Below are 113,325 nucleotides of genomic sequence, written 5' to 3' on the forward strand. Positions count from 1 at the left end.
CCACCCCGCCTTCGACAGGTTCACGCGGCTGTTGGTGGGTGTCGACCTTGGTCGACGCGTAGATCCACGCCATGCGTGGATGACATCCAATCCATTCAATGATTTCGAAATCGGTATGAACATCCATCCACGCACGGCGTGGATCTACCAGATGGCGGGACACTGTCAGGGGTGGGGCGGTATGGGCGGGCAGGACCGTTGGCGCCATGGATGTCGCCATCGAGCCCCCATGGATGGGTTTACGGCGTGTCCTGCCTGCCCATACCGCCCCGCCCACCTCGGTAGCCCGCTTTCGCTGTTGCTTCGGCTCCGGCCTCTGCGGGTGCCGGGCGGCAGCCCGGCCAGCACCCCCACCACTTTGGTCTACACATCGGCGGTGCCTTCCACTGCGATAATGCCGCCAGGGGCGACGCGCAGTGGGCGCGGACGTAAGCAGTAACAGGACGTGGCGTGGGCGGCAGGCAGGTGCGTTTCGAAACAGGGGCGGTGCTTGTCCTGCTGCTGGTGTGGTTGGCGTTGCCGTGGCTGGGCCATGCGCGCAGCGTCGACGCCGGCCGCGATTACCTTCTGGTCGGCACCGCGACGGCCGAACCTACGCCCCATCGCGCGTGCACGCCGGAGATGCTGGCCGGGCCGCGCCAGCAGACACGGGTGAATGCACCGCCAGAAGGCTGGTCCGGCGAGCCGCAGGCGCTGGATGTCTTCAATGTCTTTGCCGGCGAAGTGCGGCTGCAGCACGGTGACCGCGAGATCTGCGGCAACATGCAGGACGCGCGCACCCGCGATTCACGCTTCCGTGCGGGCATCGGCATGGTGGCGGTACCCGCTGCCGGCAGCCACGAACCCTTCCTGGTCTCCTGGCAGACGCCGCTGAAGGCACGCTGGGTGCCGACACTGCAACTGGGCGCGCCCAGCCCGGTACAGCAGAACGACACTGCCCGGCTGCTGGTGCGCGCCGCCTGCATCGCCGTGGCAATCGCGCTGGCGCTGTCGGCGCTGATGGCCTATCTGACCACCCGCGACCGTAGTTTCCTGATGTACATCGGTGCCACCCTGGTGCTGGTGCTGTGGCAGTCGATCCTCGGTGGTCTCAGCGGCTATCCCGAACCCTGGCTGCGCGTCGGCGGGCGCGGTGACTGGTGGCTGCTGGCGCTGACGGCAGCGACCCAGGCACTGGTGTTGCCGGCGATGTGGCGCCTGAACGGCGGTGACCGCGTGCTGCCACGTTCGCGCGTGGGCCAGCAGTCGGTGCTGTGGTCCCTGCTCACGCTGGCGGCACTGGTGCCGTGGTTGCAGCGCGATGGACTGGGCGTGGTCGCGCAGGTCCTGCAGGGGACCTTCATCGTCGGCTGCGCACTGTCGTTGGCGATGGGCATCTGGGCCCGCCTGCGCGGCGATGTCTGGTCGCTGGCGGGGCTGGCCGCACTGGCTCCGATGCTGGTGCTGATCGTGGCCGACGCCGCCAGTGCGCACTGGCTGATGGAGTACCGGGTGGAGGCCCTGCAGCTGGCAGTCACCTGGCTGCTGATGATGGCGGCCTACGCGCTCAACCTGCGCCTTGGCCGGCTGCGCCAGCAGCGTGATGAAATGCGCCAGCTCGCCGAGACCGACATGCTGACCGGCCTGCCCAACCGCCGTGCCGGCCTGCACCAGCTGGCCCAGCATCTGCAGGGCGGCGAGCGTGAGAGGGGCCCGCTGGTGATCGGCTTCCTCGATATCGATCTGTTCAAGGACATCAACGATCGCCATGGCCATGAGATCGGTGACCAGGTGCTGGTGGCCGTGGCGCGCGCGCTTCGCGCCGCTGTCCGCAGCGAGGACCAGGTGGTGCGGATGGGGGGCGAGGAGTTCCTGCTGCTGTTGCCGGGCATGCCGCGGGAGATCGCGGCCGCCCGCCTGGAACGCCTGCGCCAGCGCATCACCGAGGCCTGCCGGGACCTGCAGGTGCCCGGTCTGGAGGTGACCGCGAGCATCGGCCTGGCACAGTGGCGGCCGGCCGAAGATGACCTGGCCGCGCTGCTGCGGCGCGCCGACCACGCCATGTACGTGGCCAAGCGCAGTGGCCGCAACCGGGTGTTCGATGGCGAGACCGAAGATCCATTGACCACGGCATGAGGCGGGAAGGGCGGCGATGCCGGATAATGGGGCGATGACCAGCCGACTCAACAAATACATCGCCGACACCGGCTTCTGCTCCCGTCGCGAGGCCGATCGCCTGATCGCCGCCCGCCGCGTCACCGTCAATGGCCATGCCGCCGGCACCGGCGCAGTGGTCGGCGAGGAGGACAAGGTGCTGGTCGACGGCCAGCCGTTGCGCGTTCGCACTGCCCGCAAGCCAGGCGCCCGCCGCCACGTGTACATCGTGCTGAACAAGCCGGTGGGCGTGACCTGCACCACCGAAAGCACGGTGAAGGGCAACATCGTCGACTTCGTCGGCCATGAACAGCGCATCTTCCCGATCGGCCGCCTGGACAAGGAATCGGAAGGCCTGATCCTGATGACCAGCAACGGCGACATCGTCAACCAGATCCTGCGCGCTGAAAACGGCCACCAGAAGGAATACCTGGTGGCGGTGAACAAGCCGGTCACCGACGAATTCCTGCGCGCGATGGCCCGCGGCGTGCGCATCCATGACCAGATGACGCTGCCGTGCAAGACCTCGCGGATCGCCAAGTTCGGTTTCCGCATCACCCTGCAGCAGGGCCTGAACCGGCAGATCCGGTTGATGTCGGCCGAGTTCGGCTATCGCGTGACGCAGCTGCGCCGCGTGCGCATAGACAACATCAAGATCGGTGCGCTGAAGCCCGGCCAGTGGCGCAACCTGACCGAGCAGGAGCTGCACGGCCTGTTGCCGCAGCAGCAGGACTGGTAAACGACGTGTGTAGAGCCGAGCCTATGCTCGGCTGCCGTTGCCCGGGTGCAGTCGAGCATGGGTGCGGCTCTACATCAGCTAGACTTTGCGGCGACCTGCCGGAACGTGACGCTGCATGATCAAGCCCGACAAGCCCGCCAACGAAGCGCTGCGCCTGGAGGCGCTGTACCGCTACCGGATCCTCGATTCCGAACGGGAACGCTCGTTCGATGATCTGGTCGCCATTGCCAAGGCGGTATGCGGCACGACGATGGCGGCCGTGACCCTGATCGACGTCGAGCGGCAGTGGTTCAAGTCGATACAGGGCATCGATGCGGCCGAGACCCTGCGCAGTGATTCGATGTGTGGCCATGCCATCCTGCAACCGCAGGAGATCATGGTGGTCGAGGACGCGCTGCAGGATGTGCGCTTCCACGACAACCCTGTAGTAACTGGCGACCCGCACGTGCGTTTCTATGCCGGTGCACCGCTGATCAGCAGTGACGGCCTGCCGTTGGGCACGCTGTGCGTGTTCGACGCGCGCCCGCAGCACCTGGCAAGCGACAAGGCCGAAGCGCTGGCCGCGCTGTCGCGGCAGGTGATGCTGGTGATGGAGCTGCGCCGCTTCGCGCTGGACATCCAGAAGCACATGCTCGAGCGCGACGACTACGAGCGGCTGCTGTCGGACTACCACGACCTGCTGCTGGCACAGAATGCCGACCTGGCCGAACAGAGCCGGACCGATGCGCTGACCGGCCTGCCCAACCGCCGCGCACTGGCAGCAGCGCTGGGTGAAGCCGTGGTCGCCGTTGATGGGCAGGCGCGGCAGGCCTGTGTGGCGCTGGTGGACATCGACCATTTCAAGCACATCAATGATTTCCAGGGCCATGCGACCGGCGACCGGGTGCTGGCCGAACTGGGGGCGCTGCTGCGCTCGCACTTCGCCGGGCGCGGCATGGCCGCACGCTACGGCGGTGAGGAGTTCGTCGCACTGATGCCGGACGTGGATCTGCGTACCGCCGAGCTGCAATGCGAGTTCCTGCGCGTGGCGGTGTCCAACCTGCCGCTGGGCTTCCCGGTGACGATCAGCATCGGCGTGGCGCAGCACCGGCCTGGTGAAACCTCCGAGCAGACCCTGGCCCGTGCCGATGCCGCGCTGTACCGGGCCAAGGGCGCCGGCCGCAACCGGGTGGAAGTAGCGCCTTGACCGCCGGGGTGGCTGCGGTGGCTTCACGCGATGCGTGGATGCACCAGTAGATCCACGCCACGCGTGGATGACCGGAGCGTTTCCGGACAGTCGCAACCACTGCGATCCCCGTAGGGCACCCTCAACGTCTCACTGCAAGGACGTCGACCATGCTGCAGACCCTGGCCATCGCCAACTACCGATCACTGCATGCGCTGGTGCTGCCGATGCAGCAGCTCAACGTCGTCACCGGCGACAACGGCAGTGGCAAATCCAGCCTGTACCGCGCGCTGCGCCTGCTGGCGGAAACCGCGCAGGGGGGAGTTGCAGCGGTACTCGCCCGGGAGGGTGGATTGGGTTCGGCGCTGTGGGCCGGTCCGGAAAAGATCGACCGCCGCGTGCTGACCGGCGAGATCCCGCTACAGGGCGGGGCGCGGCAGGAATCGGTGGGGCTCAAGCTGGGCTTCGCCACCGATGAATTCGGCTACGCCATCGACCTCGGCTATCCGCCGCCGAGTCGATCGGCCTTCGCGCTGGATCCGCAGATCAAGGCCGAATCAATCTGGGCGGGACCGTTCCTGCGCAGCGCCAACCTGCTGGTCGACCGCCGCGGTGCGCTGGTGCGGCAGCGGCACCCGCGCGGCTGGGACCTGGTGGACGACCGACTGTCCCTGTTCGACAGCCTGTTCACCCAGGTGGGCGATCCGCAGCGCATGCCGGAAGCCATCACCTTGCGCGAGTACATCCGCCGTTGGCGCTTCTACGACCACTTCCGCAGCGATGCCGATGCACCGGCGCGACAACCGGCGATGGCGACCCGTACCCCGGTGCTGCACCATGACGGCCGCGACCTCGCCGCCGCCTGGGTGACGATTCTGGAAATCGGCGATCCGCAGGCGCTGGCGCGCAGTGTCGAGGATGCATTCCCGGGGGCGACGGTCAGCTTCGGGGAACTGGATGGCCGGCTCGCGCTGCGCTTCCACCAGCCCGGGCTGCTGCGGCCACTGTCGATGGCCGAACTGTCCGACGGCACGCTGCGTTTCCTGTTGCTGGCAGCGGCGCTGCACACGCCTCGGCCGCCGCCGCTGCTGGTGCTCAACGAGCCCGAGACCAGCCTGCATCCGGATCTGCTGCCGGCGCTGGCACGCTTGATCATCGCCGCAAGTGCGCGCAGCCAGGTCTGGGTGGTATCGCATGCCACGCGCTTGATCGCCGCGCTGGAGCAGGCACCGCACTGCCATTCGATGCACCTGTACAAGGAGCATGGGCGGACGCTGCTGGGCGGGCAGGGCCTGCTGGATGCACCGGCCTGGCATTGGCCGCAGCGCTGAGACGGGTACCGGGAAGATCCGCGCAATGCGCGGACACACTCAATCGGCGATGTTGCGCGCTTCGGATGTGCCGAGGATCTCCGGATGCTGCACGCGCTTGCGGCGGTTCAGCAGCGGATGCAGGAACACGGCACCGACGATGATCGCCACGCCCAGATAGAACCACGGGGTGACTTCATGCTGCTCGCGCAGCAGCACCACGGCCAGCAACACGGCGTAGACCGGCTCCAGGTTGGTGACCAGCTGCACGGTGTAGGCGCTGAGGTGGCGCAGCGCGACCAGGGCCAGGGCGAACGGCAGCAGCGTGCAGACCCCGGCCAGCACCAGCAGCAGGATGCCGTCGTGCAGGTCGGGAACGATCCACAACGGGCTGGCCAGCGCCGGCAGCAGGTACGGCATCAGCGGTGCCAGCAGGGTCAGGGTGATGGTGCCGGCGCCCAGCTCCAGCGCAGTTACCGTCAGCGGATCGGCATGGCTGACCATGCGCTTGTTGAGCGAGCCGAACACTGCCACCAGCAGGGCCGAGAGCGCGCCGATCAACACGCCCATGCGCATGCCGTCGGGCACGCCGCCCACCACCAGCGCCACACCGGGCAGCACGGCCAGGCCGAAGGCCAGCTCGCGCATCTGGAACGGGCGTTTGGCCACCCACGGTTCGATGATCGAAGTGAACACCGGTGCCAGGGCGATGCAGGTCGCAGCAACCGAGGCATTGGCCAGCTTCACCGCGCCATAGAACGTCAGCCAATGCAGCGCAACCAGCGCGCCGATGCCGGCATAGCCGGCGACCAGCCGCAGCGGCAACGTACGCAGCCCGCGCCAGACCCGCGGCAGCAGTGCCAGCATCGCCACCACCAGCAGCATCCGCCACCACACCAGCGGCAGCGCGGGCAGGGTGATCAACTTGCCGAGGATGGCGGTGACGCCCCACAGCAGGACACAGAAGTGGATCTGCCAAAGCGCTTTGCGGGTGTCGGGTGTGCTCATCGCCCTATTGTGAGGCAAGGCGCATCGGCGGGCGATGCCTGTGGCATGCTCGCGGCGTTGCCACGAGGGAGCCGTGCATGCCCGCTGCCAGTTTTCTTCTGCTGCGCGGCTGGGCGCTGTTGACCGCGCTGGTCGCGGCAGCATCGCTGCTGCTGCAGTTCGCCCTGCTGATGCGCGGCATCGGCGCCAGCCTGGGCCCCGGCGTGGCGAGCCTGCGCTTCTTCAGCTACTTCACCATCCTCAGCAATCTGGCCGTGTGCCTGGGCTGCGTCCGGCTCTGCCGCGGCCGCGCCTTGCGACCGACGGTGGCCGCCACTCTGGCACTGTGCATCGGCGTCACCGGCCTGATCTATCTGCTGGCGCTGCAGGGGCTGTGGCAGCCAACTGGCCTGCAGTGGTGGGCCGATGTCGGTCTGCACTACGTGGTGCCGCTGCTGTATCTGGCCGGTTGGGCGGGGCTGCTGCCTCATGGTGACCTGCGCTGGCGTGCGTTGGGCGCGGTCCTGCTGGTGCCGCTGGCCTACCTGGGCTGGGCGATGCTCACGGCCTCGTGGCTGGGCAGCGCACCGTATCCGTTTCTGGAAGTGCAGCGGATCGGTTCACGTGCATTCGGCCTCAGCCTACTGCGCGTCGGCGGGGTGTTCGTGCTGGGCTGGACACTGCTATGGGCCGTGGATCGCTGGCGCCGTCGATGAGACGTTGCAACGCCATCGCCGCCGCCGGGTTGCGTGCCTTGCCGGCGCCGATGCACAGCAGGTAGACCTCGCGCGGCGCGGCCGCGGCCGGTGGGGCCAGGCAGGGCAGGTCCTCCACTATCTCGCCTCCGGCCCAGCACCGCGCGCGCCCGGCCCAGCGCTGCTGCATCGGCAGGGGCAGACCTTCGCTCAGCCTGGCCTGGCTGCGTTTGATCCGTGCATAGACGAAGCCGGCGGTGATGTCACCGTGCAACGGTGACTCGTCGCTGTCTTCGATCACCAGGGCCACGCCATGCCGGCGCGCCGCTTCGACCAGTTCGCTTCCATGGACGCTGGCGTTGCGCACCTCCAGTGCATGCTGCAACACCGTTCCATCCAGCCGCTTTGGCAACTGTGCCATGAAGGTGTCCAGCGCCTCGGCATCGGCCGGGTGCTGCGGGTCGAACTGCCAGAGCAACGGGCCAAGCCGGTCGCCGAGAGCGATGGCTGCCTGCAGGAACGAGCCAGCTGCCTCGACCGTGGACGATAGATCTCGCCGCTGCACAAGATGGCGCGGCGCTTTCATCGAGAAGCGGAAGCCGTCCGGCGTCTGCGCGGCCCATTGCGCACACTGGGTCGCTGTCGGGGTGCGGTAGAAGGTGCCGTTGATTTCGATGCAGCGCAACGCGCGGCTGGCGTAGGCCAGCTCTTCGCGCTGGATCAACCCTGGTGGATAGAAGGCGCCACCACGCCATTGCGGGTACACCCAGCCGCCGATACCGCAGCGGACCGGCGCCGTAGACGCTGATCGTGCCGTCATTGCGTGTGTTCCGCCCGCCACGGATCGTAACTGCCGAACCACCACAGGTAGCCTTCCGGGTCGGCGCAGGCATAGCCACGCCCACCGTAGGCCTGGTCGGCGATGTCGATGACGATGCGCGCACCGGCGGCCTTGGCCCGTGCATAGTGGGCGTCGGCGTCGGTGACAATCACGCAGGCGCTCTGGGTCTGCCGACCGCCGACTTCATCGGGCATCACCGCCAGCTTGGCCCATTCGCCGCTGTTGCTGGCAGATCCGAGCATGATCATGCCCTGGCCGAACACCAGCTGTGCGTGGTGCACGGTATCGCCGTCGGCATACACGGCCTGCGCGTGAAAACCGAACGCGCGCTGCAGCCAGTCGATGGCCGCCAGCGCATCGCGGTAGCGCAGGCACGGAATGATGGTGGAGCCGTTGCTGCTCTGGCCGTTCGCACCCATGACACCCCTCCTATGGCACAGGGCAGGCTGCACCCGGGACCGTTACCATCGCGCGAAACCCCGGTGACGGCGTGCACATGGCCGCTACCCCTGTTCGGAGATGGTGCTGGATGAATACCTGGATCGGAGGAGCCGTGCTGCTTGCGTGCACGACCATGGCCAATGCGGCGACGCCGCAGCAGCTGCAGGACCTGGATGCGACCGTCGAGCGCGTGCGCGCGCAGTTCGACGTACCCGGTATCGCCGTGGCCGTGGTCAAGGACGGGCAGGTGGTGCTGGAGCGCGGCTGGGGCGTGCGTGAACTGGGCAAGCCGGCGCCGGTCGAGGCCGACACCCTGTTCGCCATCGCCTCCAACACCAAGGCCTTCACTGCCACCTCGCTGAATCTGCTGGCCGAGGACGGCAAGCTGAAGATGGACGACAAGGTGATCGACCACCTGCCATCGTTCCGCATGTCCGATCCGTTCGTGACCGGGCAGATGACGATCCGCGACCTGCTTTCGCACCGCAGTGGCCTGAGCCTGGGCGCGGGCGACCTGCTGTTCTGGCCGACCACGTCCTACAGCAATGCCGAAGTCGTGCAGCGCCTTGGCCAGGTGCCGCTGAAAGGTGGTTTCCGCGAGCGCTATGCCTACGACAACATCCTGTATGCGGTCGCCCAGCAGGTGGTCGAGCACGTCTCGGGCATGAGCTACCAGCAGTTCCTGCAGACGCGCATCTTCGACAAGGTCGGCATGGCCGGCACGCGTTACAACGCCGATCACCTCAGGGCTGGCGACAACGCTGCGGTCGGTCACGCCAAGTACGATTTCAAGGATCTGCGTACCGTTGCGCCGTTGACCTGGTCGAACAACGCCGGGGCCGGTGGCATCTGTTCCAGTGCCCACGACATGGCACGCTGGATGCAGGTGCAGCTGGCCGAAGGCAAGCTGGCCGATGGCACGCCGCTGTTCACTGCCAAGAGCCAGCAGCAGATGTGGCAGATGATCACGCCGCAGACGATTCCGGCGCCGAGCGTGCCGGAGCTGGCGCCGGCGCGGGCCAACTTCGCCGGCTATGGCGAGGGCTGGAGCCTGAGCGACTATCGCGGCCAGAAGCTGGTCTGGCACACCGGTGGCTGGCCGGGCATGGTTTCGCGGCTGACGCTGGTGCCGGGCGAGAAGCTGGGCGTGGTGGTGCTGACCAACCAGGAAGTGGGTGCGGCATTCAATGCGATCACGCTGAGCGTGCTTGATGCCTACCTGGGCGGTGAAAAGCACGACTGGGTGGATGCCTATGCGAAGGGCGTGGCCAAGGGCCAGGACAAGGCCGACGAAGCGTGGGCCAAGCACCAGGCGGAGCGTGACAAGGGCAGCAGGCCGTCATTGCCGCTGGCCGGGTATGCGGCCACCTACCGCGATCGCTGGTATGGCGACATGGTCATCCGCGCGGAAGGCAAGGACCTTCGGCTGCGCTTCGCAAAGACGGCACAGTTGAGCGGCCGCCTGGAACACTGGCAGCACGACACCTTCATCGTGCGCTGGGATGATCGCTCGCTCAATGCCGATGCGTTCGTGAATTTCAGCCTGGACCCGGATGGAAAAGTGCGCGAGGTGCGCATGCAGCCGATCTCCGACCTGACCGATTTCAGCTTCGATTTCCAGGATCTGCTGTTCACCCCGGTGAAATAACGCCGCCGGGCGTGGCGCTACTGTTTGGCCGAGCGGATTGGTAGCGCCGGACCACGTCCGGCGAGCGCGTAGCGCGGTTGCAGGGGCCGCCGGGCATGGCCCGGCGCTACCCGGAACCGGGGGCGGTCGTCGGCCGGCGTACACACGCGGCGTGGGATACTCCGTCGGCTATCGATGGCGAGGGAATGCGATGTTCCGTTGGTTTGAATCCCTGATTCCGGTGTTTCCGCCCATTGACGGGCGCATGCCGCCGCGCACCGTGGTGCCGTTCTACCTGCACTACCTGCGACCGGTGTGGCCGGTGCTGCTGGCCACCCTGATCGCCGGCCTGCTGCTGGCGCTGGTGGAAGTGGCGATGTTCGATTTCCTCGGCCGCATCGTCGACATGGTTGCCGAGCAGCCGGGCGCGGACTTCTTCCGGCGCCATGCCGATACCCTGGGCTGGATGCTGTTCATCACGGTCATCGCGCGCCCGATCCTGGTCGGCCTGCACAACCTGCTGGTCAACCAGGCCATCGTGCCGGGCCTGAGCAATCGCTCGCGCTGGTTGATGCACAACTACGTGGTGCGGCAGAGCCTGAGCTTCTTCCAGAACGACTTCGCCGGCAGCATGGCCAACCGGGTGATGCAGACCGGTACCTCGCTGCGCGAGTCGGCGGTGCAGATGGTCGATTCGCTGTGGTACATCGTGGTCTACACCGGCACCGCGCTGTACCTGTTCGCGCAGGCCGACTGGCGGTTGATGGTGCCGCTGATCCTGTGGCTGCTGGCCTACGTGGTGATCATGATCTACTTCGTGCCGCGCGCGAAGGAACGCGCCTGGATCGCGTCAGAGGCGCGCTCCAAGGCGATGGGGCGCATCGTCGACGGCTACACCAACATTCCCACGCTGAAGCTGTTCGCCCATGGCGGCCGCGAGCAGGCCTATGTCGCCGATTCGATCCAGGAACTGGCGGTCAAGCACCGCGCGCAGACCCGGATCACCACCGGCATGGACCTGACCATCGCCATCGTCAACGGTTTCCTCATCGCCGGTACCTGCGGCCTGGCGTTGTGGCTGTGGAACGGCGGACACATCACCGTCGGCGCGATCACTCTGGCGACCGGTCTGGTGATCCGCATCCACAACATGTCCGGTTGGATCATGTGGACCATCAACGGCATCTTCGAAGACATCGGCACCGTGCAGGATGGCATCACCACCATCGCCCAGCCGCTGACGGTGCAGGACCGCGAGGATGCGGTGCCGCTGCAGGTGACACGTGGCGGTGTGCATTTCCAGGATGTCCATTTCCATTACGGCAAGAAGGGTGGCGTGATCGCTGGCCTTGAGCTGCTGGTGAAGCCGGGTGAGAAGATCGGTCTGGTCGGCCCATCCGGTGCCGGCAAGTCGACGCTGGTGAACGTGCTGCTGCGGCTGTACGACCTGGAAAGCGGTCGCATCCTGATCGACGACCAGGACATTGCCTACGTCACCCAGGAAAGCCTGCGCCAGCAGATCGGTGTGGTTACCCAGGACACCTCGCTGCTGCACCGTTCGATCCGCGACAACCTGCTGTACGGGCGCCCGGATGCCAGCGACGAGCAGCTGCGCGCGGCCGTGGCCAAGGCGCGCGCGGAAGCCTTCATCGATACGCTGGTCGACGGCGAAGGGCGTCGTGGCTACGACGCGCACGTCGGCGAGCGCGGCGTGAAGCTGTCCGGTGGCCAGCGCCAGCGCATCGCCATTGCCCGCGTGCTGCTGAAGGATGCGCCGATCCTGGTGCTGGACGAGGCCACCTCGGCGCTGGACTCGGAAGTGGAAGCGGCGATCCAGGACAACCTGGACGAGCTGATGGGTGGCAAGACGGTGATCGCGATCGCCCATCGACTGTCGACCATCGCCCGCATGGACCGGCTGGTGGTGATGGACCAGGGCCGCATCGTCGAGACCGGTACCCATGCCGAGCTGATCGAGGCTGGCGGGCTGTACGCACGCTTGTGGGCGCGGCAGACCGGTGGGTTTGTCGCCGCCGGGGAGTAGATCCACGCCATGCGTGGATGCACCGCTCGGAAGGCAATGCTCCACAGGGTTGGTTGAAAGGAAACTGGGCTGATTTCTTGCTGCCAAGACCAGGAAAAGGTGCGCCTTGAACATTACCGACTTTCTGCTGATGGACTATGAGGGTGATGAAATCGAAGCGGATGCGCATGGCAGCAACATCGCATTCCTCTGCTTCGACTGCGGGCATCCAGTCCTGGCCAGCGCGTTGGATGAGCAGCGGGGCAGCGACGAGGAGCATCCGTCCAAATGCCGTGGCTGCGGTGCAGAGTATTTTCTCGATGTCCGGCCACACGCGGAAAAACTCTACATCCACATGCTCTGAACCGACGAGCATCCACGCATGGCGTGGATCTACTGCAGGATCCGGGTGGATGGGATGCGCCTGCACACATGGAAATGAAAACGGCCCGGGTCTCCCCGGGCCGTTTTCGTTCAACTCACACCCGACCGATCACTCGATCGGCTGGTCCAGCATCAGCTGGCGCGCGAAGCGCACCGGCGGGGCGCCGTAGGACAGCATCTGGTCGTGGTAGGCCTTCAGGTTGAACTTGTCACCCAGCTTGTCCTGCATCGCCTTGCGGGTGTCGAAGTGTTCCTGTGCACCGACGAAGTAGGTCGGCAGCTGTGCCGAGGTCAGCTGCGCACGCACCCACTTGCCCGAGGCTTCGCTTTCCTGCTGGAAGGCGTCGTGGGTCATCAGGTGCATCGCCTTCTCGCGATCCCAGTTGTCCACGTGCACGCCCTGGTCGAGGATCGCGTTGGAGATGGTGCGCAGGTAGAACTTCAACTGCACCAGGTGGAACAGCGGGTCGTTGTTGAGGTAACCCTGCTCCTGCATCATGCGCTCGGTGTAGACCGCCCAGCCTTCGGCGAACAGGCCCGAGCGCAGCACGGCGCGCAGGGTGGAGGGGAACTTGGCCGAGTGCCAGCCTTCCAGGTAGTGGCCCGGGGTGCCTTCGTGGATGCTCAGCAGGTGGATCATGCGCGAGTTGTACTCACGCAGGAACGAGTCAACCTGCTTGTCGTTCCAGTCGTCCGGAATCGGCGAAACGGCGTAGAACGTCTTCAGGTTCTTGTCCAGCGGGCCCGGCGAATCGCAGTACGCCACGGCCACGCCACGCTGGAATTCCGGCATCAGGATGATGTCCACCGGCGCGTCGGGCAGGGTCATCAGGTCGTGCTCGCGGACGAACGCGGTGGACTGCTCCAGTGCGGCCTTGGCATCGTCGACAACCTTGTCGCGCGCCGGCTTGTCAGCGTAGGCCAGCTCCAGCGCGGCCTCGATCGCCTTCTGCTGCTGTTCGTCGCTCGGCTGCGCCGGCATTTCCGGTGCGCCCGGCTTGTCCTTCAGCACGGTCTGCGCGATGCCGTACATGTCCTCGCGCACGCGCTTCAGTTCGGCGCGCGCACGCTCACCGATCTCCTGCCGCGACAGCGAGGAATTCAGCGCGAACTTCAGCTTCTGGTCGTACTTTTCCGCACCGATGCGGAAGTCACCCTTGGCGTTCGGCACCAGGGTCTTGTCCAGCCAGGTCTGCTGCTCGTCCACGGCCTTCTTCAGGCCGTCGATGGCGGCCTGCAGGCGCTGCTGGTCGGCCTGCGGCAACTCGCCGATGTGCGGGGTGATGAAGGTATCGACGATGCTGAGGATGCCCTTGTTCTGCTTGGCCACGGTCTCGGCATGGATCTTCGGCACGCGTGCCGGATCCAGGTTTTCGCGGGCCTGGGCAAAGATCGCCGGCAGCTTTTCCATGCGCGCGGTGGCCGACTTCAGGCGCTCCGGCAGCGGCGCGAACTCGCGCGCCATCAGGCCGTAGATCGCGCTGCCGGCGATACCGTTGTACAGCTGCGGGTCCCACTTGCCGGACTGCATCACCTCGGCATTCCAGATTTCCGACTGCAGCTGGTTGCGCAGGATCGCTGCATCTACCTGGTTCTCGCGGCCCAGCTTGGCCACCTCGATCTTGTCCAGCTCGCCCAGCAGGCCCTTGTAGGCGTCCACGGTCTTCTGCTGGCCGGCCGCGCTCAGGTCGTCGATCTCGCTGTCATAGCGGTGGTCGCCGATCTGGGTGGCGCTGACCGGGGACAGCTGCATCCAGGTGTCCAGGGCACGCTTGGACAGGTCGGCGAAGGCGGCATCGACCGCCGCATCACCAGCCTGCTGGCTGGCGGCCGGGGTGGAACCGTTGGTCGGGGCATCGGCCGGCTGGCAACCGGCAAGGGCGGCGACGAGGGCGAGGGCAAGAAGATGCGGGCGCATCGGCATTCCTGTACGGGGTCAATCCCCGAGCATAGGCCCCCGGGGCTGCTTTGTCCCCGTGCCATAGGATTACCATGGGCGCACACAAGGACCCTCCAGCGGAGCGCAGGACATGGAATACCAGGGAAGCTGCCATTGCGGCAGGATCGCATTCACCGTGCAGGCTGATGCACCCATCAAGGACGTCATCGACTGCAACTGCTCGATGTGCCGCCGCCGCGGCAGCCTGCTCTGGTTCGCCCCGCGCGAGGCGTTCCAGCTGGGCACCGACATCGCCGACGTGGCGACCTACCAGTTCAACACCCACAACATCGATCACCATCACTGCCGCGCGTGCGGCACCGCGCCGTACAGCGAGGCGGTGGACCCGCGCAGTGGCCTGCCGATGGTGGCGATCAACGTGCGCTGCCTGCCACAGGTAGAGTTGGGTGGATTGTCGATCACCTCGTTCGATGGAGCCTCGCGATGACGGCGCCTCGCGTGTGGACGCGTGTGGTTATCGTGCCGGCATTGCTGCTGGCGCTGGCGGCCTGTGCCAAGAACGGTGAGCGAGCGCAGGAGTCCGGCGCAGTCGCTGCCGATGCCGATGCCGCTGTCGCTTCGCCGGAAGGCGCTTTCCTGGCCTACGAGCACGATGTGCAGGTGCAGCTGGAAGCGGCGCAGATCGCGCCGCGCATCCAGCAGGTCGCGCAGGCCTGCCAGAACGCGAAGTTCGGTGAGTGCGCGGTGCTGCAGGTGGATCAGCGCAGTGGCGAACAGCCCAGTGGCGAAGTCAAGGTTCGCATCGCGCCGAAGGGCGTGGAATCGCTGATCGGCCTGGCCGGCGAAGGCGGCAAGCTGCAGGCGCGCAACACGCGTGCCGAGGACCTGGCCCAGCAGGTGGCCGACACCGCGCTGACCAAGGCTCGGCTGGAGAAGGAGCACGCGCGGCTGCTGTCCTACCAGGACCGCGGCGATCTGAAGATCGAGGATCTGATGGCGATTACCACCCGCCTGTCAGAGATCGAAGCGGGTGTGGAGCAGGCCACCAAGGACGCCGCCCAGCAGCGCAGGCGCATCGATACCCAGCTGGTGACGATGCATTTCGACACCACCTCCGGCCAGCGCAGCCGCAGCGAGATCGGCGAAGCACTGAGCGAGTCGGGCAGCATTCTCAGCACCAGCGTGGCATTCCTGATCCGTGCTGCGGCCGCTTTGCTGCCGGTGGGCGTGGTGGCGCTGGTGATGGCCTGGATCGTCCGTGCGCTGATCCGTCGTCGCCGCCGCAAAGCCTGATCGACACCGCGCGATGCGCTCGCCGGGCATGGCCCGGCGCTACCGGAATGTGCAGAAGGTAGCGCCGGGCCATGCCCGGCGGCTGTTCACCCTTCGTCGGTCTCGTACTCGACGAACACATCCAGTTCCAGCGCCAGTTCCTGCACCGCATCGCGCACCTTCTGCGCGGTGCTTTCGTTGCCCACTTCCACTTCCAGTTCGTGGGTACCCGGGCCGATGTCGTCGGACAGCCCGGCCGAGCTGGAATCATCGTCGTCCATGTGCGGCATCAGGTCGTCGGTCTCTTCGACGTGTTCGATGCCTTCCAGGCCGAGCAGCAGGTCGCTGATCGCGCGGGCATCGTCTTCGGTTCCGGTAATTCGCAGTCGCAGCAGGGCCATGGCAGAAGCACGTTGTGGGGTTCGCCTGCAGCCTAGCCAGCGCCGGGCAAAGATCGGGTGAGGGCGCAGTCAGCCGGGTGTGCTCGGGCGCCCCAGCAGGCTGTCGGGCAACGCGGGAACCGGCGTGCGTTCGTCCTGCGCCTGACCCAGCAACCAGTCGATGAACAGCCGCGCGGCAGGGCTGGGCGGCCGCCCTTCGGCATGCACCACGTAGTACGCGTAGCGTGCCTTCAGTGCAGGGCCTGGCAGGCGCACCAGCTCATAGCGCTGCAGATAGGGCTGGGCGACGTGGGTGCGCGCCAGCACCGCGCCCATGCCATACACCGCCGCGCGCATCGCGTCGGTACTGTCGGCGAAGGTGTGCATCGCCGGCAACGGCGACGGCGGGCGCACGCCGGCGTGGCGGAACCAGTCGCGCCAGCCCTGTGGTGACAGATCACTGAGCAGCGGCAATCCGGCGATGCGTGCCGGGTCTTCCAGTGCTTCGACACCGGGCAATGCCGGGGACGCGACGGGAAAGAGGTTGTCGTCCATCAGGTGCTGCGCGTGCAGCCCGGGCCATTGGCCCAGTCCATAACGGATGCCCACCTCCGGGCCGTTTTCGTCGTAGCGGTCCAGGCCACTACCCGTGTGCAGCTCGATGCGGATGTGTGGATGGGCCTGGGTGAAACGCGGTAGACGTGGCAACAGCCAGCAATACGACAATGAGCGCAGCGTAGCGATCCGCAGCGGCACGCTGTCCGCGTCCGGCTGCAGATGGTGGGCGACGGCGGCCACATCGGTGAACGCGGCGCTGGCGGCGTCGGCCAGCTGCCGGCCTTCGGCCGTCAGTCGTACCCCGCGCGCATGGCGCAGGAACAAGCGCGTGGCCAGCACCTCTTCCAGGCGACGCACATGGTGACTGACCGCGCTGGCGGTCAGATGCAGTTCCTGCGCCGCCTGGGCGAAGTTCTGATGGCGCGCGGCGACCGCGAAAACGGCCAGCGCAGGGAGCAGGGAAGGGCGCAGCAGCATGTCCAGCCTCAAGCCATATTTGTGGCTGGCAGCGATACTACGCGCTTGTGCAGCGGGCGTCTGCGGCCGATCCTGTGTGGCCAGACCAGCGCCACGTTGACGGACGGACACAGAAGATGAATGCGATACCCCAGGCGACCGAGCGTGATTGGCGCACACCGCTGGAACTGACCCTGCTCGGCGCGATCTGGGGCTGCTCGTTCCTGTTCATGCGGGTGGCGGTGCCCTCGTTCGGTCCGTTCGCCCTGGTCGAGGTGCGGCTGGTGCTGGGCGCGCTGGTGCTGCTGCCGTTCCTGTGGCGCGCCCGCGCGCAGTTCCCACCGCGCCGCTGGCTGTGGCTGGCACCGATCGGTCTGGTCAATTCGGCGTTGCCGTTCGTGCTGTTCGCGTACGCCGCAGAGCGTGCGCCGGCCGCCATCGGTGCGATCTGCAATGCGATGACCGTGCTGTTCGCCGCGTTGATTGCGTTCCTGTTCTTCGGCGAGAAGATCGGTGTGCGCCGCGCGGGCGCGCTGCTGGTCGGTTTTGCCGGCGTGGTGGTGCTGGCCACGGCCAAGATCTCGGGGTTGAGCATCGGCACGGCAGTGCTGGCCGGTGCGGCAGCCTCGCTGCTGTACGGACTGGGCGTGAACCTGGTGAAGCGGCACATGACCGGTCTGCCCTCGGCTGCAGCTGCCGCTGCCACGTTGTCGTGCGCCTCATTGTGGTTGTTGCCGATGGCGCTCACGCATCTGCCGCAGGGCCCGATTCCGGGCAAGGCCTGGGGCGCGGCGATCGCGCTGGGCGTGGTCTGCACCGGATTCGCCTTCCTGATGTTCTATCGCCTGATCGGCCGCATCGGCCCGTCGCGTGCGTCAACGGTGACCTACCTGGTTCCGTTGTTCGGTGCTGCGTTCGCCTGGTTGTTCCTGGGCGAAGCGGTGACGGTGCAGATGTTGATTGCCGGTGCGTTGATTCTGGGCAGCGTGGCGGTCAGCCAGAAGGGCTGAGGCTCATTGGCGCCCACGCATCGGTAGCGCCGGGCCATGCCCGGCGAGCCCTTTTCCGCGGCTGCGGGGAGGTGTCACTTTCTTTGCTCGTGCAAAGAAAGTAACCAAAGAAACACGCCGCCAAACCGCGAGCCGCCGTGCTTCGCACGTCGGTACCCTGCGCTCCTCGGTCCGCCGAGGGACGGCGCGGGAACTCGCTGCGCTCAGACACCCGCGCCTCTTTGCCCTCGCCGGACCTGCGGTGCTCGGCTCGCTCAAGGCGGACCCAGACCAAAGGCTACAGCTGCACCCAGTAGATCCACGCCATGCGTGGATGCATTTGCTGTTGACCTTGCCCTTTCAGTCCGCCTTGAGCGAGCCGAGCATCGCAGGGGAATCAGGGGCGAAGAGGTGCCGATGTCTGAGCGCAGCGAGTTCGGCATCGTCCCCTGATTCGCCGAGAAGCGCAGGGGACCGACGTGCGAAGCACGGCGGCTCGCGGTTTGGCGGCGCGTTTCTTTTGGTTACTTTTCTTTTCGCGCGAAAAGAAAAGTAACGCCCATGAACAATGAAGCATCTTCAGCACGCGTCATGTGCAGGAAGCCAAGCCACTACCGCACCGGCACCGGAATATTGCACAGGTCGATATGCCCGGCCGGGCGCTTGTAGAAATCATCCACGCGGTTGCGCCGCGCTTCGACCGTGTCGGCGAAGGTCTTCGAGTCGGTGCGCAGCACCTGGATCGGCGTGCGCTCGGCCGCGGGTACGTCGCTGACGCGACGGATCGACACGATCGGTGTGCGCAGCTTCGGGTCGGCGTAGAAGCCCATCGGTGCCGGTCCGCGCGGGATCGCGCTGAGCAGTTCCATGCCCTTCAGCACGCGGCCGACCAGGGTGATGTTGCGGTCCAGCTGGCGCGGCGATTGGCCGGTCACCACGTAGAGTTCTGCACCGATGCTGCTGTCTTCCTCGTTGCTGCGGCCCGCACCCAGCATGCCGTAGCAGTGCGCCAGCCAGGCCTTGCCGGCCTGCGGGTCCTGACCGACCGGGAAGCCGTCGACGAAGCCGGTCTGCGCTGCCCAGCCATCGCGATCCGGCAGCACGCTCACATTCAAACCGCTGTTGGCACGCTCGAATTCGGCCGGCAGCTTGCGCTGTGCGCTGCCGAACGGTTTGGCCTTGGCGGCATCGTCGGCGTCGGCATCGCCGAACTGCACCACGAAGTTGTCCTGTGAGCGGTAGATGCTGGTGCCGTCCCAGAAGTGCTCATGGGCGAAGGTCTGGATGTTGGCGACATGGCGCGGGGCGAACTGCGGCGCCAGCTCGATGATCACCCGCCCGGCCGGCAGGTCCATGTACAGCAGGTTGGCCGGGTCCGGCGTGCGCCAGTCGCTGGCGGCCGAGGCCTCCAGGATCTGTTGGGGGCTGCGGTAGGGCGTGGCCGCGCTGGCGAGTGCAGGCAGCAGGCAGGCCAGGGCGAGGGTGGTCAGGGCAGGACGGCGACGGTGCGGCATGGGATCCCCGGAGCATGAACGAGGCTTCGATTCTGCGCGAGTCGCTGCTGTTGCGCCAATCCTGCAGACTGGCTGTCGCGCCGCCCCTGCGGCACGATGTGCTTCCTTTGCATGGACGCACGAAATGCCAATGCTGGATCCAGGGGCCAAACTGCAGGCGATGGTCGATGGCTATCTGAAAGGCAATATCGATGAAGGCGAAGACGGTGTCGGCTGGCTGCATGCACAGTCGCCACGGATGCTGGTCGATATCGATGGCCGCCGGCGCAGTTGGTGGGCGCCGCGGAACAGTGAGCTGCTCGACTGCCTTCAGGTCAGTCCGCAGGCACCCGTCGCAGTGCAGGCGGCTGCGTTGTTTCTCGCCGGCGCGGACGGCAATGGTCACACGCGTCAGGCGGCGCTGCAGCGGATGGGCGCCCTTGCAGGACGTCTGACGCTTTCCAGTGCGTTGCTGCGCTGCAATGACTGGGTCCCTGAGGTGCGGGTTGTAGCCCAGCAGGTGGTGGAAGTTCTGCTGTCCCGCTGCAGCATCGACGACGTGCTGGCAGCGTGGCCGCTGGCGGTTCGCTTGCAGGATGCGCAGCGGGTGGATGCCGATTGGCGCAGGGATACGCTGGAGGGCTGGCTATCGGCGCCCTCGCAGCGGGCAGTGCTGGGTGGCCTGCTCGTCCATCGTGACTCACGTACGCGGCTGAGCGCCCATGCGATCGCCTTCGATGTCCACCCAGAGCGTGTGGCGATCCGTGCGCGCGCGCTGCGGGACAGCGATCCGCGCATTGCACGCATGGCCTTCCAGGACCTTCTCGATGAGGGCGACCCATCGCAGGTGCTGGAGCAGTGCAGCATCGCGCTGACGGCTCCCTCCAGCCAAGTGCGCGCGTCGGCCCTGCGTACGTTGGTGGCGCATGAGGTGGAAGGGATCGACGTGTTTGTCGAGGATGCACTGTTCGACCGTGCACGGGCCGTCCGCAGTCTGGCGGCATTCCTGGTGCGGCAGCGCCACGCAACGCCGGCCATCGAGTTGTGGCGCAGCGCATTGGCGCAGCAGACAGCGGGGCGCTGGCGCGTGGCGCTGGAAGCGCTGGCCGACCATGCCGTCGCTGAGGACGTTGCACTGTTGCGGTCGCTGTATCCACGGGTGACGGCGCGCCATCGGCGCAATTGCGTACGAGGCTGGATACGGGCCGAGGGCGGCGCAGGGCTGGCGTTGCTGCGCGTTGCGCTGGAGGAGCCGGGGCGAAGCATCCACGAACTGTTGACCCACGCGCAGGCGGACTGGGTAGCCGAACTGGACGCCCCCCGGCTGCTGGCGTTCTGCCATGACGGTCCTTCCCCGGTGGCTCAGACCGGGCTGCTTCGGCTGCTGCCCCACATGCCGTTGTGGCAGCATCTGGAACTTCTGCTGGATGCGGTCCCGCAGAGGCAGGACGAACGTGCATGGCATCTGCGCCTGGTGGAGAACTGGCTTCGCGTGAGCGAGGGTTACTCACCGCTGTCGGCAGCGCGCCGACAGGCCCTGCTGACCCGCCTTGAACACGGTGGGCACGACCTCTCCAATGCAATGGCACAGCGGTTGGCTGAGGCGGTCCGCCAAGCCTGATGTGGCCGGTGCCCAACCGGCAGAGTGACTAACGACACATTCGCTATACCGAACTTCGCACTACTGTTGACTTCAACGTAGTGGAGGGCCGGTCATGTCCGAAGACGATGTCCACCTGAAGAAGTTCCAGAAGGAGCTCAGCGCCGGCACGGTCTCGTTGGCCCTGCTGGCGGTGCTGGCCCGCGCCGGTGAGCCGCTGTACGGCTACCTGATCGCCAAGGAGCTGGAGCGCGTGGGCGAGGGCGTGCTCAGCGGCAAGCAGAGCGCGCTGTACCCGGTGCTGCGCAACCTCGAAGGCGCAGGCCTGCTGGAGAGTCATGTGGAGCCATCCAGCAGCGGGCCGCCGCGCCGCTACTACCGCATCAACGCGCGTGGCCGGGAGGTGCTGGAGCAATGGCGCCAGGCCTGGCGTGACACCCGTGATTCCGTCGATTCCGTGTTGGAGGGGATACCGCAATGAACGACCTGAACCTGGCAGGCAACAGTCTGCCGAGCACCATTCCGCAGTACCTGGCGCAGTTGCGTGCGGCACTGGACGGTGCCGATCCGGCGATGGTGCAGGACGCCCTGTACGACGCCGAGGAATACCTGCGCTCTGAACTGGCAGCGCAACCCGGCCGCAGCGAAGCCGAGGTCATCGCCGACGTCGCCGGCAGCTACGGTGCACCGGACGAGGTGGCCGAGATCTATCGCGAAACCGAGCTCACGGTGAACCGCGCGCTGCGTACGCCGCGGGCCGACACGGGCCCGGTGCTGCGTGCCGCGGCCGAGGCCAGCGGTGCTGCACCGGCGGCGCAGCCGGCAGCCCCCGTGCAGCGTTCGCTGCTGGCGCGCTTCTTCGGCGTGGTGACCGACCCGCACACCTACGGCGCGCTGTTCTACATGCTGTTGTCGCTGGCCACCGGCATCTTCTTCTTCACCTGGGTGGTCACCGGCCTGTCGCTGTCGCTGGGGCTGCTGATCCTGATCATCGGCGTTCCGTTGACCGTGCTGTTCTTCGGCTCGGTGCGTGGACTGGCGTTGCTGGAAGGGCGGCTGGTGGAAGCGCTGCTGGGTGAGCGCATGCCGCGCCGGCCGCAGTATACCGACCGCAGCCGCAGCTGGCTGCAGCGTGTCGGCGACATGTTCACCGATGGCCGCACCTGGCTGACCCTGCTGTACTTCGTGCTGATGCTGCCGCTGGGCATCATCTACTTCACCATCGCGGTGACCCTGCTGTCGCTGTCGTTGGGTTTGATCTGGGCGCCGGTGGCGGCGATCTTCAGTGGCGACATCCCCGGCCTCTACATCAACGACGTGAATGTGCTGCCGATGGCGGCCTCGCCGCTGGTGGCCATCGTGGTTGCAGGGGTGGGCGTGTTGTTGCTGCTGCTGACGATGCACCTGGCACGCGGCATCGGCAAGCTGCACGGGATGCTGGCCAAGAACCTGCTGGTGCGGTTGTAGGCCGTCGGGGTCGGATCCCGCGTTGGTAGGTGCCAACCTTGGTTGGCACGATGCCGCCGGCATCGGGATTCACGGCAGAGCGCCAACCAAGGTTGGCATCTACCAGCAGATGCCGGCCAGCGGCCGGCACTACCGGAAGCAGGGCGGGTTACCCCGCCTTGCGGCGCAGCGGGGTGACGTTGCTCTTCTTCTTCGTGGCCTTCGCCGCCGGGGCTTCGGCATGCGCGGCGAAGAAGTCACGCACCTTCGGGTAGACCACTTCGCGCCAGCGGCGGCCGCTGAAGATGCCGTAGTGGCCGGCACCATCGACGATGAAATGCTCGCGGCGGTCAGCAGCAATGCCGGTGCACAGCGACTGCGCCGCTTCGGTCTGGCCGAGGCCGGCGATATCGTCCAGCTCGCCTTCGATGCTCAGCAACGCGGTATCGCGGATCGCCGACGGATCGACCTTCTCGCCGTTGACCACCCACTCGCCACGCGGCAGCAGGAAGTCCTGGAACACCACGGAAATGGTGTCCAGGTAGTACTTGGCCGGCATGTCCAGCACGGCGTTGTACTCGTCGTAGAAATTGCGATGCGCGTCGGCATCCTCCAGGTCGCCCTTCACCAGGTCGGTGTAGAAATCCCAGTGCGAACTGAAGTGGCGGCTGGGATTCATCGACAGGAAGCCGGCGTGCTGCAGGAAGCCGGGATACACGCGGCGACCGGCACCGGGATAGCTGGCCGGCACGGTGTGGATGACATTGTTCTCGAACCACGACAGCGGGTTCTGCGTCGCCAGGTTGTTGACCGCGGTCGGGCTGCAGCGCGCATCGATCGGGCCGCCCATCATCACCAGCGTGCGCGGCGTCGGTTCGCCGCGGCTGGCCATCAATGACACCGCGGCCAGCACCGGTACGGTCGGCTGGCAGACACTGACCACGTGCAGGCGCTCGACGCCAAGATGGCGGATGAACTCCTGGATGTAGGCGATGTAATCGTCCAGCCCGAATTCGCCCTCGCTGCCGGGCACCATGCGCGCGTCGACCCAGTCGGTCACGTACACGCGGTGGTCGCGCAGCAGCGTGCGCACGGTATCGCGCAGCAGCGTGGCGTGATGGCCCGACAATGGCGCCACCACCAGCACGAACGGCTGGTTGAGCATGGTGTGCAGCTGGTCGGCTTCATTGCTGTGGCGCTTGAAGCGCAGCAGCTTGCAGAACGGCTTGCTGAGTTCCTCGTGCACCACGATCGGCACGCGCTCGCCCTCGACCTCGATTTCGTTGATGCCCCACTCGGGCTTCTCGTAATCCTTGCCGATGCGGTGGAACAGCTCATTGACCGCCGCCAGGCGATCAGCGCCGGGCATCTGCGACCACCAGTGTCCCTGGTTGGCGAAGAACCTGGCGTTGGCCTGGGCCTGGTGCACCCAGGGGGCGAGCAGGTTGCGGGTCAGTTCGTGCAGTTGATAGAGCATGCCGACCGAATATGTATGGTCTTATGTTGCCGCGCAGCATAGCGCATCCGACTGTCCCGGACGTTAAGCGCACTCAATGGGCGGTATTCAGCGGGCGGCCTGCTCCAGCGCGGCTGCTTCACCGGCTAGCGCTGGTCCCAGCCAGAGGTGGGACCCGACTGCCTGCAGGCCTTGGCGCGTCAGCTCGCGCCGGTACCAGCGGGCCGGTCGCGACTGGAAGCCGTCATGGTCGCCCTCGAATTCATCTTCGGCGGCGAAGGTCTCCAGGAACGCCACGCCTGCGGTCAGCTCGGCGACACCGGCCAGGCCTGCGCGCAGTTCGCGGTTGGGTACGTAGTGCATCACGTCCGAACAGACCAGGAGATCGACCGGGGCGCAGGGCCGCAGCCAGGCGAAATCGCCGAAGCTGGCCAGGTGCAGGTTGCGGGTGCGGCCGTAGCGGCGCACAGCGTACTCGCTGCTGTCGAAACCGAGGTATTCGACCTTCGGACGCAGTTTCAGCAGCGGCGCGCGCCAGGCGCCTTCGCCGCAGCCGATGTCCAGCACGCTGCGGATCGGTCGTTCCAGGTAGTACTCGGCCGTGGCCACGGCGAGGGCGACCTTGCGCGCCAGGCGTGCACTGCCACCGATATCGGCGCGGCGGTACCAGCGTTGGAAGTAGGCGGCGTCGTAGGTCTTGTCCATGGCGGTCCGGTGCAGTCGTGAAATCGGCGCCTATCGTACGGTGTTGCAGCACACCATGCGTCGATGTGTCGCGGCGGTTGCACGTGGGGTGGCCTCGCCACGACATGCGAGAATGGCGGACATCCACGCCAGCCGCCGGAGCGAGCGCATGCAGAGCTACTACTGGGTCAAGACCTTCCACATCGTGTTCGTGGTGGCGTGGATGGCCACGGTGTTCTACCTGCCGCGCATCCTGGTGAACCTGTCCGAGACGGCGGGGCAGCCGGCGGTGGTCGAGCGCCTGCAGCTGATGGGCATGCGCCTGTACCGCTTCGGCCATTCGATGTTCGGCCTGGCGTTCGTGCTCGGCCTGGTGCTGTGGCTGGGCTACAAGGTGATTCCGGATTTTCCGACCATGGTCGCCCCGGGCGGCGCGGGCTGGCTGCATGCCAAGCTGGGCTTGGTGGTGGTGCTGCTGGCGTACTTCATCTGGATCGGGCGCCTGCTCAAGGGTGTGGCCAAGGGCAGGGCGCTGCCATCCTCGCGCGCGCTGCGCTGGATCAACGAGATTCCGTTGCTGGCGTTCATTCCGATCGTGTGGCTGGTGCTGGCCAAGCCGTTCTGAGGGGCGTCACTTGGACCCGGTAGATCCACGCCATGCGTGGATGCTGTGCGAGGTACAAACAAGAAGAGCCGGGCATCTGCCCGGCTCTTTCGTTTCTGCAATCCCCTGCATGTTGCCGGCCAGCGGCCGGCACTACCAAGCTTGTCTAGCGGCCGGCAGCACCGGGCTTACGCCGCTTCGTACGTGCCGTAGCTGCGCAGGCGCTTGTAGCGCTGGTCCAGCAGTTCCTGGGTGGACAGCGCATCCAGCGCTTCCAGCTCATTCAGCAGCACGGCCTTCAGGCGCTTGGCCATCTGCGTCGGGTTGCGGTGGGCGCCGCCGGTCGGCTCGCGCACGACCTTGTCGACCAGGCCCAGGCCCTTCAGGCGCGGCGCGGTCAGGCCCAGCTGCTCGGCAGCATCCTTGGCCTTGCCGGCGTCCTTCCACAGGATCGAGGCGCAGCCTTCCGGGGTGATGGTCGAGTACACCGCGTATTCCAGCATCACGGTGCGGTCGCCCACGCCCAGCGCCAGCGCGCCGCCGGAGCCGCCTTCACCGATCACGGTGCAGATGATCGGCACCTTCAGCTCGGCCATCTCGATCAGGTTGCGCGCGATCGCTTCGGACTGGCCGCGCGACTCGGCGTCGATGCCCGGCCAGGCGCCGGCGGTATCGATCAGGGTCAGCACCGGCAGGCCGAAGCGCTCGGCCATCTTCATCAGGCGCAGCGCCTTGCGGTAGCCCTCGGGCTTGGGCATGCCGAAGTTGCGCTTGATCTTTTCCTTGGTGTCGCGGCCCTTCTGGTGGCCGATGACCATCACCGAGCGACCATTGATGCGGGCCAGGCCGCCCATGATCGCCTTGTCGTCAGCGAAGGCACGGTCGCCGGCCAGTTCCTGGAACTCATCGCAGATGATGCGGATGTAGTCGGCGGTGTACGGGCGCGACGGGTGGCGTGCCAGCTGCAGCACCTGCCACGAGGTCAGGTTGCGGAAGATCTGTGCGGTACGTACGCGCAGCTTGTCCTGCAGCGCATGCACTTCGGCCTCGACATTGACCGCCGGCCCGGCACTGGCGTTGCGCAGTTCCTGGATCTTGGCTTCCAGGTCGGCGATGGGTTGCTCGAAGTCGAGGTAGTTCGGATTCATCGGAAGCCGTCGTGTAAAGAAGAGGGGAATTCTAGCCGAATGCGCAGGAACGGCCCGTACGCCTTCGTCTGGAAACCGACGGTAGCGCAGTGGGGGCCAGCGGCGCCAGTCGGGCCGCCGGCCGCCGGTTCAGGGCAGGACCAGCGCGCTGCGGGCCATTTCGGTGCTGCGGATCGTCACGAAGTCGTTGTAGGCCTGGTTGGCCGCCACCGGCAGCTTCGCGCCCAGCGTCATGGTGGCGTGGGTGAAGGCCATCTGCGCCTGGAAGTCTTCCTTGCGCAGGGCCTTCTGCTCGCTGGCCGTGGTGGCCTTCAGCCAGCGCGCATAGATGTCGCGCACGGGACCGGCATGGGCCTCGAAGGCCGGGTCCAGCGCGGGCAGCGCGGGCGCCGGTTGCAGCGTGTAGGCGGGTGCCACGTAGCCGGCGGGCTGCTCGCGCTTGTAGGCCCCGGGTTCGCCCATGCCAGCCTCGACATAGGCGATGAAGTCCGGCGCGGTGAAGATCTTGGTGCTGATCCTGCCCCCGGTCGAATCGACGTGGGCAACCACCTGCTCCTCGGGGAACGGCTCGCGCACGCCGAAGTTCCAGGTCTTGTCGATGAACAGGCCGTGGTGCTTTTCGAACGGTCCCTTGAACTCGACCCCACCCAGCTCGATGCCCAGGCCGCTGACGCCGAAGTTCTTCAGCTTGTCCTCGCCGGTCACATAGATCTCGCGCGCGGTCACGTACTCGCTGAGGCTCGGGTTGATCAGGCCGCCGCGGCCGTCGGCGTAGACGATGAAGCGCACGTCGCCGAGGCGGTCGCTATGCAGCTGATGCTCACCGGCAGCCAGGCTGATCGGCCGCGATGCGTGCGCGGCCACCGGCAGTTCCTTGCCATCGATGCTGATCGCCAGCGGTGCATCGGTCGGGTTGTCGATCTCGAAATCGACCTTGGAGGAACAGCCGGCCAGCGCAAGCGCGGCCATCATCGGCAACAACAGGTTCTTCATTGCGGGCAATCGTCCTTGACGTATGCAGCGGGAAAACAACAACGGATCCGGGGCCAGCCTCAGCTGGCCCAGGGTGGGCTGTAGCGCACCTTCAGCGTGCGCACGGCCGGTTCGGCGCGCAGCGCCTCCATCAGCTTGGAATCGACGCGCACCGCGCTCTGCCCGGAGACATCGAGCATGCCGGCGATGCCGCCATCGGGGCCCTTCAGCAGCAGGTCCAGGCGCAGGGGCGTGCGGCCGGGGCGGTGGCGGTCGAGCAGGGCGTCGATGCGTTCCCACACCGGTCGCTGCTGGCGCAGGTCCAGCCGCAGTGACAGGCGCGTGGCGTAGTTCGCACAGACCTCGTCGAAGTCCCAGCACTGGCGGATGCGCAACGCGAAGCCGCCATTGAATTCGTCTTCGCGCAGGCCGCCCTTGACCACCAGGATGCGGTCCTTGGTCATCAGGTGGCCGAACTCGGCCATGGCATCGGAGAACGCGCTGCATTCGACGCGGCCCCGACCATCTTCCAGCTGGATGAAGATCTGGCTCTCGCCCTTGCGGCGCACGCCGACTACCTGGCCGGCAAGCACGGTCTGCACTTCCGGGCGCCAGCGCTTCTCGCCGCCACCACTGTTGCTGTTGGCGCTCCAGATCTTTTCCACCGAGCCCAGGTCGGTACCGACCAGGTCGCGCACATCATCGCGCCAGGGATCGAAGGGGTGGCCGCTGAGATAGAAGCCCAGCGTGTCGCGCTCGCCGTTGAGGCGCTGCAGCAACGGCCATTCGTCGGTTTCCTGCAGCTCCAGGTGGATGGCCTGCACGCCCGGCTCGGGGCCGCCGAACAGCGAGTTCTGGCCAGACGCACGCTCGCGCGCCATCTGTTCGGTGGCCTTGATCACTTCCGGCAGCTGCAGCATCAGCGAGGCACGGTTGTGACCCAGCTCATCCAGCGCACCGCAGTTGATCATGGCTTCCAGCGTGCGCCGGTTGAGCTTGGCCGAACCGATGCGCGTGCAGAAGTCGAGCAGATCGGTGTAGTCGCCGCCGCGCAGGCGCTCGTCCACCACCGCTTCGCAGGCCCCCTGGCCGACGCCCTTGATCGCACCCAGGCCGTACTGGATCGTGTCCGGCGTGGCCGCTTCAAACATGAAGGCGGACTGGTTCACCTTCGGCGGCAGCACGGTCAGGCCGAGGTTGCGCACCTCGTCCAGGAAGCCGACCACCTTTTCGGTGTTGTCCATGTCCGAAGACAGCGTCGCGGCCATGAACTCGGCCGGGTAATGGCGCTTGAGCCAGGCCGTCTGGTAACTGACCAGGGCGTAGGCGGCGGCGTGCGACTTGTTGAAGCCGTAGCCGGCGAACTTCTCCATCAGGTCGAAGATCGCATCGGCCTTGGCTTCGCCGACGCCGTCCTTGGCCGCACCTTCGCGGAAGATCTCGCGGTGCTTGGCCATTTCCGCCGGCACCTTCTTGCCCATCGCACGGCGCAGCAGGTCGGCGCCGCCCAGCGAGTAGCCGCCGACGATCTGCGCCATCTGCATCACCTGCTCCTGGTACACCATGATGCCGTAGGTGTCGCGCAGGATGCGCTCGGTGCGCGGATCGGGATACTCCACGTCTTCGCGCCCGTGCTTGCGGTCGACGAAGGAGGGAATCAGGTCCATCGGGCCGGGGCGATACAGCGACACCAGCGCGATCAGGTCTTCGAAACGGTCGGGCTTGGCGTCCTTCAGCAGGCGGCGCATGCCCGAGGATTCGAACTGGAACACCGCACCGGTATTGCCCGAGGCGAAGATGTCCTTGTAGGTGGGCGCATCGTCCAGCGGCAGCTGGGTGATGTCCACCGGCGGAATGCCGGCGCGCTCGTGGCGCTTGTTGATCGCCTTCACCGCCCAGTCGATGATCGTCAGCGTGCGCAGGCCGAGGAAGTCGAACTTCACCAGGCCGACTTCTTCAACGTCGTTCTTGTCGAACTGGGTGACCGGATTCTTGCCGCGGCCCTCTTCATCGTGTTCGGCGAACAGCGGGCAGAACTCGCTCAGCGGCTCGGGCGCGATCACCACGCCGCCGGCGTGCTTGCCGGCGTTGCGGGTGAGGTCTTCCAGCTGCCGCGCAAGGTCGATCAGATCGCGGACATCGTCCTCGCTCTGGTAGCGCTGGATCAGCTCGGGCGAGGCCATCTCGCTGTCCTTGCCCTCACCCATCGCATCCTTCAGCGAGATGCCGAGGATGTTCGGGATCAGCTTGGCGACGCCGTCGACCAGGCCATAGGGGAAGCCGAGCACGCGGCCGGAGTCGCGCACCACCGCCTTGGCCGCCATGGTGCCGTAGGTGATGATCTGGCTGACCCGCTCGCGGCCATATTTGCGTGCGACGTAGTCGATGACTTCGTCGCGACGGTCCATGCAGAAGTCGATGTCGAAGTCGGGCATCGACACGCGTTCGGGGTTGAGGAAGCGCTCGAACAGCAGGTTGTACGGCAGAGGGTCCAGATCGGTGATCTGCAGCGCCCACGCCACCAGCGAGCCGGCACCGGAACCACGGCCTGGACCGATCGGGATGCCCTGCGCTTTGCCCCACTGGATGAAGTCGGCCACGATCAGGAAGTAGCCGGGGAAGCCCATCTTGATGATGGTGTCCAGCTCGAACTCGAGGCGGTCGCTGTAATCCTGCGCGGTCATGCCGGGCGCGATGGGATTCTTTTCCAGGCGCGCGGCCAGGCCCTTGCGCGATTCGCTGCGGATCCAGCTGTCCAGCGTCTCCTCGTCGGGCACCGGATAGTCGGGCAGGAAGTAGGTGCCCAGGCGCATCTCGATGTTGCAGCGCTCGGCCAGCGCCAGCGTGTTGTCGATCGCATCGGGGATGTCGGCAAACAGCGCGCACATCTCCTCGGCCGACTTCAGGTACTGCTGGTCGCTGTACTCGCGTGGGCGCTTGGGGTCATCCAGCACGCGGCCGGTGGAGATGCACACGCGTGCTTCGTGCGCGCTGAAATCGGATGGCGACAGGAAGCGTACGTCGTTGCTGGCGACCACCGGCAGGCCGCGCTGGCCGGCGGCCATCAGCGCGAACTGGTTGAAGCTTTCTTCGCCGTCGCGACCGGTGCGGGTCAGCTCCAGGTGCAGGCCGTCGCCGAACACGCGCTGCCAGTCGGCCAGCTGCTGTTCGGCCAGGTCATGCTTGCCATCCAGCGCCAGGCGCCCGGCCAGGCTGTCACGGCCGGCCAGGGCGAACAGGCTGGCGTTGCCGGCCTTCAGCCAGTCCGGGTGCACGGCCACGCCGCCCTCGGGGCGATGGCCTTCCATCCAGGCGCGGGTCAGCAGCCGCGACAGGCTCAGATAGCCCTCGCGGTCGCGGCACAGCAGCGTCATCCGCCACGGGTCCTGGCCTTCCTCGGCGATCATCACGTCGGCGCCGGCGATGGGCTTGATGCCCACGCCTTCGGCAGCCTTGTAGAACTTGACCAGGGCGAACAGGTTGTTGAGGTCGGTCACCGCCAGCGCAGGCAGGCCGAGTTCGACCGAACGTGACAGCAGGTTGGCCTGCTTGGCCTTCTTCGGGTCAGCCTGGTCCGGCTTGGCCGGCACGCGGATGGTCGAGTCCGCCAGCGAGAACTCGGTGTGGACGTGGAGATGTACGAAGCGGGAGTTGGACATGCCGGACCAGGTTGGAGCGCGCAGGCCCCGGGTGCAGACGCGGGAATCGTCGCCGGGGTCGGGAAGCGCTGGAGTGCCCGGTCAGGGTAGCGAGGGCAGGGGGTTGCCACAAGGCTTGACAGGGGCACGGCGTGGCGCCGGATTCAGGCGTGCGGGAGGCCGCCTTCTGTAGAGCCGAGCCCATGCTCGGCTGCTGTGGACAGCCGAGCATGGGCTCGGCTCTGCAACTCCAGCAGGCTCAGGCGATGGCCGCGACAGCCGGCGTTTCCAGGCACGCGCGCACCGGGGCGAAGCTGCGCCGGTGCTCCGCGCACGGCCCGTGTTCACGCAGGGCGGCCAGATGCGCCGGGGTGCCGTAGCCCTTGTGCTGGTCGAAGCCGTACTGCGGGTGGCGAGCGTGCAGGTCCAGCATGTAGCGGTCGCGCGAGACCTTGGCCAGGATCGAGGCCGCCATGATCGCGCGGTCGATGCCATCGCCGCCGACCAGCGCCTGCGCCGGCAGCACCAGCCCCTTGGGCACCACGTTGCCATCGATGCGGGCGAAGCCGGCCACGTGGGCCACCGCCGCGACGACATCGCGCATGCCCTGCAGCGTGGCTTGATAGATGTTCAGGCGATCGATGGCTTCCACGTCCACCAGCACCACGTGCCAGGCCAGGGCGCGGTCGAGGATGCGGTCGTGCAGCTGCTCGCGGCGGGCCGCGGTCAGCTGCTTGGAATCATCCAGACCATTCAGTCGTGGCCGCTGCGGATCGAACACCACCGCTGCCACCGCGACGGGGCCAGCCAGCGGTCCCCGACCCGCTTCGTCGACACCGGCGATGCGGTGACCCGGGTCGATCACCGCGGCGCCATCAAACAGGGCCAGGCTGGCCGCTGCGGCATGGCGACGGCTCATGCTTTTTCCTGGCCGCGGACCAACATCTCGCCAACGGCATCGGCTGCACGCGCCGAGGCATTGCGGCGCAGGCGTTCATGCAGGCGCGCGTAGATACCGTGCAGGTCTGCGATCCGCTGCGGGTGGTCGAACCACTGCTGGACGGCCGCAGCCAGTTTCTCCGGCGTGCAGTCGTGCTGCATCAGTTCTGGCGCCAGGTCCTGGCCGGCAAGGATGTTGGGCAGGGCGAAGCGGTCGACCTTGATCAACCCCAGCGCCTTCACCAGGCGGTACGTCAGTTCGTTGACCCGGTAGCCGACGACCATCGGCCGCTTCACCAGCATCGCTTCCAGGGTCGCGGTGCCGGAGGCCAGCACCACCACGTCGGCGGCGATCATCGCGTTGCGCGCCTGGCCGTCCAGTACATGCGAATAGGCCACCGGCAGTGCCGAGCGTGACAGCTGTTCTTCGATCAGGCGACGGCAGGCCGCGTTGGCCGCAGGGACCACCACGTGCAGGCCGGGAATGCGCTCGGACACCTGCCAGGCGGCCTCGAAAAAGGCTTCGCCGAGCTTGGAGATCTCGCCCAGGCGGCTGCCGGGAAGCACGGCCAGCACCTTGGCCGAGGCGGGCAGGCCGAGTTCGATCCGGGCCGCTTCACGGTCGACGTGCAGCGGGATGTCATCGGCCATCGGATGGCCGACGAAGCGCGCGTCGATGCCGTGCTTGGCGTAGATCGGTGGTTCCATCGGGAACAGGCACAGCACCAGGTCGGCGCTGCTGCCGATCTTCTCGGCGCGCTTCTCGCGCCATGCCCATACCGAAGGGCTGACGTAGTGCACGGTGCGCACGCCACGCTGTTTCAGCCAGCGTTCGATGCCCAGATTGAAGTCCGGAGCATCGATGCCGATGAACACATCCGGCTGCCACTCCAGCGCACGCTGGCGGAACGCCGAACGCAGCTTGAGCAGGCGCGGCAGATGGCGCAGCACTTCGGTCAGGCCCATCACCGCCAGTTCGCTGGCATCGTGCCAGGTCTGGCAACCGGCGCTGCGCATCGCATCGCCGCCGATGCCGGCGAATTCGGCATGCGGGAAGCGGGCTTTCAGTTCGCGTATCAGGCCCGCACCGAGCAGGTCGCCGGAGGCTTCACCGGCGACCAGCGCGATCCGCAACGGGCGATCACTCAGCACCCGGTGTGCAGGCACGCTGCCGGCCATCGAGGCCAGCGAAATCACCTCGGCGCCGGCCGGCGCCTGGCCGGTCGCGCTGCTCATCGCAGCAGGTGCCTCTCGGTGTGTTCGATGAAGTCCAGCATCGACTTGACGTCGTCGCTGTCGCGCGCTTGCTCGGCCAGCTGCGCCTTGGCTTCGGCCAGCGGCAGGCCCGCCACGTACAGCGTGCGGTAGGCGCGCTTGATGGCGGTGATGCGTTCGGGGTCGAATCCGCGGCGCTTCAGGCCCTCGCTGTTGATGCCGCGCGGGCGGCCCAGCGAGTCGGTGCCGACCATGGTGAACGGGGGCACGTCGCCATTGGTCAGCGCGCCCATGCCGAGGAAGGCATGCGCACCGATGCGGCAGAACTGATGCGCGCCGGCGAAGCCGCTGATGATCACGTAGTCACCCACGGTCACGTGGCCGGCCAGCGTGGTGTTGTTGGAGAACACGCAGAAGTTGCCGACGTGGCAATCGTGGGCCACGTGCGTGTAGGCCAGCATCCAGTTGTCATCGCCGATGGTGGTGATGCCGCCGCCGCCGCCGGTGCCACGGTTGAGGGTGACGAACTCGCGGAACACGTTGCGGTCGCCGATCACCAGTTCGGTGCGTTCACCGGCGTACTTCTTGTCCTGCGGCTCGCCGCCGACCGCGACGTGGCCGATGAAACGGTTGTCGCGGCCGATCCGGGTCGGGCCGTGCACGCTGCAGTGCGGGCCGACCTGGGTGCCGGCACCGATTTCGACTTCCGGGCCGATGATCGTGAACGCGCCCACGCGGACATCGTCGGCCAGGCGCGCCGACGGATCGATCACGGCGGTGGGATGGATCAGGGGGGCGTTGTCGCTCATCTCGGGCCTCCAGCCAGGGTCATTCGCGGGTGCCGGCGCACAGCACCTCGGCGCAGGCGACGACTTCGCCGTCGACCTTGGCCACGCAGTCGTACACGGCCATGTTGCGGATTACGCGCTTGATCTCGACGTGCATTTCCAGCACGTCACCCGGCACCACCTGCTTGGTGAAGCGGGCTTTGTCGACCTTGACCATGTAGAACAGCTTGGACTGCGCATCGCGGCCCAGCGTCAGCTGGGTCAGCACGCCACCGGCCTGGGCCATGGCTTCGATGATCAGCACGCCGGGCATGATCGGCTGGCCCGGGAAGTGGCCCTGGAAGAACGGCTCGTTGATGCTGACGTTCTTGGTCGCGACGATCGTGCGCTTCTCGTAGTCGATCGACACCACCTTGTCCACCAGCAGGAACGGGTAGCGGTGCGGAAGCAGCGTCTGGATCTGCGCCATGTCCGGCAGGGTCTGGGGCTGGCTCATTCTTTCTCCTTGCTCACAGACAGGATGCGACGGGCCAGTGCATCGAGCTGCTTGAAGCGCGCGGCGTTTTTGCGCCACGTGCGGTTGTCGGTCAGGGGCGTGCCGGAGGAATACTCGCCCGGCTCGGTGATGGAGTTGCGGACCACCGATTTGCCGGTGATCACGACCTTGTCGCAGATTTCGAGATGACCGACGACGCCAACGGCGCCGCCGAGCAGGCAGTAACGGCCGATCTTGGCGCTGCCGGCAATACCGGTGCACCCTGCGATGGCCGAGTGGGCGCCGATCTGCACGTTGTGTGCGATCTGCACCAGGTTGTCCAGGCGGACGTCCTCGGCCAGCACGGTGTCTTCCAGCGCGCCACGGTCAACACAGGTGTTGGCACCGATCTCGCAGTCGTCGCCGATGCGCACGCCGCCAAGCTGCGGCACCTTGATCCATTTGCCGGCATCCATTGCCAGGCCGAAGCCGTCGGCGCCCAGCACGGCGCCGGGATGGATGCGCACGCGCTTGCCCAGCTTGACGCGGGTGACCAGGGTGACGCGGGCGATCAGCTCGCAGCCGCTGTCGAGGGTGCAGTCTTCGCCGATGATGCTGCCGGCACCGATGATGCAGTTCTCGCCGATGACGCTGCGTGCGCCGATGGTGACGAACGGGCCGACGTGGGCGCTGGCGGCGACCTGCGCCTGCGGATCGATCACCGCGCTGGGGTGGATGCCGGGCGGGCGGGTCGGGGCGATGTCGAACAGCGCGCCGATCTTGGCAAAGGTGGTGTAGGGATCCTTGGCAACCAGCGCGGTGCCGGGAGCTGCGTCGGCATCCTCGGCGCGCAGGACCACGATGCCGGCCTGGCTGTCGGCCAGCTGGGCGCGGTAGCGCGGGTTGGCGAGGAAGGTCAGCTGGCCGGCACCGGCATGGGCGAGGGTGGCCACGCCATGGATGGCGGTGCTCGGGTCGCCATGGACCTGCAGGCCGAACTGATCGGCGAGTTGCTGGGCGGTGTAGGTAGGAGTATTCACGGCGGGAGTTTAACGTGTGACGCCATTGCGGTCATGCGGGAGCAAAAGCCGGCGCCGGGTTGATCCGTGGGGCGATGGCGCAGGGGACTGCCCAGGACACGCCGTAAACCCGTCCCTGGGGGCTCGATGGCGCCATCCATGGCGCCAACGGTCCTGGTCAGCCCCCTGCGCCATCACCGGATGGTCTCCCGCGCGCGAGCGGATCCAACGTCCACAGTCGCCTGCAGCCCCGAGCCATACTCGGCTCACCGCGCGTCAGCGTGCGCTTCAATAACGAAAACGCCGGGCAATGCCCGGCGATTCGAGACCCGTCTGGTGGAGAGCCCCCCTTCTGTTAAGGGGGGCGCGCCAGCGGCGCGGGGGATAGGTGAAATGCGCGGGCAATTCACCGGAGGTGGATCAGTTCCGAGGAACGTCGTTCCTCAGAACTGGCCACCGAACGTGAACTGCAGGCGTTCGATCTCGTCGCCGTCCTTCTTCTTCAGCGGGAACGCGTAGCTGATCGAGATCGGGCCGACCGGGGCGCGCCACAGCAGGGCCACACCGGTGGACACGCGCAGCTCGTTGGCCTTGAAGTTGTCGGTGCCGTTGTAGACGTTGCCGAAGTCGACGAAGGCCGATACGCGGGCCGACGGGCTGTCGAACAGGCGCGGGAAGTAGGCTTCGACCGAACCGACGGTCTTCAGCGAGCCACCCAGCGGCTGGCCGTTCGGGTAACCGCTGGTGACTTCACGCGGGCCGAGGGTGTTGTCCTCGAAACCACGCACCGAGTTGGTACCACCGGCGTAGAAGTTCTCGTAGAACGGCAGGCCCGACGCGGTGACGGTACGGGTGGTGCCGTCGCCGTTGTCGATCACGCGGGTCTTGTCGTTGCCGTAGGAATCACCGTAGCCGATTTCGGCGCGGGTGTTGATCACCAGCGAGGGGATGATCGGCCAGTACTTGCTGATCTGGTAGTTCAGCTTGTAGTACTCGATGGTCGAACCCGGCAGCGTGGTTTCCAGGCCCACGCGCTGGTAGGTACCGCGGGTCGGCATGAAGTAGTCGTTGCGGGAGTCGCGCGCCCAGCCCAGTTCCGTGCGCCATGCATGGAAGGTACGGCTGCCGACGGCATCGATGTAGTCGATGATCGACTTCGGAGTCGAGCCCGCATACGTGGTGATCTGGTTGCTGTCGATGCCGAACATCAGCGAGACGGTGTCGGTCTCGGTGATCGGCACGCCGAACACCACCTGCGCCGAACCGTTGGTGCTGTTGTACTGCGCGGTGTTGAAGTCGGAGTAGTCCAGCTCGCGCCAGGACAGGTTGTAGCCCAGCGAGACGCCGTCATCGGTGAAGTACGGATTGGTGTAGCTGAAGCCGTAGCGCTGCAGGTAGCTGCTGCGCGAGGCTTCGACCGACACGCGGTTGCCGCCGCCCAGGAAGTTGTTCTGCGACAGCTGCACCGAGGTGGTCATGCCGTAGGACTGCGAATAGCCCAGGCCGAACACGAAGCTGCCCGAGGTAGTTTCCTTGACGTTGTAGACGACGTCGACCTGGTCGTTGCTGCCGCTGACGGCCGGGGTTTCCACTTCGACGCCTTCGAAGTAGCCCAGGCGCTGCAGGCGGATCTTGGAACGGTCGATCGCGGCCTGCGAGTACCAGCTGTTCTCGAACTGGCGCATTTCGCGGCGCATCACCTCGTCGGAGGTGCGGGTGTTGCCCTTGAAGATGATGCGGCGGACGGTCACGCGCGGGCCGGGCACGACCTGCATGTTGACCGCCACGGTCTGCTCGGCGCGGTTGGTGGTCGGAATCGGGTTCACCTTGGCGAAGGCGTAACCGATGTTGGACAGCGAGTTGGTGATCGAGTCGGAGCTGAATTCCAGCAGCGCACGCGAGAACGTGTCGCCGGACTTCTGCACGACCATGCGCTCGACGTCTTCCTGCGGCAGGATCGTATCGCCGCTGACCTTGATCTCGGAGATCTTGTACTGGTCACCTTCGGTCACGCCGGCGGTGATGAACATGTCGCGCTTGTCGGGGCTGATCGACACCTGCGTCGAGTCGATGCTGAAGTCGACATAGCCGCGGTCCAGGTACCAGGAATTCAGCTTCTCCAGGTCGCCGGAAAGCTTTTCCTTGGAGTACTGGTCGTCACGGCGGTACCACGACGCCCAGTTGTGCTCCTTGGACTCCCAGTACTCCAGGATGTCCTTGCTGTCGTACTTCTCGGTGCCGACGATGTTGACGTGGCGGATCTTGGCCGCCTTGCCTTCCTTGATCGCGATGGCGATGTCGACGCGGTTGCGGTCCAGCGGGCTCACCGTCGGGGTGATGTCGACGGTGTATTTGCCACGGTCGTTGTACTGGCGGCGAAGTTCCTGGGTCACGCGGTCCAGGCTCAGGCGATCGAAGGTGCCGCCTTCGGTCAGGCCGATGTCGGACAGGCCCTTGAGCAGCTGGTCGGACTTGATGTCCTTGTTGCCGGTGACGGTCAGCTTGTTGATCGCCGGACGTTCCTTGACGGTCACCACCAGGATGCTGCCCTGGCGATCCAGCTGAACGTCTTCGAAGAAGCCGGTCTTGTACAGGGCGCGGATGGTCTCGCCGACCTTGCTGTCGGTGACGGTCTCGCCACGCTCGACCGGCAGGTAGGTGAACACCGTACCGGAGCTGATGCGCTGCAGGCCGTCGACGCGGATGTCGCTGACAGTGAAGGGCTCGGCTGCCTGGGCCAGGGCGGGAGCGCCGGTGACGGCGGCGAGGGCGAGGGCCAGCAGGCGGCGATTGGGGAGTCGCGTCATGTCACGTCCGGTAGGAAGGTCGATTTCATTGGTAAGGGATGCCGACGCTGTAGACGGCAAAAACATGGAAAAGTTCATCGCGGGACCAGGCCGAGGATGTCGTTGTAGAACGCCAATCCCATCAGCCCGGCCAGCAACGCCAGGCCGATGTATTGGCCGGCGGCGACGGCACGCTCGCTCAGCGGGCTGCCCTTGACCAACTCGATAAGGTAATACAGCAGGTGGCCGCCGTCCAAGATGGGGATCGGCAGCAGGTTGATGATGCACAGGCTCAGCGACAGCAGGGCGAGGAACTGGATGAACCAATCCACGCCACGTTTGGCCGAAATATTGGCGACCCGGGCAATGGTGACCGGGCCGGAAACGTTCTGCAGCGAGGCTTTGCCGGTGACGATCCGGCCCATCATGGCCAATGAATCGGCGGCCATCCTGCCGGTTTCACGCACCGCCACCGTCACCGACTGCAGCGGGCCGAACTTGAGCAGGGTGTCGTAGGCGGGGCTGTAGCTCTGGGCAAAGCCGGCGCCGATCTGCCAGGTGGGTTGGCCCTTGCCGTCCTTGCCCTGGCGCGGGGTGATCTCCAGCGCCAGGCGCTCGCCGCCACGCAACACCTCGATCATCGCCGGGCCACCGCGGCGGCCGAGGCTGCCCACTTCGCTGATGGCCTGCTCGACGCTGTCGATGCGCTGGCCGTCGATCGCCACGATCAGGTCGCCGGTCTGCAGGTGACCTTCCGCCGCCGAACCCTTCACGATGTTGTCCACCAGCGGCGGCTGCAGCCACGCACGCCAGTACACGCCGGCCAGGATCGGAACCCGGCGTTCATCGAAACCGGCCGGCAGCTGCGACAGCGGCAGGGTGCGCGAGCGCAGCTGGTCTGCAGGGTCCAGAACTTCAAGGGTCACATCGCGACGGTCCATCGCCGCCGCGGTCAGGGCCATGCTGGCCTCACCCAGGGTGATCACATCACGGCCGTCCACGCTCAGCAGGCGGTCACCACTGCCGAGCCCGGCCGTGGCGGCCATGCCCGTAGCGCGGCCCACGGTTGCGGAATAGTCCTGCTTGCCGATCACGAACATCGCCCACAGCAGCAGGATGCACAGCAGCAGGTTGGCGATCGGGCCGGCGGCGACAATGGCGATGCGCTGCCATACGGTCTTGTGATTGAAGGCCTGGCCGCGCTCGTGCGGGTGGACCTCGACTTCGCGTTCGTCGAGGAATTTCACATAGCCGCCCAGCGGAATGGCGGCGATGGCGAACTCGGTGCCATGGCGGTCGCGACGCGACCACAGCGGACGGCCGAAGCCGACCGAGAAGCGCAGTACCTTGACCCCGCACAGGCGCCCGACCCAGTAATGCCCGAATTCGTGGAAGGTGACCAGCAGCCCAAGGCTCACGATCATCCACCAGACCGATCCGATGAAGTCAGTCATGCAGGTTCACATTGGCGGACACGGGCGGCGGCGTCATACGGGATGGGTGCGCTGTTCAGGTGGCGGCGATGGCGTTCAGGGTCAGCTGGCGGGCCCGCTGGTCGGCGGACAACAGAACCTCAAGTGTATCGGCTGGTTCGGTCGGCAGTGTTGAAAGAGCGTTAGCAACCAGCGTCGGAATGGTCAGGAAGCCTATGCGGCCCTGAAGAAACGCTGAAACAGCCTCTTCGTTGGCGGCGTTCAGCACCGCCGGGGCGGTACCACCGGCGCGCATCGCCTGCCATGCAAGGGCCAGGCAGGGGAAGGCGTCGGTGTCGGGGGCCTCGAAATCCAGCCGGCCCTGGGTCAGCAGGTCCAGCCCGGACACGCCCGATTCGATCCGTTGCGGCCAGCCCAGGCCCACCGCCAGGGTGGTGCGCATGTCTGGCAGGCCCATCTGCGCCAAGGTGGAACCGTCAACGAACTCCACCAGCGAATGCACCAGGCTCTGCGGGTGCACCAGCACCTCGATGCGCTCGCCGGGGATGCCGAACAGATGGTGGGCCTCGATCACTTCCAGGCCTTTATTCATCAACGTCGCCGAATCGACCGAGATCTTCGGTCCCATCGACCACTTCGGGTGCGCCACGGCCTGGGCCGGGGTGACCTGCTCCAGTTCGGCGCGGCTGCGCCCGCGGAACGGTCCGCCCGAGGCGGTCAGCAGGATGCGGCGCACGCCGGCACCGTCGAGGCTGGCATCACGTGAACGCAGGCACTGGAAGATCGCGCTGTGCTCGCTGTCGATCGGAATGATCTCGGCGCCGGCACGTTCGGCGGTACGGGTCAGCAGTTCGCCGGCCAGTACCAGGGATTCCTTGTTCGCCAGCAGGATGCGCTTGCCGGCCGCAGCGGCGGCCAGGGTCGAGGACAGGCCGGCGGCGCCGACGATCGCGGCAACCACGGTATCGCAGGCGTCACTGGCCGCCAGCTGGTCCAGCGCGGCATGGCCGGCGTGGGCCTGGGTGGCCAGGCCGGCATCGCGCAGGCCGTCACGCAGTTCGGCATACAGGGTTTCGTCGGCGATCACCGCATGCGCGGGCCGGTGCTGCCGGCACAGGGCCAGCAGCGCCTGTACCTGGCGGCCGGCGGCGAGCACGGTGGCCTGGTAACGCAGCGGATGGCGGGCGATCACGTCAAGCGTGGAGGCACCAATCGAACCGGTGGCGCCGAAAACGGCGACCCGGCGCAGGTCTGCAGCAGCATCCATGGTCAGAACCCGAAGATTTCCTTGCCCAGTGCGAACACCGGGATGGCCGCCAGCACGCCGTCGACGCGGTCGAGCACGCCGCCGTGGCCGGGGATCAGGTGGCCTGAATCCTTGGCGCCGGCATGGCGCTTGATCAGGCTTTCGAACAGGTCGCCCAGTACCGAGGCGAACACGGCCACCACCGAGGTGACCAGCAGGCCCGGCAGGTGCGCGGCATCGATGCCGGCCAGCCAGCCCAGGCCGACGGCCACCGCAACACCGGCGATCAGCCCACCGACGAGGCCTTCCCAGGTCTTGTTCGGGCTGATCCGCGGTGCCAGCTTGTGCTTGCCGAAGTGACGGCCGGCGAAGTAGGCGCCCGAATCAGCGGCCCAGACCAGCGCCAGCGCGGCCAGCAGCCACAGGTGGCCCTGATGGCCCGGCGGGTCGCCGCCGGCATGGATCAGTACCAGCGCCGCCCACGCCGGGACGATCGCCAGGGTACCCGCCAGCAGCTTGAGGATGCGTGCCGGACTGCCGGGTTGCGCGCCGAAGTTGAAGAAGCGCAGCCACACCAGCGCGCCCAGCCACCAGGCCACGCCCACCAGGGTCGCGATCTGGAACAGCACCAGGGTGCCGGCATCAGCCCACACCAGCAGCACCATCAACACAAGGTTGAGGACCAGCAGCACGGTGCGGGCGAGGGTGTCTTCGACATCGGCCAGTTTCAGCCATTCCCACAGCCCGATCAGCAGCACGGCAGCAGCGGCGGCGGCCAGCCATTGCGTGGGCAGCAACAGGATCGCAGCAATGGCGACCGGCGCCATGATCAGCGCGGCGAGGACTCGGGTCTTGGTCATGGGCTGGACGTCTCGGTGGCCAGGGCGGCGATCTGGGCGCTGGTCAGGCCGAAGCGGCGCTCACGGCTGGCGTAGGCATCCAGCGCCAGCTGCAGCTGCGCGGCGTCGAAATCCGGCCACAGCGCTTCGGTGAACCACAGCTCGGTATACGCCAGCTGCCACAGCAGGAAATTGCTGATGCGGGTATCGCCGCCGGTGCGGATGAACAGGTCCGGTGGCGGCAGGTCGGCCAGAGCCACCTGTCGCCCCAGCAGGGATTCGTCGATCTGCTCGGGAAGCAGGCGGCCGGCGGCCACTTCAACGGCCAGCGCGCGTGCGGCACGGGCGATGTCCTGGCGGCCACCATAGCTGGCGGCGATCGACAGGGTCAGGGCACTGTTGTCGGCGGTGCGCTGTTCGGCCAGCTGCATGCGGCTGACCAGCCCGGCGCCGAAGCGCTCGCGTTCGCCGATGAAGCGCACGCGCACGCCGCGCCGATGCAGCTCGTCCACTTCGCGATCGAGCGCGCCGAGGAACAGCTTCATCAACGCATCGACTTCTTCCTGCGGCCGGCCCCAGTTCTCGCTGGAAAACGCGAACAGGGTCAGCGCCGGAATGCCCAGCTCCAGGCAGCGCTCGATGGTACGGTTGACCGCACGCGCACCGGCCCGATGGCCGATGACGCGGGGGCGACGGCGCTGCTGTGCCCAACGCCCGTTGCCATCCATGATGATGGCAACGTGGCGCGGCAGGGCGGCCGGCAGGGGAGGCGGGACTGAAGGCATCGACTTCAGACCGACATCAGTTCCTTTTCCTTGTCGGCGACGACCTTGTCGATGTCCTTGATGTTGGCGTCGGTCAACTTCTGGATATCGTCTTCGCCGCGCTTCTTCTCGTCTTCGCTGATGACCTTGTCCTTCAGCAGCTTGGCGACTTCCTTGTTCGCATCCTGGCGGATGTTGCGCACGGCGATCTTGGCGCCTTCGCCTTCCTTCTGTACCTGCTTGGTCAGTTCCTTGCGGCGCTCTTCGGTCGGCGGCGGCAGGTTGACGCGGATCGAGGTGCCGATGGTGTTCGGGGTCAGCTCGATGTTGTACAGGCCCTTCTCGATCTCCTTGATCATGCTCTTGTCGAAGGGCGTGACCAGCAGGGAGTGGGCGTCGGGGTTGGAAATGGACGCGACCTGGTTCAGCGGCGTGCTGGCGTTGCCGTAAGCATTGACCGTGACGCGGTCCAGCAGGGCCGGCGTTGCGCGACCGGTGCGGATCGAGGTGAGGGTGTGCTTAAGAGCGTCGATGCTCTTGGCCATGCGCGTCTGCGCGTTGTTCTTGATGTCGTTGAGCATCGCCAGGGTCCTGGATGTAACTGGAATCGGGCGATTATAGGCGAATACGGGACGCCGCCGGGCCTGAATCGGCCCGGAGGTCGCCTTGCGCTCAGCCTCAGGCCGGGTCGCGGCCCTGGACGAGGGTGCCGATGTTCTCGCCGTGCAGGATCTTCAGCAGCTCGCCCGGCTGTCCCATGTCGAACACGCGCATCGGCAGGTCGCTGTCACGGGCCAGGGCGAAGGCGGCGGTATCCATCACTTCCAGGCCACGACGGATCACTTCGTCGTAGCTCAGGCTGTCGAAACGGACGGCGTCGCTGTACTTGTTCGGATCCTTGTCGTACACGCCATCGACCTTGGTTGCCTTCAGCAGCAGGTCGGCGCCGATCTCGATGGCGCGCAGGGCTGCGCCCGAGTCGGTGGTGAAGAACGGGCTGCCGACGCCTGCGGCGAAGATCACCAGGCGGCCTTTTTCCAGATGGCGGATGGCGCGGCGGCGGATGTAGTCCTCGCACACGTCGTTGATCTTGATCGCGCTCATCACGCGGGCCTTGGCGCCCACTTTTTCCAGCGCATCCTGCATGGCCAGCGCGTTGATGACCGTGGCCAGCATGCCCATCTGGTCGCCGGTGACGCGGTCCATGCCGCCAGCGGCCAGGCCTGCACCGCGGAAGATGTTGCCCCCACCGATGACCAGGGCGACTTCGGCGCCGGCTTGCTGGGCTTCGACGACTTCACGGGCCAGGCGATTGATGATCTTGGGGTCGATGCCGTAGTCCTCATCTCCCATCAGCGCCTCCCCGGAAAGTTTCAACAGGATGCGGCGATAGGCGAGCTTGGACATAGGGACCTCGGGTGCGTGGAAATCGCGGGCGATTCTACGCGCAAGCGGCGCGCGGCCAAAGCGTTTTGTGCACTGCGGCGCAAAATACCGGTGTGCCCCGTACATCCGGGGCGCACCATTCAGCCCAGCTCGGCGCCCGCAGTGGCAGACAGTTCATCATGCCCGAGTTCGCCGGGAGAGCGTGCAATGACCCGGTTGCGGCCCAGGTTCTTGGAGCGGTAAAGCACGTCATCTGCAGCGCGCAGCAGGTCCTGCACGCCGGCAAAACGCTCGTAGCCGCCCTGAGTGGCTACTCCGGCCGAGAAGGTGATGAACAGCGGACCGCCTTCCAGTTCCGCCATCGGAGTGGCGACGATGTTGGCCAGCACCCGGCGGATCACGTCCAGCGCCACCGATTCGCTGGTGTTGGGCAGCAGGGCGACAAACTCCTCGCCGCCGAAGCGGGCCACGGTGTCGCTGTTGCGCAGCTGCCCCTGCAGCTTGCCGGCAAAGACGCGCAGCACCTCGTCACCGGTCAGGTGGCCGTGCGCATCGTTGATTTTCTTGAAGTCATCCAGGTCGATGAAGGCCACCGACAACGGCCAGCCATGGCGGCCGGCACGCAGGAATTCCTGTTCAAGCACGGCTTCGAGCTGGCGGCGGTTGAGGACGCCGGTCAAGGCATCACGATGGGCCTGGTCGGCCAGGCGCTTGGCACGGGCCTCGAATTCATCGGCGCGCCGGCGGGCCTGGTCGGCATCCTGCAGCTCGCGCAGGTTGCGCAGGGTGGCCAGCTCCTGGGCGTGGTCGATCAGCTCGCGCACGCGGGCCGGCGAATTCAGGCCGTTCTCGAACAGGCTGGCGATGTCCGGCAGCGCTTCGCTGATCCGGGCCAGGACCTGGTCGAAGCGGGCACTGTCCAGCTCCAGCCGGTCGTGGACCTGCTGCAGGGCGCGCTCGCGGGCGGCATCGGCGTCTTCATCCAGCCAGATGTCGGCAACGGCGCCAGACAGCTGTACGCAGGCCTGGAATGGATTCTCGGCGGCACCTTCGTCTTCGCTGTGGCGGATGCTGTCGACCAGGTAACGCGGCAGGCCCCACTCCTCGGCTACCCATGCACCGACGTCGGCGTGGCTGCAGCCGAGTTCCTGGCGCTCGCGCGCGATCAGGTCGGGGTTGTCGCGCGCTTCGCGCAGCAGCGGCAGGTAGCGTTCGGATTCGGCCTGGGCCAGGCACAGTACGCCCATGTCCTGCAGCAGCCCGGCCAGCATCAGCTCCTCCAGCCGGCGCAGGCCGCGGGCCTGGCCGAGCTGGCTGGCCGCCAGCGCGCTGAGGATGCTGCGCTTCCAGGCGCGTTGGCGCAGGTCGTGGTCGGCGCCGCCTTTGCCGGTCAGGCCCTGGGTGACGGTGAAGCCCAGGGCGAGGCTGATCGTAGCGTTCAGCCCGAGCATGGTCAGCGCCTGGCCGAGGTTCTCGATCCGGCGCCGGCTGGCGTACAGCGGCGAATTGGCGATACGCAGCATGCGGGCACTCAACGCCATGTCGATGGCGATGATGTCCGCAGCGGTTGCGATGTCCGCTTCCGGGTCCTGGGCCAGTTCGATGATGCGCAGGGCAATACCGGGCGGCGAGGGGAGGTTGCGGCAAAGCGCCAGTGCAGCTGTCAGCTCGGGAGGCATGTCGGGTCGTTCAATTCCATTAGGACAAGAATACCTAGGAATGCATCACAGTCCGCGACTTTCGTTCCTGTTATGTGACTGCAGGTTCCCTTTGCCGAGTATCGGCTTGATTCGCACGCAACGCAAAGACCCGGGGTTCGGGTGTGCGCACCAACGGTGCACACCCGCAGAAAGGGCGCCCACCGCGGGGGCAGGCACAAAAAAAGAGCCGCGGTCTCCCGCGGCTCCTTCTGGTTTCATTACAGCCGGGAGGCTGGAATCAGACCTGCATCGCCTTGGCAACTTCAGCGGCGTAGTCTTCCACCACCTTCTCGATGCCTTCGCCAACGACCAGCAGCTGGAAGCCAGCCACGTCGGCGCCGGCAGCCTTGACCACCTGCTCGACGGACTTGTCGCCGTCCAGCACGTAGCTCTGGCCGTACAGGGTCACTTCGCTGACGATCTTGTTGATCTTGCCGCTGATGATCTTTTCCAGGATGTCGGCCGGCTTGGACTTGTCCTTCTCGGACATCTTGGCCAGTTCGATTTCCTTTTCCTTTTCCACGAACTCGGCCGGTACATCGGCAGCCTTGTTGTGCGGCGGCTTCAGCGCAGCCACGTGCATGGCCAGGCCGCGAGCCAGTTCGGCGTCGCCACCGATCAGGTCGATCAGCACGCCGACCTTGCCGTTGGTGTGGACGTAGGAACCCACGTTGCCGGTGGTGTCCAGCTTGACCAGGCGACGGATGAGGATGTTCTCGCCCAGCTTCTGGATGGCGGTGGCGCGGGCTTCTTCGACGGTTTCGCCGGTGGCCAGCTTGGCGCTCTTCAGCACTTCCACGTCGGTGGCGCCCGATGCCAGGGCAGCGGCAGCGACGGAATCGACGAAGTTCTTGAAGTTGATGTCGTTGGCGACGAAGTCGGTTTCCGAGTTGATCTCGACCAGCACGGCCTTGCCGCCGTCCTGGGCCAGGCCCAGACGACCTTCGGCGGCCACGCGGTCAGCCTTCTTGTCGGCCTTGGCAGCGCCGGACTTGCGCAGCGCTTCAGCAGCGGCGTCGATGTTGCCGCCGGCCTCGGTGAGCGCCTTCTTGCATTCCATCATGCCGGCGCCGGTGCGCTCGCGCAGTTCCTTGACCAGGGAAGCAGTGATTTCCACGGGATTACCTCACGAAAGAAAGGGGTTGGGCCGGCATGGTGGCCGGCCCGTGTGACAGTTTCCTGTCGTCGCGCCATCGGCAGCGGACAGGAAAGGTGGGCGCGTGGCGCCCACCAGGGCCTGGATCAGGCCTGGGCTTCGCCCTTGTCGGCAGCAACGGCCTTCTTGGCCGGAGCGCGGCGAACCGGCTTGCCTTCTTCGGCCGGAGCGTCGGCGAACTCTTCTTCACGGACGGTGGCGGCGTGCGGTGCAGCAGCCTTGCCTTCCAGCACGGCGTCAGCAGCAGCGCGTGCGTACAGCTGCACGGCACGGATGGCGTCGTCGTTGCCCGGGATCGCGTAATCCACCAGCTCCGGGTTGTAGTTGGTATCGACGACAGCGATCACCGGGATGCCGAGCTTCTTGGCTTCCTTGATGGCGATGTCTTCGTGGCCGATATCGATGACGAAGATCGCGTCCGGCAGACGGTTCATGTCCTTGATGCCGCCCAGCGAGGCTTCCAGCTTGTCGCGCTCGCGACGCAGGCCCAGCACTTCGTGCTTGACCAGCTTCTCGAAGGTGCCGTCGGACTCACCGGCTTCCAGTTCCTTCAGGCGGGCAACCGACTGCTTCACGGTACGGAAGTTGGTCAGGGTGCCGCCCAGCCAACGCTGGTTCATGAACGGCATGCCGCAACGCTCGGCTTCTTCGCGGATCGACTCACGCGCGCTGCGCTTGGTGCCCAGGAACAGGATGGTGCCGCGCTTCTGGGCAACCGACGAGATGAAGTTCATCGCGTCGTTGAACAGCGGGACGGTCTTTTCCAGGTTGATGATGTGGATCTTGCCGCGGGCGCCGAAGATGTACGGAGCCATTTTCGGGTTCCAGTAGCGGGTCTGGTGGCCGAAGTGGACGCCGGCTTCCAGCATCTGACGCATGGTGACCTGGGGCATTGCAATACTCCTGATGGGGAACCGGCGATTCCGCCCGCGGGATAGGTATGCGGGACGCGTGGAAGCGCTGAAGGTTCCGGGGTTGGGCTTCCCTGTTGCCTCCGTGGCCGAACTCCTTGCGGAGCACCCCGGCACGGATGGGGGCAGCAGGTGTGGATTCACCGGTGACGTCCGGTGTGGACGGCGTCCTGCGCACAGGGCGGCAGGACATCCCGGCGATTATAGCCCGCTTGGCGGGCGGGCTGCAATTGCGGGCGTCGGCGCGGCCAGGATCACCTCTGCGCCGTCCTGCAGGCGGGCGTGGAACCTGCCGCCGGCATAGCCATCGGCGCGTGGCGGCAGCTGCCACGCGCGCTGGCGCGCCGCCAGTACGTAGCCGGCAAGACCGGGCAGCAGCAGGCTGCGGTGGCCGCCGACTGCCTCATAGGAAAGGTCGCTCAGGCGCGCGTGCCCGATGCCACTGTTCAGAAGTCGCAGCATGAGTTGCGACCCGTTGAGCACCACCTCTGCCTGCAGGCAGGGGGACGCTGGGCCAACCGGTTCGCCGCGGAACAGGGGCAGTGAATAGCGTGGCATGGCCGGTTCTGCCGGTGCCAGGATGATACGGAATGCCTGTTCGGCGGCCACAGGCGCGGACGACGCCGGAAGCAACCAGACGCGCTGGCGCGCACCGGCAGGTACATCCAGCAGGGTTGGGCTGGCCAGCACCTGCGCGCTGCGTTGCAGGTGTTCGGCACCCGGTTGCTGGTCCCACGCCCAGATCTGCACCTGGCCGCGCCAGTGCCCAGGGCCGGGATTGTGCAGCCACAGCTCGGACCGCCCCTGTGCGGCCGGCAGGCGCAGGGTGGTCGGCATCAGATCCAGCGCCTGCACGGGCATGGGCAGCAGTGCCAGCAACAGGGGCAGCAGCCGGCGCATCAGTAGTAGGTGGTTGGCGGTTCAGATGCGGCACGCCCTTGCTCGTCCTGCGCTGGCGGGGCCAGTTCACGGATCTGTGGCGGCAGGTGCAGGGTGTCGCTGTGCTGCTGTGGCACCGGGCAACGGGGGCCGCCCTCCGTGCCGGCGCAGCCTTCAACCACGGTCAGGCGGATCTGCAACGGAGCGGGCGCCGGGTCGGCCCACGCTGTCGTGCTGGCAATGGACATCGCTCCGATCAGTACTGCCCGAACCACCTGCCATCCACCCTGTTGTCGACCTGATGCGCGGTATCGGCCGACATGGGGGATTCTGTAGTGCGGGGCGTCACTCAGTAGGTGATCGTTACCTGTACCAGGTCGTTGTAGGTGCCGGCCGGCGGTTGGTCACTCACCGGCGGTACCCGGCCGTAGATGGTCAAGGGTTGCGCGCTGCCAGTGCCGACACCGCTGAAGGTGTCCACGTTGAGCGTATTGCCCCAGCGCTGGCTGCGCGCAGCATCCCGGTACAGCTCATAGGTCAGGTAATAGTTGTTGCTGCCGATGGTGGTGCGCATGCGCCGGGTACTGCTCAGTGCAGGGTTGTTCTGGCCATTGTCGAGGCTGACCTGGAACGCGGTGCGCTTGAGGCAGGTCAGGGTGAGGGTGGCGGTCTGGTCGATATTGGCGGGAATGCCGCCGGTGACGTTGCCGAAATTCATGGTGGTGGTGAGGTAGCTGCCGCATTGCGGCAGCACGGTGGCAGTGGCATTGAAGGTGAAGGCATTGCTGGCGGTGTTGGTGCCGGTCGCGCCGCCATTGCAGGTGGCTGGCACGGTGGCGGTGCCCAGCAGCACCTCGTTCCAGGCCCAGGTGAGCACCACGCTGGCACCGGTGAAGGTGCTGCTGTAGTTGCCGGAGGCCAGCACCTGGTTGGCCGGGATCTGTGCGAACAACTGCGTGGTACGGCTGCCGGAGCCGCCGATCAGCGGCACGCTGTAGGTCATCGTCAGTTCCTGTGCGGGCGGTGTGCCGCGCGGTGCCAGGCCGGTGACTTCGCTGTAGTTGGCGACGTTGTATATCTGGAAATTGAGCGGATCACTGCTGCCGTTGACCATTGTCCGCCACGGCGAAGTACTGGTGCCGCCGGTGCCATTGCCCAGGCCGATGCAGACGCGGATGCCGGTGGTGGCGATAAGGCTGAGCGCGGCGGTGGAGCAGTTCACGGCAATGTTCAAGGTGCCGGGGGTGGCACCTGCGGCGCCGCTGCTGACGTTGCCGAAGGGCAGCAGCGCGTCGGCGGTGGCGGTGCAGGTGGCGGCCGCGCGCGTCGGTGCACTGGCGATCAGGCCTGCAAGCAGCAGCAGGCCGAGCAGCAGCGGGCGCAGGCTCACGGCGCCACCTCCGGCACGCATTGCAGGGGCGCCGGACGAGGCCGCGCACCTGCGGCGACCACCTGCGGCGATGCCGGTACCCGCGTACGGCACTGCCCCCTGCTGGTGGTGATGTACAGCACGGTGCCAGCGGCCACGTCTTCCAGGTACAGCAGTCCGTCGTAACCGACCGAGGCCTGGCGGCCATCCGCCAGTTGCACCTCGCTGCCTGCTTCCAGCGGCTGCCCCGCCATGTCCTGCACGGTGAGGGTCAACGACGGCCGCGAGCGCAGGTTGAAGGTCAGGCCGGTGCCGGCACGCTGGCGCGGTGTTACCCAGTCCTCGATGCGATCGGCGCGCATGTCCGCCGGCAGGTCCAGGGTGTCGATGGAGACGCGGTTGCGCTGCCAGGACAGCAGTGGGCTGATCAGCAGCAGGCCACGATCGTCGGTGACACCGATCAGGCGGTTCTCAAGCCGCACGGGAACACCGCCAATGCCATTCGTGCTGACCACCGCGAAGGCATCGGCGACTTCGCGGGCGGCGAAGGTGTGCCCGGCCATCCACACCAGGCTGCCGCTGGCGCTGCCATAGGCGTAGTTGAGGCCGGCCTGGCGCGAGGCACCGAAGGCGTAGCGACCGACATCGTTGAGGATGCCGACTTCGGCCAGGCCGCCGCTGCCGTCGTCGCCGTGGCGGACCTGTGCGCGCCAACCGATCCCCCCGGCACTGCCGTCACCCGGGACTGGCTGGGTGACATCGGCGACCCAGCTCTGGCGGTCGCCGTTGCGCTGGGTGGACAGGCTGGCCTGGCGGTTGTTGCCCAGGCTCGCGGTCAGCGACAGGTAGACACTGCGGTCATCGCTGTTGTCCAGGTTCTGGTTGACCGACAGGTAGGCCGACCAGCGCTGGCGCCAGCTGCGTGACCAGAACAGGCTGGCATAGCGGTTGTCCTCGCCATCGGGATAGCGCAGGCGCAGGTAGCTGGCGCTCAGGGAGCCCAGGCGCAGCAGGTCCAGGCCGACCGTGGCCTGCTCGCTGATGCTGGGCGGCAGGTTGGCCTGCAGCGCGCCCAGGTCGCGGTAGTCGCCGTGGCTGCGCACGCTGCGCAGATTGACGTTGAAACGACGGTTGTTCCAGCTGTACCCCAGCGCCCACTGGCCGCCCTGCAGGCCCTGGTAGCGGCTGTGGGCGTACGCGGCATTGACCACGCCCGCGCCGCCCAGCAGCCACCAGCCGCCCACGCCGGCCTGTGCCAGGCCGCCGCCACCTTCGGCGTGTGCTTCGCCGGTGAATGTGTCGCTGACGCCGCCGCGCCAGCTGGCGCTTGCCACGGTACGGTCGTCGTAGGCGAAGGAGCGCTCGCCGAACTGCTCGCGCAGCTGGCCGACGCCGAGCGACCAGTCCGACAGGCCCTTGGCCAGCAGTTGCTGGGTGCCGTAGAAGCTGAAATCCAGGGTCTGCATGCGGCCGAACGCATCGGTGACCACGACCTGCGCGCTGCCGTTGCCGCTGATGCCCGGTTGCGCCGCCAGCTGGAATGGTCCGACCGGCACCTGGCCGCTGTACTGGCGCAGGCCATCGACATACAGCTCGACCGTGGATGGCACCACCGCCTGGCCGAGGAAGGCCGGCGTCGGGGTAAGCACACGGTACGGCTGCAATCCGTAATTGCGGCCGATCTGCAGGCCGCCCAGGCGTACCGGCCGGCTCCAGTCGACGAAGCCGCTGTAGAAGTCGCCCACCTCCAGAGTCAGCGCCCTGTCCGGGAAATCCAGGGTCCAGCGCGTGTCCAGGCGTACGCTGTCGCTGCGCCAGTGGCGGTCTCCGGTCTGGTAGCGACGGCTGACCGCGGTGTTCTCGAAGGTGCCGGCACCCACGCCGAACACCCGCAGTTCAGAGCTCAGGGTCAGATTGCCGAGGCGGTCGACGCGGCTGCCATACAGGTCGTAATTGAGCAGGACGCCGGGCGAGGCGCTGCTGCGCGGCGCGCGCGCCTGCGGGCGGCCGAGCACGGTCGTGGGCAGGGTCAACTGGTCCAGTGGCACGTCCAGCGCGAGGGTCTGCAGGTGGGCGTCATAACGCACCACCGCGCCGCTGATCTGGTCCAGATACACGGGAGCATCGCCACTGGCATTGAAACCGAGCTGGCGCAGGATCTCGGGGCTGGCCTGCAGGCGGCCGCGATTGTCGGTGAAGGGCAGCAGGCCGCGTGGCGTGCTGTTGAGGGTCACGTCCAGGTACAGCGTCTGGTTGGCCGTGAGTGGGGTCGGTGGCGGCAGCAGGGCATCGGCGGAGACCCCGGAGACATCGGCTGCATGGGCCGCCGGGGACAGGGCCGCACCGAGCGCTGCGCTCATCAGCGCCTCAGCGAGCCGGTGGTGGCGGCAGCGACGTCTGTTCCGACTCGCCATTGAGCTTGGCCGTGATCTGGTCGTTGTCGCGGTCGATCGCCGTGCGCTCCAGCGGCCAGCGCATGACCTGGCCGGGCAGCACGTAGCCCAGCAGGCCGGGATGGACGATACGCGGCCGCTCCGGGCTGCCCAGGGCGAGGTCGGCGATCTGCGCGTAGCTGTTGCCGGTATTGCCTACTTCCACGCCGTTGCGACCGTCGTCCAGCCGGACCAGGCGGGCGTGCAGCTGCGGTGCCAGCCGGGCGCTGGCGCCGGGTTGCACGAACACCGGGATGGAATAGCGCAGTACGAACTGCATGCCTTCGCTGCGCGTGGCCAGATCGGGCACCTCATCGACGATCAGCCGGTAGTACTGCTGCGCAGCCGGTGCGTCGGCAACGGCACGCATGACCCGCACCAGCTGCTGCTGGCCCGCTGCCAGTTCCTGCATCGGTGGCGTAGCCAGCAGATCCTCGGTGGGCAGCAGTTGCTCCTTCCCGTCCTGCTGTACCCACCGGAACACCCTTACCTGCAGCTTCACCGGCGAGGTGCCGCTGTTGGTCAACCACAGTTCGCCAGCGCGCTGGCGTGCTTCCAGCTGCAGGCTGGTGGGGGCGACCTGCAAGCTGGTCGCCGAGACCTCGTTGACCCCAAGCAGGCTGAAGACGAGCAGCGCCAAGCCGGTGGCGCGCCACGGGCGGGATCCGGCCATGCGGGCGTGCTCCATCAATAGGTGATCGTGGCGGTAACGGTATCCAGGTAGTTGCCGGTAGCAGCGTTGGCCGTGCTCAGGTTGAGGATCTGGCCGTAGACGATGTAGGGCACCGCCAGCCCGGTGCCGATGCCGGCCTGGGTGTTGGTGCCGGTAGTGGCGCCCCAGACCAGGGTGTGTGCGGCATCCTGGTAGAGCTGGTAGCCCACGTAGTTGTTCGCGGTCACTGCGGCGTTGGTGTTCTTCATCCGCCGCGTGGTGACGTCATTGGCCGTGCCGGCATTGGCACCGGCATTCAGCGCGATGGTGTACGGGGTCAGCGCCGAACACTGCGCGGTCACAGTGCCCTGGCCCAGGGTCGGGGTGGCGGTGGTGGAAGCGGCGGTGCCGAAGTCGACGTTGGTGGCTGCGGCCGCAGTAATGGTGCAGGCCTTGGTGACCACCAGGGTGACGTTGAACGTGGTGGTATCAGCGGCGGCGGCCGGGCCTGCCACCAGCAGGGCCAGGGCCCAGGCCAAAGGGGAACGAGCTGCGGATCGCATGGACAACCTCCCTGACCCGAAGGTCCGTTGAACAGGGCGAAAACGGCACATTCAGCGCCGTTTTGACGACAGTGACCCCAGCGTAGGCACCGTAAGTGTCTGTATTGCGTGAGAATCAGGGATTCGAAAGGGTGTGGGCCATCACGCTTTCACCTTCCTTGCCGGATCCGTGCATGGCCCGGATCGCCAGTTGGGTGGCGTTCGTTCAGATTGCGGCCGGATCGGCGATAATGGGAGCCATGAGCGTGAATATCAAAACCCCGCAGGAAATCGAGATGATGCGCATCGCCGGCCGCCTGGCCAGCGAAGTGCTCGACATCGTCACCCCCCACGTCAAGCCCGGTGTCACGACCGAGGAACTGGACCGCATCTGCCACGACCATGTCGTGAACGTGCAGGGCGCCATTCCGGCCAACGTCGGCTACCGCGGCTTCCCAAAGACCGTGTGCACCTCGGTCAACAATGTCATCTGCCACGGCATTCCCAGCGAAGGGAAGGTCCTCAAGGATGGCGACATCATCAATATCGACGTCACCGTCATCAAGGACGGCTGGCATGGCGACACCAGCCGCATGTACTTCGTCGGCACCCCGTCGGTGATGGCCAAGCGCCTGGTCGACGCCACCTATGAGGCCATGTGGCGCGGCATCCGCGCGGTGCGTCCGGGCGCAACCCTGGGCGACGTCGGCCATGCGATCCAGAGCTATGCCGAAGGCGAGCGTTTCAGCGTGGTGCGCGAGTACTGCGGTCACGGCATCGGCAAGGTCTACCACGATGAACCGCAGGTGGTGCACTACGGCCGTCCGGGCCAGGGCCTGGTGCTGCAGCCGGGCATGACCTTCACCATCGAGCCGATGATCAACGAGGGCACCCGCTACAACAAGGTGCTGCCCGATGGCTGGACCGTAGTGACCAAGGACCGCAAGCTGTCGGCGCAGTGGGAGCACATGATCGCGGTCACCGAGACCGGCGTGGACGTGCTGACCCTGTCGCCGGGCGAGTCGCAGGTCTCCTGACGATGCTGCCGGCGAGTTCGCTGCTGGACACGCCGGCCGCGTCGCTCAACGACCCGGATTGGGCTGCTGCCGCGCGCGATGCGCTGCAGCAGGCCGATACGCGCCTGTACCGCCGCTTCGACCAGGGCGACAACATCGAGCGCCTGCTGGCGTTGCGCGCGCGCGCGGCCGATCACCTGATCCGCCATGCATGGCAGCGCTGCCTGCCGGCCGACAGTGGCCTGTCGCTGTTCGCAGTAGGTGGCTATGGGCGTGGTGAACTGTTCCCGCGCTCGGACATCGACCTGCTGGTGTTCGGCGATCCGCTCGCGCAGCTGGCCCACGAGGACGCGCTCGCGCGGCTGTTCGCGCTGCTGTGGGATTGCGGCCTGGCGGTGAGTCACGCGGTGCGTTCGGCCGCGCAATGCAGCGAGGCCGCTGCTGACCAGACCGTGCTGACGGCATTGATCGAAGCGCGTCCGCTGATGGCTGATGAGGCAGCGCGGCGTGCGCTGCGTGCGGCGGTGGATGACCGCGAACTGTGGCCACCGCGTGCGTTTTTCCTGGCCAAGCTCGAGGAACTGCGCAACCGTCACCAGCGCTTCGGTGACACTGCCGACAACCTGGAGCCGGACCTGAAGGATGGCCCCGGCGGCCTGCGTGATCTCAATACGCTGGGCTGGATGGCGCTGCGTGCGTTTGGTGTGCGCGATCTGGAAGCGCTGGTCGGCCTGAGCCATCTGGGCGCTGACGAGGCCGCTGCGCTGAAGCGCGAACGCGCGGTGCTGGCACGACTTCGCTTCGGCCTGCATCTGGTGGCGCGACGCCCGGAAGAGCGCCTGCGCTTCGATTACCAGAAGACCCTGGCCGCGCGCCTGGGCTTTGAAGACGACGCCGAAAGCCTGGGCGTCGAGAAAATGATGCAGGGCTTCTACCGCGCCGCGTCGGTGGTGCGGCGGATCAGCGATCGTCTGCTGCAGCGCTTCGAGGAACAGTTCGATGGCGAGGCGCAGCCCGAGCCGCTGACCGTGGGGTTCGCCCTGCGCCGTGGCTATCTGGCGGCCAACGATGCCGACTGGCCGAACGCGGACATCGGCCAGGTCTTCGCGCTGTTCGCCAGCTGGGCGAACAATCCGCAGATCCGCGGCCTGCATTCGTTGACCGCGCGCGCGCTGGCCGAATCGCTGCCGCTGCTGCCTGCCTATGACCAGGCAGACCCTGACGCGCGCGAACAGTTCATGGCCCTGCTGCGTGGCCAGCGCCCGGTCGACACGCTTTCGCGCATGGCGCGGCTGGGCGTGCTCGGGCAGTGGATTCCCGCGTTCGCCCAGGTCAGCGGGCGCATGCAGTTCGACCTGTTCCACGTCTACACCGTCGACCAGCACACGCTGATGGTCCTGCGCAACATGGGGCTGTTCGCCAGCAGTCGCGCCGACGAACGTTTCTCGATCGCCCATGAAGTCTGGCCGCGCCTGCGCAAGCCCGAACTGCTGCTGCTGGCCGGCCTGTTCCACGACATCGCCAAGGGGCGCGGCGGCGATCATTCCGAACTGGGCGCGGTCGATGCACGGGCCTTCTGCCACGCGCAGGGGCTGAGCGGTTCGGATACCGAGCTGGTGGCCTGGCTGGTCGAACAGCACCTGCGGATGTCGGTGACCGCGCAGAAGCAGGACATCGCCGATGCGGACGTGATCCATCGTTTCGCGACCCTGGTCGGCAGCCGCGACCGCCTCGATTACCTCTATCTGCTGACCTGCGCCGACATCGCCGGCACCAGCCCGAAACTGTGGAACGCGTGGAAGGACCGGCTGCTGGCCGATCTGTACTTCGCGACCCGGCGCGCGCTGCGCGAGGGCCTGGAGCATCCGGTGCCGGCCGCCGAGCGCGTGGCCGAAGCGCGCGACAGTGTGCGTGCGCTGGTGCGCGAGCAGGGCTACGACGATGCCACCATCGACCGCCAGTTCGCGGTGATGCCCGACGAAGGCTTCATCCGCCTGCGCCCGGAACAGCTGGCCTGGCAGGCCGCCGCGCTGGTACCGATCAAGCAGGGCCAGACGCTGGTGAAGGTACGTCGGATCAGCGTCGACGACCCAGCACTGGAAGTGTTCGTGCACTCGCCGGACCGTGACGGCCTGTTCGCCGCGATCGTGATGACGTTGGACCGCAAGGGCTACGGCATCCACCGCGCGCGCGTGCTGGATGGTCCTGCCGACACGATTTTCGATAATTTTGAAGTGAGCCCGGCCGATACGTTTGCCGATGGCAGCAGCGCCAATCTGGAAGCGGCCCTGCGCGAGGCGCTCAGTGGCGATTTGACGCGGCTGCGTCCCTCGCGCCGGGTGGTGCCACGCCAGCTTCGCCACTTCCGTTTTGCCCCGCGCATCGAGTTCCGCGATGAACCCGGCGCGACCCGTTTCGCCCTGGTCGCACCCGACCGCCCCGGCCTGCTGGCCGACGTGGCGTTCGTGCTGCGCAACCAGGGACTGCGCGTGCAGGACGCGCGCATTGCCACATTCGGCGAACGCGCCGAAGACACCTTCGTGATCAGTGACGAACACGACCTCCCCCTGACTGAATCCGCCCGGCAGCAGCTGCATGACGCAATGCTGGCCTGCCTGGACCCTGATCGAAACGCCGGAGACCCCGCCTGATGGCCACCAAGCCTGTAAAGAAGACTGTCGCGACCGCCAAGAGCGCAGCAGCCAAAAAGACCGCTGCCGCTGAGCCGGTTGCGAAGAAGACTGCCGCGCCGAAGAAGGCTGCGGTGAAGAAGGCACCAGCGAAGAAGGCCCCGGCCAAGACCGCCGAAGCCGCGCGCGCCGAGAACATCGCACGCAAGTCGCTGCGCAAGCCGGCCGGCCCGGGCGTGGAAGAACTGAAGTTCGGCATCGAAAGCGCTTTCGAGCGCCGCGCCACGCTGACCCTGCACGAACTGGAAGGCTCGACCCGTCCGCTGGTCAACCGCGTGATCGATGGCCTGGAAAGCGGCGAATTCCGCGTCGCCGAGCCGGACGGCCATGGTGGCTGGAAGGTCAACGAATGGCTGAAGAAGGCCGTGCTGCTGTATTTCCGCGTCAACGACATGGCCGTGGTCGATGCACGCCCGGCACCGTTCTGGGACAAGGTCGAATCGCGCTTTGCCGGCTATGACGAGGCGAAATTCCGCCGCGGCGGCGTGCGCGTGGTGCCGGGTGCGATCGCCCGTCGCGGCACGTACTTCGGCAAGGACGTGGTGCTGATGCCGAGCTTCACCAACATCGGTGCGTACGTCGGCGAAGGCACCATGGTCGACACCTGGGCCACCGTCGGTTCCTGCGCGCAGATCGGCCAGCACTGCCACCTGTCCGGTGGTGCCGGCATCGGCGGCGTGCTCGAACCGCTGCAGGCCAGCCCGACCATCATCGAAGACCATTGCTTCATCGGTGCGCGTTCGGAAGTGGTGGAAGGCGTGGTCGTCGGCCATCACAGCGTGATCGGCATGGGCGTGTTCCTCAGCCAGAGCACCCGCATCTACAACCGCGCCACCGGCGAAATCAGCTACGGCTACATCCCGCCGTACAGCGTGGTGGTGTCCGGCTCGCTGCCGAGCAAGGACGGTACCCACTCGCTGTACTGCGCGGTGATCGTCAAGCAGGTCGATGCCCGCACCCGCAGCAAGACCAGCGTCAACGACCTGCTGCGCGGCCTGGCCGACTGACGGAGCCGCACGCATGAGCACCACCGTCTACGGTCTGAAGAACTGCGATACCTGCAAGAAGGCGACCAAGTGGCTGGACCGCTTCGGCGTGCCGTACACCTTCGTCGACTACCGCGACAACAAGCCCAGCCCGGAAACGCTGCTGGAATGGGCCGCCCAGCTGGGTGGCCTGGCGGCGATGGTCAACAGGTCCTCCACCACCTGGCGGCAGTTGCCGGACAACCGCAAGGCCGCCGATTCGGAAGCGGAGTGGAAGCTGCTGCTGCGCGAATACCCGCAGCTGATCAAGCGCCCGCTGGTGGTGACTGCCGACGGCAAGGTCAGCCAGGGTTTCAGCGACAACGGCTTCAAGGCGCGCTTCGGCGTGGGCGGCGCGTGAGCGCCGTCCTCGACCTGGCCTGCGATCTGATTGCACGGCCGTCGGTGACCCCGGACGATGCCGGTTGCCAGCTGCTGATCGGTGAACGTCTGCAGGCGGCCGGTTTCACCTGCGAGCACCTGCGGCTGGGCGAGGTCGACAACCTGTGGGCCACTCACGGCAGCGGCGCACCGGTGCTGGTCCTGCTGGGCCACACCGACGTGGTGCCGCCGGGCCCGCGCGAGGCATGGCAGAGCGATCCGTTCGCACCGCAGATCCGCGATGGCGTGCTGTACGGTCGTGGTACCGCGGACATGAAGGGCAGCGTGGCTGCGTTCGTGGTCGCTGCCGAACAGTTCGTTGCGGCCCATCCGCAGCACACCGGCACGCTGGCGGTGCTGTTGACCAGTGACGAAGAAGGCGATGCCATCGACGGCGTGCGCCATGTCGCGCGGCTGTTCGCCGAGCGCGGCCAGCGCATCGACTGGTGCATCACCGGCGAGCCGTCGTCCACCGCCACGCTGGGTGACCTGCTGCGCGTGGGACGGCGTGGCAGCCTGTCGGCCAAGCTGCGCGTGCAGGGTGTGCAGGGCCACGTGGCCTACCCGGACAAGGCGCGCAACCCCATCCATCTTGCCGCGCCGATGCTGGCCGAACTGAGCGCACGGCGCTGGGACGAGGGCTATGAGAGCTTCCCGGCGACCAGCCTGCAGATCTCCAACATCCATGCCGGTACCGGCGCCAACAACGTGATTCCCGGTGAGCTGGAGGTGGATTTCAACATCCGCTACAACCCGCATTGGGATGCAGCGAAGCTGGAAGCGGAGATCACCACGCTGCTGGACCGTCATGGCCTGCAGTACACGCTGAAGTGGCACCGCAGCGGCGAACCGTTCTACACGCCCGAAGGGACGTTGCGCGCAGCGGCGCGCGCCGTGTTGGCTGAGCACACCGGTCGCGCGCCGGAAGAGAGCACCGGTGGTGGCACCTCCGATGCGCGCTTCATCGCACCCCTGGGTGCGCAGTGCATCGAAGTCGGCCCGGTCAACGCAAGCATCCACCAGGTGGATGAAAACGTGCGCGTGGACGAGCTGGAAGCGCTGCCGGGGCTGTACCAGCGACTGGTTGAACGCCTGCTGGTGTAGCGCTCGTCCAGCAGGTTGCTGTGGATACGCCGGGCATCGCCCGGCGCTATTCCGAGAACTGGAAGAACGGCGGTTTGATCGCTTCGCGCCAGTACGACTCGTCGGCCATGTAGAAGTCCTGCGCGTGTGCCTTGGCGAACCACGCCGCCGCGGCATCTACGTTTTTCTGCAGGCCATCGCCGCCGCGACCGAGAGCCAGTCCGGCCAGATACTGGCCATACACGTTGCCCTGCGCAGCGGCACGCTCATACCAGCGCAGCGCTTCGGTTTTGTCCTGCACCACGCCGATGCCGGCCTCGTACAGCGTGCCCAGGTCCACCTGCGCTTCGGCATCGCCGCGCGCGGCGCGGCGCTGGATGCGCGCGATCACCGGGTTCGGTGAGGCATCAGCGCTGAGCGGAGTGCCGGGTTTCGCGGACCCGCTGGTGGCATCGCGCAACGGCTGCAGCTTGTACAACTGACGCAGGTAGACCGCGCGGCGCAGGCGCCAGCGCAGTGCGCCCTCCATGTCGCCACGTCGCTCATACCACGTCTCCAGATCGCTCATCGCATACGGCGAGCCGTGATAGGCAGCGCGGTGGTACCAGCGGTAGGCCTTGCGCGCGGAGGGTTTCAGCACCACCGCGTCGGGCTTCTGCGGGGTATCAGCACTGTCCAGCCGGCCGCGTTCCAGGATCGTGCCCAGCTGTTCCTCGGCGCTTGTGGTGCGATGGGTGCGCGGCGAGGTGGCAGCGGCGCGCGCGTACCAGTCCAGCGCGCGCACGTCGTTGCGGTACTGGTACAGCTTGGCCATGCGCAACGCCGAATCGAACTGGCCATCGGCAGCTGCGGCCAGGGCGTCGCGTTCGCTGTCATCGACCGGGCGGGTGGGCGTGGTCGCACAGCCGGCCAGGGCGATCAGGGCCAGGAGGGGCAGCAGGCGACGGCAGCAAGGGTTCATCCATGAATTCCGGAAAGCGGGCAGGGAATTATCGGGGTCGCTACCGGCGTGGCCGCTGAATCGGTTGCCATCGCAACTGTTGCGCCGCGCCGGAAACCCGGTTACGGTCGGATCCATGTCGCTCCGCCTGGCCACCGCCGTCAACAACAGCAACCGCAATAATCTGCGCGCGAATAATCGTGCGCGGCCGATGCGGGACTGCGCCCTGGGTAGATAGACAGCAACATACGCCCGGACACCAGAAAACCCGCATCGGCCGATGCGGGTTTTTTTGTGCCCGGGCGCAGCCCCACCCGGGCCTGGATGGCCGGTCGAACACCTTCCCCCCGTGTACTTCCCCACAACAGGAGTTCCACCCATGTGTTCGATCTTCGGTATTTTCGGCCTGCAGGCCGGTGACGATCTTCCTTCCCTGCGCCGCCATGCGCTGGAGCTGTCGCAGCGCCAGCGCCATCGCGGCCCGGACTGGAGCGGCGTGTACCTGGACGAAGGCGCGCTGCTGGTTCACGAGCGCCTGGCCATCGTCGATCCGGCCGGCGGCTCGCAGCCGCTGCTGTCCGCAGACGGGCAGCTGGCGCTGGCGGTCAACGGCGAGATCTACAACCACCAGCAGCTCAAGGCCGGCCTCGCCGAAGCCTATGCCTTCCAGACCGGCTCGGACTGCGAGGTGATCAACGCGCTGTACCGTCAGGGCGGATCGCCCGCGCAGTGGCTGGAACAGCTCAACGGCATCTTCGCCTTTGCCCTGTGGGACCGTGCAGCCGGCCGTGTGCTGGTGGCGCGCGATCCGGTCGGCGTGGTGCCGCTGTACTGGGGCCATGATGCGCAGGGGCGGCTGCGCGTAGCTTCTGAAATGAAGGCGCTGGTCGATACCTGCGCCGACGTTGCCCAGTTCCCGCCGGGCCATTACTACGACAGTGCCAGCGGCGAACTGGTGCGCTACTACCAGCAGCCGTGGCGCGAGTACGACGAGGTGCAGGGCCGCCAGGCCGATCTCGCCGAGCTGCGCCAGGCCTTTGAACATGCGGTGGAACGCCAGTTGATGAGTGACGTGCCGTATGGCGTGCTGCTGTCGGGCGGGCTGGATTCGTCGCTGGTTGCCGCCGTGGCAGCACGTTATGCGCGGCGTCGCATCGAAGATGGCGGCCAGAGCGAAGCCTGGTGGCCGCGCCTGCATTCGTTCGCCATCGGCCTGAAGGGTTCGCCGGATCTGGCGGCTGCTGCGGTCGCCGCCGAAGCGCTGGGCACCGTGCACCACGGCTTCGAATACACCTTCGAGGAAGGTCTGGATGTGTTGCCGGAGGTGATCCGCCACATTGAAACCTACGACGTCACCACCATCCGCGCCTCCACGCCGATGTTCCTGCTGGCGCGCCGGATCAAGGCGATGGGCGTGAAAATGGTGCTGTCCGGCGAAGGCAGCGATGAGATCTTCGGCGGCTATCTGTACTTCCACAAGGCACCGGACGCGCGCGAATTCCACCAGGAACTGGTGCGCAAGCTCGACGCCCTGCACAACTACGATTGCCTGCGCGCCAACAAGTCGATGATGGCCTGGGGCGTGGAGCCGCGCGTGCCGTTCCTGGACCGCGAGTTCCTCGACGTGGCCATGCGTTTCGATGCCGCGCACAAGATGGTCGGTGCCGGCTTCGGTGGTCGCCGCATCGAGAAGGCAGTGCTGCGCGAGGCCTTCGAGGGCTACCTGCCGGACAGCATCCTGTGGCGGCAGAAGGAGCAGTTCAGCGATGGTGTCGGCTACGGTTGGATCGACGGCCTGAAGGCGCACGCCGAAGCACAGGTCAGCGACCGCGTACTGGCCGCCGCCGACAAGCGCTTCCCGCACAACCCGCCGCAGACCAAGGAGGCGTACTACTACCGCCACCTGTTCGAGCAGTTCTTCCCCAGTCATGCGGCGGCTGAAACCGTGCCGGGCGGGAAGTCGATCGCCTGTTCCTCGCCGGCAGCCATTGCCTGGGACGCCAGCTTCGCCGCAGCCGCCGATCCGTCGGGCCGCGCCATCGCCGGCGTGCACGAGCAGGCTCTGGCCTGACCGGCAGTGCCCGGTCGCCTGACAACGGTAGCGCCGGGCCATGCCCGGCGAGCGCACAGCGCCGGAGCAGGCAAGGACGTATCATCGGCGCCCTGCACATTGGGGAATGTTCATGGACGTACAGACCGGAGGTCCCGTGCGGCCGACGAAGTGGGCGTGGCGTTACCTGGTCTGGGCCGGCGTGCCGCTGCTGGTCGGCCTGCTGCTGGCCCGCTATGCCGGGCCCGGGCTGCCGACGGTGGCCAGCAAGGCCGAAGCCGTGGTCGGCAGCGATTGGGCGCATCACCTGGCCTCGCCGCTGGGCCTGTTCCTGCTGCAGCTGCTGGTGCTGTTGCTGGTCGCCAAGGGCGCGGGCGCACTATTGAAGCGTTTCGGCCAGCCGGCCGTGATCGGCGAGATGGCCGCTGGCCTGATGATGGGGCCGCTGTTGCTGGGCAGTCTGCTGCCACAGGTGCACGGCGCGCTGTTCCCGGCCACTTCGCTGGGGCCGCTGGGCATGCTCAGCCAGCTGGGCGTGCTGATGTTCCTGCTGGTGGCCGGCGCCGAACTGGATCTGGGTGCGCTGCGTGGGCGTCGTCGATTCGCCTTCACCGTCAGCCACGCGGGCATCGCGGTGCCGTTCGTGCTCGGCGTGGCCCTGGCCATCTGGCTGTACCCGCAGCATGGGCCGCAAGGTGTGAGCTTTACCGCGTTCGCGCTGTTCGTCGGCATCTCGATGAGCATCACCGCCTTCCCGGTGCTGCTGCGCATCCTCGCTGATCGCGGCATCACCCACACATCGCTGGGGCAGACCGCCATTGCCTGCGCGGCGTTGGGCGATGCGACCGCGTGGTGTCTGCTGGCGCTGATCGTGGCGGCTGCGCAGGCCACTGGCTGGCTGCCGGCCAGCCTGAACCTGCTGTGCGTGGTGGCGTTCATCGCGCTGATGCTGGGGCTGGTGAAGCCGTGGTTTGCCCGCCAGACCATCGCGCCGGGTCGCGAAGGACGCTGGCTGCTGGGCATCCTGCTGCTGTCATTGGCCAGTGCGTTGGTTACCGAAGTGCTCGGCATCCACGCGCTGTTCGGCGCGTTCGCTGCGGGTGTGGCGGTGTCGTCCAATGCGCAGCTGCGGCAGCTGCTGGTGGCCAGGGTCGAACCGTTCGCGGTGACCCTGCTGCTGCCGCTGTTCTTCGCCATGACCGGCCTGCGCATGCGTGCCGACGCGCTGCGCAGCAGCGACATCCTGCTGTGCGTGGTGGTGATCGCAGTGGCCACGGTGGGCAAGCTGCTGGGCACCTGGAGTGCGGCGCGCAGCACCGGCATGGCCTCGCGCGAAGCGTGGCGACTGGGGGCGCTGATGAACACCCGCGGGTTGATGGAGCTGATCGTGCTCAACCTGGGCTACGAGCTGGGCCTGCTGGGCGACCGCCTGTTCTCGGTGCTGGTGATCATGGCGCTGGTGACCACCGCAATGACCGGGCCGCTGTTGAACCTGATCGAGCGCCGCAGGGCCTGACCCGGTCGCGCCGGGCGGGCATTTTGTAGAGCCGAGCCCATGCTCGGCTCCGCACCAGAAGCAGCCGAGCATGGGCTCGGCTCTACAGCGTGCAGCGCACCCTCGGGCATGTGGGTGCCGCCGTCAGTGCACCGGTACCAGCGTCATCGTGTGCTGTGCCTTGCCGGGCAGGAACGGGGTGGGGCGACCATGCACCCAATCCTCATGGCCCGCGCCCCAGTAAGGCGACAGCGGATGGCCGCTCTGCCCACCCGGCATGTGCACGATGCCGTCGGCCTCGTGGCCGGGCGAGACCACCATCCGCTGCGAGGCACCGAAGGTCGGCGTCTGTACACGCGGCATATCACGGTCGCCGGGCAGCGGATCGGCCGGCATGCACAACCAGCGGCTGGCGAAGGCGGGCAGGGCGCGCGCGACCGGATGGCAGATCGCTGCGGTATTGCGCTCGCCCCAGCTGCGGTGTGCCAGCGGCCCCTGCGTGGACAGCTCCGCTTCGGTGCGACGTGCAGCGTCGGCCAGCAGCGCATCCCAGCTGGTGTACGCGGGCGGCAGCAGGTTGGCGGGTCGCTGTTCCAGCATCGGCCAGGCGACACCTTCCAGCTGCGCCAGACGTGGTGCCAGGAAGTCCTCGCCCAGCTGCGCCCGGGCCGGTGCCAGCAGCGCATCGTTCAGCGTGTCGAGCACCTGTGTACGGAACTCGCGCACCACCCGGTAGCTGGTCGAATTGATCGCGGCGCGCCCGTCCCAATGGCGGCTGACCGTGCCCAACCGCTTCAGTGCCGGATCGTCGCTGTGCTCGATCACCTCCTGCAGCAGCACCCACCAGCGCTGCAGGAACACTGCGCGGTCGTCCAGCTGGATTGCCAGCAGGTCGTGTTCGTCGAAGCGCTCCTGTGTGGCCAGCAGATCACGGATCTGCCGTCCGCGTGCACCGAGGTCGTAGCCGCCGTTGCCGACGGTGGCCAAGGTCGCCTCGTCCACCACGCGGCTGTTGGCGGTCCACAGCCGATGCGCGGGTGGATCGATCAGGCTCGGCGCGGCGTCGCTGCGGATCGGCCAGGGTGCGCAGCCTGGGTTGGCCTGATTGTCATTGAAGCCCAGTGGCGCGCAGCTCGGGCCACGGTCAGGTCGCGCGCCGACCAGGCGCCACGCGATGCGCCCGCTGCGGTCGCCGATGAGCAGGTTCTGTGCGGGAATGCCGGCGTGGTCGGCAATCTGCAGGGCCTGGTCCAGATCGGCGGCGCGTGCCATGTCGGCGAAGTCCATGCGCACCGCGCCCGGCAACTGCGCGACCCAGCGCAGGGCGTCACCGCTGCCATCGGCGTGGGTGTGCAGGATCGGCCCCCACGCGGTTTCGCGTACCGGGAATTGCACGTCGGTGCCGCCGGCCACGACGATCCGTTCCTCATGCACGGTCACCGTGGCGTCGGCGGGCTCGCTGCGGAAGTCGGCGGTGTCGATGTAGCTGTTGGTGAAACCCCAGGCCACGTGGCCGTTGCTGCCGACAATCACCGCCGGCACGCCCGGCAGCGAGAACCCGCTGACGTCGACCTGGCCACCTGCGGCCTGCGGATCGGGGTAGCGCAGGCGCACACGGAACCACAGGCTGGGGGCGCGCAGGCCCAGGTGCATGTCGTCGGCGACGATCGCACGGCCATCGGTGGTCAGCGCGCCGGCAACGGCGAAATTGTTGCTGCCGACCGCGTCGGCATCTTCCGCAGCCTGGCCGGTCGAGGCCTTCAGCGTGCGCAGGTCCAGCTGGTTGGCATCGGGCAGGGGGGCGTTGCCGCGGGGAGCGCCGGCCAGCGGCGCGTCCCATTCGCTGCCGTCATGCGCCAGCAGGGCATACAGGGCCGGCGGCACCACCGCGCGGATGCGCTGCAGGGCCAGTTCGGACTGGTTGCTGGGATCCTGCAGGTCCGCGTACATGGCCAGGCCTGCCAGCACGCTGTCGCTGGCCTGCCACGGTTGCGGCGCCTGCCGCAGCAGCAGGTAGGCCCATGGCCGCACCGCCAGGCTGCCCAGGCCCTGGTTGACCCCGTCCACATAGGCGCGCACGGCCGCAGGGTCGCTGCCCAGCGCATCCTGCAGATGGGCCTCGGTGCGCGCACGCAGGCGGTGTACGCGCATGCGCTTGTCGGCCTCGATCGCCTTCGCCCCGAACAGCGCGGACAGTTCACCGGCGGCACTGCGCCGCATCAGGTCCATTTCGAAATAACGTTCCTGCGCGTGAATACGGCCGAGCGCCCGCAGCGCATCGGCCTTGTTGCCGGCGGTGATGGTGACCACCCCCAGCGCATCGCGCTCCACGGTGACCTTGCCGGCCAGCCCGGGCAAAGGGCGCTCGCCGTCCAGCTCGGCCAAGCTGCCGCGCAGCAGCAACCACAGGACCAGCACCGCGAGCAGCACGATCGCGACCAACGCACCCAGAATCCACCGCCACGTACGACGCATTGCAGGTCCTTCCCGAGCATGTCGGCCGATTGTAGCCGCAGGCGCAACTGCGACTGATTCCGATTAGATCACCGTATTTCCAGATGGGGCACCATGGGCGCCATCGATTCACAGGAGCTCCCCCCATGAAAGGCAACCCGGACGTCATCGCCTGCCTGAAGGAACTGCTGCGCGGCGAACTCGCCGCCCGCGACCAGTACTTCATCCACTCCCGCCGCTACGAGGACCAGGGCCTGTTCGCGCTGTACGAACGCCTGAACCACGAGATGGAAGAAGAGACCCAGCATGCCGACGCGCTGCTGCGCCGGATCCTGTTCCTGGGCGGCGACCCGGACATGCGCCCGCATGCCACCGAGCCGGGCAAGACCGTGGAGGAGATGCTGCGCAAGGACCTGGACACCGAATACGCCGTTCGCAACAACCTCGCCGCCGGCATGAAGCTGTGCGAGGAGAAGGGCGACTACGTGAGCCGCGACATGCTGCTGGCGCAGTTGAAGGACACCGAGGAAGACCACGCGTGGTGGCTGGAGCAGCAGTTGGGCCTGATCAAGCGCATCGGCCTGGAGCTGTACCAGCTGAGCAAGATCGACGGCAGCGGCGCCCCGGCGCACTGATCCAGTACCGCCTTTGTAGAGCCGAGCCATGCTCGATTGCTTTCCGGTAGAGCCGACCGCTGGTCGGCTGCTGTACCTGATGTAGAGCCAAGCCATGCTTGGCTGCATTCCGCGGAAGCACAACGTCCCGTCGCCCGCCAGCACCGGAGCACCGCCAGCCAGCCTTCGCCAGCCAGCTGCTCCACCGCCCGCCAGCCGACAAACAAAAAAGCCGGGGAATGCCCCGGCTTTTTTGTGTCTGGCGTCCGGGGTCGGATCCGTTTTCGAAGAAAACGGCTCTGACCCCATCGGGTGAGGCGTGCCAACCAAGGTTGGCATCTACCAGAGGCGTTGCCTGGGATCGGAGCCCTTTCCGTTGAAAGGAATCCGACCCCGCGCCTCATTCGACCGACAGCCCTTCGACCTTCTGCCAGCCACGCGGCAGCAGGTGGCCGCGGGTGGCGCGGGCGCCCAGATAGGCCTCGAGCTCGTTGAACTTCAGGCCCATCGTGCGCTGGCCACTGCGCACCTGCAGGGTCTGCCCCGGGCTGATCGCCACGATCGCAACCACGCGTTCGGTGGCGAGCTTGGCCTTGGGGATCTCGATGATCTTGTTGCCCTTGCCCTTGTCCAGTTCCGGCAGGTCGCTGGCGGCGATCGCCAGCAGGTTGCCCGAGCTGGTCACCGCGACGATGCGGTCGGTGGCGACGTTGGCCACCACCGACGGCGACAGCACCGACGAGCCCGCCGACAGGTTCAGCATCGCCTTGCCGGCCTTGTTGCGGCCGATCAGGTTCTCGAAGCGGGTGACGAAACCATAGCCGTGGGTCGAGGCCAGCACGAAGCGGGTATCCGGTTCGGCGCTGGCCAGGGTCACGAAGCTGGTGCCCGCGGCCGGCGAGAAGCGGCCGGTCAGCGGTTCACCGTTGCCGCGTGCCGAGGGCAGGGTATGCACCGGCGTGGAGTAGGCGCGGCCTTCGCTGTCGAGGAACGCGACCTGCTGGGTGCTGCGTGCACGCACCGCGCCCTGCAGGGCATCGCCATCGCGGTAGGACAGGGTCGAGGCGTCGATGTCGTGGCCCTTGGCGGCGCGGATCCAGCCCTTCTCGGACATCACCACCGTCATCGGCTCGCTCGGCACCAGCTCGGTCTCGTCGATGGCCTGCGCCGCCTGGCGCTGCACCAGCGGCGAACGGCGCTCGTCACCGAACTTCTTGGCATCGGCCTGCAGCTCGTCGCGGATCAGCTTCTTCAGCTTGGCCTTGCTGTCGAGGATGCTCAGGATCTTGTCGCGCTCCTTGGCCAGCTCGTCCTGCTCGCCACGGATCTTCATCTCTTCCAGGCGGGCCAGCTGCTTCAGCTTGGTTTCCAGGATGTACTCGGCCTGGTCTTCGGACAGGCCGAAGCGCGCGATCAGCGCCGCCTTCGGTTCGTCCTCGGTACGGATGATGTGGATCACCTCGTCCAGGTTGAGGAACGCCACCAGCAGGCCTTCCAACAGGTGCAGGCGGCGCTCGACCTTCTGCAGGCGGTGCTGCAGGCGGCGGGTGACGGTGCTGCTGCGGAATGCCAGCCATTCGCTCAGCAGCGTCTTCAGGTTCTTCACCTGCGGACGGCCGTCCAGCCCGATCACGTTGAGGTTGACGCGGTAGCTGCGCTCCATGTCCGTGGTCGCGAACAGGTGGCCCATCAGCTGCTCGGCGTCGACGCGGTTCGAGCGCGGCACCAGCACCACGCGCACCGGGTTGGCGTGGTCGGATTCATCACGGATGTCTTCCAGCCATGGCAGCTTCTTTGCACGCATCTGCGCGGCGATCTGCTCGATCACCTTCGACGGCGACACCTGGAACGGCAACGCGGTGACCACCACGTTGTGGGTTTCCTTGATGTAGGTCGCACGCGCACGCACGCTGCCGTTGCCGGTCTCGTACATGTTCCGCAGGTCGTTGGCCGGGGTGATGATCTCAGCGTTGGACGGGTAGTCGGGGCCCTTCACGTGCTCGCACAGGTCGCGCACGCTGGCATCCGGATCGTCCAGCAGGTGCAGCAGCGCGCTGACGATCTCGTTGAGGTTGTGCGGCGGCACATCGGTGGCCATGCCCACGGCGATGCCGGTGGTGCCGTTCAGCAGCAGATGCGGCAGGCGTGCCGGCATCCAGGTAGGTTCCTGCAGGGTGCCGTCGAAGTTCGGTGCCCAGTCGGTGGTGCCCTGGCCCAGTTCGCCCAGCAGCACTTCGGCGATCGGGGTCAGCTTGGATTCGGTGTAACGCATCGCCGCGAACGACTTCGGGTCGTCGCTGGAACCGAAGTTGCCCTGGCCTTCGATCAGCGGATAGCGGTACGAGAACGGCTGCGCCATCAGCACCAGCGCCTCGTAGCACGCGCTGTCGCCATGCGGGTGGTACTTACCGATGACGTCACCGACGGTGCGCGCGGACTTCTTCGGCTTGGACGCGGCATTCAGGCCCAGCTCGCTCATCGAATAGATGATGCGGCGCTGCACCGGCTTCAGGCCGTCGCCGAGGAACGGCAGGGCGCGATCCAGGACCACGTACATCGAGTAGTCGAGGTAGGCGCGTTCGGCGTATTCGCGCAGCGGCAGTTGTTCGAAACCGTGGAACACGGGGCGGGCAAGATCGGTCATGCGGCGTTGTTACCTATGTCGGGAGGCGGTGACGGCGGTCGCCGCTCTCAATCCAGTGATTATCCGGATGCGGCGGGGGATGCCAAGCCGCGTGCAGGATCCAGGCCCGGTTCCAGGCCGTGGCCGGCCCGTGCCAGGTAGCGTCCGGGCGGCAACCCGAAGTGTCGCCGGAACACGGTGACGAAGGCGCTGGCACTGCTGAAGCCCAGTGCGTGGGCGATGTCGGCCACGCTGCGACCCTCGCTGAGCTGCCGCAGCGCCTCGGCCAGCCGCGCCTGCTGACGCCACTGGGCGAAGCTCAGGGTAGTCTCGTCGCGGAAATGGCGGGTCAGGCTGCGCGGCGACAAGCCGGCCCAATGCGCCCACTGCGCCAGGCCGCGCTCGTCGGCCGGGTCGGCCAGCAGCTGTGAGGCGATCTTCAGCAGGCGCCGGTCACGCGGCATCGGCAGATGCATGCGCTGGCGCGGCGCGGTGCGGATCTCGTCCAGCAGCACGTTGATGATGTGCTGCCGTTCGGTGGTGCTTTCGTAGTCCTGCGGCCAGTCGCAGATGCGTTCAGCTACCGCCTGCGCCAGCCGTGAGATGCCCAGTACACAGGGATCGGCAGGCAGTTCGGCGCACAGCGGTGCGGCCAGCACCATGCCCCAGCCGCGCAGGGGTCCATCGATGTGGACCGTATGCGGTTCGGCCGGTGGCATCCAGCCCGCCGAGCCCGGCGCCAGCGACCAGGTGCCATGCGAGGTGCGGGTGGTCAGCAGGCCGCGTTCAACGCAGATCAGCTGCGCGCGGACGTGGTGATGCCAGTCCACTTCGCGGGCCAGCCCCTGCGGGCTGTCGAAGCGGAAGGCGATGACCGGCGGGCCGTCATTGCGCTCGAACCAGTCCAGCGCTTCTTCACGCAGCAGGGTGGCAGGTCCGGGTTCGCCCGCCTTCACGTGGGCTGGGGGTGGCTTGAATGTGACATTCATTGGCTTGATTGTACTACCGGGCCAGTTGGGAGCGCCATTAAGGTGGCGCCTTCACCTGATCCAGCCCATTGCTGCAACACAGCATTCGATGCCAGATCGAATATTTCCATTGAGAAATATTTTTTTTGGAAGAGAATGCTCCCCCATGATCTGTCCTGCAACCACTCCCCCCAGCTTCGGCCTGCTGCTGCGCCAGGTGCGCGACGGTCTGGTCCGCCAGCTCGATGCGTCCATGGCCGAAGAAGACCTCGGCATCGGCTTCACCCACTACATCGGGCTGAAGGTGCTCTCGAACATGGCGCCGTGCACGGCCAACGAACTGGCCCAGGCCATCGACCAGGTGCCCAGTGCGGTCACCCGCCTGCTGGACAAGCTGGAGGCGCTCGGTTGCGTGCGCCGCGAGCCGCATGCCCAGGACCGGCGTGCGCTGCAGATCGTATTGACCGAAGAAGGCCGCGCGCTGTGGGCGCGGTTGAAGCTGCGCGGCGACGCGGTGATGGATTACGCCCTGCGCGATCTGTCCGCCGACGAACGCACGCAGCTGCTGTCCCTCCTGACCCGAATCCGCGATTCCCTGACGACCCCATGAACTCGATCCCGCATCCCACTCTCCGCCGGTCCGGGCGCGCGCTGCTGGTTTCAGCGCTGGCCCTGGCCCTGGCCGCCTGCGCCAGCAGCCGCGGCCTCACCCCGCAGGGCCACGTGCTCGACGTGGACAGCCTGCACAGCGAACGCACCCTGGCCGACAGCGACCTGAGCGCCGCCGGTTTTCCCGCCCAGGACTGGTGGAAGGCACTGGGCGATACGCAGCTGGATGCGCTGATCGCCGAAGGCCTGGCCGGCCATCCGAGCCTGGACTCCGCCGACGCCCGCCTGCGCCAGGCACAGTCACAGGTCGGCACCGCGCGCGCCGATCGCCTGCCCAGCCTGTCCGTGTCCGGTGGCTACACCGGTCTGCGCCTGCCCGAATCGATGGCCGGCGATGAAATCGGTGGCCACTACGCCGGCAGCAGCCAGGTTGCCTTCGATTTCAGCTACGGCATCGACCTGTGGGGCGGCAAGCGCGCCGCCTGGGAAGCCGCCGTGGACGGCGCCCACGCCGCTACCGTCGAGGCCCAGGCCGCACGCCTGAACCTGTCTACCGGCATCGCACAGGCCTATACCGACCTGGCCTACGCCTGGCAGCTCAACGACGTAGCTGAAGAAGAACTGGCGCGCTCGCAGAAGTCGCTGGAACTGACCCGCCAGCGTCGCAGTGCTGGCATCGACAGTGATCTGCAGGTGCGCCAGGCCGAGGCCCGCGTTCCGGCCGCACAGCAGCAGTTGCTGGCGGCGCAGCAGCGCATCGATGCGGGACGCACTGCATTGGCCGCGCTGGTCGGCAAGGGCCCGGACCGTGGCCTGTCGATCGAACGCCCGCGCGCGATGAATCCGCTGGCGTTGCAGCTGCCGGGCGTGGTGCCCAGTGAGCTGCTCGGTCGCCGCCCCGACATCGTCGCCGCGCGCTGGCGGGTAGAAGCGGCCGACAAGCAGATCAAGGTCGCCAAGACCAAGTTCTACCCGAGCCTCAACCTGACCGCACTGGCCGGCGTGGTCGCACCCAACGTCGGCGACCTGCTGCAGAGCAGCTCCAGCTTCGCCTACATCGGTCCGGCGCTGAGCATGCCGATCTTCGAAGGCGGCAAGCTGCGCGCGAACCTGGCCAACACCGATGCGCAGTACGACCTGGCCGTAGCGAACTACAACCAGGCGGTGCTCGATGCACTGCGCGACGTCGCCGACCAGGTCAACGCAGTGCGCTCACTGGCGCAGCAGGCGCAGTCGCAGCAGCAGGCGGTGGATACCGCACGCGCTGCATTCGACCTGGCCCAGCAGCGTTATCGCGCCGGCATCGGCAGCTATCTGGACGTGCTGACCGCGCAGTCCACCCTGCTGCAGTCGCAGCAGCAGCTGGCCGGCCTGCAGTCGCAGCAGCTGCAGACCTCGGTGCGCCTGAGCAAGGCGCTCGGCGGTGGTTTCCAGCCCAGTGACGCCGACGCCGCACCGCTTGCTTCCCATTCCGATTCCTCGCATTCCTGAAGACGCCTGCCATGAGCCAGACCCAAGACACTGCGGCCCCCGCCGCCCCCAACCGTCGCGGCAAGCTGCTGCGCGGCCTGTTCGTGATCGTCGTGCTGCTGCTGGCGGCACTGGCGCTGTGGTACTTCATGTTCGGCCGTTGGTTCGAAGAGACCGACGACGCCTACGTGCAGGGCAACCAGGTGCAGATCACCCCGCTGGTGGCCGGCACCGTGGTCGCCATCAATGCCGATGACGGCATGCGCGTGGAGCGCGGCCAGCTGCTGGTGCAGCTGGACCCGGCCGATACTTCGGTGGCCCTGCAGCAGGCTGAAGCCAACCTGGCCAAGACCGTGCGCCAGACCCGCGGCCTGTACCGCAGCGTCGAGGGTGCACAGGCGGATCTGAACGCGCGTCAGGTGACCCTGAAGCGCGTGCGCGACGACTTCGCACGCCGCAAGGGCCTGGCCGCCACCGGCGCCATTTCCAACGAAGAACTGGCCCACGCCGGCGATGAGCTGGCGGCTGCCGAAGCGGCCGTGGCCGGTTCGCGCGAGACCGTCGAGCGCAACCGTGCACTGGTCGATGACACCGTGATCGCCACCCAGCCGGACGTGCAGGCCGCCGCCGCGCAGTTGCGCCAGGCCTTCCTCAACAATGCGCGTTCGGGCATCGTCGCGCCGGTCACCGGCTATGTCGCCCGTCGTTCGGTGCAGGTCGGTCAGCGCGTGCAGCCGGGCAATGCGCTGATGGCGGTGGTGCCGACCGAGCAGATGTGGGTCGAAGCCAACTTCAAGGAAACCCAGCTGCGCCACATGCGCCTGGGGCAGGAAGTGGAGCTGAAGTCGGACCTGTATGCCGGCGACGTGAAGTACAAGGGCCGCATCGACAGCCTCGGCCTGGGCACCGGTTCGGCGTTCTCGCTGCTGCCGGCGCAGAACGCCAGCGGCAACTGGATCAAGATCGTGCAGCGCGTGCCGGTGCGCATCGCCATCGATGCCAAGCAGCTGGCCGAACACCCGCTGCGCATCGGCCTGTCGATGAAGGCCGAAGTGAGCCTGCGCGACCAGAAGGGTGAAGTGCTGCCGAGCGCGGCCGCCAAGGGCACGGTGTTCGACACCGACGTGTACGCCAAGCAGCTGCACGATGCCGATGAGGTGATCCACACGATCATCCAGGGCAACCTGCCGCAGCAGGGCAAGGCGAGCTGAGGCCGGCCATGTCCGCACAAGCTCCAGCTGCGCCCGGCTCTCCGGGCGCACCGGCGGCGCCGGGTGCGGCCGCCGGCTTCCTGCCACCCAGTGTGGCCCTGTGCACCGTGGGCCTGGCGATGGCCTCGTTCATGCAGGTGCTCGACACCACCATCGCCAACGTCTCGTTGCCGACCATCGCCGGCAATCTTGGCGCCAGTTCGCAGCAGGCAACGTGGGTCATCACCTCGTTCGCGGTCAGCACCGCGATCGCACTGCCGCTGACCGGCTGGCTCAGCCGTCGCTTCGGCGAGCGCAAGCTGTTCGTGTGGGCCACGCTGGCCTTCGTGATCACCTCGCTGCTGTGCGGCCTGGCCCAGAGCATGGGCATGCTGGTGCTGTCACGCGCGCTGCAGGGCTTCGTCGCCGGCCCGATGTATCCCATCACCCAGTCGCTGCTGGTCTCGATCTATCCACGAGAGAAGCGCGGACAGGCGCTGGCGCTGCTGGCGATGATCACCGTGGTGGCGCCGATCTGCGGGCCGATCCTCGGTGGCTGGATCACCGACAACTACAGCTGGGAATGGATCTTCCTGATCAATGTGCCGCTGGGCATCTTCGCAGCGCTGGTGGTCGGTAACCAGTTGAAGGGGCGCCCGGAACACGTCGAAAAGCCGAAGATGGACTACGTTGGCCTGGTCACCCTGGTGATCGGCGTAGGTGCCTTGCAGCTGGTGCTCGACCTGGGCAACGACGAGGACTGGTTCTCGTCGATGAAGATCGTGGTGCTGGCCTGCGTGGCGGTGGTGGCGCTGACCGTGTTCCTGATCTGGGAACTGACCGACAAGGATCCGATCGTCGACCTGAAGCTGTTCCGGCACCGCAACTTCCGCGCCGGTACGCTGGCGATGGTGGTGGCCTACGCGGCGTTCTTCAGCGTGGCACTGCTGATTCCGCAGTGGCTGCAGCGCGACATGGGTTACACCGCGATCTGGGCGGGCCTGGCGACGGCGCCGATCGGCATCCTGCCGGTGATCATGACCCCGTTCGTGGGCAAGTACGCATCGCGCTTCGACATGCGCATGCTGGCCACGATCGCGTTCGTGGTGCTGTCGATGACCAGCTTCCTGCGGTCGGGGTTCAACCTGCAGGTGGACTTCCAGCACGTGGCCGGCGTGCAGCTGATCATGGGCATTGGTGTCGCGCTGTTCTTCATGCCGGTGCTGCAGATCCTGCTGTCGGACCTGGATGGTCGTGAGATCGCGGCCGGCTCGGGCCTGGCCACGTTCCTGCGTACGCTGGGCGGCAGCTTCGCCGCGTCGCTGACCACCTGGCTGTGGGCGCGTCGTACGCAGGTGCATCACGCAGACCTGACCGAACACATCTCGGTGTATCAGCCGGGCATGCAGGACCAGGTGGCGGCGATGGGGCAGGGCGACCTGCAACATGGTGCGGCGGTGTTGAACAACATGATCAACCACCAGGCATCGCAGATGGGCTTCAACGACATCTTCTTCCTGCTGGGCTGGATCTTCCTGGCGATCATCACCTTCCTGTGGCTGGCCAAGCCGCCGTTCGGTGCAGGCGCGGGTGCTGCCGCCGGTGGCGGGCACTGATCGATCGTTGTTGTTGAAACGCAGAAACCCCGCCGGAAGGCGGGGTTTTTGTTTTGCAGTAGATCCACGCCATGCGTGGATGAACCGTCGCGATAACGATCGCGTTTCAAAATCCGGACATGAAAAAACCCGCTTGCGCGGGTTTGATCATTGTCTGAGTCATGGTGCCCAGGAGAGGACTCGAACCTCCACGAAGTTGCCCCCGCTAGCACCTGAAGCTAGTGCGTCTACCAATTCCGCCACCTGGGCGACTCAGGAGGAGAATTTTGCAGGAAGCTTGGATATGTGTCAACACCATTTCACACATTTTTTTCTGCACCCATTTCCGCGTCCACATCCAGATGCAGCAGCAGGCTGCGCATCGGCGGCGAGAGCTTTTCCCAGTCTGCAAACGCGGCGCACAGTCGGCGCTGTGCCCATGCGTTGCCGAGTGCAACGGCGACGATGCCGGTGGCCCGTCGGTGCTGCCGTGCGATCGTGCGTGGCGCGATGCCCACGCCGATGCCATGGCCCACCATCGTGCACAGGCCTTCGAAGGTCTTCATGCGGATGCGCACGTCGAGCGTGCGTCCGGCCTCTGCCGCCAGTTCTTCGATATAGGTCTGCAGTGCGTTGCCGTCGGCCAGCGCGACGAAGGTCTCGCCCAGCACATCGCTGAAGTCGAGCGAGCGCCGCGCGGCGAAGCGATGGCCGGCCGGCAGCAGCATCATCAGCGGGTCTTCCGCAACCACATGACGGCGCAGCCCATCGGCGGGGACGGCGTCGCTGATGAAGCCGGCCTCCGCCTGGCCGGCACGGATCGCGCGCACGACTTCAGTGCTGGTGCGTTCGTGCAGTTCGACGCGCAGGCGAGGGCGTTCGGCCAGCCATGGCGCCAGTCGCGCGGGCAGATAGTTGGTCAATGCCGCAGTGTTGGCATACAGGTGCAGCGTACCGCGCGCGCCGTGGGCGAAGGCCTGCAGTTCGCCGCGCAGCTGTGCCTGCTGCTGCAGGATCAGGCGCGCGTGATGGGCCAGTGCGGCGCCCGCTTCGGTGAGGCTGACGCCGCGCGGGTGGCGGGTCAGCAGCGCGGTGCCGGCGTCGGTTTCGATGGCGCGCAGGCGTTCGCTGGCCGATCCCAGTGCCAGATTCGCCTCCACGGCGCCGGCGGTGATGCTGCCGGCGTCGGCCACCGCCAGGAACAGGCGCAGATCGGCAATGTCCAGGCGCATGTCGTGACCTCGCAACGTGGCCGTTGCCTTCGGAGCAGCCGAAGGGTGGGGCGGGAATGCCGCATTGTGCGCTGAAGTGCCGGCGGCTCCAATGAAGGCATGAACGAAACGATCTACTTCTATGTGTTGCTGGTGGTGGTGTTCCTGTTGGCCGGGGTGGTCAAGGGGGTGACCGGCATGGGCCTGCCGACCGTGGCGATGGGGCTGCTGGGTGGCGCGTTGTCGCCGGTTGCGGCGGCCTCGATGCTGTTCATTCCCACCTTCGTCACCAATGCCTGGCAGCTGCTGTCCGGGCCATCAGTGGGGCAGATCGTGCGGCGGCTGTGGCCGATGATGATGGCGGTGGTGATCGCCACGCTCGGTGCCGCCGCGCTGCTGGTGCGGGTGGATCGTGATGTGTCACGGGCCGCGTTGGGCGTGGCGCTGGTGGTCTACGCCGGGTACGCGTTGCTGGCGCCGGTGTTGCGGGTACCGGCCCGGCGCGAGCGCTGGCTGGGGCCACTGGTGGGCGCGATGTCCGGCGTGGTGACCGGTGCAACCGGCGTGTTCGTGATGCCGGCGGTGCCTTACCTGCAGTCGCTGGGGTTGCAGCGCGACGAGCTGGTGCAGGCGCTGGGCCTGGCATTCACGGTGTCCACGATCTCGCTGACCACGGGCCTTGTGCTGCATGGTGCGTTCGGCGTGCAGCAGCTCGGTCTCAGTGCGTTGGCGGTGGTGCCGTCGCTGGCCGGCATGTGGCTGGGGCAGGTGATCCGCCAGCGCATCAGTGCGCGGGTATTCCGTGCCTGCTTCCTCGGCTTCCTGTTGCTGCTTGGCCTGGAGCTGGTGCTGCGTTCGTGCTGGTGATGCCGGCTGGAGGCCAGACAAGAAAAAACCCGCTTTCGCGGGTGTTTTTCATTCTCGACATGGTGCCCAGGAGAGGACTCGAACCTCCACGAAGTTGCCCCCGCTAGCACCTGAAGCTAGTGCGTCTACCAATTCCGCCACCTGGGCGTCGAGGAGGAGAATTATGCGGTGCCGTGACGGAGGTGTCAACACCCTTGTGAAACTCCCGCGTCGGTCGCGCTCTGCATATCCACGCCATGCGTGGATGGGTGCCGAACCCGGATCGCAGGCAAAAAAAATCCCCGCCGAAGCGAGGAGTTTTTTCGTTGGTGCCCAGAAGAGGACTCGAACCTCCACGGTTTTACCCGCTAGTACCTGAAACTAGTGCGTCTACCAATTCCGCCATCTGGGCGTTCCAGAGGCGCAATTGTGAAGATGAACCGGGGGGCTGTCAACGATTTCCCGAAAATTCTTAATGGGGATGCTTCAACCGGTTTGCTGACCCGTTCTGCACGCCCGCAACGGCTACCATGGAGGGCGATGACTACCAAAAAACCAAGCAAGGGCGGGAGCAAGTCCCGCAGTGAAGCCCCCAACAAGGGTGCCAAGGCCGGCCCGGCCCGCAACAACAAGCCAGGCAAGCCGTTGCCGGGCTGGCTCCCCACACTGGCCGAAGGTGGCGCGCCGCCGTCTGGTCGAGGCCGCCGCAACGCAGAGGCACCGGCCCCCGCGCCGGGCCGCAAGCTGCCGCCGACGGGCAAGGTGATCGACGATCCCTATGCGTCCCGCGAAGCAGAAAAGTACGAACAACCCATCGCCAGCCGCGAGGCCATCCTGGCCCTGCTGGAGCGCTGCGAAGGGCCGCAGACCGCTGAAGAACTCGGTGCGCGCCTGGGCCTGACCGCACCGGACCGTGCCGAAGCGCTGTCGCGCCGGCTCGGCGCCATGGTCCGCGATGGCCAGCTGGTGCAGAACCGCCGCGGCGGTTTCGCGCCCATCCAGACCTTGAATCTGGTCACCGGCGTGGTGATCGCCAATCCGGAAGGGTTCGGCTTCCTGCGCCCGGTTGAAGGCGGCGACGACCTGTTCCTGCCGCCGTACGAAATGCGCAAGGTGATGCACGGCGACAAGGTGTTGGCCCGTGTCACCGGCATCGATCACCGCGGCCGTCGCGAAGGCAGCATCGCCCGTGTGCTTGAGCGCGGCATGACGCGCCTGATCGGCCGCTTCAGCGTCGAGATGGGCATCAACTACGTGGTGCCCGATGACAAGCGCATCCAGCGCAACGTGCAGGTACCGCCGGACCAGACCGGCGGCGCGCGCGATGGCCAGCTGGTCGTCTGCGAACTGACCCAGGCACCGGACAGCCGCCGCCCGCCGATCGGCCGCATCATCGCCGTGCTCGGCGACAAGCTGACCGCATCGCTGGTGGTGGAGACTGCGATTCACGGCCATGAGCTGCCGTTCGAGTTCCCGCAGGAGGTGCTGGACGAAGCCGCCTCGGTGCCGCTGGTGGTCGAGCCGGCGATGATCGGTGACCGCGTCGACCTGCGCAGCACGCCGCTGGTCACCATCGATGGCGAGGACGCCAAGGACTTCGACGACGCGGTGTACTGCGAGCCGAACGCCGATGGCTTCCGCCTGGTGGTCGCCATTGCCGACGTCTCCAACTATGTCCGTCCCGGCACGCCGCTGGATGATGAAGCGCAGAAGCGCGCCACCTCGGTGTACTTCCCGGGCTTCGTGGTGCCGATGCTGCCGGAAACGCTGTCCAACGGCATCTGTTCGCTGATGCCGAAGGTCGACCGCATGTGCTTTGTCTGCGACATGCAGATCGACCGCGATGGCGTCGTCACCCACTCGCGCTTCTATGAAGCGGTGATGAATTCGCACGCGCGCCTGACCTACACCCAGGTGTGGCAGGCGGTAGGCGAGGATGATGCCGGTGCCAAGGCGTTCATCGGCGACCTGCTGCCGCAGGTGCAGCGCTTGCACCAGCTGTACAAGGTGCTGTCCAAGGCGCGCACCAAGCGTGGCGCGATCGAGTTTGAAAGCAGCGAAGTCCGCTTCGTGCTCGACAATCGCGGCGAAGTCACCCAGGCCGGCATGCTGGTGCGCAACGATGCGCACAAGCTGATCGAAGAATGCATGATCGCGGCCAACGTGGAGGCGGCGAAGTATCTGTTGTCGCGCCATGTGCCGGCGCCTTACCGCGTGCATGAGAAGCCGCCGGAGACCAAGTACGCCGATCTGCTGGAATTCCTCAAGGAGTTCAAGCTGAGCCTGCCGCCGTGGTCGAAGGTGCGCCCGGGCGATTACACCAAGCTGCTGAAGAAGATCCGCGACCGTCCCGATGCCACGCTGCTGGAATCGGTGCTGCTGCGCAGCCAGAGCCTGGCCGTGTACAGCCCCGACAACAATGGTCACTTCGGCCTGGCGCTGGAGGCGTACGCGCACTTCACCTCACCGATCCGTCGTTACCCGGATCTGCTGGTGCATCGTGCGATCAAGCATGCGCTGTCGGGCAAGCCGCTGGACAAGTTCACCTACAACGCCCGCGAGATGGCCGCATTGGCTCTGCAGTGCTCTGAGCGTGAGCGTCGTGCCGATGAAGCCGAGCGCGAGGTGGATGAGCGTTACCGCGCGGCGTGGATGGAAAAGCACGTGGGTGGCCAGTTCGACGGCGTGATCAGCGGCGTGACCAGCTTCGGCCTGTTCGTGGAGCTGGCCGACTCGAAGGTACAGGGCCTGGTGCACGTGACCCAGTTGCCGCAGGACTATTACAAGTTCGACGCGACCCGCAAGACGTTGACCGGCGAGCGCCGTGGCAGCAGTTACCGCCTGGGGGACCAGGTGCGCATCCTGGTGCTGAAGGCCAGCATGGAAGAGCGCAAGATCGACTTCCGTCTGGTCGAGCACAAGGGCGAGGAAGAGGTGGCAAGCCCGGCCCCGTTGCCCGAGCGCGGCAAGCCGGCCAAGCGCACGAAAAAGAAGTATTGAAAGGTGTGCCGACCAACGGTCGGCACCCACCTCGCCCGGTAGGTGCCAACCGTTGGTTGGCACGACGTTTCGGAGGAACGCAGCAATGCAGGGCCAACCCGAATACAGCGGCGGCTGCCAGTGCGGCGCGATCCGCTTTCAGGTACGTGGCGAGCTGACCGACAGCTCGATCTGCCACTGCCGGATGTGCCAGAAGGCCTTCGGCGCGTACTACGCGCCGCTGGTCTCGGTGCGAGGCGTGCAGTTCAGCTGGACCCGCGGCCAACCGCGTTATTTCCAGTCCTCCAACGTGGTGCGGCGCGGGTTCTGCGCCGACTGCGGCACGCCGTTGACCTATGAAGCGCCCGATGGCGTGGCGGTGGCCGCCGGTGCCTTCGACCAGCCTGAGCGCCTGCCGCCGACCATCCAGTATGGCGTGGAGCGCAAGCTGCCCTTCGTCGACGGGCTGGGCAGGCTGCCGGCACGCCGCACCGAGGAAGATGTCGCCGCGCTGGAGTTCCTGGCCACGATCGTGTCCCTCCAGCACCCCGACCACGACACCCCGCACTGGCCCCCACGCAGCCGTTCGGCCGAAGGGTGAACGGCAGGTAGCGCCGGGCCATGCCCGGCGAGCGCGAAGCGCGGCCGCCCCTGATGCTCTACCATAGCCACCCCCTTTCCGGTCCTGCCCGCATGAGCAAGAACAGCCAGTGGATCGTCGGCGTCAACGCCGTCGCCTCCTCCATCGAGAACGACGCCGAGAACGTCCGCGAAGTGCTGGTCGAGGCCGGTGCGAAGAACCCGCGCCTGACCGAGATCGAGGAAAACGCCCGCCGCAAGGGCATCGACGTGCGCAAGGTCAACAGCCAGGCGCTGGACGGCGTGGGCGGTTCGGTGCGCCACCAGGGCGTGGCCGCGCGCTATGCCGCCGCCCGCACTTACAACGAGAACGAGCTGGAAGGCCTGGTCACCGCTGCGGAAGGCAAGGCGCTGCTGCTGGTGCTGGATGAAGTGCAGGACCCGCACAACCTCGGCGCCTGCCTGCGCTCGGCCGCTGCGGCCGGTGCAACCGCCGTGATCATCCCCAAGGACAAATCGGCCACGGTCAACGCCACCGTGCGCAAGACTTCGGCCGGCGCCGCCGACCGCATCCCGGTGGTGGCGGTGACCAACCTGTCGCGCTGCCTGAAGGACCTGCAGAAGCAGGGCGTCTGGATCTACGGCCTGGCCGGTGAGGCCACCGCGTCGCTGTACCAGCTGGACCTGAAGGGCAACATCGCCCTGGTGCTGGGCGGCGAAGCCGATGGCCTGCGCCGCCTGACCCGCGAGAACTGCGACGGTCTGGTCAAGATTCCGATGCCGGGCGAGATCGAGAGCCTGAACGTTTCGGTCGCTGCCGGCGTCAGCCTGTTCGAGGTCGTGCGCCAGCGCGGTTGATCAGGCAACCGTCCCTGTAGAGCCGAGCCCACGCTCGGCTGCCGCGCACCGCGCGGCACCGGCATCGAGACGAAAAGCAGCCGAGCGTGGGCTCCGCTCTACAGAAGAAGAAGTCACCCCGCGCTGCCGCCCAGTGCCTTGAACAGCGTCACGTCGTTGTTCAACTGGCTCTGCCGCACCCGCGCCAGTGACAGTTCCGCATCGCGCCGGGTCTGCTGTGCTTCCAGCCAGGTGCGCAGGTCGGTGGCGCCCACGCGATAGCGCACTTCCTGCGCGCGCTCCACTTCCACCGCTTCGTCGTAAGACGCCTGCGAGGCGGTCACCTGGCGCAGCAGCTGCTCTCGGGCGGACAGGGCGTTGTCCACCTCCGACAGCGCGGTGTACAGCGTCTTGCGGAAGTTGGTGGCAGCGATCTGGTAGTTGGTACCGGCCACGTCCGTATCCAGCTGCGCGCGCTGCAGGTTGAGGAAAGGCAGCGACAGGCCAGCCCCGAGCGTCGCCACCGGATTGCGCAGTACATCGCCCAGCGAGGTCGCGCTGGAACCCAGGCTGCCGGTCAGGCTCAATGCCGGGTAGTACTGGGTAGCGGTCACCCGGATCGTCTTCAGGCTGTTGCGCAGACGCAGTTCGGCTGCACGCAGGTCGGGCCGGCGACCGAGCAGGTCGGCCGGCAGGCCTTCGGCAATGGTCGGGCTCTGCGCCTCCAGCAGGTTCTGCGGTTCGTCCTGCTGCGGCCACGGCGTGCCATCCAGCAGCACGGTCAGCGCATTGCGCACTTCCACCCGCTGTTGCTCCAGCGCGCTCTGCGCCGAACGCTGCGACTGCAGGTTCTGCAGTGCCTGGCGTACTTCCAGCCGCGATACCGCACCGGCATCGAAGCGTGCCTGCACCAGTTCATGCGTGCGTTGCAGCCGCTCGAGGTTGGCCTGGCCGGTGGCGATGGACTGGTTGAGGTAGGCCAGCGCCCAGTACTGGTTGATGACATCGCCGATCACCAGCAGGGCGGTGTTCTGCCGGTCTTCCTCGCTGGCGTCCGCCTCCCAGCGGGCAATGTCGCGCTGGGTGCGCAGGCGGCCCCACAGGTCCACCTCCCACCCCAGCGACACACCGGTGGAATAGCTGCGGCGCCAGTCGTCGGCCTGGTCGGTGGCGCGGCTGCCACTGCCGCTCACGCCGGACGATGAAGGTTGCGGCCACAGCGCATTGCTGGCCAGCCCGGCCTGCAGGCGTGCACGCTGCACGGCCAGGCCGGCAGCGCCGAGGTCACTGTTGGCGGTCAATGCCTGTGCGACCAGGCGGTCCAGACGCGCATCGCCGAAGCCGGTCCACCAGTGGTCCTGGCGGATGTCGCGGGCCGGGGTGTCCAGGCCACTGCGCGGGTCGTCGGCCGGCGCGTTGAGGGTCGCATCGCCACGACCATAGGTGGCGGCAACGCTGGGGTCTTCAACCGGATAGCGGCCTACCGAAGCGCAGGCGGAGAGTGCAAGCAGCACGGCGCCGGCCAGCAGCAGGCGCGAGGGAGCGGGGAAGGGCAGTCGGGTCATCATCTTCATTCGCGGGCCAGGGCCTCCACCGGGTCGAGCTGGGCGGCACTGCGTGCCGGCAGGAAGCCGAACGCCACACCGATCAGGGTTGAACAGGCGAAGGCGGCAATGATGGAAGCGGTGGAGAACAGCACCTGGAAATCGCTGGCGAACCGGCCGATCAACACGCCCATCAGCAATGCCAGGCCGATGCCGAGCACGCCGCCGAGCAGGCACACCAGCACCGCTTCGATCAGGAACTGCTGGCGGATGTCGCTCTGCCGCGCACCCACCGCCATGCGCACGCCGATCTCGCGGGTACGCTCGGTGACCGAGACCAGCATGATGTTCATCACGCCGATGCCACCGACCAGCAGCGCGATGGCGGCGATGGCGCCGATCAGCAGGGTCATCGTGCGCGTGGTCTGTTCGATGGTGTCGCGGATCTCGGCGCTGTTGCTGAGGAAGAAGTCCTCGGTGCCGTGGCGCATGGTCAGCAGCCGGGTGATCGCTTCCTGCGCCGCATCCATCGGCGTTTCATCGTTCACCCGCACGGTGATGCTGGAAACGTGGCTCTGCCCGAGCATGCGCGACATCACCGTGGTGTAGGGTACGAACACGCTCAGGCTGGTGCTGCCGCCGAAACCGAAGCTCTGCTTCTTGGCCACGCCGACCACGCGCACCGGCACATTGCCAAGCAGGATCACCTGCCCGATCGGGTCGCTGTCAGGGAAGAACTGAGTCCTGGTGTTCTCATCGATCACCGCCACCTGGCCGAGTCCCTTCACCGCATCGGTGTCGAAGAAGCTGCCGCTGAGCAGGCTCACGCCCTTCACCCGGAAGTACTGCTCACCAACGCCGCTGATCTGCGCGGTGGCCGACTGGTTGCGGTAGCGCGCGGTGACCGAACTGGACACGCTGGGGGTGGCGCTGTCGACGTAGCTCTGCCGTGACAGAGCATCGGCATCGCTGGCCTTGAGGGTCTGCACCCGCGCCGAACGCATGTCGCCGAATCCGCGACCGGGGTAGACGTCGATGGTGTTGGTACCCAGTGCGCTGATGTTCTGCAGGATCTGCTGCTGCGAGCCGTTGCCCAGTGCCACCACCGATACCACCGAAGCGATGCCGATGATGATGCCGAGCATGGTCAGGAAGGTGCGCAGGCGGTGGGCGTTCATTGCCAGCAGGGCCATCCGGAACGCTTCGGTGAAGCGGTCGCGGGCAGCCTGCCAGCTGCTGCCGTGGGCGACGCCCGTGCTCGGTTCGCGTTGCGCACGGTAGCTGGGCGCGGCCGGATTGGCGCGGTCGGCGATGATCTCGCCGTCGCGGATCTCGATGATGCGCTGTGCGTGCTCGGCCACGCTCATGTCGTGGGTGACGATGATGATGGTATGACCTTCGGCATGCAGCTCGCCGAGGATGGCCATCACCTCTTCGCCGGATTTCGTATCGAGGGCGCCGGTCGGTTCGTCGGCCAGGATCACCTCGCCACCGTTCATCAACGCACGCGCGATCGACACGCGCTGCTGCTGGCCACCGGACAGCTGCCCGGGCTTGTGGTGCATGCGGTCGGCCAGGCCGAGGCGCTGCAGCAGCTGCTCAGCACGCGCGGTGCGCACCGGGCCCGGGCTGCCGGCATAGACCGCCGGCACGGCCACATTGCCGCGCGCGTCGAGATCGCCCAGCAGGTGGTAGCGCTGGAAGATGAAACCGAAGTGCTCGCGGCGCAGCTCGGCCAGCTCGTCGGGCGCCATTTTCCCGGTCTCGCGGCCCGCCACCTGGTAGCTGCCACGGGTCGGGCGGTCCAGGCAGCCGAGGATGTTCATCAGCGTGGACTTGCCCGAACCGGACTGGCCGACGATGGCCACCATCTCACCGGCATGGATGTCCAGGTTGACGTCGCGCAGCACGGCGATGACGTCTTCGCCGGCCGGGAATTCGCGTCGCAGGTCGCGCAGGCGCAGCAGCGGCGCCGTCGTGCTCATCGGCGCCCCATGCCCGGGCCGCCGACCCGCATCTGCATGCCGCCACGGTTGCCGCCGCCAGCGGCTGCCGCAGCGCCGCCTTCGCCGACCACCACACGCTCGCCTTCCTTCAGGCCGGACAGGACCTCGACGTTGGCGCCGTTGTTGATGCCGACCTTGACCTTGCGCGGCTGCGGCTGGCCCTTGTCATCGACCACCCGCACGATGCGCTCGCCATCGCGCGACTTCGGACCCAGTGCAACGGCCGGCACCATCAGCACGCCCTTGGCCTGCTTGAGCAGCACCGATACCTGCGCGGTCATGTCGATGCGCAGGGTGCCATCGGGGTTTTCCACGTCGAACAACGCGTTGTAGTAGACCGCGCTGCTGGAGCTGGAACTGGACGAACTGCTGGAACTGGACGAACTCTCGTTGGCGATCGACGCCGGCGCCGGATTGATCTGCCGCAGCGTGGCGTGGTACTTGCGGTCCGGGTCGCCCAGCGTGGTGAAGTACACCGGCATGCCGGCCTTGATCTTGACCACGTCGGCCTCGGAGACCTCGGCGTTGACGGTCACTACATCCAGCCGCGCCAGCATCACGATGGTCGGCGCAGTCTGGTTGGCGTTCACCGTGCGGCCTTCCTCGGCCACCACCGCCACCACGGTGCCATCCATTGGCGCGACGATGCGGGTATAGGCCAGGTTGGCACGGGCGGTGCCCAGTTCGGTTTCGCGGCCCTTGATCTGCGCTTCGTAGGATTGCAGCTGCGCACGCGCGGTCTTCAGCTGGGCCTCGGCGGCATCGTATTCCTGGCGCGAGGTGGCTTCGGCCGCCAGCATCTGCTGCTGGCGTGCGAACTCCAGTTCGGCCTGGCGCAGGGTGGCCTGCTGCACCGCGCGCTGGGCGGTCACCTGGTCCAGCGAGGCCTGTGCGTTGAGCACCTGGTTCTGCTGGGTGGTGGCGTCGATCTCGGCGATCAGGTCGCCTTCCTTCACCGTATCGCCCAGCTGCACCTTCAGCGATTTGATCTGGCCGGAGGCCTGCGCACCGACGCTGACCAGCTTGTAGGCGTCGATCACGCCGGTAGCCTCTACCGTCTGCTCGATGTCGCCGCGGCTGACCGGGGTGGTCGCCAGGGCCGGTGCGGCCGGCTTGCGCAGCAGCCACCAGGCGGAAACGGCGGCGATCAGGACAAGCAGGGCGATCAACATCAGGCGACCCTTGCGGGTCGCGGGCAACTGGCGGGAGATCACGTGGCGGCTTCACTCTGGGGGCCGCAGTGGCGGCATTGGTGGGCATTGTGAAGATCGAGCGATGCTGTGCTCAATCCTCGGGGTGTGTCTCTATGTAACACTGTCGCCGAGACTGCGTATCAGCAGGTATCCCGCACTGCGGGGGATACAGTGGTACGTATTGGCCTGGATGCGGTTCAGCTGCCGACACGGGATGATTCGCGACATGGAGACTGAAAACCCGATGCACCGTTTGCTGATCGTCGATGACGACAACGATATCCGCACCCTGCTGGCCGAGCAGCTCGGCCGCGCTGGCTACCAGGTCAGCACCGCCGCCGATGGCACCAGCATGCGCCAGCTGCTGGAACGCGAACACGTGGACCTGATCGTGCTCGACCTCAACCTGCCACGCGAAGATGGCCTGACCCTGTGCCGCGACCTCCGCGCGCGCTCGAACACGCCGGTGATCATGCTCACCGCGCGCGCCGAGCCGATCGACCGCGTGCTCGGCCTGGAAATGGGTGCAGACGACTACCTGGCCAAGCCGTTCGAACCGCGCGAACTGCTGGCACGCATCCGCAACGTGCTGCGTCGTACCGAAGCGCTGCCGGCCAACCTGGAACCGCTGGCGGTGCGCCGTGCGCGTTTCTCGCGCTGGATTTTCGACCTGGAGCATCGCCACCTGGTCGACCCGGACGGGCGCGTGGTGGTGCTGTCCGGCGCCGAGTTCCGCCTGCTGCGGGTGTTCATCGCACATGCCAACAAGGTGCTCTCGCGCGAGCAGCTGGTGGCCCTCAGCAGCGGCCGCAACTATGAAGCGCAGGACCGCGCCATCGACCTGCAGGTCAGCCGGCTGCGCAACAAGCTGGCCGATGACGGTGGCCCCGATGGCCTGATCAAGACCGTGCGCAATGAAGGCTATGTGCTGGCCTCGGCCGTCAACCTGGAATAAGCCGCGATGAATCGCCTGCGCCACTTCCTGTCCTCGATGGTCGGACGGCTGTTCGTGATCCTGCTGCTGGGCATGAGCGTGGCTGCGATCGGCGCCACCATGCTGGCCAGTTCCAAGCGGCAGCAGGAATTCGAGCGGCAGAACCTGAACCGCATCGCTGATCGCCTTCAGGGCTACATCAACCTGCTCGACGGCAATCCGGAGCTGCGCGAGCGGCTGCTGGAAGTCGGTGGCCCCAGCGTGCGGGCACTGCAGCCCGGTGCGCGCATCGGGCGGGCCGACAAGGCGCTGATGGAAGTTCTGGAGGACCGCCCGGGCCCGGTGTCGCGGGCGCATGTGCATTTCGCCTCGTTCCGTTCGTGCATTCCCAAGCTGCAGGATCTGCTGCCGCCACCGCCGCCGGGCCACCGCAAGCCGCCGCGCGAACGCGATCCCACCTTCATCCCGCCCAAGTGCCGGGCGGTGGACGTGGTGCTCAACGACGGCACGTTGCTGAAGCTCGCCCTGGATTCGCCGGCGATCGCACACAACGGCATTCTCGCCGTGGACCCGCTGTTCCTGACCCTGCTGGTGCTGGCCATTGCCGTGCTGGCGTATGTGGTCGCACGCATGGCCAGTGCGCCGCTGCAGGAGCTGGCGGCCGCCGCCGAGGACCTGGGCGATGACCTGCAGCGGGCGCCATTGCCGCTGCGCGGGCCACGCGAAGTGCAGCGCGCCGCCGAGGCCTTCAATGCCATGCAGCATCGGCTGCAGCGCCACCTGGCCGAACGCACGCAGATGCTGGCGGCGATCACCCACGACCTGCAGACGCCGCTGACCCGGCTGCGCCTGCGCCTGGAAAACGTGACCGACGAGACCCTGCGCGAGCGCCTGATCGGCGACCTGGCCGCGATGCAGGCGCTGGTACGCGAGGGTCTGGAACTGGCCCGAAGTGCGGAGAGTGCCGAACAGCGCGCCGCACTGGACCTGGATTCGCTGCTGGAGAGCATCGTCGAGGACACCGCCGAGGACGGCGCCGACGTCGTCTTCGAAGGCCGCAGCGGCGCAGTGCTGATGCTGCGCCCGTTGGCGATGCATCGCCTGTTCTCCAACCTGGTGGACAACGCGGTGATGTACGCACAACGCGCGCGGGTACGTGTCGAGCGCGGCGAGGGCACGATCACGGTGGTCATCGCCGATGACGGTCCTGGGCTGGCGGATGACCAGCTGGAAGCGGTGTTCGACCCGTTCGTGCGGGTGGAGACCTCACGTTCGCGCGAGACCGGCGGTGCCGGCCTGGGCCTGACCATCGCCCGTGCGCTGGCCGAAAAGGACGGCGGCCGACTGTGGTTGCGCAACCGCCCCGAAGGTGGGCTGGAAGCGGTGGTGCAGTGGTCCACCAGCGCCGAGGCGCGGTAGCAGCGGCAATCCCTGCCCAGGCCCGGTTGCGCCGGGCGCGGTGACGCCGAAGACAGGGTTTGCCCTATCATCTGCGTACTTCCCCATTCTTCGTCCGATGAGCCTGCCCGTTCCTGCCGGCATGCCGCCCTGCGCGGTGCGGCCATTCCTGTTCGCGTCTGCCGGCACCACCGGCATCCGCAGCTGGCCGCCGCCGCTGCGCTGATGGGCGGACAGGGGGCGGAAAGGCGCCGGGCGGGGCGCCACGCGGAACGGATCGGTCGCCTGCTGCGACTGAGCATGCTGTGGCTGCTGCTGGCGATAGCCGCACCGCTGGCCGCGCAGAGTGGCGCACCGCCGCTGCGCGACTACGCCATCGACGTGTGGACCTCGCGCAATGGGTTGCCGCACAACTCGCTGCGTGACATCGCGCAGACCCCGGAAGGCCACCTCTGGTTCGCCACCTGGGAAGGCCTGGTGCGCTACAACGGCCTGGATTTCACCGTGTTCGACCGCAGCACCCGACCAGGGTTGCGCGACAACGGCATCGGCGCGCTGCTGGTCGACCCGCAGGGCGGGCTGTGGATCAGCGACTCGCGTGGCAATGTCAGCCACCGCGGCAGCGATGGCCAGTGGCGGGTCTGGGAGCACCAGCCGGATACGCCGCAGGTGCTGATCCAGTCCATGCAGATGGACAGCCAGGGGCGCCTGTGGCTGCTGTACGAAGGCAAGGGCATCGCCTACCTGACCCCTGACAAGGGCATCGTCTACCAGCGCCCACCGCCGGACCTGCCGCTGGCGATGAGTTTCACCAAGATGGCAGTCGACGCGCAGGACCGGGTCTGGATCGGTACCCTCGACGGCCTGGTGCTGCGTGACAACGACGGCGTGCTGCAGCGCGCGCCGGCGGCGTGGGGCGTGGACAAGGGCCTGTCGTGGCCCTATCGCGCACCCGATGGCGCGCTGTGGATCGTTGCGGGCGAGCGCCTGTACCGGGTGGAGGATGATCGCCTGGTGCTGGTGCACCGGCTGCCTGGCCAGCTGCACTTGACCGCCATGCTGCAGGACCGCCATGGCGACCTGTGGCTGGGCACCGAGAACCAAGGCCTGCTGCGCATCTCGGCACACGGCCTGGAGCGCCTGCCGGCGGGTCTGAACCTGCCCGGCGGGCGTGTGGTCAGCCTGCGCGAAGACGCCGAGGGCAGCATCTGGGTGGGTGCCAACGGTGGCCTGTATCGCCTGCGCGAAACCCTGTTCAGCAGCTACACCGAACGCGACGGCCTGAGCGGTGACTACGTGCGCACGGTGCTCGAAGACCGTGACCGCCGCCTGTGGGTGGGCAGTGCCAGCGGCCTGGACCTGCAGACTGCTGACGGTCGATTCCGCGCGATGCCGCTTCACAACCGCGGTGGCAAGGCGCCCTCGGTGCTGAGCCTGGCCCAGGATGCTGGCGGCGATCTGTGGGTGGGCACCTTCGGCGACGGCATCTACCGGTTGCGCGCCGATGGACGGCTTCGCCACAACTACGCTGCGGCCGATGGCCTGCCCGGCGGCAACATCCGCGCGATCAGCATCGCGTCTGACGGTGTGGTCTGGGCGGGGACGCAGAAGGGTGTGGTCCGCATCGAGGGTGACGAGGTGAGCGTGCCTACGGTTCCCGGCATGCCGGGAGGCCTCACCACCGCGCTGGAACACGATCACCAGGGAAATCTGTGGATCGGCACCATCGAAGGCGTCCGCGTGCTGCGTGGTGATCGGGTGCAGTCGATCGACCTGGCGCCGCTGGGCGGTGGCCGCAGCGTGTTCGGGTTCCACCAGATCGGCGATGCGATGTGGATCAGCAGTGACCGTGGGCTGTATCGCTGGCAGCGCGGCACGCTGGCGCGCGTGGGCCTGGAGCAGGGCATGCCGGTGGATGCGGTGTTCCAGCTGGTGCCCGACCGACTGGGCAATGTGTGGATCAGCAGCAACCGCGGTGTGCTGCGTACCGATATGGCAACGCTCAACGCCGTGGCCGACGGACGCGCGCCGCGGGTAACCGTGGAGCGTTACAACGAAATCGACGGCATGGCCAATGCGCAGGCCAACGGCAGCTCCGGACCCTCGGCGATCCTGCGCCAGGACGGCACGTTCTGGGTAGTGACTGCCGGTGGCCTGAGCACGGTCGATCCGCAGCGGCTGCAGCGCTTCCGCGAGCGTCCGGCGCCGCCTGCGGCGATCGAGAACGTGCAGGTGGACGGTGCGCCGGTGCACTGGGAAGGCCGCGAGCGCAACCTGATTCCCGGTGGGCGACGGCTTGCGGTGAGCTACGTGGGCCTGAGCTATCTGATGTCCGACCGCATCCGCTACCGCACGCGGCTGGAGGGGCTGGACAACGGCTGGGTGGAGCGTGGCCCGCAGCGCAGCGTGGAGTTCGTCGGCCTGCCGCCGGGCGATTACACGCTGCACGTGGCCGCTTCGCACCCGGGCGGCAGCTGGGGCCATCAGGAAGCGGTGTGGAGCTTCACTGTCGAACCGTTCTGGTGGCAGCGGCGCAGCGTGCAGGCGCTGACCGGGCTAGTGCTGCTGGCCGCGCTGGTAGCGCTGTACCGCTTCCTGCTGCAGCAGTACAAGGCCAGCAACCTGCGCCTGGCACGGCGCGTGGATGAGGCAACCTTCGACCTGCAGGCGCAGACCGTGCACCTGCAGGCGTTGAACCAGGAAAAGACCGAGCTGGCCGAGCGCCTGGCGCGGCAGGCCGAGGCATTCGAACGACAGGCCCGCGAGGACGCGCTGACCCGGTTGGCCAATCGTCGCGGTTTCGACGAGGCTCTGGCCCGCGATTTCGCCCGCGCCCAGCGCAGCGGCCACCCGCTGTGCCTGGTGGTGCTGGACATCGACCACTTCAAGGACGTCAACGACCAGCACAGCCACAGCGTTGGTGATGCGGTACTGGTGGAAGTGGCCCAGGTGATCGCAGCGGCCAGTCGCGATTCGGACCTGCCGGCACGCACCGGCGGCGAAGAATTCGCGCTGCTGCTCAACGACACCCGGCTGGAGGAGGCAGCGCAACTGTGCGCGCGCCTGCGTGGCCTGTTCCATGACCACCCGGACTGGGCCGGCATACCGGGCCTGCGGGTGACCTTCAGTGCCGGCCTGGTGGAACTGGATGGCGACGACCGCACCCCGGCGCTGCTGTACCAGCGCGCCGACCGTGCGCTGTACCGCGCGAAGAGCGACGGCCGCGATCGTACGAGTATCGGTTGATCAAGTGCGAAGCATCCACGCATGGCGTGGATCTACTGGAGTGCCGTACCAACGGTCGGCACCCATCGAGCGCAGCGACCCGCTGTTGCGCCCGCTTTTATGATCTTTCCGTGGCGCCCAGGAAACTGTCCGTGGCCGGGCGGGTGGGCTGCGCAGGGGCGTGAGCCGCATGGATGCGGCGACCGAGCTTACAGGGATGTACTTGCAGCGTCCCCTGCGCAGTCCACCCGCCCGGCCTTGCGCCGAATCGCTGTCAGCCCGCCACGAGGGGCTCCGCCGTTGGCCGCCTTACCGCGGCCAGGCGTTGGCGATCGTGCAGAACAACCGCGCCGTCTGCTCGGTGTCGTACACCGCGCTGTGCGCCTCGTTGGCATCCCAGCCCAGCCCGGCCGCCGTGGCCGCGCGCGCCAGCACGGTCTGACCGTAGGCGATACCCGCCAGGGTGACCGTATCGAACACGCTGAACGGATGGAACGGATTGCGCTTGTGCCCGGTACGGGCGACGGCCGCGTTGACGAAGCCCAGGTCGAAATGAGCGTTGTGGCCGACCAGGATCGCGCGCTGGCAGCCGTACTTCTTCATCGCCGCACGCACCGGAGTGAAGACGTGATCCAGCGCCGCCTTCTCTTCCTTGGCCAGCCGGAACGGATGGTCGAGGATGATGCCGGTCACTTCCAGCGACTTCGGGTCGATCTCCAGCCCTTCGGCCGGCACCACGTGGGCGCTGGCGGTCTGGCCGGGGTAGAGCAGGCCGTTCTCGTCCATCTCGATCGGCACAGCGGCGATTTCCAGCAGTGCATTGCGCTGGCTGTCGAAGCCGCCGGTTTCAACATCCACCACCACCGGCAGGAAGCCGCGGAAGCGTTGTGACATCGCGCGCTGCGCCTGGGGTACGTCGGAAACAGGGGCGGCGGCAGGTGCGGAAGTGGGGTCAGTCATGTACGGATTCTAGCAGAGCGACCCTGAGCGCCCGGGATCCCGGTAGGTGCCAACCTTGGTTGGCACACTGCGCGCCGACCAAGGTCGGCGTCTACCGGACCGCGGGCTGCGCCGTGGGGGCCGACGGATACCACCGCTGCAGCACTGCATCCACGCTCAGGCGCCCGGCGCCGGTGAACATCAGCGGCAGCAGCATCGCCATGAACAGCAGCGGCAGTTTGAAGTTGCCAAAACCCTGGTCGCTGATCGCATAGCCCATCGCCAGGTCGCCCAGCGAGCCCCATTCGGCTGGCAGGTGTACCGCGTACGTGGCCACGACCGTCAGCACCAGCAGGCTGGCGGCGGCGAAACGGGTACCGAAGCCGAGCAGCAGGCAGGCTGCGCCCAGCAGTTCGAACCAGGTGGCCAACTGCCAGTTCAGCGCAGCGGGCAACTGGTCGAAGGGGAACGGGAACGCGCCCTGCAGGTCGGCGAACCAGTTCTCGCCGTGCAGTTTCTCGCGCCCGGATTCAAAAAATTCCCAGGCCAGCAGTATGCGCAGGCCAAGCGGGGCCAACCACGGGGCGAAGCGGTCCAGCTGGCCGCGGGTTGCGGCCAGGATCGGGGTCTTCATGGGTGAATCTCCTGGAAGGGGCGTCAGGGTGAAGCGGGGAGCGGACCGATCACGCCAGCACGCAGGAACTGCTGCAGCAGTTGCGCACCCGGGGCGGCCAGGGTCTCGGGATCGAGGTGGTGCAGGACGGCCAGTTGCTGCAGCTGTTGTTGGCCGCTGGCCCCGGGCGCCTCACCGATCAGGGTCAGCAGGTGCACCGCCAGACTGGTCAGGGTGGCAAAGCGCACCGCGCCATCGGCATCGCGCCGTACCAGCAGGCCGGTGGGTTCTGCCGGTGGTTGCGACGGTGCATCGTCGCTACCCAGTTGATGCACCGGCCAGCGATACAGCAGCGGCCAAGCCAGTGGCGAGCGCCGCAACGGCACCTGCAACGGATCGATGTCGCCAGGTTCCGGCAGCGGATCAGCCTGCAGCTGGTACAGCGCGGTCTCCACCCACTCGTAGTGGGCAAGTTCGGCCAGCGCCGGGTGCGGCAGTTCCGGTTGCACCTGCAGCCACTGCACGAACTCGGCCGCCAGCTCGGTGAAAAGCGGCGCCTGGCAATGGTGGCTGGCGAAATAATGGCGTACCAGCGCACTCCAGGCCGGTTCGCCCAGCAGGCGCACGCAGACCGGGAAGCCGTTGCTCAACAATCCCAGCAGATTGTTGAACAGCAGGCGTTCGTACACCGCCACCCGGCGCGGGTCCATGCCGGGCGGCGCCGGTACCTGCGCCGGGTCACGCAGGTGTGCGGTGAACGCGTGCTGCTGCGCGCGCAGTCGTTCGGGGGCATCAGCCATGGGCGGCTCCGGCATGCGCGGCCTGCAGGCGGTGGATGGTCTGCAGTTCGCCCCGCAACTCGGCGTAAGGCGGGAAATTGAAGTCGCGTTCGAGCAGGGTAGGTCGTGGGCCGATGCGGGCGTAGGTCCGCGCCAGCAGGTCCCACACCGGGTCGATCACCGGGCTGCCGTGGGTGTCGATCTTCAGGTCCGGAGCGTCGTCCAGGTGCCCGGCCACGTGCAGGCAGACGATGCGCTGCGCGGGCAGGCCGGCAATGAAGGTATCGGCGTCGTAGCCGTGGTTGCAGGCATTGACGTACACGTTGTTGACGTCCAACAGCAGATCGCAGTTGGCCTCGGCCAGCACCGCATTGGTGAAGGCCAGTTCGTCCATCATCGGCTCCGGCGCCAGGTAGTACGACACGTTTTCCACGGCGATGCGGCGGCCGAGGATGTCCTGCACGCGGGCGATGCGTGCAGCGGTGTGGCGTACCGCTTCATCGGTGAATGGAATCGGCAGCAGGTCGTACAGGTGGCCCTCGTCGCTGCAATAGCTCAGGTGTTCGCTGTACAGCGGCACCCGGTGTTGCTCAAGAAAGGCACCCACCTGCGCCAGCAGCTGGGTATCCAGCGCGGCGCTACCGCCCAGTGACAACGACAGGCCATGGCAGCTCAATGGATGGCGTGCCGCCAGTTCGGCCAGCGCGTCACCGGCGGGGCCACCGACACCGATCCAGTTCTCCGGCGCGCACTCGAGGAAATCGAAATCGCCGGCGGGTGCGTCGCGCAGGTCCTGCAGCAGGGCGCGGCGCAGGCCCAGGCCCACGGCCGCCGCAGGAAGCGGCGACCGCGGGTGGACGACGCCGGCGTGGACGTCAGTGCTTGGCACCGCACTTGCCTTCGCCGCACTTGCCTTCGGCCGACTTCTTGTCGCCGCCGGTCTTGGCCTTGGCGTCGGTACCGGCCGCTGCCTTGCCCTTGTCGCCGCCGCACTTGCCCTCAGCGCTCTTGCCGTCGGCGCCACACTTGCCTTCTGCATGCTTGGCCGCGTCGGCGGATTTCGCATCGGCCGCCTTCGCGTCGTTGGCCTTGGCCGCCTGGCCGGCAACCAGATAGCCCTGGGCGAGGTCGCTCATGCTCAGGGCCGAGGCGGAGGCGGTCATGCCGAGGCCTGCGGCCAGGGCGGTGGCGGTCAGCAGGGACAGGGTCTTGTTGGAGGTGCTCATCGGTCGTGCTCCTGGGTGGTGGGCGGCTGCCCGTGGTGAAGCAATGGTGCAGCGATCCTACTCAACGAATCCTCGCCGGGAATTCAAATTTTCGTGAGAAGTATTACAACGCCAACAAAAAGGCCGCTGTCGCGAGGACAGCGGCCACCCTGGAGTCGAATCCGGTGTTGCAGTGCAGTATCAGATATCGCCGGCGCTGGAGGTCTCGTCGCGCTTCTGGCGCGGCGGCAGCGGCTGTTCGCCGTGCACCAGGAACCACACGTTCTCGGCGATGTTGGTGGCGTGGTCACCCACGCGTTCCAGGTTCTTGGCCATGAACAGCAGGTGGGTGCACGGGGTGATGTTGCGCGGGTCTTCCATCATGTAGGTCAGCAGCTCGCGGAACAGCGCGGTGTACTGCGCATCCAGGCGAGCGTCGTCTTCGCGCAGTTCAAGCGCGGCATCGGCATCGTTGTCGCGGTACGCGGCGATGGCGCGGCGGACCTGCTGCGCAGCAAGCCGGCCGAGGGAACGCAGGCCCTGGATCTGCGGCAGCGGCGGCACTTTGCCCAGCGCAATGGAGCGCTTGGCGACGTTGGCCGCGTAGTCGCCGATGCGTTCGATATCGGCGGGAATGCGCAGGCCGGCAAGAATCTCGCGCAGGTCGCGTGCCATCGGGCCGCGCAGCGCCAGGCGCATCACGTCGTGGCTGATCTGCTGTTCCAGCGAATCGATCGCTTCATCGTTGGCGATGATGCGATGGGCGGCGTTCTCGTCACGCTTCTCGATGACGTCCATCGACGCCTCCAGCTGGGCGACGGCCATCTCGCCCATGCGCACGATTTCGGCCACCAGGCGCTGCTGCTCTTCGTCGTAGCTTTTGACGATGTGGTCGTTGGGAAGGTTCATGTTCTGCAATCCAGGTAGAGCCAGGCCGCGCCTGGCTGGGACATGTGGCGAAGCGTCAGCGCCGATCAGCCAAAGCGACCGGTGATGTAATCCTCGGTCTGCTGCTTGGACGGCTGCGAGAAGATCACTTCGGTGCGGTCGTGCTCGATCAGGTCGCCCAGGTACATGAAGGCGGTGTAATCGGACACGCGTGCAGCCTGCTGCATGTTGTGGGTGACGATCACGATGGTGTACTCGTGCTTCAGTTCTTCCACCAGCTGTTCGATGCGGCTGGTGGAGATCGGATCCAGCGCCGAGGTCGGCTCGTCCAGCAGCAGCACCGACGGCCGCAGGGCCACGGCACGGGCGATGCACAGACGCTGCTGCTGGCCGCCGGACAGGCCCAGCGCGCTCTGGTTGAGCTTGTCCTTCACTTCGTCCCACAGTGCGCCCTGGCGCAGTGCGTGCTCGACACGGTCGGCCATGTCCGCCTTGGACAGCTTCTCGTGGTGGCGGATGCCGTAGGCCACGTTCTCGAAGATGGTCATCGGGAACGGCACCGGCTTCTGGAACACCATGCCGACCTTGCTGCGCAGGCGGTTCATCGGATACTTCGGCGACAGGATGTTCTCGCCGTCGAGGATCACCTCACCGCGCGCTTCCAGCTTCGGGTACAGCGCGTAGATGCGGTTGAAGATGCGTAGCAGGGTCGACTTGCCACAACCGGAGGGACCGATCAGCGCGGTCACGCGCTTTTCCGGGATCTCCAGGTTGATGCCCTTCAGGGCATGGAACTTGTCGTAGTAGAAGTCCAGTCCACGCGCGGCGAGCTTGACCGGTGCCGGAGCGTGCAGGTTCTCGTGCGAGGCCGGCACCACGATGCGCTGCATCGGCACGGCGTTGGAAAGGTCGTTCATGGCGGTATCCACGGAAAGGTCAGTCATGGGAGATACGGTTGCGCAGCAGGAAGCCGCGAGCGGCGAGGCTGACCAGCAACACGAAGACAGTCAGCACCAGGGCACCTGCCCAGGCCAGCACCTGCCAGGATTCGTACGGGCTGCCGGCGAACTGGTTCATCACCACCGGCACCGAGGCCATCGGCTGGAACACGTTGCTGTTCCAGTACTGGTTGCCGAACGCGGTGAACAGCAGCGGTGCGGTCTCGCCGGAAATGCGGGCCAGCGCCAGCAGGATGCCGGTGACGATGCCGGCCGAGGCACTGCGGTACAGCACCTGCACGATCACCTTCCACTGCGGGATGCCCAGCGACAGGGCCGCTTCGCGCATCTGCGAAGGCACCAGGCGCAGCATCTCGTCGGTGGTACGCACCACCACCGGCAGCACGATGAAGGCCAGCGACAGCGCACCTGCGAAAGCGGAGAAGCTGCCGCCGGTCTGCATCACGTACAGGGTGTAGACGAACAGGCCCAGCACGATGGACGGCGCCGACAGCAGGATGTCGTTGACGAAGCGGACCATGGTGCCGGCCTTGCGGGCGTTGCCGTACTCGGCCAGCCAGGTGCCGGCCAGCACGCCCAGCGGGGTGCCGATGCCGATCGCCAGTGCACACATCACCGCACTGCCGAAGAAGGCATTGGCAAGACCGCCTTCCTGCATCGGCGGCGGTGTCATCTTGGTGAACAGGTCCAGGTTGATGCCGGCCAGGCCCTTGGAGGCCAGGGTGAACAGGATCCAGCCGAGGAAGAACAGGCCGAACAGCGCAGTGGCGCAGGACATCGCGATGGCGATGACATTGCCGATGCGGCGGCGCAGGTACAGGGAGTCAGCGGTGCTGGACATCAGTTGCCCTCCTTGCGGGACAGGCGCATCAGCATCAGGCGGGCGATGGCGAGCACCACGAAGGTGACGATGAAGAGGACGAAGCCGAGCAGCAGCAGCGCCGAGCGGTAGGTTTCAGTGGCCTCGCCGAAGTCGTTGGCGATCAGCGCGGCGATGGTGGTACCCGGTTCCAGCAGCGACGGCGACAGGCGCACGCTGTTGCCGATCACGAAAGCCACTGCCATCGTCTCGCCCAGTGCGCGGCCGAGGCCCAGGAACACGCCACCGATCACCGCCGAGCGGGTGTAGGGCAGCACGATGTCCCAGCTCACTTCCCACTTGGTGGAACCCAGCGCGTAGGCCGATTCCTTCAGGCGCGTCGGCACGGTCAGGAACACTTCGCGCATCACCGAGGAGATGAACGGGATGACCATGATCGCCAGCACGAAACCGGCGGTGAGCATGCCGATGCCCAGCGGCGGGCCCTGGAACACCGGGCCGATGATCGGCCATTCGCCCAGGGTTTCGTTGAGGAACGGGGTGACGTACTCGGTCATCACCGGCACCAGCACGAACAGGCCCCACATGCCGTAGATGATCGAGGGAATGCCCGCCAGCAGTTCGATGGCGGTACCGACCGGACCCCGCAGCCAGCGCGGTGCCACTTCGGTGAGGAAGAAGGCGATGCCGAAGCTGACCGGCACGGCGATGACCATCGCGATCAGTGCGGTGACCAGGGTGCCGTAGATCGGGGCGAGGGCGCCGAATTTGTTTTCGACCGGATTCCAGTCGGAAGAGAAGAAGAAGCTCAGGCCCTGCACCTGCAGGGCGTGGCGACCACCCCACAGCATCGACAGTGCGGCGCAGGCCAGTGCGATCAGGACGAAGATGACGGTGCCGACCAGCACCCATCGGAACAGTTTGTCGTTGCGGGCATCACGCGTATCACGCGTGGACGGGGCGGCTACAGGCTGGGCGATGGCATTCATGGGGACGGCAGGGCCAGGAAGGGGCGGGGCAGCACGATGTTCAGGAGGCGGTGCCCGCACGTGGCGGGCACCGTCGGGTCCATCACTTCAGTTCGGTCGCCCAGTAGGCTTCGATCTGCTTGACCAGCTCGGCCGGCAGCGGCACGTAGTGCAGTTCGTTGGCCTGGGTCTGGCCGCTTTCGAAGGCCCACTTGAAGAAGGCCAGCGCATCCTGGTTGCGCTTGGCATCCTTCGGCTTCTTCTGCATCAACATGAAGTTGGTGGCGGTGATCGGCCACGCCTGCTCGCCCGGGGCGTTGGTGATGACCAGGTTGAAGTCCTTGGCGCTGGCCCAGTCGGCGCTGGCGGCAGCGGCGGCGAAGGTTTCAGCGTTCGGCTGCACCCAGGTGCCGGCAGCGTTCTGCAGCGAGGCGTACGGCATCGCGTTCTGCAGGGCGTAGGCCAGTTCGACGTAGCCGATGGAACCCTTGATCTGCTTCACGTACGAAGCGACGCCTTCATTGCCCTTGCCACCCACGCCGTCCGGCCACTGCACCGAGGTGCCTTCGCCGACCTTGCTCTTCCACTCCGAGTTGACCTTGGACAGGTAGTTGGAGAAGTTGAAGGTGGTGCCCGAACCGTCCGAACGGTGGACGATGGTGATCTTGCCGTCCGGCAGGGTCACGCCAGGATTGGCGGCGACAATGGCCGGGTCGTTCCAGGTCTTGACCTTGCCCAGGAAGATGTCGGCGAGCAGGGCGCCACTGAGGCGCAGCTTGCCGGCTTCCAGGCCGTCGATGTTGACCACCGGCACCACGCCACCGATGGCCGACGGGAACTGGGCCAGGCCGGCCTGGGCCAGCTCGTCGCTGCTCAGTGGCTTGTCGGACGAACCGAAATCAACGGTGCCGGCCTTGATCTGGGCGATGCCACCACCGGAACCGATCGACTGGTAGTTGATCTTGGCGCCGGTGGCGGTGTTGTAGTCGGCCGACCACTTGGACACCAGCGGGAAGATGAAGGAGGCGCCAGCACCGGAGACCTCAGCGGTCACCTTGTCGCCGGCAGCGGCCGGAGCAGCGGCGCCGTCAGCGGCCGGCTGCTGTGCGGCCTGCTTGTCGCCACCGCAGGCAGACAGGCCCAGGGCGATGGCCAGGGAAAGGGCGGCAAGGCTGGCCGAGTGCAGTTTCATGGTCACTCCATAGCGGGGTAGAGCCGACGGTGTCGGCGGATGCGGCTATGAAATGATGTTTTTGTTACAGCCGTATGACGTCCATGACAGAGGTGTCCTGGATCACGTTCTGGCAAGGGTTTCACAGCGTTGGCCGGCCCCAGGCGGGGTCCCGGAGACCACGGATCTGCGCACCGATATGGCAATGGAGGCAGGGTAGAGCCGAGCCCATGCTCGGCTGCCCGCGAGGCCAGGCCAGATGCAGCCGAGCATGGGCTCGGCTCTACAGATGCTCCTGCATGACCCCAGCGCCGCAACAACAGATCAACGGAAGCGCAGCGCTCTTCACGACCAACCCAACAAACCAACCGCACAAAAAAGAAGAGCGCCGGACCCCGAAGGATCCAGCGCCCGGTGGGGCCGGCGGGGGAGAGAGGACCCGCCGACCCCGTTCCTGCGGGGGAACGCCTTGCAACGAAACTCAGTACTTCAGGTTCTGCGTCCAGTAGGTCTCGATCTGGCGCACCAGTGCGTCCGGCAGCGGCACGTAGTCCAGCTGCTTGGCCTGCGCATCGCCATTCTTGTAGACCCAGCGGAAGAACTCCTGGGTGGCCTTGGCGCCAGCCACGTTCTTCGGCTGCTTGCGCACCAGGATGAAGTTGGTGGCGGTGATCGGCCATGCGTCAGCGCCCGGGGCGTTGGTCATCACCAGGTAGAAGTCACGGGCGTTGGCCCAGTCGGCGCTGGCCGCGGCGGCCGAGAACGAGGCGTCCGACGGCTGCACGATCTTGCCAGCCGCGTTCTTCATCGCCGCGTAGGACATCTTGTTCTGCAGCGCGTAGGACAGTTCGACGTAGCCGATGCCGCCCTTGATCTGCTTCACGTAGGCAGCAACGCCTTCGTTGCCCTTGCCGCCGATGCCGGCCGGCCACTGCACCGAGGTGCCTTCACCGACCTTGCTCTTCCACTCCGGGCTGACCTTGGACAGGTAGTTGACGAAGTTGAAGGTGGTGCCCGAACCGTCCGAACGATGGACAATGGTGATCTTGCCGCTGGGCAGGGTCAGCCCGCTGTTCAGGGCGGCGATGGCCGGGTCGTTCCAGGTGGTGATCTTGCCCAGGAAGATGTTGGCCAGGGTCGGACCGTCCAGCTTCAGCGCGCCCGGGGCGACGCCCGCGACGTTGATCACCGGCACCACGCCGCCGATCACCGACGGGAACTGGGCCAGGCCGGCGGCAGCCAGCTCTTCCGGCTTCAGCGGCGCATCGGACGAACCGAAGTCCACGGTCGCGGCCTTGATCTGGGCGATACCACCGCCGGAACCGATCGACTGGTAGTTGACCTTCTTGCCGGTGGCGGTGCTGTAGTCGGCCGACCACTTGGACATCACCGGGTAGATGAACGAAGCGCCCGCGCCGGTGACATCGGCGGCGTTGGCGGCGAACACGGACGACGCGGCCAGAATGGCGACGGCGGCGCGCGACTTGAAGGCGTGGATCACGGGAGAGACTCCTGGGGTGGTCGAGGGGCGGCTGCCCGACGTTTCGGTGCACATTCCATAACGGTTCCATGACACGCCCGCGTCTGTCATATGACGCGGACGTGACAGCCGTCATGGCGGTGCTCCGGCCTCCCTCTCAGAGCCCGCGCAACGCCTCCGGAACGGCATAGCGGCCGTCGCTGGGCAGCAGTGTCCAGCGCTGCGCAGGAGTCGTCGTGTCGGTTGCATGGCAGTCATCACCCGCAGCGACGCTGATCGTATCGGTGCGCTTTTCGCGCACCAGGATCGGTGCCAGGCCAGGGGGAGTGCTGCTGCCCATTTCCAGCGTGCGCTCGAAGCGGCTGAACTCGCCGGCGCAGCGCGTATCCCATTCGCCGCGACTACCACTGACGGCCAGCGGCGCAAGCACCCGACGCAGCTGGCGGCCATCGCGCACGAACAACTGCAGTTCGGTCTGCGCGAACGGGTTGGGGCCTGAGCTGCCGCTGTAGTCCATGCGCACGCCAAACGCGCGGGTGGCCGGGTCCAGTTGCCAGCGTGCGGTGTCCAGGCTGAGTCCGGTGAAGCGCAGCGCATCACTGCTGACCGCATCGGCCACGCGGGTCCAGGCCAGCGGCCGGCCACTGGCGGTATCGATCAGCAGCAGGTCCAGGTCGCCACCGCGCGCGTCTTCCGAGGCGGGGGCGGTCCATTGCGCGACGGCCAGCAGGGTCGTGCCGGGTTGTGCGGGCCACGCACGGCAGGCGGTGCTGTCGGCATCGGTGAAGCGTGCCGTCACTGGCAACGCGCCAGCCGGCAGCTGTCGATACGCGGCCTCGCGCACGGCCTCTGTATCGTCACAGGCGAGCGCGGTGGCGGGCAGCGCGGCGAGCAGGGCAGCGCACAGCAGGCGGCGCAGGCGAGGGGAAGTGGGCATCCCGAAGGTCCATGTCGACAGGGCAGGGCATCATCGCGCGGCTACCACCTGCCCACAACGACGAAGGCACGGCCGGAGCCGTGCCTTCGTTCGAACGCGTGCTTCCGGTCTTACCAGAAGAACTGCGCGCGGGCTTCCAGGATGTTCGGATCGTCGTTGACGAAACCACGGGCGGTCGAGCTGTACTTCTTGCTGTCGACCATCACGTAGTTGAGCATCAGCTTGAAGTTCGAGCGCCAGTACCAGTTGGCGCCGACGGTCCAGATGTCCATCTTGCCGCCGAGCACGCCATCGACGATCGGCGGACGGCCGGCCACCGGGTTGGCAGCGAGGTTGCCATCGTTCAGATCCATGTGGTCGTAACGCAGGCCCAGCTGCCACTGGCCGCCGGCCGGGTTGTTCGGCAGGCCGGTGCCCGGGGTGCCGCCCTTGTAGCTCCAGCTTTCGCCGGTGACATTCCACACGCCGCTGACGTAGTAGCCGTCGGTGGTGTAGTTGTCATGGGCATAACGCTTGGCCTTGCTGGTGTAGTACTCGGCCTGGGCCTTGAACGGACCCTGGAAGTACATCGCTTCGGCGCCGATGGTGCTGACGCGGTCGGTGTCGGTCATGTTGCCGCCATCGATCAGGCGCGCGGTGGCCAGGTCAGCGTTCGGGCGGGCGCGCACGCGCAGGGTGTCTGCGTCGGTGTCGTAGTCCACGTAGCTCAGGCCGAAGTGCAGGACCTGGCCCTTCTCGTTGATCGGGGCCCAGGTGCCACGCGCGCCGTAGCCGCTGCCGTGGGCCAGGTTGCGGGTCAGTTCGCGGCCGAAGGCGCTGGCGGTGACCGACCAGTTGTCCTGGCCGTAGCTGTACGCGCCGCCGAGGCGACGGGCGATGGCATAGGTGTTGGTGACCGCAGCCTTGGAGATGAAGTCGTTGTTCTTGGTGCTGGACAGCTCTTCCAGGCTGTTGGGCTGCTTGAACTGGCCGACCTGGATGAAGTGGTTGGCGTTGCCCAGCAGCTTGTACTTCACGTTGGTGTCGAGGAACTTGTCGGCCTTGGCGTCATAGCCGACCACCCACTCCACGTTGCCCGGGCCCTTGCCCTTCAGCACCAGCTCGGCGCGACGCAGTTCGAATTCGCTGTTCTTGCCGTTGCCGGCGTCCCCGCCGTTGAGGTCCACGACGTCATTGTCGTACCAGTTGCCGTCGGCCTGGACCAGGCCTTCGAAGGTGATTTCCGAACCGCCGATCACATCGATGGCGACTTCGGCGTGGGCGGCCGGCACATACAGCGCAGCAGCCACGGCGACCGTCAGGAGTTGGTGATGCAGTTTCATGGAGAGGAGCCTTGCAGGCAGGTGGGAAGATGCGCGCAGGCTAAAACGTGAAGATTGCGTAAATGTGACAGTTCGCGCACGGCCGCGATCCGCCGCAGGCCCCGTCACGGCTGGGCCTGCCATTGAAACCGGTTACGTATGACGCCCGGATTGCGCCCCGGTTGCAGTAGATCCACGCCATGCGTGGATGGTTTTTCCGTGCATCCACGTCATGCGCGGATGCCGCCATCACTCGGCGATGGTCTTGTCCTTGAACCGGCAGAGATCGGCAATCACGCACCCAGGGCAATCCGGTTTGCGTGCTTTGCACACGTACCGTCCGTGCAGGATCAGCCAGTGATGCGCGTCCAGCAGGAACTCGGCGGGAATCGCTTTGACCAATCGGTCTTCGACCTCGCGCACGTTCTTTCCTGGCGCAAGTCCAGTGCGGTTGGCGACACGGAAGATATGCGTGTCCACCGCCATCACCGGTTCGCCGAAGGCGGTGTTGAGCACCACGTTGGCGGTCTTGCGACCGACACCGGGCAGGGCCTCCAGTGCATCGCGATCGCGTGGCACTTCGCCGCCGTGCTTCTCCAGCAGCAGCGCGCAGGTGGCGATCACGTTCTTCGCCTTTGCGTTGAACAGGCCGATGGTGGCGATGTACTTCTTCAGTCCCTCTTCGCCCAGGGCGAGGATTTTCGCTGGCGTGTTGGCAACCGGGAACAGGCGACGGGTGGCCTTGTTGACGCCGACGTCGGTGGCCTGCGCCGACAGTGCGACCGCCACCAGCAGTTCGAAGGGAGAGCTGTATTCCAGCTCGGTCTTCGGATGCGGGTTGAGTTCGCGCAGACGGGTGAACATTTCCACCACGTCGGCACGCGGCATCGTACCGCCGCGGCGCGCAGGTGCGCGCGCGGTCTTCTTCGCGGTCGCCATTACTGCTCCTTGCCGGCGGCGCGGGCCTTGGCCCGGGCGAGAATGGCGGCCGCTGCGGCAGGCAGGGCGGGTTTTGCGTCCGGTGCCGGTGCGGGCGTCCGCCGCGCGTCACGCTCGGCCTCGCGGCGGGCCAGGCGCACCGCCCGTGCGCGGAATCGTTCGCGCGCGGCCCATGCACGCTGCAGTTGCAGCTGCATCCGGCAGAGGCGGTCGGGCAGGTCAGGATGATCGGGCAGCAGCCGGTCATCGCCAGCGCGCACGACGTAGTCCATCAGTCCAGCCTGCAGCGCGCCCTCGGGATCGTCTGCCTGGACCCGGGCGAACAGCAGCACGGGGTTGGGTCGGGATGCCATGGCGGTCAGCGGTTCTGGAAGGCGGGGGGGCGGCGCTGCAGGAAGGCGCTGGTGCCTTCGCGCATGTCTTCGGTGGCGAACAGCAGGCCGAACTGCGCACTTTCGTATTCCAGGCCGGCCTCCAGGCTGCATTCGCCGCCCACGTGCACCGTATCGAGCAGGCCACGCAGAGCCAGCGGCGCCGACTGTGCCAGCTGCCGGGCCAGGGCCTGTACGCGGGCGTCGAGCTCGGCGGCCGGCACTACTTCGTTGACGATGCCCAGAGCCAGCGCGCGTGCGGCGTCGATCGGGGTGCCCAGCAGGCACAGCTCCAGCGTGGCCGCGCGACCACACAGGCGCAGCAGGCGCTGGCTGCCGCCGAAGCCGGGAATCAGGCCGAGATTGATCTCCGGCTGGCCGACCTTGGCGGAATCGGCCGCAATGCGCAGGTGGCAGGCCATGGCCAGCTCCAGCCCGCCGCCCAGCGCAAACCCGTTCACGCGGGCGATCACCGGCTTGGGCATGCGTTCGATGCGGCGCATCAGGGCCTGGCCGAGCAGGGAGAAGTCACGTCCCTGAACCGCGCTCAATGTGTTCATTTCCGCGATGTCGGCCCCGGCCACGAAGGCCTTGGGGCCGGCGCCGGTCAGCACCACCACCCGCACCGCCGGATCGGCGGCTGCGTCGCTGAACGCCCCGGCCAGCGCCTGCAGGGTCGCGGCATTGAGGGCGTTGAGCTTGTCCGGTCGCTGCACGGTAATGGTGCGGACGGCGCCGTCATCGCTGACGTCGACCGGGTGGGGGGCGGGGGCCTCGGCCACGGGAAACTCCTGGAACGTTAAAAAAAAGTGAGATTGAACTCTGTAAACGCAGACAGGTCATAGCCTGCGTGGTGAGTAGCGGTTACACGTTGTGGCCGTTATCCTAACCCGTCGCCTCAGGGCGGCGCAGAACGTCCCTGAGTTACCACCCCTGGAGAACTGTTTGATGAAGTTGCGTTCTATCGCGGTCGCCGTCGCGGCCCTGGCCCTGACGGGCAATGCCTTCGCCCAGGACATCGCGTCCGAGAAGGGCAAGCTGAGCTACTACTTCGGTTACGACTACGGCAACAACCTGGCGGAGCTGACTGGTCGCGGTGAGCAGCTGGACATCAACTCGGTGGTGAAGGGTCTGCAGGACGCCTACGCCAAGAAGCAGCCGGCAATCACCGCCGAGCAGCTGAAGCCGGCCGTTGAAGCGTTCCAGAAGCGCGAGCAGGGCCGTGCCCAGGCCGCCAAGGCCGAGTACGAAAAGGCTGCTGCCGACAACAAGACCAAGAGCGATCAGTTCATGGCGCAGAACAAGGCCAAGGCGGGCGTGCAGACCCTGCCGAGCGGCGTTCAGTACCGTGTGATCGAAGCCGGCAAGGGTGCCAAGCCGACCCAGGCCAGCACCGTGCAGCTGGAAGTGGCCGGTCCGTTCCCGTACGGCCAGCGTCCGACCGAGGCTCGCCCGGCCCAGCAGATTCCGTCGATCAAGGTCAGCGAAGTCGAAATGAAGGCCATGCGCGAGACCCTGCTGCAGATGCCGGCTGGCTCGAAGTGGGAAGTGTCCCTGCCGCCGGATCAGGCCTATGGTGCCGACCCGCGCACCCCGTTCCCGCCGAACGTGGCTGTGCAGTTCGAGATCAAGCTGATCAGCGTCAAGTAAGAAGAAACAGCGTCAACATCCACGCGCCGGTGATTCCACCGGCGCGTTTTTGTTTCTGCGGTACGCAGCAGCCGTGTGGGCCCATCCCAAATCCAGCCCATTCGCGCTACTGTTGACCGGTGCAAATAATGGAAGAAACGGCGCGTGCTGTCGCAAGCCCCTGCATCAACGTGTGCAAGCTGGATCGCAACCGGCTGTGCGCCGGCTGCGGGCGGCATATCGACGAAATCGCACGGTGGTCGTCGATGAGCGACAGCGAGCGCACCCACATCCTGCAGCGCGTGCTGCCACTGCGCCAACAGCTGCAGCAGTCGCTGCGAGGCTCGTTGGCCGATCACGAGCGCCTGCTGCGCGCGCTGCATCCGCTGGCCGAACCGCCGGCAGGCGACGGCTGGAACCGCAGTGAACTGGATGATCTGCTGCCCCCGGGCCCACCGGTCGAGGCGGCGGTGCTGGCCGGCATCGTGCCGCGTGCCAACGGCGCGCAGGTGATCCTGACCCGGCGTACCGAAACCCTGCGGCAACATGGTGGCCAGGTCGGTTTTCCCGGTGGCCGTACCGAGCCGGATGATCGTGATGCGCTGGCCGCAGCACTGCGCGAAAGCCAGGAAGAAATCGCATTGGCGCCGACGCAGGTGCAGGCACTGGGTTATCTCGATCCGTTCGTGACCATCACCGGCTACCGGGTAACCCCGGTGGTGGCGGTGATCGATCCGGATTTCGTGGCGGTACCGCAGCCCAGCGAAGTGGCCGAGGTGTTCGAAGTGCCGCTGGACTATCTGATGGCCGCCGGCAACCTGCGCCAGGTCGAAATCAACCATCGCGGCCGCGTCCGCCATGTCCTCGAATACGGCTGGCCCGGCCAGCGCATCTGGGGCGCCACTGCGGCCATCCTGTACAACCTGCGTCGCCGCCTGGAGCAAGTGCAATGAAATCGATCGACCCGCCGTGGACCACCCTCGTCGATGTCGCGACCCTGGCTGCGGCACTGGGCGATGGCGTACGCGTGGTCGATGCCCGCGCGACCGCAAGCACCGCCGTGCGCGTGGTCGATGCACGTGCATCGCTCGCCGATCCGCAGGCCGGTAGTGGCCTCTATGCGCAGGGACACATTCCTGGTGCGGTGCATGCCGATCTCAACCGCGACCTGTCCGACCTGACGCGGGTCGGCCATGGGCGCCACCCGTTGCCGGACAGCGATGCGTTCGCCACACGGCTGGGGCAATGGGGCATCGGCACCGACACGCAGGTGGTGGTGTATGACGGCAGCGATGGCAGCATGGCCGCTGCGCGACTGTGGTGGCTGCTGCGCCTGATCGGGCACACGAAGGTCGCTGTCCTCGATGGCGGCATCGCCGCCTGGCAGACCGCCGGCCAGCCGCTGGTGACCGGCAGCAGCGAGGTCGCGGCGTTGCCCGCATATCCGGGGCGTTTCGATACCAGCCAGGTTGCCAGCGCGGAAGAGGTCGAGTCGCGCCTGAAGCATGCTCCGGGCTGGCTGGTCGACGCCCGCGCAGGCGAGCGTTTCCGTGGCGAGGTGGAGCCGCTGGACCCGGTCGCCGGCCATGTGCCGGGGGCAGTCAATCGACCGTTCGCGTTGAACGTGATGGACGGCCGACTGCGCGACGCACAGGAACTGCGCGCCGAACTGCAGGGCGTGATCGGCAACCAGGACCCGCAGCGCGTGGTCCTGATGTGTGGCTCGGGTGTGACCGCCTGCCATCTGCTGCTGGCGATGGAAAGTGCGGGCCTGTCCGGCGCGCGCATCTATGCCGATTCCTGGAGTGGCTGGGTCAGCGACAGCAGCCGCCCGGTGGCTACCGGCGCCTGAGCGAAGCGGGTAGATCGATTTGACGTTCATCCACGCATGGCGTGGATCCATGTGTCGACCAAGGTCGACACCTACCAACAGCCGCAGGAACCTGTCGAAGGCGGGGTGGGTCCGGTTGCGAGGGTGTCCGCGGCATGGATGCCGCGGCCAAGCCCCCAGGGACGGGTTTACGGCGTCCCTCGCAACCGGACCCATCCCGCCATCCCACGGAATGCACGCTTCTGACGTTGACGTTGACGTTGACGTTGACGTTGACGTTGATTCGGCGGGTGCAGGGCGCAGCCCTGCCCTCATCCCAGCGGCTGCAGCGGCACCTTGGCCAGGATCCGCTGCCACGGGAACAACGGGCCCGGATCGCGCTTGCGCGCCACGGTCACGGCTGGGTCATCACTGGCAGGTACCTGCTCCAGGTCCAGCTGGTCGTGGCCGGCGATCTGCCGCAGCGAGGGATACTGCAGCACCAGCGCCTGCAGCAACCGCTCCAATGCCAGCAGCTGCGCTTCGGTGTAGGGCTCGTCCATCGCCTGGTGGCGGCTGTCGAGCCAGTGCGGGTAGCGCCCCGAATTGACCAGTTCGATGCCCACCGAATCGGCATTCATGCCGCGCACGTGGTGGGCGATGCGCTCCGGCGCCACGTACTGCACCACGCTGCCGTCGCGGTCGATGTAGAAATGCCCGCTGTTGCCGGCACCGCTGTCATACAGCACGCGCTCGCCGTAATCGCGGGCGGTGGCCAGGTCGGGCAGTTCGGTGCAGTGGATCACCACCATCGCCAGGCTGGATGGATCGCGCACGGGCAGGCGGTCGTGGTAGGGCAGCGGCTGCAGCTGCAGGCCGGGCAGGAGCGGGTTGGGCATGCGGCGATGCTAGCATTGCCGAATGAAACTGCCTTCCTTTCTGCTGTCGGTCCGCTCCGTGGGAGCGCACGCATGAGCCGCGGTCACTGCATCCTGTCGCACGGCTTCGAGAGCGGCCCGGAGGCGACCAAGGTCGCCGCCCTGGCCGAGGTCGCCGAGCGCCTGGGCTGGACCCATGAACGCCCCGATTACACCGACCTGGACGCGATGAGCGAGGTCAGCCGCGTTGGTGACGTGCGCACCCGCCTGCAGCGCCTGATCGAGCGCACTGCCGCTGCTGCCGCGCAGGGGCCGGTGGTGCTGGCCGGCTCCAGCCTGGGCGCTTACATCTCGGCCATCGCCTCGCTGCAGGTACCGGTGGCCGGTCTGTTCCTGATGGTGCCGCCCACCACCATGGGCCCGATGCCGGCGCTGGATGCCGCACCGGTGCCGACCACGGTGGTGCAGGCCTGGCATGACGAGGTGGTGCCCGCCGCCGGGGTCATCGCCTGGGCGCAGGCGCGCTCGGCGCAGCTGCTGCTGGTGGACGACGGCCATCGCCTGGAGCACCACGTCGAGGCCTCCGCGCAGGCCTTCGAGCGCCTGCTGCGGCAGCTGTGAAGCCCGGGCGCACGGCGCGCCCGCCCGCATTGACTACAATGGCAGCCCCGCCGCCCCCGGCGCGGGCCTGCCGGCCGTGCCTACGGCCCTCCCTTCCGAATGGCCCGGCTCCCTGCCGCGCCTGACCACCTGCGAACCGATCCCGTGAAATTTTTTGTCTCCTGCGCCAAGGGCCTGGAATACCTGCTTGCCGATGAGCTGTCGGCCCTCGGCCTGGAAAAGGCCACTGCCACCATCGCCGGCGTCAATGCCGATGGCGAACTGGATCAGGCGCTGCGGATCGTCATGTGGTCGCGGCTGGCCAGCCGCGTGCTGTGGCCGATCGACGAATTCGAATGCCCGGACGAGCAGGCGCTGTATGACGGCGTGCGCGCGCTGCCGTGGCACGAGCACATCAAGCCGGAGATGACCCTTGCGGTGGACGCGCATGTGTCCGGCGACAAGATCACCCATGCCCGTTTTGCCGCGCAGCGGATCAAGGACGCCATCGTCGACCGCATGCGTGACGAAGGGCTCGAGCGTCCCTCGGTCAACACCGATCTGCCGGATGTGCGCGTCAACCTGTCGCTGCGCAAGGGCCGCGCCTCGCTGTCGATCGACCTCGGTGGTGGCCCGCTGCACCGCCGTGGCTGGCGTGGTGCTGCGCATGACGCGCCGTTGAAGGAAAACCTGGCTGCCGCGCTGCTGATGCGTGCGCAGTGGCCGCGCCTGCATGCTGCCGGTGGCGGCCTGCTGGACCCGATGTGCGGCAGCGGTACCCTGCTGATCGAAGGCGCGCTGATGGCCGCCGACGTCGCTCCCGGCCTGATGCGCCATGGCAGCCTGCCGCCGAGCCGCTGGCTGGGCTTCGACAAGGCGGCCTGGAAAACCATCCAGAGCGAAGCGCGTGATCGCGAAGCGGCCGGCCTGGCTGCGCTGAAGCCGGTCGTCCACGGCAGCGACATCGACCCGGTGGCGATCCAGGCGGCGCGCGAGAACGCGGAAGTGGCCGGCGTCGCCCATGCCATCCGCTTCACCCGCGCCGATGTGGCCGACCTGCCCACCCCGGAGCAGGAGATCGGCGCGGTGGTCTGCAACCCGCCGTATGACGAACGCCTGGCCGCCGATCCGGCGCTGTACCGCAAGCTCGGCAATGCCCTGCAGAAGGCGGTGCCGCAGTGGCGCGCCAGCCTGCTGTGCGGCAATGACGAACTGGCCTTCGCTACCGGCCTGCGTGCGGGCAAGAAGTACCAGATGTTCAATGGCGCGCTGGAATGTGCACTGATCGTCTGCGATCCGATCGCGGTGCCGGGTCGCGATCCGGCACAGGTGCGCGAGCTGAGCGAAGGCGCGCAGATGGTGGCCAACCGCCTGCGCAAGAACCTGAAGAAGTTCAAGAGCTGGCGCGCACGCGAAGGCATCACCTGCTTCCGTGCCTACGATGCCGACCTGCCGGAATACGCAGCGGCCATCGACGTGTACGAAGAGGATGGCGGTCAGCGCCGCACCTTCCTGCACGTGCAGGAATACGCCGCACCGGCTGCGATTCCGGAGAACGACGTGCGCCGCCGTCGCAACGAACTGCTGGCTGCTGCGCGTGAAGTGTTCGGCGTGCCGCCGGAGCAGGTCTCGATGAAGTCGCGCGAACGTGGCAAGGGCGGCAGCAAGTACGGCCGTTTCGAGCAGCGTGATGAGTTCCTCGTGGTACGCGAGAACAACGCGCTGCTGCAGGTGAACCTGTTCGATTACCTCGATACCGGCCTGTTCCTCGACCATCGCCCGCTGCGTCGCCTGATGGCCGAGCAGGCGCGCGGCAAGCGTTTCCTCAACCTGTTCTGCTACACCGGCGTGGCCAGTGTGCAGGCGGCGGTGGCCGGTGCGGCCAGCACCACCAGCGTCGACCTGTCGGCCACCTACCTGCAGTGGTGCTACGACAACCTGGCCTTGAACGGGCAGGGCGGCAATCAGCACCTGCTGGTGCAGGCCGATGCGATGGCATGGCTGGAAGGCGATCGCGGCCAGTACGACGTGATCTTCTGCGACCCGCCGACGTTCTCCAACTCGGCCCGCGCCGATGACTTCGACGTGCAGCGCGAACAGGTGAAGATGCTGCGTGCCGCCGTCGCACGACTGGCGCCGGGTGGCGTGCTGTACTTCTCCAACAACTTCCGCCGCTTCAAGCTGGAAGAGAACGCCATCGCCGAATTCGCCCAATGCCGCGAGATCAGCGCCAGCACCATCGGCCCGGATTTCGAGCGCAACGCACGCATCCATCGTGCGTGGGAGCTGAAGCGCCTGGCGTGAACCGACGTCTGGGGTCGGATCCCCTGCGCCTAGCGCAGGGGCTCTGACCCCATCAAGGTCGGTAGATCCACGCCATATGTCGATGGCGGTACGTACCTGGGGTCAGAGCCCTTGCGCTGCACGCAAGGGATCCGACCCCGGCGGCTTCTGCTACAACAACGCCACCACCAACCCGATTACCGGCAGCGCGACCGCCAGCGGTGCGATCCATTTCGGCCGGTACGGATACAGCGCGAACGCCAGCACGATTCCACCCAGCGTAAGCGCGCCGAGCCACAGCACTGGGCCCATCGCCCAGCCCTGTTCG

98 protein-coding genes and 3 tRNA genes (1 of these 101 running past the window's edge) are annotated in these 113,325 nt (G+C 66.9%); 39 read left to right on the top strand and 62 right to left on the bottom strand.

From position 1 onward, the window contains the following. Window positions 1-450 precede the first annotated feature (450 nt). The 4 genes from H3005_RS02660 to H3005_RS02675 all read left to right on the top strand — a co-directional run bounded on the left by H3005_RS02660 (window position 451) and on the right by H3005_RS02675 (window position 5,368). The gene (locus H3005_RS02660) at window positions 451-2,115 is read left to right on the top strand and encodes a GGDEF domain-containing protein (protein WP_100551993.1); all 1,665 of its coding nucleotides are present in this window, start codon (window positions 451-453) and stop codon (window positions 2,113-2,115) included. A gap of 34 nt (window positions 2,116-2,149) precedes the next feature. After that, window positions 2,150-2,872 (top strand): pseudouridine synthase, encoded by a 723-nt coding sequence (locus H3005_RS02665; RefSeq protein ID WP_099821461.1) that lies wholly within the window; start codon window positions 2,150-2,152, stop codon window positions 2,870-2,872. 115 nt (window positions 2,873-2,987) lie between these two features. After that, window positions 2,988-4,058: a sensor domain-containing diguanylate cyclase gene (locus H3005_RS02670; RefSeq protein ID WP_100551994.1), complete on the top strand. Its 1,071-nt coding sequence runs from the start codon at window positions 2,988-2,990 to the stop codon at window positions 4,056-4,058. 149 nt (window positions 4,059-4,207) lie between these two features. Continuing rightward, a complete protein-coding gene (locus H3005_RS02675; RefSeq protein WP_100551995.1) occupies window positions 4,208-5,368 on the top strand; it encodes an AAA family ATPase in 1,161 nt (386 codons plus the stop codon). Window positions 5,369-5,407: 39 nt separating this feature from the next. Here H3005_RS02675 and H3005_RS02680 read toward each other — a convergent pair whose 3' ends face one another. Continuing rightward, window positions 5,408-6,355: a DMT family transporter gene (locus H3005_RS02680; protein WP_100464207.1), complete on the bottom strand. Its 948-nt coding sequence runs from the start codon at window positions 6,353-6,355 to the stop codon at window positions 5,408-5,410. A gap of 77 nt (window positions 6,356-6,432) precedes the next feature. On the opposite strand from H3005_RS02680, the gene H3005_RS02685 reads away from it, so the two are divergent. Continuing rightward, window positions 6,433-7,050, top strand: a complete 618-nt coding sequence (locus H3005_RS02685; protein ID WP_100551996.1) for a Pr6Pr family membrane protein — start codon at window positions 6,433-6,435, stop codon at window positions 7,048-7,050. Here H3005_RS02685 and H3005_RS02690 read toward each other — a convergent pair. Both H3005_RS02690 and H3005_RS02695 read right to left on the bottom strand, forming a co-directional pair. Next, a complete protein-coding gene (locus tag H3005_RS02690; protein ID WP_191077527.1) occupies window positions 6,971-7,849 on the bottom strand; it encodes a DUF72 domain-containing protein in 879 nt (292 codons plus the stop codon). The genes H3005_RS02685 and H3005_RS02690 overlap by 80 nt on opposite strands. Then, window positions 7,846-8,289: a VOC family protein gene (locus H3005_RS02695; protein ID WP_191077528.1), complete on the bottom strand. Its 444-nt coding sequence runs from the start codon at window positions 8,287-8,289 to the stop codon at window positions 7,846-7,848. Before H3005_RS02695 ends, H3005_RS02690 begins: the two co-directional genes overlap by 4 nt. Window positions 8,290-8,399: 110 nt before the next feature. On the opposite strand from H3005_RS02695, the gene H3005_RS02700 reads away from it, so the two are divergent. The 3 genes from H3005_RS02700 to H3005_RS02710 all read left to right on the top strand — a co-directional run bounded on the left by H3005_RS02700 (window position 8,400) and on the right by H3005_RS02710 (window position 12,325). Next, complete coding sequence (locus tag H3005_RS02700) at window positions 8,400-9,959, top strand: serine hydrolase (protein WP_191077529.1); 1,560 nt, start codon at window positions 8,400-8,402, stop codon at window positions 9,957-9,959. Between the two features lie 190 nt (window positions 9,960-10,149). Continuing rightward, on the top strand, window positions 10,150-11,982 hold the full coding sequence (gene smrA, locus H3005_RS02705; RefSeq protein ID WP_191077530.1) for a multidrug efflux ABC transporter SmrA: 1,833 nt from the start codon (window positions 10,150-10,152) through the stop codon (window positions 11,980-11,982). A 106-nt stretch (window positions 11,983-12,088) separates the two neighbouring features. Continuing rightward, window positions 12,089-12,325 (top strand): hypothetical protein, encoded by a 237-nt coding sequence (locus H3005_RS02710; RefSeq protein WP_100552001.1) that lies wholly within the window; start codon window positions 12,089-12,091, stop codon window positions 12,323-12,325. Between the two features lie 129 nt (window positions 12,326-12,454). Here the strand turns inward: H3005_RS02710 and H3005_RS02715 are convergent, their stop codons facing one another. After that, window positions 12,455-14,263, bottom strand: coding sequence for a DUF885 domain-containing protein (locus H3005_RS02715; protein ID WP_191077531.1), 1,809 nt, complete (start codon window positions 14,261-14,263; stop codon window positions 12,455-12,457). A gap of 112 nt (window positions 14,264-14,375) precedes the next feature. Here H3005_RS02715 and H3005_RS02720 point away from each other — a divergent pair, with 112 nt between their 5' ends. Next, complete coding sequence (locus H3005_RS02720; RefSeq protein ID WP_089239800.1) at window positions 14,376-14,732, top strand: GFA family protein; 357 nt, start codon at window positions 14,376-14,378, stop codon at window positions 14,730-14,732. Next, the gene (locus H3005_RS02725; protein WP_191077532.1) at window positions 14,729-15,538 is read left to right on the top strand and encodes a DUF4349 domain-containing protein; all 810 of its coding nucleotides are present in this window, start codon (window positions 14,729-14,731) and stop codon (window positions 15,536-15,538) included. Before H3005_RS02720 ends, H3005_RS02725 begins: the two co-directional genes overlap by 4 nt. A gap of 86 nt (window positions 15,539-15,624) precedes the next feature. Here H3005_RS02725 and H3005_RS02730 read toward each other — a convergent pair whose 3' ends face one another. Further along, window positions 15,625-15,918, bottom strand: coding sequence for a hypothetical protein (locus tag H3005_RS02730; RefSeq protein ID WP_025877698.1), 294 nt, complete (start codon window positions 15,916-15,918; stop codon window positions 15,625-15,627). Window positions 15,919-15,987: 69 nt separating this feature from the next. Next, window positions 15,988-16,932, bottom strand: coding sequence for a LysR substrate-binding domain-containing protein (locus tag H3005_RS02735; RefSeq protein ID WP_108265809.1), 945 nt, complete (start codon window positions 16,930-16,932; stop codon window positions 15,988-15,990). Window positions 16,933-17,048: 116 nt separating this feature from the next. Between H3005_RS02735 and H3005_RS02740 the strand changes: the two genes are divergently transcribed. Then, window positions 17,049-17,921, top strand: coding sequence for a DMT family transporter (locus H3005_RS02740; protein WP_089239805.1), 873 nt, complete (start codon window positions 17,049-17,051; stop codon window positions 17,919-17,921). Window positions 17,922-18,511: 590 nt separating this feature from the next. Here H3005_RS02740 and H3005_RS02745 read toward each other — a convergent pair. Then, window positions 18,512-19,414 carry a peptidylprolyl isomerase gene (locus H3005_RS02745; RefSeq protein WP_191077533.1) on the bottom strand — a complete coding sequence of 301 codons (903 nt, stop codon included), beginning with the start codon at window positions 19,412-19,414 and terminating at the stop codon, window positions 18,512-18,514. 130 nt (window positions 19,415-19,544) lie between these two features. Between H3005_RS02745 and H3005_RS02750 the strand changes: the two genes are divergently transcribed. The 3 genes from H3005_RS02750 to H3005_RS02760 all read left to right on the top strand — a co-directional run bounded on the left by H3005_RS02750 (window position 19,545) and on the right by H3005_RS02760 (window position 22,460). Continuing rightward, on the top strand, window positions 19,545-21,014 hold the full coding sequence (locus H3005_RS02750; protein ID WP_191077534.1) for a hypothetical protein: 1,470 nt from the start codon (window positions 19,545-19,547) through the stop codon (window positions 21,012-21,014). Window positions 21,015-21,108: 94 nt separating this feature from the next. Further along, window positions 21,109-21,474, top strand: a complete 366-nt coding sequence (locus tag H3005_RS02755) for a PadR family transcriptional regulator (RefSeq protein WP_089239815.1) — start codon at window positions 21,109-21,111, stop codon at window positions 21,472-21,474. Next, window positions 21,471-22,460 (top strand): sensor domain-containing protein, encoded by a 990-nt coding sequence (locus tag H3005_RS02760; protein ID WP_191077535.1) that lies wholly within the window; start codon window positions 21,471-21,473, stop codon window positions 22,458-22,460. Before H3005_RS02755 ends, H3005_RS02760 begins: the two co-directional genes overlap by 4 nt. Window positions 22,461-22,608: 148 nt before the next feature. On the opposite strand, the gene phaZ is transcribed toward H3005_RS02760, so the two are convergent. Further along, entirely contained in the window at window positions 22,609-23,916 is a 1,308-nt protein-coding gene (phaZ, locus tag H3005_RS02765; RefSeq protein ID WP_191077536.1) for a polyhydroxyalkanoate depolymerase, read from the bottom strand. 87 nt (window positions 23,917-24,003) lie between these two features. After that, on the bottom strand, window positions 24,004-24,600 hold the full coding sequence (locus H3005_RS02770) for a class I SAM-dependent methyltransferase (RefSeq protein WP_089239821.1): 597 nt from the start codon (window positions 24,598-24,600) through the stop codon (window positions 24,004-24,006). Window positions 24,601-24,748: 148 nt separating this feature from the next. Here H3005_RS02770 and H3005_RS02775 point away from each other — a divergent pair, with 148 nt between their 5' ends. Beyond that, window positions 24,749-25,204, top strand: coding sequence for a CopD family protein (locus tag H3005_RS02775; protein ID WP_025877688.1), 456 nt, complete (start codon window positions 24,749-24,751; stop codon window positions 25,202-25,204). 167 nt (window positions 25,205-25,371) lie between these two features. Here the strand turns inward: H3005_RS02775 and H3005_RS02780 are convergent, their stop codons facing one another. The 24 genes from H3005_RS02780 to H3005_RS02895 all read right to left on the bottom strand — a co-directional run bounded on the left by H3005_RS02780 (window position 25,372) and on the right by H3005_RS02895 (window position 53,493). Then, on the bottom strand, window positions 25,372-26,331 hold the full coding sequence (locus H3005_RS02780; protein ID WP_049465344.1) for an acetyl-CoA carboxylase carboxyltransferase subunit alpha: 960 nt from the start codon (window positions 26,329-26,331) through the stop codon (window positions 25,372-25,374). Between the two features lie 129 nt (window positions 26,332-26,460). Further along, a complete protein-coding gene (locus tag H3005_RS02785) occupies window positions 26,461-27,324 on the bottom strand; it encodes a hypothetical protein (protein WP_191077537.1) in 864 nt (287 codons plus the stop codon). A gap of 59 nt (window positions 27,325-27,383) precedes the next feature. Beyond that, window positions 27,384-30,962, bottom strand: a complete 3,579-nt coding sequence (gene dnaE, locus H3005_RS02790) for a DNA polymerase III subunit alpha (protein WP_100552009.1) — start codon at window positions 30,960-30,962, stop codon at window positions 27,384-27,386. 238 nt (window positions 30,963-31,200) lie between these two features. Further along, entirely contained in the window at window positions 31,201-31,860 is a 660-nt protein-coding gene (locus tag H3005_RS02795; protein ID WP_180164156.1) for a ribonuclease HII, read from the bottom strand. Then, entirely contained in the window at window positions 31,857-33,059 is a 1,203-nt protein-coding gene (gene lpxB, locus H3005_RS02800) for a lipid-A-disaccharide synthase (RefSeq protein ID WP_223880035.1), read from the bottom strand. Before lpxB ends, H3005_RS02795 begins: the two co-directional genes overlap by 4 nt. Window positions 33,060-33,112: 53 nt before the next feature. Further along, window positions 33,113-33,904: an acyl-ACP--UDP-N-acetylglucosamine O-acyltransferase gene (gene lpxA / locus H3005_RS02805; protein WP_100552012.1), complete on the bottom strand. Its 792-nt coding sequence runs from the start codon at window positions 33,902-33,904 to the stop codon at window positions 33,113-33,115. A gap of 19 nt (window positions 33,905-33,923) precedes the next feature. Beyond that, window positions 33,924-34,379 carry a 3-hydroxyacyl-ACP dehydratase FabZ gene (gene fabZ / locus H3005_RS02810; RefSeq protein ID WP_089239833.1) on the bottom strand — a complete coding sequence of 152 codons (456 nt, stop codon included), beginning with the start codon at window positions 34,377-34,379 and terminating at the stop codon, window positions 33,924-33,926. After that, window positions 34,376-35,398: a UDP-3-O-(3-hydroxymyristoyl)glucosamine N-acyltransferase gene (gene lpxD / locus H3005_RS02815; protein ID WP_093817747.1), complete on the bottom strand. Its 1,023-nt coding sequence runs from the start codon at window positions 35,396-35,398 to the stop codon at window positions 34,376-34,378. Before lpxD ends, fabZ begins: the two co-directional genes overlap by 4 nt. A 422-nt stretch (window positions 35,399-35,820) precedes the next feature. Continuing rightward, window positions 35,821-38,184 (bottom strand): outer membrane protein assembly factor BamA, encoded by a 2,364-nt coding sequence (gene bamA, locus H3005_RS02820; protein ID WP_089239837.1) that lies wholly within the window; start codon window positions 38,182-38,184, stop codon window positions 35,821-35,823. A gap of 74 nt (window positions 38,185-38,258) precedes the next feature. Further along, a complete protein-coding gene (rseP, locus tag H3005_RS02825) occupies window positions 38,259-39,617 on the bottom strand; it encodes an RIP metalloprotease RseP (RefSeq protein WP_100552014.1) in 1,359 nt (452 codons plus the stop codon). Between the two features lie 55 nt (window positions 39,618-39,672). Further along, window positions 39,673-40,863, bottom strand: coding sequence for a 1-deoxy-D-xylulose-5-phosphate reductoisomerase (locus tag H3005_RS02830; protein ID WP_165376691.1), 1,191 nt, complete (start codon window positions 40,861-40,863; stop codon window positions 39,673-39,675). A gap of 2 nt (window positions 40,864-40,865) precedes the next feature. Continuing rightward, the gene (locus H3005_RS02835; RefSeq protein WP_025877667.1) at window positions 40,866-41,702 is read right to left on the bottom strand and encodes a phosphatidate cytidylyltransferase; all 837 of its coding nucleotides are present in this window, start codon (window positions 41,700-41,702) and stop codon (window positions 40,866-40,868) included. Continuing rightward, a complete protein-coding gene (gene uppS / locus H3005_RS02840; RefSeq protein WP_100464280.1) occupies window positions 41,699-42,466 on the bottom strand; it encodes a polyprenyl diphosphate synthase in 768 nt (255 codons plus the stop codon). The genes H3005_RS02835 and uppS overlap by 4 nt, the downstream gene beginning before the upstream one ends. A 5-nt stretch (window positions 42,467-42,471) precedes the next feature. Beyond that, the gene (frr, locus tag H3005_RS02845; RefSeq protein WP_089239845.1) at window positions 42,472-43,026 is read right to left on the bottom strand and encodes a ribosome recycling factor; all 555 of its coding nucleotides are present in this window, start codon (window positions 43,024-43,026) and stop codon (window positions 42,472-42,474) included. A gap of 97 nt (window positions 43,027-43,123) precedes the next feature. Beyond that, window positions 43,124-43,852 (bottom strand): UMP kinase, encoded by a 729-nt coding sequence (gene pyrH / locus H3005_RS02850; RefSeq protein WP_025877663.1) that lies wholly within the window; start codon window positions 43,850-43,852, stop codon window positions 43,124-43,126. A 119-nt stretch (window positions 43,853-43,971) separates the two neighbouring features. Beyond that, window positions 43,972-45,510, bottom strand: coding sequence for a GGDEF domain-containing protein (locus H3005_RS02855; protein ID WP_100552016.1), 1,539 nt, complete (start codon window positions 45,508-45,510; stop codon window positions 43,972-43,974). A 259-nt stretch (window positions 45,511-45,769) separates the two neighbouring features. Next, window positions 45,770-46,648 carry a translation elongation factor Ts gene (gene tsf, locus H3005_RS02860; protein ID WP_089239849.1) on the bottom strand — a complete coding sequence of 293 codons (879 nt, stop codon included), beginning with the start codon at window positions 46,646-46,648 and terminating at the stop codon, window positions 45,770-45,772. A 125-nt stretch (window positions 46,649-46,773) separates the two neighbouring features. Then, window positions 46,774-47,580: a 30S ribosomal protein S2 gene (rpsB, locus tag H3005_RS02865; RefSeq protein WP_089239851.1), complete on the bottom strand. Its 807-nt coding sequence runs from the start codon at window positions 47,578-47,580 to the stop codon at window positions 46,774-46,776. A gap of 219 nt (window positions 47,581-47,799) precedes the next feature. Continuing rightward, a complete protein-coding gene (locus H3005_RS02870) occupies window positions 47,800-48,498 on the bottom strand; it encodes a fimbria/pilus periplasmic chaperone (protein WP_191077539.1) in 699 nt (232 codons plus the stop codon). Next, complete coding sequence (locus tag H3005_RS02875; RefSeq protein ID WP_100552018.1) at window positions 48,498-48,725, bottom strand: hypothetical protein; 228 nt, start codon at window positions 48,723-48,725, stop codon at window positions 48,498-48,500. Before H3005_RS02875 ends, H3005_RS02870 begins: the two co-directional genes overlap by 1 nt. 101 nt (window positions 48,726-48,826) lie before the next feature. After that, entirely contained in the window at window positions 48,827-49,861 is a 1,035-nt protein-coding gene (locus H3005_RS02880; RefSeq protein ID WP_100554074.1) for a spore coat U domain-containing protein, read from the bottom strand. A gap of 2 nt (window positions 49,862-49,863) precedes the next feature. Further along, window positions 49,864-52,206: a fimbria/pilus outer membrane usher protein gene (locus H3005_RS02885; RefSeq protein WP_100552019.1), complete on the bottom strand. Its 2,343-nt coding sequence runs from the start codon at window positions 52,204-52,206 to the stop codon at window positions 49,864-49,866. A 7-nt stretch (window positions 52,207-52,213) separates the two neighbouring features. Next, entirely contained in the window at window positions 52,214-52,966 is a 753-nt protein-coding gene (locus H3005_RS02890; protein ID WP_100552020.1) for a molecular chaperone, read from the bottom strand. Then, window positions 52,966-53,493, bottom strand: a complete 528-nt coding sequence (locus tag H3005_RS02895) for a spore coat U domain-containing protein (RefSeq protein ID WP_100552021.1) — start codon at window positions 53,491-53,493, stop codon at window positions 52,966-52,968. The genes H3005_RS02890 and H3005_RS02895 overlap by 1 nt, the downstream gene beginning before the upstream one ends. A 173-nt stretch (window positions 53,494-53,666) precedes the next feature. Here H3005_RS02895 and map point away from each other — a divergent pair, with 173 nt between their 5' ends. Genes map through dapE form a run of 5 tightly spaced genes read left to right on the top strand, consistent with a single transcriptional unit; the run spans window position 53,667 to window position 59,688 of the window. Then, complete coding sequence (gene map / locus H3005_RS02900; protein ID WP_089239865.1) at window positions 53,667-54,509, top strand: type I methionyl aminopeptidase; 843 nt, start codon at window positions 53,667-53,669, stop codon at window positions 54,507-54,509. A 2-nt stretch (window positions 54,510-54,511) separates the two neighbouring features. After that, entirely contained in the window at window positions 54,512-57,139 is a 2,628-nt protein-coding gene (locus H3005_RS02905; RefSeq protein ID WP_191077540.1) for a [protein-PII] uridylyltransferase, read from the top strand. Continuing rightward, a complete protein-coding gene (gene dapD, locus H3005_RS02910) occupies window positions 57,139-58,185 on the top strand; it encodes a 2,3,4,5-tetrahydropyridine-2,6-dicarboxylate N-succinyltransferase (RefSeq protein ID WP_100552023.1) in 1,047 nt (348 codons plus the stop codon). Before H3005_RS02905 ends, dapD begins: the two co-directional genes overlap by 1 nt. 13 nt (window positions 58,186-58,198) lie before the next feature. Continuing rightward, window positions 58,199-58,564, top strand: coding sequence for an arsenate reductase (locus tag H3005_RS02915; RefSeq protein WP_025877641.1), 366 nt, complete (start codon window positions 58,199-58,201; stop codon window positions 58,562-58,564). Next, a complete protein-coding gene (gene dapE / locus H3005_RS02920) occupies window positions 58,561-59,688 on the top strand; it encodes a succinyl-diaminopimelate desuccinylase (RefSeq protein WP_100552024.1) in 1,128 nt (375 codons plus the stop codon). Before H3005_RS02915 ends, dapE begins: the two co-directional genes overlap by 4 nt. A 46-nt stretch (window positions 59,689-59,734) precedes the next feature. Here the strand turns inward: dapE and H3005_RS02925 are convergent, their stop codons facing one another. After that, entirely contained in the window at window positions 59,735-60,628 is an 894-nt protein-coding gene (locus H3005_RS02925; RefSeq protein ID WP_191077541.1) for a tetratricopeptide repeat protein, read from the bottom strand. A 358-nt stretch (window positions 60,629-60,986) separates the two neighbouring features. On the opposite strand from H3005_RS02925, the gene asnB reads away from it, so the two are divergent. Next, entirely contained in the window at window positions 60,987-62,678 is a 1,692-nt protein-coding gene (gene asnB, locus H3005_RS02930) for an asparagine synthase B (RefSeq protein WP_191077542.1), read from the top strand. 106 nt (window positions 62,679-62,784) lie between these two features. Continuing rightward, the gene (locus tag H3005_RS02935) at window positions 62,785-64,173 is read left to right on the top strand and encodes a cation:proton antiporter (protein ID WP_100552027.1); all 1,389 of its coding nucleotides are present in this window, start codon (window positions 62,785-62,787) and stop codon (window positions 64,171-64,173) included. Between the two features lie 123 nt (window positions 64,174-64,296). Here the strand turns inward: H3005_RS02935 and H3005_RS02940 are convergent, their stop codons facing one another. Continuing rightward, a complete protein-coding gene (locus H3005_RS02940) occupies window positions 64,297-66,627 on the bottom strand; it encodes a penicillin acylase family protein (RefSeq protein WP_100552028.1) in 2,331 nt (776 codons plus the stop codon). 125 nt (window positions 66,628-66,752) lie between these two features. Between H3005_RS02940 and bfr the strand changes: the two genes are divergently transcribed. Further along, window positions 66,753-67,241, top strand: coding sequence for a bacterioferritin (gene bfr / locus H3005_RS02945; RefSeq protein ID WP_025877631.1), 489 nt, complete (start codon window positions 66,753-66,755; stop codon window positions 67,239-67,241). A 379-nt stretch (window positions 67,242-67,620) separates the two neighbouring features. On the opposite strand, the gene parC is transcribed toward bfr, so the two are convergent. Together parC and H3005_RS02955 are read right to left on the bottom strand one after the other, a co-directional pair. Further along, the gene (gene parC / locus H3005_RS02950; RefSeq protein ID WP_191077543.1) at window positions 67,621-69,864 is read right to left on the bottom strand and encodes a DNA topoisomerase IV subunit A; all 2,244 of its coding nucleotides are present in this window, start codon (window positions 69,862-69,864) and stop codon (window positions 67,621-67,623) included. A 59-nt stretch (window positions 69,865-69,923) separates the two neighbouring features. Further along, window positions 69,924-70,832 (bottom strand): helix-turn-helix transcriptional regulator, encoded by a 909-nt coding sequence (locus H3005_RS02955; RefSeq protein ID WP_089239882.1) that lies wholly within the window; start codon window positions 70,830-70,832, stop codon window positions 69,924-69,926. A 145-nt stretch (window positions 70,833-70,977) separates the two neighbouring features. Between H3005_RS02955 and emrR the strand changes: the two genes are divergently transcribed. From emrR to emrB, 4 genes are read left to right on the top strand one after another with little or no spacing between them, the layout of a single operon-like run. Further along, complete coding sequence (emrR, locus tag H3005_RS02960) at window positions 70,978-71,421, top strand: multidrug efflux system transcriptional regulator EmrR (protein WP_089239884.1); 444 nt, start codon at window positions 70,978-70,980, stop codon at window positions 71,419-71,421. Further along, window positions 71,418-72,911, top strand: a complete 1,494-nt coding sequence (gene emrC, locus H3005_RS02965) for a multidrug efflux transporter outer membrane subunit EmrC (RefSeq protein WP_191077544.1) — start codon at window positions 71,418-71,420, stop codon at window positions 72,909-72,911. Before emrR ends, emrC begins: the two co-directional genes overlap by 4 nt. A gap of 11 nt (window positions 72,912-72,922) precedes the next feature. Next, window positions 72,923-74,101 carry a multidrug efflux MFS transporter periplasmic adaptor subunit EmrA gene (gene emrA / locus H3005_RS02970; RefSeq protein WP_089239888.1) on the top strand — a complete coding sequence of 393 codons (1,179 nt, stop codon included), beginning with the start codon at window positions 72,923-72,925 and terminating at the stop codon, window positions 74,099-74,101. An 8-nt stretch (window positions 74,102-74,109) separates the two neighbouring features. Further along, a complete protein-coding gene (gene emrB / locus H3005_RS02975) occupies window positions 74,110-75,696 on the top strand; it encodes a multidrug efflux MFS transporter permease subunit EmrB (RefSeq protein WP_099819969.1) in 1,587 nt (528 codons plus the stop codon). A 162-nt stretch (window positions 75,697-75,858) separates the two neighbouring features. Here the strand turns inward: emrB and H3005_RS02980 are convergent. Both H3005_RS02980 and H3005_RS02985 read right to left on the bottom strand, forming a co-directional pair. Beyond that, window positions 75,859-75,945 (bottom strand) — tRNA-Leu (locus H3005_RS02980). A gap of 50 nt (window positions 75,946-75,995) precedes the next feature. After that, entirely contained in the window at window positions 75,996-76,907 is a 912-nt protein-coding gene (locus H3005_RS02985) for a LysR substrate-binding domain-containing protein (protein ID WP_191077545.1), read from the bottom strand. A 99-nt stretch (window positions 76,908-77,006) separates the two neighbouring features. Here H3005_RS02985 and H3005_RS02990 point away from each other — a divergent pair, with 99 nt between their 5' ends. Next, on the top strand, window positions 77,007-77,753 hold the full coding sequence (locus tag H3005_RS02990) for a sulfite exporter TauE/SafE family protein (RefSeq protein ID WP_191077546.1): 747 nt from the start codon (window positions 77,007-77,009) through the stop codon (window positions 77,751-77,753). Window positions 77,754-77,813: 60 nt separating this feature from the next. Here the strand turns inward: H3005_RS02990 and H3005_RS02995 are convergent. Continuing rightward, window positions 77,814-77,900, bottom strand: a tRNA-Leu gene (locus H3005_RS02995). Between the two features lie 159 nt (window positions 77,901-78,059). Continuing rightward, window positions 78,060-78,144 (bottom strand) — tRNA-Leu (locus H3005_RS03000). A gap of 128 nt (window positions 78,145-78,272) precedes the next feature. On the opposite strand from H3005_RS03000, the gene rnr reads away from it, so the two are divergent. The 3 genes from rnr to rlmB all read left to right on the top strand — a co-directional run bounded on the left by rnr (window position 78,273) and on the right by rlmB (window position 82,148). Continuing rightward, entirely contained in the window at window positions 78,273-80,732 is a 2,460-nt protein-coding gene (gene rnr, locus H3005_RS03005) for a ribonuclease R (RefSeq protein WP_191077547.1), read from the top strand. Window positions 80,733-80,817: 85 nt separating this feature from the next. Continuing rightward, window positions 80,818-81,312 carry a GFA family protein gene (locus tag H3005_RS03010; RefSeq protein ID WP_191077548.1) on the top strand — a complete coding sequence of 165 codons (495 nt, stop codon included), beginning with the start codon at window positions 80,818-80,820 and terminating at the stop codon, window positions 81,310-81,312. A 92-nt stretch (window positions 81,313-81,404) separates the two neighbouring features. Next, complete coding sequence (gene rlmB, locus H3005_RS03015) at window positions 81,405-82,148, top strand: 23S rRNA (guanosine(2251)-2'-O)-methyltransferase RlmB (protein ID WP_089239900.1); 744 nt, start codon at window positions 81,405-81,407, stop codon at window positions 82,146-82,148. A 113-nt stretch (window positions 82,149-82,261) separates the two neighbouring features. Here the strand turns inward: rlmB and H3005_RS03020 are convergent, their stop codons facing one another. Genes H3005_RS03020 through H3005_RS03030 form a run of 3 tightly spaced genes read right to left on the bottom strand, consistent with a single transcriptional unit; the run spans window position 82,262 to window position 86,891 of the window. Continuing rightward, entirely contained in the window at window positions 82,262-83,701 is a 1,440-nt protein-coding gene (locus tag H3005_RS03020; protein ID WP_191077549.1) for a TolC family protein, read from the bottom strand. Beyond that, window positions 83,698-85,656 carry a MacB family efflux pump subunit gene (locus H3005_RS03025; protein WP_089239904.1) on the bottom strand — a complete coding sequence of 653 codons (1,959 nt, stop codon included), beginning with the start codon at window positions 85,654-85,656 and terminating at the stop codon, window positions 83,698-83,700. Before H3005_RS03025 ends, H3005_RS03020 begins: the two co-directional genes overlap by 4 nt. Beyond that, on the bottom strand, window positions 85,653-86,891 hold the full coding sequence (locus H3005_RS03030) for an efflux RND transporter periplasmic adaptor subunit (RefSeq protein ID WP_191077550.1): 1,239 nt from the start codon (window positions 86,889-86,891) through the stop codon (window positions 85,653-85,655). The genes H3005_RS03025 and H3005_RS03030 overlap by 4 nt, the downstream gene beginning before the upstream one ends. 205 nt (window positions 86,892-87,096) lie before the next feature. On the opposite strand from H3005_RS03030, the gene H3005_RS03035 reads away from it, so the two are divergent. From H3005_RS03035 to H3005_RS03045, 3 genes are all read left to right on the top strand, one after another. Beyond that, complete coding sequence (locus H3005_RS03035; RefSeq protein WP_025875399.1) at window positions 87,097-87,825, top strand: response regulator; 729 nt, start codon at window positions 87,097-87,099, stop codon at window positions 87,823-87,825. A gap of 6 nt (window positions 87,826-87,831) precedes the next feature. Continuing rightward, window positions 87,832-89,223, top strand: coding sequence for an ATP-binding protein (locus H3005_RS03040; RefSeq protein ID WP_191077551.1), 1,392 nt, complete (start codon window positions 87,832-87,834; stop codon window positions 89,221-89,223). 279 nt (window positions 89,224-89,502) lie between these two features. Further along, window positions 89,503-92,448: a ligand-binding sensor domain-containing diguanylate cyclase gene (locus H3005_RS03045; RefSeq protein ID WP_223880012.1), complete on the top strand. Its 2,946-nt coding sequence runs from the start codon at window positions 89,503-89,505 to the stop codon at window positions 92,446-92,448. 288 nt (window positions 92,449-92,736) lie between these two features. Here the strand turns inward: H3005_RS03045 and rnt are convergent, their stop codons facing one another. The 16 genes from rnt to H3005_RS03125 form a co-directional block, all read right to left on the bottom strand. Further along, complete coding sequence (gene rnt / locus H3005_RS03050; protein ID WP_032951815.1) at window positions 92,737-93,321, bottom strand: ribonuclease T; 585 nt, start codon at window positions 93,319-93,321, stop codon at window positions 92,737-92,739. Between the two features lie 157 nt (window positions 93,322-93,478). After that, entirely contained in the window at window positions 93,479-94,000 is a 522-nt protein-coding gene (locus H3005_RS03055; protein WP_191077553.1) for a DoxX family protein, read from the bottom strand. A gap of 23 nt (window positions 94,001-94,023) precedes the next feature. Then, window positions 94,024-94,779, bottom strand: a complete 756-nt coding sequence (locus H3005_RS03060) for a putative DNA-binding domain-containing protein (protein ID WP_191077554.1) — start codon at window positions 94,777-94,779, stop codon at window positions 94,024-94,026. Beyond that, window positions 94,772-95,647 carry a DUF692 domain-containing protein gene (locus H3005_RS03065; RefSeq protein ID WP_191077555.1) on the bottom strand — a complete coding sequence of 292 codons (876 nt, stop codon included), beginning with the start codon at window positions 95,645-95,647 and terminating at the stop codon, window positions 94,772-94,774. The genes H3005_RS03060 and H3005_RS03065 overlap by 8 nt, the downstream gene beginning before the upstream one ends. Further along, entirely contained in the window at window positions 95,634-95,984 is a 351-nt protein-coding gene (locus tag H3005_RS03070) for a hypothetical protein (RefSeq protein WP_191077556.1), read from the bottom strand. The genes H3005_RS03065 and H3005_RS03070 overlap by 14 nt, the downstream gene beginning before the upstream one ends. A 180-nt stretch (window positions 95,985-96,164) precedes the next feature. Beyond that, on the bottom strand, window positions 96,165-96,872 hold the full coding sequence (gene phoU, locus H3005_RS03075; RefSeq protein ID WP_108267825.1) for a phosphate signaling complex protein PhoU: 708 nt from the start codon (window positions 96,870-96,872) through the stop codon (window positions 96,165-96,167). 65 nt (window positions 96,873-96,937) lie between these two features. Further along, on the bottom strand, window positions 96,938-97,768 hold the full coding sequence (gene pstB / locus H3005_RS03080) for a phosphate ABC transporter ATP-binding protein PstB (RefSeq protein ID WP_025875381.1): 831 nt from the start codon (window positions 97,766-97,768) through the stop codon (window positions 96,938-96,940). 19 nt (window positions 97,769-97,787) lie between these two features. Continuing rightward, window positions 97,788-98,651 carry a phosphate ABC transporter permease PstA gene (pstA, locus tag H3005_RS03085; protein WP_191077557.1) on the bottom strand — a complete coding sequence of 288 codons (864 nt, stop codon included), beginning with the start codon at window positions 98,649-98,651 and terminating at the stop codon, window positions 97,788-97,790. Then, window positions 98,651-99,619, bottom strand: coding sequence for a phosphate ABC transporter permease subunit PstC (pstC, locus tag H3005_RS03090; protein WP_033830733.1), 969 nt, complete (start codon window positions 99,617-99,619; stop codon window positions 98,651-98,653). Before pstC ends, pstA begins: the two co-directional genes overlap by 1 nt. 82 nt (window positions 99,620-99,701) lie before the next feature. Then, complete coding sequence (gene pstS / locus H3005_RS03095; RefSeq protein WP_191077558.1) at window positions 99,702-100,790, bottom strand: phosphate ABC transporter substrate-binding protein PstS; 1,089 nt, start codon at window positions 100,788-100,790, stop codon at window positions 99,702-99,704. A gap of 460 nt (window positions 100,791-101,250) precedes the next feature. Beyond that, the gene (gene pstS / locus H3005_RS03100; protein ID WP_025875374.1) at window positions 101,251-102,270 is read right to left on the bottom strand and encodes a phosphate ABC transporter substrate-binding protein PstS; all 1,020 of its coding nucleotides are present in this window, start codon (window positions 102,268-102,270) and stop codon (window positions 101,251-101,253) included. A gap of 136 nt (window positions 102,271-102,406) precedes the next feature. Beyond that, window positions 102,407-103,186 (bottom strand): hypothetical protein, encoded by a 780-nt coding sequence (locus H3005_RS03105; protein ID WP_191077559.1) that lies wholly within the window; start codon window positions 103,184-103,186, stop codon window positions 102,407-102,409. A 110-nt stretch (window positions 103,187-103,296) separates the two neighbouring features. Continuing rightward, complete coding sequence (locus H3005_RS03110) at window positions 103,297-104,508, bottom strand: OprO/OprP family phosphate-selective porin (protein WP_100552046.1); 1,212 nt, start codon at window positions 104,506-104,508, stop codon at window positions 103,297-103,299. A gap of 228 nt (window positions 104,509-104,736) precedes the next feature. Beyond that, window positions 104,737-105,426 (bottom strand): endonuclease III, encoded by a 690-nt coding sequence (gene nth / locus H3005_RS03115; RefSeq protein WP_191077560.1) that lies wholly within the window; start codon window positions 105,424-105,426, stop codon window positions 104,737-104,739. Beyond that, entirely contained in the window at window positions 105,426-105,779 is a 354-nt protein-coding gene (locus tag H3005_RS03120) for a hypothetical protein (protein ID WP_191077561.1), read from the bottom strand. The genes nth and H3005_RS03120 overlap by 1 nt, the downstream gene beginning before the upstream one ends. A 5-nt stretch (window positions 105,780-105,784) precedes the next feature. Further along, window positions 105,785-106,579, bottom strand: coding sequence for an enoyl-CoA hydratase-related protein (locus tag H3005_RS03125; protein ID WP_191077562.1), 795 nt, complete (start codon window positions 106,577-106,579; stop codon window positions 105,785-105,787). A 166-nt stretch (window positions 106,580-106,745) separates the two neighbouring features. On the opposite strand from H3005_RS03125, the gene H3005_RS03130 reads away from it, so the two are divergent. The 3 genes from H3005_RS03130 to H3005_RS03140 all read left to right on the top strand — a co-directional run bounded on the left by H3005_RS03130 (window position 106,746) and on the right by H3005_RS03140 (window position 109,278). Next, window positions 106,746-107,447 (top strand): FKBP-type peptidyl-prolyl cis-trans isomerase N-terminal domain-containing protein, encoded by a 702-nt coding sequence (locus tag H3005_RS03130; protein ID WP_089239934.1) that lies wholly within the window; start codon window positions 106,746-106,748, stop codon window positions 107,445-107,447. 128 nt (window positions 107,448-107,575) lie between these two features. After that, window positions 107,576-108,379, top strand: coding sequence for a CoA pyrophosphatase (locus H3005_RS03135; protein WP_100552048.1), 804 nt, complete (start codon window positions 107,576-107,578; stop codon window positions 108,377-108,379). After that, complete coding sequence (locus H3005_RS03140; RefSeq protein ID WP_191077563.1) at window positions 108,376-109,278, top strand: sulfurtransferase; 903 nt, start codon at window positions 108,376-108,378, stop codon at window positions 109,276-109,278. The genes H3005_RS03135 and H3005_RS03140 overlap by 4 nt, the downstream gene beginning before the upstream one ends. A gap of 290 nt (window positions 109,279-109,568) precedes the next feature. Here the strand turns inward: H3005_RS03140 and H3005_RS03145 are convergent, their stop codons facing one another. Further along, complete coding sequence (locus H3005_RS03145; RefSeq protein WP_191077564.1) at window positions 109,569-110,135, bottom strand: N-acetylmuramoyl-L-alanine amidase; 567 nt, start codon at window positions 110,133-110,135, stop codon at window positions 109,569-109,571. Window positions 110,136-110,207: 72 nt separating this feature from the next. Here H3005_RS03145 and H3005_RS03150 point away from each other — a divergent pair, with 72 nt between their 5' ends. Both H3005_RS03150 and rlmKL read left to right on the top strand, forming a co-directional pair. Beyond that, the gene (locus H3005_RS03150) at window positions 110,208-110,735 is read left to right on the top strand and encodes a hypothetical protein (protein WP_100552050.1); all 528 of its coding nucleotides are present in this window, start codon (window positions 110,208-110,210) and stop codon (window positions 110,733-110,735) included. A gap of 144 nt (window positions 110,736-110,879) precedes the next feature. Next, a complete protein-coding gene (gene rlmKL, locus H3005_RS03155; RefSeq protein WP_191077565.1) occupies window positions 110,880-113,018 on the top strand; it encodes a bifunctional 23S rRNA (guanine(2069)-N(7))-methyltransferase RlmK/23S rRNA (guanine(2445)-N(2))-methyltransferase RlmL in 2,139 nt (712 codons plus the stop codon). Between the two features lie 150 nt (window positions 113,019-113,168). Here rlmKL and H3005_RS03160 read toward each other — a convergent pair whose 3' ends face one another. Then, window positions 113,169-113,325, bottom strand: partial view of a DUF3325 domain-containing protein gene (locus tag H3005_RS03160; protein WP_191077566.1) — the end only. It continues 173 nt past the right edge of the window; 157 of the gene's 330 nt are visible here — the last part of the coding sequence; the start codon falls outside the window, past its right edge; it ends in the stop codon at window positions 113,169-113,171.

The organism is Stenotrophomonas sp. Br8, assembly GCF_014763005.1.
Taxonomy (GTDB): domain Bacteria; phylum Pseudomonadota; class Gammaproteobacteria; order Xanthomonadales; family Xanthomonadaceae; genus Stenotrophomonas; species Stenotrophomonas lactitubi.

Bases quoted from the DNA above. Each gene is read 5' to 3' on its own strand.
- pstS (WP_191077558.1), bottom strand. From the start codon at position 100,790: ATGAAACTGCACTCGGCCAGCCTTGCCGCCCTTTCCCTGGCCATCGCC.
- H3005_RS02895 (WP_100552021.1), bottom strand. From the start codon at position 53,493: ATGCGATCCGCAGCTCGTTCCCCTTTGGCCTGGGCCCTGGCCCTGCTG.
- H3005_RS02875 (WP_100552018.1), bottom strand. From the start codon at position 48,725: ATGTCCATTGCCAGCACGACAGCGTGGGCCGACCCGGCGCCCGCTCCG.
- bfr (WP_025877631.1), top strand. From the start codon at position 66,753: ATGAAAGGCAACCCGGACGTCATCGCCTGCCTGAAGGAACTGCTGCGC.
- H3005_RS03120 (WP_191077561.1), bottom strand. From the start codon at position 105,779: ATGGCATCCCGACCCAACCCCGTGCTGCTGTTCGCCCGGGTCCAGGCA.
- pstC (WP_033830733.1), bottom strand. From the start codon at position 99,619: ATGAATGCCATCGCCCAGCCTGTAGCCGCCCCGTCCACGCGTGATACG.
- lpxB (WP_223880035.1), bottom strand. From the start codon at position 33,059: ATGGCCGGCAGCGTGCCTGCACACCGGGTGCTGAGTGATCGCCCGTTG.
- frr (WP_089239845.1), bottom strand. From the start codon at position 43,026: ATGCTCAACGACATCAAGAACAACGCGCAGACGCGCATGGCCAAGAGC.
- H3005_RS02680 (WP_100464207.1), bottom strand. From the start codon at position 6,355: ATGAGCACACCCGACACCCGCAAAGCGCTTTGGCAGATCCACTTCTGT.
- H3005_RS03145 (WP_191077564.1), bottom strand. From the start codon at position 110,135: ATGCCCAACCCGCTCCTGCCCGGCCTGCAGCTGCAGCCGCTGCCCTAC.
- H3005_RS03060 (WP_191077554.1), bottom strand. From the start codon at position 94,779: ATGGCTGATGCCCCCGAACGACTGCGCGCGCAGCAGCACGCGTTCACC.
- H3005_RS02795 (WP_180164156.1), bottom strand. From the start codon at position 31,860: ATGAGCCGTCGCCATGCCGCAGCGGCCAGCCTGGCCCTGTTTGATGGC.
- H3005_RS02915 (WP_025877641.1), top strand. From the start codon at position 58,199: ATGAGCACCACCGTCTACGGTCTGAAGAACTGCGATACCTGCAAGAAG.
- H3005_RS02725 (WP_191077532.1), top strand. From the start codon at position 14,729: ATGACGGCGCCTCGCGTGTGGACGCGTGTGGTTATCGTGCCGGCATTG.
- H3005_RS02770 (WP_089239821.1), bottom strand. From the start codon at position 24,600: ATGGACAAGACCTACGACGCCGCCTACTTCCAACGCTGGTACCGCCGC.
- fabZ (WP_089239833.1), bottom strand. From the start codon at position 34,379: ATGAGCCAGCCCCAGACCCTGCCGGACATGGCGCAGATCCAGACGCTG.
- H3005_RS02675 (WP_100551995.1), top strand. From the start codon at position 4,208: ATGCTGCAGACCCTGGCCATCGCCAACTACCGATCACTGCATGCGCTG.
- H3005_RS02830 (WP_165376691.1), bottom strand. From the start codon at position 40,863: ATGGATGCTGCTGCAGACCTGCGCCGGGTCGCCGTTTTCGGCGCCACC.
- H3005_RS02855 (WP_100552016.1), bottom strand. From the start codon at position 45,510: ATGCCTCCCGAGCTGACAGCTGCACTGGCGCTTTGCCGCAACCTCCCC.
- H3005_RS02715 (WP_191077531.1), bottom strand. From the start codon at position 14,263: ATGCGCCCGCATCTTCTTGCCCTCGCCCTCGTCGCCGCCCTTGCCGGT.
- emrA (WP_089239888.1), top strand. From the start codon at position 72,923: ATGAGCCAGACCCAAGACACTGCGGCCCCCGCCGCCCCCAACCGTCGC.
- H3005_RS02785 (WP_191077537.1), bottom strand. From the start codon at position 27,324: ATGAAGAACCTGTTGTTGCCGATGATGGCCGCGCTTGCGCTGGCCGGC.
- dapD (WP_100552023.1), top strand. From the start codon at position 57,139: ATGGCCACCAAGCCTGTAAAGAAGACTGTCGCGACCGCCAAGAGCGCA.
- pstA (WP_191077557.1), bottom strand. From the start codon at position 98,651: ATGTCCAGCACCGCTGACTCCCTGTACCTGCGCCGCCGCATCGGCAAT.
- H3005_RS03140 (WP_191077563.1), top strand. From the start codon at position 108,376: ATGAAATCGATCGACCCGCCGTGGACCACCCTCGTCGATGTCGCGACC.
- H3005_RS02685 (WP_100551996.1), top strand. From the start codon at position 6,433: ATGCCCGCTGCCAGTTTTCTTCTGCTGCGCGGCTGGGCGCTGTTGACC.
- H3005_RS02750 (WP_191077534.1), top strand. From the start codon at position 19,545: ATGCTGGATCCAGGGGCCAAACTGCAGGCGATGGTCGATGGCTATCTG.
- H3005_RS02885 (WP_100552019.1), bottom strand. From the start codon at position 52,206: ATGAGCGCAGCGCTCGGTGCGGCCCTGTCCCCGGCGGCCCATGCAGCC.
- H3005_RS03055 (WP_191077553.1), bottom strand. From the start codon at position 94,000: ATGAAGACCCCGATCCTGGCCGCAACCCGCGGCCAGCTGGACCGCTTC.
- nth (WP_191077560.1), bottom strand. From the start codon at position 105,426: ATGGCGACCGCGAAGAAGACCGCGCGCGCACCTGCGCGCCGCGGCGGT.
- H3005_RS02990 (WP_191077546.1), top strand. From the start codon at position 77,007: ATGAACGAAACGATCTACTTCTATGTGTTGCTGGTGGTGGTGTTCCTG.
- H3005_RS02665 (WP_099821461.1), top strand. From the start codon at position 2,150: ATGACCAGCCGACTCAACAAATACATCGCCGACACCGGCTTCTGCTCC.
- rnr (WP_191077547.1), top strand. From the start codon at position 78,273: ATGACTACCAAAAAACCAAGCAAGGGCGGGAGCAAGTCCCGCAGTGAA.
- rseP (WP_100552014.1), bottom strand. From the start codon at position 39,617: ATGACTGACTTCATCGGATCGGTCTGGTGGATGATCGTGAGCCTTGGG.
- H3005_RS02745 (WP_191077533.1), bottom strand. From the start codon at position 19,414: ATGCCGCACCGTCGCCGTCCTGCCCTGACCACCCTCGCCCTGGCCTGC.
- rlmB (WP_089239900.1), top strand. From the start codon at position 81,405: ATGAGCAAGAACAGCCAGTGGATCGTCGGCGTCAACGCCGTCGCCTCC.
- H3005_RS02940 (WP_100552028.1), bottom strand. From the start codon at position 66,627: ATGCGTCGTACGTGGCGGTGGATTCTGGGTGCGTTGGTCGCGATCGTG.
- H3005_RS02695 (WP_191077528.1), bottom strand. From the start codon at position 8,289: ATGGGTGCGAACGGCCAGAGCAGCAACGGCTCCACCATCATTCCGTGC.
- H3005_RS02755 (WP_089239815.1), top strand. From the start codon at position 21,109: ATGTCCGAAGACGATGTCCACCTGAAGAAGTTCCAGAAGGAGCTCAGC.
- lpxA (WP_100552012.1), bottom strand. From the start codon at position 33,904: ATGAGCGACAACGCCCCCCTGATCCATCCCACCGCCGTGATCGATCCG.
- pyrH (WP_025877663.1), bottom strand. From the start codon at position 43,852: ATGTCCAAGCTCGCCTATCGCCGCATCCTGTTGAAACTTTCCGGGGAG.
- H3005_RS03040 (WP_191077551.1), top strand. From the start codon at position 87,832: ATGAATCGCCTGCGCCACTTCCTGTCCTCGATGGTCGGACGGCTGTTC.
- phaZ (WP_191077536.1), bottom strand. From the start codon at position 23,916: ATGCTCTATCAACTGCACGAACTGACCCGCAACCTGCTCGCCCCCTGG.
- smrA (WP_191077530.1), top strand. From the start codon at position 10,150: ATGTTCCGTTGGTTTGAATCCCTGATTCCGGTGTTTCCGCCCATTGAC.
- H3005_RS03105 (WP_191077559.1), bottom strand. From the start codon at position 103,186: ATGCCCACTTCCCCTCGCCTGCGCCGCCTGCTGTGCGCTGCCCTGCTC.
- H3005_RS03130 (WP_089239934.1), top strand. From the start codon at position 106,746: ATGAAGTTGCGTTCTATCGCGGTCGCCGTCGCGGCCCTGGCCCTGACG.
- H3005_RS02730 (WP_025877698.1), bottom strand. From the start codon at position 15,918: ATGGCCCTGCTGCGACTGCGAATTACCGGAACCGAAGACGATGCCCGC.
- H3005_RS02690 (WP_191077527.1), bottom strand. From the start codon at position 7,849: ATGACGGCACGATCAGCGTCTACGGCGCCGGTCCGCTGCGGTATCGGC.
- H3005_RS02720 (WP_089239800.1), top strand. From the start codon at position 14,376: ATGGAATACCAGGGAAGCTGCCATTGCGGCAGGATCGCATTCACCGTG.
- dnaE (WP_100552009.1), bottom strand. From the start codon at position 30,962: ATGTCCAACTCCCGCTTCGTACATCTCCACGTCCACACCGAGTTCTCG.
- parC (WP_191077543.1), bottom strand. From the start codon at position 69,864: ATGACCGATCTTGCCCGCCCCGTGTTCCACGGTTTCGAACAACTGCCG.
- H3005_RS03070 (WP_191077556.1), bottom strand. From the start codon at position 95,984: ATGAGCACCTCCAACAAGACCCTGTCCCTGCTGACCGCCACCGCCCTG.
- emrC (WP_191077544.1), top strand. From the start codon at position 71,418: ATGAACTCGATCCCGCATCCCACTCTCCGCCGGTCCGGGCGCGCGCTG.
- rpsB (WP_089239851.1), bottom strand. From the start codon at position 47,580: ATGCCCCAGGTCACCATGCGTCAGATGCTGGAAGCCGGCGTCCACTTC.
- map (WP_089239865.1), top strand. From the start codon at position 53,667: ATGGCCCGGATCGCCAGTTGGGTGGCGTTCGTTCAGATTGCGGCCGGA.
- H3005_RS02870 (WP_191077539.1), bottom strand. From the start codon at position 48,498: ATGCGCCGGCTGCTGCCCCTGTTGCTGGCACTGCTGCCCATGCCCGTG.
- H3005_RS03110 (WP_100552046.1), bottom strand. From the start codon at position 104,508: ATGAAACTGCATCACCAACTCCTGACGGTCGCCGTGGCTGCTGCGCTG.
- H3005_RS02760 (WP_191077535.1), top strand. From the start codon at position 21,471: ATGAACGACCTGAACCTGGCAGGCAACAGTCTGCCGAGCACCATTCCG.
- H3005_RS02735 (WP_108265809.1), bottom strand. From the start codon at position 16,932: ATGCTGCTGCGCCCTTCCCTGCTCCCTGCGCTGGCCGTTTTCGCGGTC.
- emrB (WP_099819969.1), top strand. From the start codon at position 74,110: ATGTCCGCACAAGCTCCAGCTGCGCCCGGCTCTCCGGGCGCACCGGCG.
- H3005_RS02935 (WP_100552027.1), top strand. From the start codon at position 62,785: ATGTTCATGGACGTACAGACCGGAGGTCCCGTGCGGCCGACGAAGTGG.
- H3005_RS03150 (WP_100552050.1), top strand. From the start codon at position 110,208: ATGAGCCGCGGTCACTGCATCCTGTCGCACGGCTTCGAGAGCGGCCCG.
- H3005_RS02780 (WP_049465344.1), bottom strand. From the start codon at position 26,331: ATGAATCCGAACTACCTCGACTTCGAGCAACCCATCGCCGACCTGGAA.
- H3005_RS02955 (WP_089239882.1), bottom strand. From the start codon at position 70,832: ATGAATGTCACATTCAAGCCACCCCCAGCCCACGTGAAGGCGGGCGAA.
- pstB (WP_025875381.1), bottom strand. From the start codon at position 97,768: ATGAACGACCTTTCCAACGCCGTGCCGATGCAGCGCATCGTGGTGCCG.
- bamA (WP_089239837.1), bottom strand. From the start codon at position 38,184: ATGACGCGACTCCCCAATCGCCGCCTGCTGGCCCTCGCCCTCGCCGCC.
- H3005_RS02925 (WP_191077541.1), bottom strand. From the start codon at position 60,628: ATGAACCCTTGCTGCCGTCGCCTGCTGCCCCTCCTGGCCCTGATCGCC.
- rnt (WP_032951815.1), bottom strand. From the start codon at position 93,321: ATGTCACAACGCTTCCGCGGCTTCCTGCCGGTGGTGGTGGATGTTGAA.
- H3005_RS02775 (WP_025877688.1), top strand. From the start codon at position 24,749: ATGCAGAGCTACTACTGGGTCAAGACCTTCCACATCGTGTTCGTGGTG.
- H3005_RS03010 (WP_191077548.1), top strand. From the start codon at position 80,818: ATGCAGGGCCAACCCGAATACAGCGGCGGCTGCCAGTGCGGCGCGATC.
- asnB (WP_191077542.1), top strand. From the start codon at position 60,987: ATGTGTTCGATCTTCGGTATTTTCGGCCTGCAGGCCGGTGACGATCTT.
- H3005_RS02740 (WP_089239805.1), top strand. From the start codon at position 17,049: ATGAATGCGATACCCCAGGCGACCGAGCGTGATTGGCGCACACCGCTG.
- H3005_RS03025 (WP_089239904.1), bottom strand. From the start codon at position 85,656: ATGAGCACGACGGCGCCGCTGCTGCGCCTGCGCGACCTGCGACGCGAA.
- H3005_RS02700 (WP_191077529.1), top strand. From the start codon at position 8,400: ATGAATACCTGGATCGGAGGAGCCGTGCTGCTTGCGTGCACGACCATG.
- H3005_RS03045 (WP_223880012.1), top strand. From the start codon at position 89,503: ATGCTGTGGCTGCTGCTGGCGATAGCCGCACCGCTGGCCGCGCAGAGT.
- phoU (WP_108267825.1), bottom strand. From the start codon at position 96,872: ATGAACCTTCCCAACGACCACATCGTCAAAAGCTACGACGAAGAGCAG.
- H3005_RS02985 (WP_191077545.1), bottom strand. From the start codon at position 76,907: ATGCGCCTGGACATTGCCGATCTGCGCCTGTTCCTGGCGGTGGCCGAC.
- H3005_RS02835 (WP_025877667.1), bottom strand. From the start codon at position 41,702: ATGACCAAGACCCGAGTCCTCGCCGCGCTGATCATGGCGCCGGTCGCC.
- emrR (WP_089239884.1), top strand. From the start codon at position 70,978: ATGATCTGTCCTGCAACCACTCCCCCCAGCTTCGGCCTGCTGCTGCGC.
- H3005_RS02905 (WP_191077540.1), top strand. From the start codon at position 54,512: ATGCTGCCGGCGAGTTCGCTGCTGGACACGCCGGCCGCGTCGCTCAAC.
- H3005_RS02890 (WP_100552020.1), bottom strand. From the start codon at position 52,966: ATGGAGCACGCCCGCATGGCCGGATCCCGCCCGTGGCGCGCCACCGGC.
- uppS (WP_100464280.1), bottom strand. From the start codon at position 42,466: ATGCCTTCAGTCCCGCCTCCCCTGCCGGCCGCCCTGCCGCGCCACGTT.
- H3005_RS03020 (WP_191077549.1), bottom strand. From the start codon at position 83,701: ATGAAGATGATGACCCGACTGCCCTTCCCCGCTCCCTCGCGCCTGCTG.
- H3005_RS03135 (WP_100552048.1), top strand. From the start codon at position 107,576: ATGGAAGAAACGGCGCGTGCTGTCGCAAGCCCCTGCATCAACGTGTGC.
- H3005_RS02670 (WP_100551994.1), top strand. From the start codon at position 2,988: ATGATCAAGCCCGACAAGCCCGCCAACGAAGCGCTGCGCCTGGAGGCG.
- H3005_RS03035 (WP_025875399.1), top strand. From the start codon at position 87,097: ATGGAGACTGAAAACCCGATGCACCGTTTGCTGATCGTCGATGACGAC.